The sequence below is a fragment of the Enterobacter cloacae complex sp. IR53041 genome, from assembly GCF_049238285.1.
Classification (GTDB): domain Bacteria; phylum Pseudomonadota; class Gammaproteobacteria; order Enterobacterales; family Enterobacteriaceae; genus Enterobacter; species Enterobacter roggenkampii.
In genome coordinates, this window is sequence record NZ_JBMKHB010000006.1 from 1 (window position 1) to 113,548 (window position 113,548).

106 protein-coding genes, 5 tRNA genes, 1 other RNA gene and 1 riboswitch (1 of these 113 cut by a window edge) are annotated in these 113,548 nt (G+C 57.4%); of the genes, 63 read left to right on the top strand and 49 right to left on the bottom strand.

Annotated elements, in window-relative coordinates; genetic code table 11:
* The 20 genes from ACOTXF_RS06065 to pnuC form a co-directional block, all read left to right on the top strand.
* The coding region (locus tag ACOTXF_RS06065) for an IS1 family transposase (RefSeq protein ID WP_001401901.1) at positions 1-78 on the top strand (78 nt) is incomplete at its 5' end.
* 607 nt (positions 79-685) lie between these two features.
* Positions 686-2,254 (top strand): cytochrome ubiquinol oxidase subunit I, encoded by a 1,569-nt coding sequence (cydA, locus tag ACOTXF_RS06070; RefSeq protein WP_008501098.1) that lies wholly within the window; start codon positions 686-688, stop codon positions 2,252-2,254.
* 15 nt (positions 2,255-2,269) lie between these two features.
* The gene (gene cydB / locus ACOTXF_RS06075) at positions 2,270-3,409 is read left to right on the top strand and encodes a cytochrome d ubiquinol oxidase subunit II (RefSeq protein WP_008501099.1); all 1,140 of its coding nucleotides are present in this window, start codon (positions 2,270-2,272) and stop codon (positions 3,407-3,409) included.
* A 14-nt stretch (positions 3,410-3,423) separates the two neighbouring features.
* A complete protein-coding gene (gene cydX / locus ACOTXF_RS06080; RefSeq protein ID WP_003858598.1) occupies positions 3,424-3,537 on the top strand; it encodes a cytochrome bd-I oxidase subunit CydX in 114 nt (37 codons plus the stop codon).
* Positions 3,537-3,827, top strand: a complete 291-nt coding sequence (ybgE, locus tag ACOTXF_RS06085; RefSeq protein WP_008501100.1) for a cyd operon protein YbgE — start codon at positions 3,537-3,539, stop codon at positions 3,825-3,827. The genes cydX and ybgE overlap by 1 nt, the downstream gene beginning before the upstream one ends.
* Positions 3,828-3,975: 148 nt before the next feature.
* The gene (gene ybgC / locus ACOTXF_RS06090; RefSeq protein ID WP_003858593.1) at positions 3,976-4,380 is read left to right on the top strand and encodes a tol-pal system-associated acyl-CoA thioesterase; all 405 of its coding nucleotides are present in this window, start codon (positions 3,976-3,978) and stop codon (positions 4,378-4,380) included.
* Positions 4,377-5,069 (top strand): Tol-Pal system protein TolQ, encoded by a 693-nt coding sequence (gene tolQ, locus ACOTXF_RS06095; RefSeq protein ID WP_008501101.1) that lies wholly within the window; start codon positions 4,377-4,379, stop codon positions 5,067-5,069. Before ybgC ends, tolQ begins: the two co-directional genes overlap by 4 nt.
* A 3-nt stretch (positions 5,070-5,072) precedes the next feature.
* On the top strand, positions 5,073-5,501 hold the full coding sequence (gene tolR / locus ACOTXF_RS06100; protein WP_003858589.1) for a colicin uptake protein TolR: 429 nt from the start codon (positions 5,073-5,075) through the stop codon (positions 5,499-5,501).
* 28 nt (positions 5,502-5,529) lie between these two features.
* The gene (gene tolA / locus ACOTXF_RS06105) at positions 5,530-6,798 is read left to right on the top strand and encodes a cell envelope integrity protein TolA (protein ID WP_047745280.1); all 1,269 of its coding nucleotides are present in this window, start codon (positions 5,530-5,532) and stop codon (positions 6,796-6,798) included.
* Between the two features lie 134 nt (positions 6,799-6,932).
* Positions 6,933-8,225, top strand: coding sequence for a Tol-Pal system beta propeller repeat protein TolB (gene tolB / locus ACOTXF_RS06110; RefSeq protein WP_008501103.1), 1,293 nt, complete (start codon positions 6,933-6,935; stop codon positions 8,223-8,225).
* Positions 8,226-8,260: 35 nt separating this feature from the next.
* On the top strand, positions 8,261-8,782 hold the full coding sequence (pal, locus tag ACOTXF_RS06115) for a peptidoglycan-associated lipoprotein Pal (RefSeq protein WP_003858578.1): 522 nt from the start codon (positions 8,261-8,263) through the stop codon (positions 8,780-8,782).
* Between the two features lie 9 nt (positions 8,783-8,791).
* Complete coding sequence (gene cpoB, locus ACOTXF_RS06120; RefSeq protein ID WP_047745282.1) at positions 8,792-9,586, top strand: cell division protein CpoB; 795 nt, start codon at positions 8,792-8,794, stop codon at positions 9,584-9,586.
* Positions 9,587-9,747: 161 nt separating this feature from the next.
* A tRNA-Lys gene (locus ACOTXF_RS06125) sits at positions 9,748-9,823 on the top strand.
* 27 nt (positions 9,824-9,850) lie between these two features.
* Positions 9,851-9,926, top strand: a tRNA-Val gene (locus tag ACOTXF_RS06130).
* A gap of 3 nt (positions 9,927-9,929) precedes the next feature.
* Positions 9,930-10,005, top strand: a tRNA-Lys gene (locus tag ACOTXF_RS06135).
* A gap of 46 nt (positions 10,006-10,051) precedes the next feature.
* Positions 10,052-10,127, top strand: a tRNA-Lys gene (locus ACOTXF_RS06140).
* A gap of 24 nt (positions 10,128-10,151) precedes the next feature.
* A tRNA-Lys gene (locus ACOTXF_RS06145) sits at positions 10,152-10,227 on the top strand.
* Positions 10,228-10,253: 26 nt separating this feature from the next.
* A non-coding RNA gene (locus tag ACOTXF_RS06150) (RtT sRNA) lies at positions 10,254-10,382 on the top strand.
* Positions 10,383-10,573: 191 nt separating this feature from the next.
* Positions 10,574-11,617, top strand: a complete 1,044-nt coding sequence (nadA, locus tag ACOTXF_RS06155; protein ID WP_045417495.1) for a quinolinate synthase NadA — start codon at positions 10,574-10,576, stop codon at positions 11,615-11,617.
* Between the two features lie 22 nt (positions 11,618-11,639).
* Positions 11,640-12,359: a nicotinamide riboside transporter PnuC gene (pnuC, locus tag ACOTXF_RS06160; RefSeq protein WP_023293003.1), complete on the top strand. Its 720-nt coding sequence runs from the start codon at positions 11,640-11,642 to the stop codon at positions 12,357-12,359.
* On the opposite strand, the gene zitB is transcribed toward pnuC, so the two are convergent.
* Positions 12,356-13,288 (bottom strand): CDF family zinc transporter ZitB, encoded by a 933-nt coding sequence (gene zitB / locus ACOTXF_RS06165; RefSeq protein ID WP_045417493.1) that lies wholly within the window; start codon positions 13,286-13,288, stop codon positions 12,356-12,358. The genes pnuC and zitB overlap by 4 nt on opposite strands.
* A gap of 106 nt (positions 13,289-13,394) precedes the next feature.
* The gene (locus ACOTXF_RS06170; protein WP_045417514.1) at positions 13,395-13,772 is read right to left on the bottom strand and encodes a YbgS-like family protein; all 378 of its coding nucleotides are present in this window, start codon (positions 13,770-13,772) and stop codon (positions 13,395-13,397) included.
* 304 nt (positions 13,773-14,076) lie between these two features.
* Between ACOTXF_RS06170 and aroG the strand changes: the two genes are divergently transcribed.
* The gene (gene aroG, locus ACOTXF_RS06175) at positions 14,077-15,129 is read left to right on the top strand and encodes a 3-deoxy-7-phosphoheptulonate synthase AroG (RefSeq protein WP_008501110.1); all 1,053 of its coding nucleotides are present in this window, start codon (positions 14,077-14,079) and stop codon (positions 15,127-15,129) included.
* Positions 15,130-15,190: 61 nt separating this feature from the next.
* Here the strand turns inward: aroG and gpmA are convergent, their stop codons facing one another.
* The 7 genes from gpmA to modE form a co-directional block, all read right to left on the bottom strand.
* The gene (gene gpmA / locus ACOTXF_RS06180) at positions 15,191-15,943 is read right to left on the bottom strand and encodes a 2,3-diphosphoglycerate-dependent phosphoglycerate mutase (protein ID WP_008501111.1); all 753 of its coding nucleotides are present in this window, start codon (positions 15,941-15,943) and stop codon (positions 15,191-15,193) included.
* A gap of 206 nt (positions 15,944-16,149) precedes the next feature.
* Positions 16,150-17,190: a galactose-1-epimerase gene (galM, locus tag ACOTXF_RS06185; protein ID WP_021241010.1), complete on the bottom strand. Its 1,041-nt coding sequence runs from the start codon at positions 17,188-17,190 to the stop codon at positions 16,150-16,152.
* Positions 17,184-18,332: a galactokinase gene (gene galK / locus ACOTXF_RS06190; protein WP_045417490.1), complete on the bottom strand. Its 1,149-nt coding sequence runs from the start codon at positions 18,330-18,332 to the stop codon at positions 17,184-17,186. The genes galM and galK overlap by 7 nt, the downstream gene beginning before the upstream one ends.
* 3 nt (positions 18,333-18,335) lie before the next feature.
* Positions 18,336-19,382, bottom strand: a complete 1,047-nt coding sequence (gene galT / locus ACOTXF_RS06195) for a galactose-1-phosphate uridylyltransferase (protein ID WP_008501114.1) — start codon at positions 19,380-19,382, stop codon at positions 18,336-18,338.
* Positions 19,383-19,391: 9 nt separating this feature from the next.
* The gene (gene galE, locus ACOTXF_RS06200; RefSeq protein ID WP_008501115.1) at positions 19,392-20,408 is read right to left on the bottom strand and encodes a UDP-glucose 4-epimerase GalE; all 1,017 of its coding nucleotides are present in this window, start codon (positions 20,406-20,408) and stop codon (positions 19,392-19,394) included.
* A 201-nt stretch (positions 20,409-20,609) separates the two neighbouring features.
* Positions 20,610-22,082, bottom strand: a complete 1,473-nt coding sequence (gene modF, locus ACOTXF_RS06205; protein ID WP_047745286.1) for a molybdate ABC transporter ATP-binding protein ModF — start codon at positions 22,080-22,082, stop codon at positions 20,610-20,612.
* Positions 22,083-22,149: 67 nt separating this feature from the next.
* Entirely contained in the window at positions 22,150-22,938 is a 789-nt protein-coding gene (modE, locus tag ACOTXF_RS06210; protein ID WP_047745289.1) for a molybdenum-dependent transcriptional regulator, read from the bottom strand.
* A 127-nt stretch (positions 22,939-23,065) separates the two neighbouring features.
* Here modE and ACOTXF_RS06215 point away from each other — a divergent pair, with 127 nt between their 5' ends.
* The 4 genes from ACOTXF_RS06215 to modC all read left to right on the top strand — a co-directional run bounded on the left by ACOTXF_RS06215 (position 23,066) and on the right by modC (position 25,917).
* Positions 23,066-23,215: an AcrZ family multidrug efflux pump-associated protein gene (locus ACOTXF_RS06215; RefSeq protein WP_008501118.1), complete on the top strand. Its 150-nt coding sequence runs from the start codon at positions 23,066-23,068 to the stop codon at positions 23,213-23,215.
* A 178-nt stretch (positions 23,216-23,393) separates the two neighbouring features.
* Complete coding sequence (gene modA / locus ACOTXF_RS06220) at positions 23,394-24,167, top strand: molybdate ABC transporter substrate-binding protein (RefSeq protein ID WP_045405886.1); 774 nt, start codon at positions 23,394-23,396, stop codon at positions 24,165-24,167.
* Entirely contained in the window at positions 24,167-24,856 is a 690-nt protein-coding gene (gene modB / locus ACOTXF_RS06225; RefSeq protein ID WP_232926436.1) for a molybdate ABC transporter permease subunit, read from the top strand. Before modA ends, modB begins: the two co-directional genes overlap by 1 nt.
* 2 nt (positions 24,857-24,858) lie before the next feature.
* The gene (gene modC / locus ACOTXF_RS06230; RefSeq protein ID WP_008501121.1) at positions 24,859-25,917 is read left to right on the top strand and encodes a molybdenum ABC transporter ATP-binding protein ModC; all 1,059 of its coding nucleotides are present in this window, start codon (positions 24,859-24,861) and stop codon (positions 25,915-25,917) included.
* Here the strand turns inward: modC and ACOTXF_RS06235 are convergent, their stop codons facing one another.
* Positions 25,918-26,736, bottom strand: a complete 819-nt coding sequence (locus ACOTXF_RS06235; RefSeq protein WP_232926437.1) for a pyridoxal phosphatase — start codon at positions 26,734-26,736, stop codon at positions 25,918-25,920.
* Positions 26,737-26,876: 140 nt separating this feature from the next.
* Here ACOTXF_RS06235 and pgl point away from each other — a divergent pair, with 140 nt between their 5' ends.
* Positions 26,877-27,872: a 6-phosphogluconolactonase gene (pgl, locus tag ACOTXF_RS06240; RefSeq protein ID WP_023292974.1), complete on the top strand. Its 996-nt coding sequence runs from the start codon at positions 26,877-26,879 to the stop codon at positions 27,870-27,872.
* 122 nt (positions 27,873-27,994) lie between these two features.
* Here pgl and ACOTXF_RS06245 read toward each other — a convergent pair whose 3' ends face one another.
* A complete protein-coding gene (locus ACOTXF_RS06245; RefSeq protein WP_047745292.1) occupies positions 27,995-29,278 on the bottom strand; it encodes a putative acyl-CoA thioester hydrolase in 1,284 nt (427 codons plus the stop codon).
* A gap of 224 nt (positions 29,279-29,502) precedes the next feature.
* Between ACOTXF_RS06245 and hutI the strand changes: the two genes are divergently transcribed.
* The 5 genes from hutI to hutH all read left to right on the top strand — a co-directional run bounded on the left by hutI (position 29,503) and on the right by hutH (position 35,747).
* Complete coding sequence (hutI, locus tag ACOTXF_RS06250) at positions 29,503-30,726, top strand: imidazolonepropionase (protein WP_232926438.1); 1,224 nt, start codon at positions 29,503-29,505, stop codon at positions 30,724-30,726.
* The gene (hutG, locus tag ACOTXF_RS06255; protein WP_232926439.1) at positions 30,723-31,661 is read left to right on the top strand and encodes a formimidoylglutamase; all 939 of its coding nucleotides are present in this window, start codon (positions 30,723-30,725) and stop codon (positions 31,659-31,661) included. Before hutI ends, hutG begins: the two co-directional genes overlap by 4 nt.
* A gap of 19 nt (positions 31,662-31,680) precedes the next feature.
* Positions 31,681-32,415 carry a histidine utilization repressor gene (locus ACOTXF_RS06260; protein WP_008501127.1) on the top strand — a complete coding sequence of 245 codons (735 nt, stop codon included), beginning with the start codon at positions 31,681-31,683 and terminating at the stop codon, positions 32,413-32,415.
* Positions 32,416-32,541: 126 nt separating this feature from the next.
* Entirely contained in the window at positions 32,542-34,230 is a 1,689-nt protein-coding gene (hutU, locus tag ACOTXF_RS06265) for a urocanate hydratase (protein WP_232926440.1), read from the top strand.
* Positions 34,227-35,747 carry a histidine ammonia-lyase gene (gene hutH, locus ACOTXF_RS06270; RefSeq protein ID WP_023326936.1) on the top strand — a complete coding sequence of 507 codons (1,521 nt, stop codon included), beginning with the start codon at positions 34,227-34,229 and terminating at the stop codon, positions 35,745-35,747. Before hutU ends, hutH begins: the two co-directional genes overlap by 4 nt.
* 85 nt (positions 35,748-35,832) lie before the next feature.
* Here hutH and ACOTXF_RS06275 read toward each other — a convergent pair whose 3' ends face one another.
* Complete coding sequence (locus ACOTXF_RS06275; RefSeq protein WP_008501131.1) at positions 35,833-36,309, bottom strand: kinase inhibitor; 477 nt, start codon at positions 36,307-36,309, stop codon at positions 35,833-35,835.
* 48 nt (positions 36,310-36,357) lie between these two features.
* On the bottom strand, positions 36,358-37,647 hold the full coding sequence (gene bioA / locus ACOTXF_RS06280) for an adenosylmethionine--8-amino-7-oxononanoate transaminase (protein ID WP_376712299.1): 1,290 nt from the start codon (positions 37,645-37,647) through the stop codon (positions 36,358-36,360).
* 86 nt (positions 37,648-37,733) lie between these two features.
* On the opposite strand from bioA, the gene bioB reads away from it, so the two are divergent.
* The 4 genes from bioB to bioD are packed head-to-tail and all read left to right on the top strand — an operon-like array spanning position 37,734 to position 41,361.
* The gene (gene bioB, locus ACOTXF_RS06285; RefSeq protein ID WP_008501133.1) at positions 37,734-38,774 is read left to right on the top strand and encodes a biotin synthase BioB; all 1,041 of its coding nucleotides are present in this window, start codon (positions 37,734-37,736) and stop codon (positions 38,772-38,774) included.
* The gene (bioF, locus tag ACOTXF_RS06290; RefSeq protein WP_048962734.1) at positions 38,771-39,928 is read left to right on the top strand and encodes an 8-amino-7-oxononanoate synthase; all 1,158 of its coding nucleotides are present in this window, start codon (positions 38,771-38,773) and stop codon (positions 39,926-39,928) included. Before bioB ends, bioF begins: the two co-directional genes overlap by 4 nt.
* A complete protein-coding gene (bioC, locus tag ACOTXF_RS06295; RefSeq protein WP_048962732.1) occupies positions 39,912-40,667 on the top strand; it encodes a malonyl-ACP O-methyltransferase BioC in 756 nt (251 codons plus the stop codon). The genes bioF and bioC overlap by 17 nt, the downstream gene beginning before the upstream one ends.
* Entirely contained in the window at positions 40,660-41,361 is a 702-nt protein-coding gene (gene bioD / locus ACOTXF_RS06300) for a dethiobiotin synthase (protein WP_048962741.1), read from the top strand. Before bioC ends, bioD begins: the two co-directional genes overlap by 8 nt.
* Here bioD and ACOTXF_RS06305 read toward each other — a convergent pair.
* Positions 41,324-42,046 carry an ABC transporter ATP-binding protein gene (locus ACOTXF_RS06305; protein ID WP_008501137.1) on the bottom strand — a complete coding sequence of 241 codons (723 nt, stop codon included), beginning with the start codon at positions 42,044-42,046 and terminating at the stop codon, positions 41,324-41,326. The genes bioD and ACOTXF_RS06305 overlap by 38 nt on opposite strands.
* 751 nt (positions 42,047-42,797) lie before the next feature.
* Between ACOTXF_RS06305 and uvrB the strand changes: the two genes are divergently transcribed.
* Positions 42,798-44,813 (top strand): excinuclease ABC subunit UvrB, encoded by a 2,016-nt coding sequence (gene uvrB / locus ACOTXF_RS06310; RefSeq protein WP_008501138.1) that lies wholly within the window; start codon positions 42,798-42,800, stop codon positions 44,811-44,813.
* An 88-nt stretch (positions 44,814-44,901) separates the two neighbouring features.
* On the opposite strand, the gene yvcK is transcribed toward uvrB, so the two are convergent.
* Positions 44,902-45,810 (bottom strand): uridine diphosphate-N-acetylglucosamine-binding protein YvcK, encoded by a 909-nt coding sequence (yvcK, locus tag ACOTXF_RS06315; protein WP_232926441.1) that lies wholly within the window; start codon positions 45,808-45,810, stop codon positions 44,902-44,904.
* Between the two features lie 225 nt (positions 45,811-46,035).
* Positions 46,036-46,170: riboswitch (molybdenum cofactor riboswitch) on the top strand.
* Between yvcK and moaA the strand changes: the two genes are divergently transcribed.
* The 6 genes from moaA (at position 46,158) to ACOTXF_RS06345 (ending at position 49,637) form a co-directional block, all read left to right on the top strand.
* The gene (gene moaA / locus ACOTXF_RS06320; protein WP_008501140.1) at positions 46,158-47,147 is read left to right on the top strand and encodes a GTP 3',8-cyclase MoaA; all 990 of its coding nucleotides are present in this window, start codon (positions 46,158-46,160) and stop codon (positions 47,145-47,147) included. Its footprint overlaps the riboswitch before it by 13 nt.
* Positions 47,148-47,171: 24 nt before the next feature.
* Entirely contained in the window at positions 47,172-47,684 is a 513-nt protein-coding gene (moaB, locus tag ACOTXF_RS06325; protein ID WP_021240991.1) for a molybdenum cofactor biosynthesis protein B, read from the top strand.
* Between the two features lie 3 nt (positions 47,685-47,687).
* Complete coding sequence (gene moaC / locus ACOTXF_RS06330) at positions 47,688-48,173, top strand: cyclic pyranopterin monophosphate synthase MoaC (protein WP_232926442.1); 486 nt, start codon at positions 47,688-47,690, stop codon at positions 48,171-48,173.
* Positions 48,166-48,411, top strand: a complete 246-nt coding sequence (gene moaD / locus ACOTXF_RS06335) for a molybdopterin synthase sulfur carrier subunit (protein WP_008501143.1) — start codon at positions 48,166-48,168, stop codon at positions 48,409-48,411. Before moaC ends, moaD begins: the two co-directional genes overlap by 8 nt.
* Before the next feature lies 1 nt (position 48,412).
* Positions 48,413-48,865, top strand: coding sequence for a molybdopterin synthase catalytic subunit MoaE (gene moaE / locus ACOTXF_RS06340; RefSeq protein ID WP_021240989.1), 453 nt, complete (start codon positions 48,413-48,415; stop codon positions 48,863-48,865).
* Between the two features lie 64 nt (positions 48,866-48,929).
* Positions 48,930-49,637, top strand: coding sequence for a Bax inhibitor-1/YccA family protein (locus tag ACOTXF_RS06345; RefSeq protein WP_047745304.1), 708 nt, complete (start codon positions 48,930-48,932; stop codon positions 49,635-49,637).
* Between the two features lie 89 nt (positions 49,638-49,726).
* Here ACOTXF_RS06345 and ACOTXF_RS06350 read toward each other — a convergent pair whose 3' ends face one another.
* The 3 genes from ACOTXF_RS06350 to ACOTXF_RS06360 are packed head-to-tail and all read right to left on the bottom strand — an operon-like array spanning position 49,727 to position 52,685.
* Positions 49,727-50,689 carry a lysylphosphatidylglycerol synthase domain-containing protein gene (locus ACOTXF_RS06350; protein WP_008501146.1) on the bottom strand — a complete coding sequence of 321 codons (963 nt, stop codon included), beginning with the start codon at positions 50,687-50,689 and terminating at the stop codon, positions 49,727-49,729.
* Complete coding sequence (gene clsB / locus ACOTXF_RS06355; RefSeq protein WP_047745306.1) at positions 50,689-51,927, bottom strand: cardiolipin synthase ClsB; 1,239 nt, start codon at positions 51,925-51,927, stop codon at positions 50,689-50,691. The genes ACOTXF_RS06350 and clsB overlap by 1 nt, the downstream gene beginning before the upstream one ends.
* Complete coding sequence (locus tag ACOTXF_RS06360; protein ID WP_008501148.1) at positions 51,924-52,685, bottom strand: endonuclease/exonuclease/phosphatase family protein; 762 nt, start codon at positions 52,683-52,685, stop codon at positions 51,924-51,926. Before ACOTXF_RS06360 ends, clsB begins: the two co-directional genes overlap by 4 nt.
* A 133-nt stretch (positions 52,686-52,818) precedes the next feature.
* Between ACOTXF_RS06360 and ACOTXF_RS06365 the strand changes: the two genes are divergently transcribed.
* Positions 52,819-53,229, top strand: coding sequence for a YbhQ family protein (locus ACOTXF_RS06365; RefSeq protein ID WP_008501149.1), 411 nt, complete (start codon positions 52,819-52,821; stop codon positions 53,227-53,229).
* Here ACOTXF_RS06365 and ACOTXF_RS06370 read toward each other — a convergent pair.
* Genes ACOTXF_RS06370 through cecR form a run of 5 tightly spaced genes read right to left on the bottom strand, consistent with a single transcriptional unit; the run spans position 53,191 to position 58,831 of the window.
* Positions 53,191-54,297, bottom strand: coding sequence for an ABC transporter permease (locus ACOTXF_RS06370; RefSeq protein ID WP_008501150.1), 1,107 nt, complete (start codon positions 54,295-54,297; stop codon positions 53,191-53,193). The two genes, ACOTXF_RS06365 and ACOTXF_RS06370, sit on opposite strands and share 39 nt — an antisense overlap.
* 9 nt (positions 54,298-54,306) lie before the next feature.
* Positions 54,307-55,440 (bottom strand): ABC transporter permease, encoded by a 1,134-nt coding sequence (locus ACOTXF_RS06375; protein ID WP_021240987.1) that lies wholly within the window; start codon positions 55,438-55,440, stop codon positions 54,307-54,309.
* On the bottom strand, positions 55,430-57,169 hold the full coding sequence (locus ACOTXF_RS06380; protein ID WP_048962149.1) for an ATP-binding cassette domain-containing protein: 1,740 nt from the start codon (positions 57,167-57,169) through the stop codon (positions 55,430-55,432). Before ACOTXF_RS06380 ends, ACOTXF_RS06375 begins: the two co-directional genes overlap by 11 nt.
* On the bottom strand, positions 57,162-58,157 hold the full coding sequence (gene hlyD / locus ACOTXF_RS06385; RefSeq protein WP_048962148.1) for a secretion protein HlyD: 996 nt from the start codon (positions 58,155-58,157) through the stop codon (positions 57,162-57,164). The genes ACOTXF_RS06380 and hlyD overlap by 8 nt, the downstream gene beginning before the upstream one ends.
* Positions 58,154-58,831: a transcriptional regulator CecR gene (gene cecR / locus ACOTXF_RS06390; protein ID WP_023343624.1), complete on the bottom strand. Its 678-nt coding sequence runs from the start codon at positions 58,829-58,831 to the stop codon at positions 58,154-58,156. Before cecR ends, hlyD begins: the two co-directional genes overlap by 4 nt.
* Before the next feature lie 205 nt (positions 58,832-59,036).
* On the opposite strand from cecR, the gene rhlE reads away from it, so the two are divergent.
* Together rhlE and dinG are read left to right on the top strand one after the other, a co-directional pair.
* Positions 59,037-60,416, top strand: coding sequence for an ATP-dependent RNA helicase RhlE (gene rhlE / locus ACOTXF_RS06395; RefSeq protein ID WP_023292954.1), 1,380 nt, complete (start codon positions 59,037-59,039; stop codon positions 60,414-60,416).
* A 97-nt stretch (positions 60,417-60,513) separates the two neighbouring features.
* On the top strand, positions 60,514-62,691 hold the full coding sequence (gene dinG, locus ACOTXF_RS06400; protein WP_023292953.1) for an ATP-dependent DNA helicase DinG: 2,178 nt from the start codon (positions 60,514-60,516) through the stop codon (positions 62,689-62,691).
* Here dinG and ACOTXF_RS06405 read toward each other — a convergent pair.
* The 5 genes from ACOTXF_RS06405 to ACOTXF_RS06425 form a co-directional block, all read right to left on the bottom strand.
* A complete protein-coding gene (locus ACOTXF_RS06405; RefSeq protein ID WP_048962143.1) occupies positions 62,678-63,181 on the bottom strand; it encodes a fimbrial protein in 504 nt (167 codons plus the stop codon). The two genes, dinG and ACOTXF_RS06405, sit on opposite strands and share 14 nt — an antisense overlap.
* 5 nt (positions 63,182-63,186) lie before the next feature.
* On the bottom strand, positions 63,187-64,176 hold the full coding sequence (locus tag ACOTXF_RS06410) for a fimbrial protein (protein WP_234115170.1): 990 nt from the start codon (positions 64,174-64,176) through the stop codon (positions 63,187-63,189).
* A 22-nt stretch (positions 64,177-64,198) separates the two neighbouring features.
* Positions 64,199-66,742 (bottom strand): fimbria/pilus outer membrane usher protein, encoded by a 2,544-nt coding sequence (locus ACOTXF_RS06415; protein WP_196343494.1) that lies wholly within the window; start codon positions 66,740-66,742, stop codon positions 64,199-64,201.
* 26 nt (positions 66,743-66,768) lie between these two features.
* Positions 66,769-67,443, bottom strand: coding sequence for a fimbrial biogenesis chaperone (locus ACOTXF_RS06420; RefSeq protein ID WP_008501161.1), 675 nt, complete (start codon positions 67,441-67,443; stop codon positions 66,769-66,771).
* A 69-nt stretch (positions 67,444-67,512) separates the two neighbouring features.
* A complete protein-coding gene (locus ACOTXF_RS06425; RefSeq protein WP_021240980.1) occupies positions 67,513-68,049 on the bottom strand; it encodes a fimbrial protein in 537 nt (178 codons plus the stop codon).
* 256 nt (positions 68,050-68,305) lie between these two features.
* On the opposite strand from ACOTXF_RS06425, the gene ybiB reads away from it, so the two are divergent.
* Entirely contained in the window at positions 68,306-69,268 is a 963-nt protein-coding gene (gene ybiB / locus ACOTXF_RS06430) for a DNA-binding protein YbiB (protein WP_048962139.1), read from the top strand.
* Between the two features lie 119 nt (positions 69,269-69,387).
* Here the strand turns inward: ybiB and ybiJ are convergent, their stop codons facing one another.
* From ybiJ to mcbA, 3 genes are all read right to left on the bottom strand, one after another.
* Positions 69,388-69,648, bottom strand: a complete 261-nt coding sequence (gene ybiJ / locus ACOTXF_RS06435; RefSeq protein ID WP_023310874.1) for a DUF1471 family protein YbiJ — start codon at positions 69,646-69,648, stop codon at positions 69,388-69,390.
* Positions 69,649-69,933: 285 nt separating this feature from the next.
* Positions 69,934-70,200, bottom strand: a complete 267-nt coding sequence (locus tag ACOTXF_RS06440; protein ID WP_048962138.1) for a DksA/TraR family C4-type zinc finger protein — start codon at positions 70,198-70,200, stop codon at positions 69,934-69,936.
* A gap of 119 nt (positions 70,201-70,319) precedes the next feature.
* On the bottom strand, positions 70,320-70,586 hold the full coding sequence (gene mcbA, locus ACOTXF_RS06445) for a DUF1471 family periplasmic protein McbA (RefSeq protein WP_045909506.1): 267 nt from the start codon (positions 70,584-70,586) through the stop codon (positions 70,320-70,322).
* A 243-nt stretch (positions 70,587-70,829) separates the two neighbouring features.
* Here mcbA and rlmF point away from each other — a divergent pair, with 243 nt between their 5' ends.
* A complete protein-coding gene (gene rlmF / locus ACOTXF_RS06450) occupies positions 70,830-71,741 on the top strand; it encodes a 23S rRNA (adenine(1618)-N(6))-methyltransferase RlmF (protein WP_045909507.1) in 912 nt (303 codons plus the stop codon).
* Positions 71,742-71,789: 48 nt separating this feature from the next.
* Here rlmF and ybiO read toward each other — a convergent pair whose 3' ends face one another.
* The 6 genes from ybiO to rhtA all read right to left on the bottom strand — a co-directional run bounded on the left by ybiO (position 71,790) and on the right by rhtA (position 78,397).
* Positions 71,790-74,003 (bottom strand): mechanosensitive channel protein, encoded by a 2,214-nt coding sequence (gene ybiO / locus ACOTXF_RS06455; RefSeq protein WP_048962135.1) that lies wholly within the window; start codon positions 74,001-74,003, stop codon positions 71,790-71,792.
* Between the two features lie 125 nt (positions 74,004-74,128).
* Complete coding sequence (gene glnQ, locus ACOTXF_RS06460; protein ID WP_023292945.1) at positions 74,129-74,851, bottom strand: glutamine ABC transporter ATP-binding protein GlnQ; 723 nt, start codon at positions 74,849-74,851, stop codon at positions 74,129-74,131.
* Positions 74,848-75,507 (bottom strand): glutamine ABC transporter permease GlnP, encoded by a 660-nt coding sequence (gene glnP, locus ACOTXF_RS06465; protein ID WP_003858462.1) that lies wholly within the window; start codon positions 75,505-75,507, stop codon positions 74,848-74,850. The genes glnQ and glnP overlap by 4 nt, the downstream gene beginning before the upstream one ends.
* A 93-nt stretch (positions 75,508-75,600) precedes the next feature.
* Complete coding sequence (gene glnH / locus ACOTXF_RS06470; protein ID WP_048962133.1) at positions 75,601-76,344, bottom strand: glutamine ABC transporter substrate-binding protein GlnH; 744 nt, start codon at positions 76,342-76,344, stop codon at positions 75,601-75,603.
* Positions 76,345-76,706: 362 nt separating this feature from the next.
* On the bottom strand, positions 76,707-77,210 hold the full coding sequence (gene dps / locus ACOTXF_RS06475) for a DNA starvation/stationary phase protection protein Dps (RefSeq protein WP_008501171.1): 504 nt from the start codon (positions 77,208-77,210) through the stop codon (positions 76,707-76,709).
* A 299-nt stretch (positions 77,211-77,509) separates the two neighbouring features.
* Positions 77,510-78,397: a threonine/homoserine exporter RhtA gene (gene rhtA / locus ACOTXF_RS06480; RefSeq protein ID WP_008501172.1), complete on the bottom strand. Its 888-nt coding sequence runs from the start codon at positions 78,395-78,397 to the stop codon at positions 77,510-77,512.
* A gap of 354 nt (positions 78,398-78,751) precedes the next feature.
* On the opposite strand from rhtA, the gene ompX reads away from it, so the two are divergent.
* Entirely contained in the window at positions 78,752-79,270 is a 519-nt protein-coding gene (ompX, locus tag ACOTXF_RS06485; protein WP_008501173.1) for an outer membrane protein OmpX, read from the top strand.
* Between the two features lie 515 nt (positions 79,271-79,785).
* Here the strand turns inward: ompX and ACOTXF_RS06490 are convergent.
* Both ACOTXF_RS06490 and mntS read right to left on the bottom strand, forming a co-directional pair.
* Positions 79,786-81,369 carry a phosphoethanolamine transferase gene (locus ACOTXF_RS06490; protein WP_048961948.1) on the bottom strand — a complete coding sequence of 528 codons (1,584 nt, stop codon included), beginning with the start codon at positions 81,367-81,369 and terminating at the stop codon, positions 79,786-79,788.
* A 283-nt stretch (positions 81,370-81,652) separates the two neighbouring features.
* Positions 81,653-81,781, bottom strand: coding sequence for a manganase accumulation protein MntS (gene mntS / locus ACOTXF_RS06495; RefSeq protein ID WP_008501175.1), 129 nt, complete (start codon positions 81,779-81,781; stop codon positions 81,653-81,655).
* Positions 81,782-81,964: 183 nt separating this feature from the next.
* Between mntS and mntR the strand changes: the two genes are divergently transcribed.
* The 9 genes from mntR (at position 81,965) to ACOTXF_RS06540 (ending at position 92,607) form a co-directional block, all read left to right on the top strand.
* Complete coding sequence (mntR, locus tag ACOTXF_RS06500) at positions 81,965-82,438, top strand: manganese-binding transcriptional regulator MntR (protein WP_008501176.1); 474 nt, start codon at positions 81,965-81,967, stop codon at positions 82,436-82,438.
* Positions 82,435-83,544, top strand: a complete 1,110-nt coding sequence (locus ACOTXF_RS06505; RefSeq protein ID WP_021240969.1) for an anion transporter — start codon at positions 82,435-82,437, stop codon at positions 83,542-83,544. Before mntR ends, ACOTXF_RS06505 begins: the two co-directional genes overlap by 4 nt.
* Positions 83,545-83,645: 101 nt before the next feature.
* On the top strand, positions 83,646-84,740 hold the full coding sequence (locus tag ACOTXF_RS06510; protein ID WP_421635257.1) for an HlyD family secretion protein: 1,095 nt from the start codon (positions 83,646-83,648) through the stop codon (positions 84,738-84,740).
* Positions 84,737-86,308, top strand: a complete 1,572-nt coding sequence (locus tag ACOTXF_RS06515; protein WP_232926444.1) for a DHA2 family efflux MFS transporter permease subunit — start codon at positions 84,737-84,739, stop codon at positions 86,306-86,308. Before ACOTXF_RS06510 ends, ACOTXF_RS06515 begins: the two co-directional genes overlap by 4 nt.
* A complete protein-coding gene (locus ACOTXF_RS06520) occupies positions 86,308-87,831 on the top strand; it encodes an efflux transporter outer membrane subunit (RefSeq protein WP_232926445.1) in 1,524 nt (507 codons plus the stop codon). Before ACOTXF_RS06515 ends, ACOTXF_RS06520 begins: the two co-directional genes overlap by 1 nt.
* Before the next feature lie 104 nt (positions 87,832-87,935).
* The gene (locus ACOTXF_RS06525; RefSeq protein WP_047745342.1) at positions 87,936-88,976 is read left to right on the top strand and encodes an aldo/keto reductase; all 1,041 of its coding nucleotides are present in this window, start codon (positions 87,936-87,938) and stop codon (positions 88,974-88,976) included.
* Between the two features lie 148 nt (positions 88,977-89,124).
* Positions 89,125-90,501, top strand: a complete 1,377-nt coding sequence (locus ACOTXF_RS06530) for a glycoside hydrolase family 1 protein (RefSeq protein WP_047745344.1) — start codon at positions 89,125-89,127, stop codon at positions 90,499-90,501.
* A 51-nt stretch (positions 90,502-90,552) separates the two neighbouring features.
* Positions 90,553-91,875 carry a PTS sugar transporter subunit IIC gene (locus ACOTXF_RS06535; protein WP_232926446.1) on the top strand — a complete coding sequence of 441 codons (1,323 nt, stop codon included), beginning with the start codon at positions 90,553-90,555 and terminating at the stop codon, positions 91,873-91,875.
* 15 nt (positions 91,876-91,890) lie between these two features.
* Positions 91,891-92,607: a GntR family transcriptional regulator gene (locus ACOTXF_RS06540; protein WP_025912880.1), complete on the top strand. Its 717-nt coding sequence runs from the start codon at positions 91,891-91,893 to the stop codon at positions 92,605-92,607.
* Positions 92,608-92,615: 8 nt separating this feature from the next.
* Here the strand turns inward: ACOTXF_RS06540 and ACOTXF_RS06545 are convergent, their stop codons facing one another.
* Both ACOTXF_RS06545 and ldtB read right to left on the bottom strand, forming a co-directional pair.
* A complete protein-coding gene (locus ACOTXF_RS06545) occupies positions 92,616-93,425 on the bottom strand; it encodes a glycosyltransferase (protein ID WP_023615566.1) in 810 nt (269 codons plus the stop codon).
* 242 nt (positions 93,426-93,667) lie between these two features.
* On the bottom strand, positions 93,668-94,588 hold the full coding sequence (gene ldtB / locus ACOTXF_RS06550) for a L,D-transpeptidase (protein WP_008501186.1): 921 nt from the start codon (positions 94,586-94,588) through the stop codon (positions 93,668-93,670).
* Positions 94,589-94,810: 222 nt separating this feature from the next.
* Between ldtB and ACOTXF_RS06555 the strand changes: the two genes are divergently transcribed.
* A complete protein-coding gene (locus tag ACOTXF_RS06555) occupies positions 94,811-96,406 on the top strand; it encodes an ABC-F family ATPase (RefSeq protein WP_008501187.1) in 1,596 nt (531 codons plus the stop codon).
* A gap of 83 nt (positions 96,407-96,489) precedes the next feature.
* On the opposite strand, the gene ACOTXF_RS06560 is transcribed toward ACOTXF_RS06555, so the two are convergent.
* Together ACOTXF_RS06560 and ACOTXF_RS06565 are read right to left on the bottom strand one after the other, a co-directional pair.
* Positions 96,490-98,853 carry a TIM-barrel domain-containing protein gene (locus ACOTXF_RS06560; protein WP_047745349.1) on the bottom strand — a complete coding sequence of 788 codons (2,364 nt, stop codon included), beginning with the start codon at positions 98,851-98,853 and terminating at the stop codon, positions 96,490-96,492.
* A gap of 17 nt (positions 98,854-98,870) precedes the next feature.
* The gene (locus ACOTXF_RS06565; RefSeq protein WP_232926447.1) at positions 98,871-99,608 is read right to left on the bottom strand and encodes an MFS transporter; all 738 of its coding nucleotides are present in this window, start codon (positions 99,606-99,608) and stop codon (positions 98,871-98,873) included.
* Between the two features lie 288 nt (positions 99,609-99,896).
* Here ACOTXF_RS06565 and ACOTXF_RS06570 point away from each other — a divergent pair, with 288 nt between their 5' ends.
* Positions 99,897-100,970: a LacI family DNA-binding transcriptional regulator gene (locus ACOTXF_RS06570; protein WP_008501190.1), complete on the top strand. Its 1,074-nt coding sequence runs from the start codon at positions 99,897-99,899 to the stop codon at positions 100,968-100,970.
* On the opposite strand, the gene ACOTXF_RS06575 is transcribed toward ACOTXF_RS06570, so the two are convergent.
* From ACOTXF_RS06575 to ACOTXF_RS06590, 4 genes are all read right to left on the bottom strand, one after another.
* Complete coding sequence (locus ACOTXF_RS06575) at positions 100,967-102,223, bottom strand: DUF1479 domain-containing protein (RefSeq protein ID WP_045405951.1); 1,257 nt, start codon at positions 102,221-102,223, stop codon at positions 100,967-100,969. The two genes, ACOTXF_RS06570 and ACOTXF_RS06575, sit on opposite strands and share 4 nt — an antisense overlap.
* Before the next feature lie 151 nt (positions 102,224-102,374).
* Positions 102,375-103,190 carry a Cof-type HAD-IIB family hydrolase gene (locus ACOTXF_RS06580; protein ID WP_048961943.1) on the bottom strand — a complete coding sequence of 272 codons (816 nt, stop codon included), beginning with the start codon at positions 103,188-103,190 and terminating at the stop codon, positions 102,375-102,377.
* A gap of 166 nt (positions 103,191-103,356) precedes the next feature.
* The gene (locus tag ACOTXF_RS06585; RefSeq protein WP_048961942.1) at positions 103,357-105,789 is read right to left on the bottom strand and encodes a formate C-acetyltransferase/glycerol dehydratase family glycyl radical enzyme; all 2,433 of its coding nucleotides are present in this window, start codon (positions 105,787-105,789) and stop codon (positions 103,357-103,359) included.
* Positions 105,790-105,793: 4 nt separating this feature from the next.
* Positions 105,794-106,693 (bottom strand): glycyl-radical enzyme activating protein, encoded by a 900-nt coding sequence (locus ACOTXF_RS06590; protein ID WP_008501194.1) that lies wholly within the window; start codon positions 106,691-106,693, stop codon positions 105,794-105,796.
* A 128-nt stretch (positions 106,694-106,821) separates the two neighbouring features.
* On the opposite strand from ACOTXF_RS06590, the gene fsa reads away from it, so the two are divergent.
* Positions 106,822-107,484: a fructose-6-phosphate aldolase gene (gene fsa, locus ACOTXF_RS06595; RefSeq protein ID WP_008501195.1), complete on the top strand. Its 663-nt coding sequence runs from the start codon at positions 106,822-106,824 to the stop codon at positions 107,482-107,484.
* Positions 107,485-107,570: 86 nt separating this feature from the next.
* Here the strand turns inward: fsa and moeB are convergent, their stop codons facing one another.
* On the bottom strand, positions 107,571-108,323 hold the full coding sequence (gene moeB, locus ACOTXF_RS06600; protein ID WP_048961941.1) for a molybdopterin-synthase adenylyltransferase MoeB: 753 nt from the start codon (positions 108,321-108,323) through the stop codon (positions 107,571-107,573).
* A 1-nt stretch (position 108,324) separates the two neighbouring features.
* Entirely contained in the window at positions 108,325-109,557 is a 1,233-nt protein-coding gene (gene moeA, locus ACOTXF_RS06605) for a molybdopterin molybdotransferase MoeA (RefSeq protein WP_048961940.1), read from the bottom strand.
* Between the two features lie 186 nt (positions 109,558-109,743).
* On the opposite strand from moeA, the gene iaaA reads away from it, so the two are divergent.
* The 3 genes in view from iaaA to gsiB are tightly spaced (at most 23 nt apart) and all read left to right on the top strand, a layout consistent with a single transcriptional unit that may run on beyond the window.
* Positions 109,744-110,682 carry a beta-aspartyl-peptidase gene (iaaA, locus tag ACOTXF_RS06610; RefSeq protein ID WP_032622895.1) on the top strand — a complete coding sequence of 313 codons (939 nt, stop codon included), beginning with the start codon at positions 109,744-109,746 and terminating at the stop codon, positions 110,680-110,682.
* An 11-nt stretch (positions 110,683-110,693) separates the two neighbouring features.
* Positions 110,694-112,565 carry a glutathione ABC transporter ATP-binding protein GsiA gene (gsiA, locus tag ACOTXF_RS06615; protein WP_048961939.1) on the top strand — a complete coding sequence of 624 codons (1,872 nt, stop codon included), beginning with the start codon at positions 110,694-110,696 and terminating at the stop codon, positions 112,563-112,565.
* A 23-nt stretch (positions 112,566-112,588) separates the two neighbouring features.
* On the top strand, positions 112,589-113,548 hold the 5' portion of the coding sequence (gene gsiB / locus ACOTXF_RS06620) for a glutathione ABC transporter substrate-binding protein GsiB (protein ID WP_023292928.1). 579 nt of this gene lie beyond the right edge of the window; 960 of the gene's 1,539 nt are visible here — the first part of the coding sequence; its start codon is at positions 112,589-112,591; the stop codon falls past the right edge of the window.

Here is a 113,548-nt window from a genome sequence, read left to right on the forward strand (position 1 = left end):
TCACTGTCGTTCTCAAAATCGGTGGAGCTGCATGACAAAGTCATCGGGCATTATCTGAACATAAAACACTATCAGTAAGTTGGAGTCATTACCAGTAAAATAAATGTAATTGCGAAGGGTTGCATAAATGCCGTGGAAAAATAACCCGGCCCGACTATGCTTTATTGTTTGCCGCGCATCGAAATGAGGCTTTTGTTTCGCGTTAATTAAAATCACTTCTGTTTATATTTTTTTTCGTCCTCGATAACCAATCACATCTTTACATGCACATATCATTAACATGGTTTTTACCATTCTCACCATGATTAAACATAGTTAACATCAAGGTTTGTTTTTGATTTAAATCAAAGTTTAATCCTTGGAAAAAGGTGCTGAAAAGCGCTAAATTGTTCCCGATCAAAATGGCCGAAAAGTGGTAATTTTGCTATAAATTGATCACCGTCGAAAAACGTAAATGTGATTCAATAAAAACCTGTTTATTGTAAGGGTTTTGCAGCGTATTATATTTGCGGTATCAATTTGAGTTTTTTATTAACGTATTTGTAACCTCACGTCATCGTTTTTATCCTCCTTCAGGGTAATAACGACGACAAGGATGCGAATAATTTGTATTGGGGCATGCGTGTGGATCTCTTTCTGACGGGGTTCACTCTCGGAGTCTTCATGCGATGAGCAAGGAGTCATGATGTTAGATATAGTCGAACTGTCGCGCTTACAGTTTGCCTTGACCGCGATGTACCACTTCCTGTTTGTGCCACTGACGCTCGGTATGGCGTTCCTGCTGGCCATCATGGAAACGGTATACGTTCTCTCCGGCAAACAGATTTATAAAGATATGACCAAGTTCTGGGGCAAGTTGTTTGGTATCAACTTCGCACTGGGCGTGGCAACCGGTCTGACCATGGAGTTCCAGTTCGGGACTAACTGGTCTTACTATTCCCACTATGTAGGGGATATCTTCGGTGCGCCGCTGGCCATTGAAGGTCTGATGGCATTCTTCCTTGAATCCACCTTTGTAGGTCTGTTCTTCTTCGGTTGGGACCGTCTGGGTAAAGTCCAGCATATGGCGGTGACCTGGCTGGTGGCATTAGGTTCGAACCTGTCCGCGCTGTGGATCCTGGTCGCGAACGGCTGGATGCAGAACCCTATCGCGTCTGATTTCAACTTCGAAACCATGCGTATGGAGATGGTCAGCTTTGCCGAGCTGGTCCTGAACCCGGTTGCTCAGGTTAAATTCGTTCACACCGTCGCTTCTGGCTATGTGTGCGGCGCGATGTTTGTACTGGGTATCAGTTCTTACTACATGCTCCGCGGTCGTGACTTCGCGTTTGCTAAACGCTCCTTTGCTATCGCTGCAAGCTTCGGTATGGCTGCGATTCTCTCTGTTATTGTTCTGGGTGATGAATCCGGTTACGAAATGGGCGACGTGCAGAAAACCAAACTGGCCGCTATCGAAGCCGAATGGGAAACCCAGCCGGCACCTGCTGCCTTTACGCTGTTCGGTATTCCCGATCAGGACGCGCAGGAAAACCGCTTCGCTATTCAAATCCCTTACGCGCTGGGTATCATCGCCACCCGTTCTGTTGATAAGCAGGTGACGGGTCTGAAAGAGCTGATGGTGCAGCACGAAGAGCGTATCCGTAACGGTATGAAAGCCTACTCGCTGCTGGAACAGCTGCGTGCCGGTTCTACCGACCAGGCCGTTCGCGATCAGTTTAACGATGTGAAGAAAGATCTGGGTTACGGTCTGCTGCTGAAGCGTTATACCCCGAACGTTTCTGATGCGACGGAAGCGCAGATCCAGATGGCAACCAAAGACTCAATTCCACGCGTTGCGCCACTGTACTTCGCATTCCGTATCATGGTGGGCTGCGGCATCATTATGCTGCTGATCATTGCGGCGTCCTTCTGGTCCGTGATTCGCAACCGCATCGGCGAGAAAAAATGGCTGCTGCGCACCGCGCTGTACGGTATTCCACTGCCGTGGATCGCGATTGAGTCCGGCTGGTTTGTGGCGGAATATGGCCGTCAGCCATGGGCGATCGGTGAGGTGCTGCCAACGGCGGTAGCGAACTCGTCCCTGACCGCAGGCGACCTGATCTTCTCCATGCTGCTGATTTGTGGTCTGTACACCCTGTTCCTGGTGGCTGAACTGTTCCTGATGTTCAAGTTCGCGCGCCTTGGCCCAAGCAGCCTGAAAACCGGTCGCTATCACTACGAGCAGTCCACTGCGACTACTCAGCCGGCACGCTAAGACAGGAGTCATCAAATGATCGATTATGAAGTATTGCGTTTTATCTGGTGGCTGCTGGTTGGCGTTCTGCTGATCGGTTTCGCCGTCACGGATGGTTTCGACATGGGGGTGGGGATGCTCACCCGTTTCCTCGGTCGTAATGACACCGAGCGTCGAATCATGATCAACTCCATCGCCCCGCACTGGGACGGTAACCAGGTGTGGCTGATCACCGCAGGCGGCGCGCTGTTCGCTGCCTGGCCGATGGTCTACGCGGCTGCGTTCTCCGGTTTCTATGTGGCGATGATTCTGGTGCTGGCCTCTTTATTCTTCCGTCCGGTCGGTTTCGACTACCGTTCGAAGATTGAAGATACCCGCTGGCGCAACATGTGGGACTGGGGCATCTTCATCGGTAGCTTCGTTCCACCGCTGGTGATCGGCGTGGCGTTCGGTAACCTGCTGCAGGGCGTACCGTTCCACCTGGACGAATACATGCGTCTTTACTACACCGGTAACTTCTTCCAGCTGCTGAATCCGTTTGGTCTGCTGGCCGGTGTCGTCAGCGTGGCAATGATCATCACTCAGGGCGCAACCTACCTGCAGATGCGTACCGTAGGCGAGCTGCATCTGCGCTCCCGCGCGACGGCTCAGGTTGCTGCGCTGGTTACGCTGGTCTGCTTCGCGCTGGCCGGTGTGTGGGTGGTGTACGGCATTGATGGCTACGTGGTGACGTCTGCCATTAACCACACCGCACCGTCTAACCCGCTGACCAAAGAAGTGGCGCGTCAGGCGGGAGCATGGCTGGTGAACTTCAACACTACCCCTGTGCTGTGGGCGATCCCGGCGCTGGGCGTGCTGCTGCCGCTGCTGACCATGTTGACGTCTCGTCTGGAAAAAGGCGCGCTGGCGTTCGTGTTCTCTTCACTGACTCTGGCATGCATCATCCTGACGGCGGGTATTGCGATGTTCCCATTCGTCATGCCATCCAGCACCATGCTGAATGCTAGCCTGACCATGTGGGATGCTACGTCCAGCCACATGACGCTGAACCTGATGACGTATGTTGCTTGCGTGTTCGTTCCGATTGTTCTGGCCTACACCATTTGGTGTTACTGGAAAATGTTCGGCCGCATCACGAAAGAACATATCGAAAGCAACACCCACTCTATGTATTAAGTAAGGAGCTGAATATGTGGTATTTCGCATGGATTTTAGGGACGCTTCTTGCCTGTGCATTTGGTGTCATCACTGCCCTGGCGCTTGAGCACGTAGAAGCGACCAAAGCGGGTGAAGAAAAACACTGATGAATATTATCGCGAAACTTTACGCGGTAATGGACAAGCGCCCGTTACGGGCGCTTTCTTTAGTGATGGCATTACTGCTGGCAGGCTGTATCTTCTGGGACCCTTCGCGCTTTGCAGCGAAAACCAGCGAGCTTGAAATCTGGCACGGCTTCCTCATTATGTGGGCGGTGTGCGCAGGTGTGATCCACGGCGTGGGCTTTCGTCCGAAAGCCGTTCACTGGCAGGGAATTTTTTGCCCGCTAATCGCCGATCTGGTGCTACTCGCCGGTTTGATTTTCTTCTTCTTCTGAATAAGAAATGTCCGTTAACGTTATGGGCTTACCCGAGCCCATAAAAATTTACTCTCCGTTTACTTTCCCCCATTCCAAACCATCTTTCCCGCGCGTATAGTAGCGAAGTTTAAAAGCTCTAACTTTTGTTGCATTACTGGGATGTAAAGTGAATACAACGCTGTTTCGATGGCCGGTTCGTGTCTATTACGAAGATACCGATGCCGGTGGTGTGGTTTACCACGCCAGCTACGTTGCTTTTTATGAACGGGCACGCACAGAGATGCTGCGCCATCATCACTTTAGTCAACAGGTGCTGTTGGCTGAGCGAGTTGCCTTCGTGGTACGCAAGATGACGCTTGAGTATTTTGCGCCTGCCAGACTCGACGATATGCTCGAAGTCCAAACTGAAATTACATCAATGCGCGGGACCTCACTGGTTTTCACGCAGCGGATAGTCAACGCAGAGAATACCGTACTGAACTCAGCTGAAGTGCTGATTGTTTGTGTTGATCCAACCATAATGAAGCCTCGTGCGCTTCCTAAGTCTATTGTCGCGGAGTTTAAGCAGTGACTGACATGAATATCCTTGATTTGTTCCTGAAGGCAAGCCTTCTGGTTAAACTTATCATGTTGATTTTGATTGGTTTTTCAATCGCATCCTGGGCCATCATCATCCAGAGAACGCGTATCCTCAATGCCGCTGGCCGTGAAGCTGAAGCGTTTGAAGATAAGTTCTGGTCGGGCATTGAGCTTTCTCGTCTGTACCAAGAGAGCCAGGGGCGTCGTGAAAACCTGACCGGCTCCGAGCAAATTTTCTATAGCGGTTTCAAAGAGTTCGCCCGTCTGCATCGTGCAAACAATCATGCGCCGGAAGCGGTGGTGGAAGGTGCCTCGCGTGCGATGCGCATTTCGATGAACCGCGAGCTGGAAAACCTTGAAACGCATATTCCGTTCCTCGGTACTGTCGGTTCCATCAGCCCGTATATCGGCCTGTTTGGTACCGTGTGGGGGATCATGCACGCCTTTATCGCGCTGGGCGCGGTGAAGCAGGCCACGTTGCAGATGGTTGCACCGGGTATCGCTGAAGCACTGATTGCGACCGCTATCGGTCTGTTTGCGGCAATTCCTGCGGTTATGGCTTACAACCGTCTGAACCAGCGCGTGAACAAACTGGAACTGAACTACGACAACTTTATGGAAGAGTTCACTGCGATTCTGCACCGTCAGGCGTTTACCAGCACCGAGAGCAACAAGGGGTAAACCATGGCCAGATCGCGTGGACGAGGTCGTCGCGAGCTCAAGTCCGAAATCAATATCGTTCCACTGCTGGACGTCCTGCTGGTACTGCTGCTGATCTTCATGGCAACAGCGCCAATCATTACCCAGAGCGTGGAAGTGGATCTGCCGGATGCGACAGAATCACAGGCGGTGAGCACCAATGACGATCCTCCGGTTATCATTGAGGTTTCCGGCGTAGGGCAATACAGCGTCGTGGTAGAAAAAGATCGTATGGATCAGCTGCCACCTGAGCAGGTTATTGCCGAAGCGCAGCGTCGCCTGGAGTCAAATCCGAAAACGGTCTTCTTAATCGGTGGCGCGAAAGACGTACCCTACGATGAAATTATTAAAGCGCTGAACTTGCTACATAGTGCGGGTGTTAAGTCAGTTGGCTTAATGACCCAACCTATTTGATCATCCGCGTAGTTTTTGGGAACCGATAGTGTCAAAGGCAACCGAACAGAACGACAAGCTTAAGCGAGCGATAATCGTCTCCGCAGTGCTGCACGTTATTCTCTTTGCAGCGCTGATCTGGAGTTCGTTCGACGAGCATATTGATGCATCAGCTGGCGGCGGTGGAGGATCTTCCATTGACGCCGTCATGGTGGATCCCGGTGCGGTAGTACAGAACTATAATCGCCAACAGCAGCAGAAGGCGAGTGCAAAACGGGCTGAAGAGCAGCGTGAAAAACAGGCGCAACAGCAAGCGGAAGAACTGCGTGAAAAGCAGGCTGCCGAGCAGGAACGTCTGAAGCAGCTTGAAAAAGAACGTTTGCAGGCGCAGGAAGCTGCGAAAGCGCAGGCAGAGCAGCAGAAACAAGCCGAAGAGGCCGCGAAAAAAGCACAGGAACAGCAAAAGCAGGCGGAAGAGGCGGCAGCAAAAGCCGCAGCAGACGCGAAAGCACAGGCTGATACCCAGGCGAAATTAGCGGCAGAAGCGGCGAAGAAAGCGGCTGCTGATGCCCAGAAGAAAGCGGAAGCCGAAGCCGCGAAGAAAGCGGCCGCTGATGCTCAGAAGAAAGCGGAAGCCGAAGCCGCGAAGAAAGCCGCAGCTGATGCGCAGAAGAAAGCAGAAGCGGAAGCCGCGAAGAAGGCCGCTCAGGAAGCAGAGAAGAAAGCTGCTGCCGAGGCCGCGAAGAAAGCGGCTGCTGCAGAGAAAGCAGCAGCAGAAAAAGCCGCGGCAGAAAAAGCGGCAGCCGCCGAAAAAGCCGCTGCTGACAAAAAAGCTGCAGCTGAGAAGGCCGCTGCCGATAAGAAAGCAGCAGCTGAAAAAGCGGCTGCTAAAAAGGCTGCCGCCGCTGAAAAAGCCGCTGCTGCCGCAGGGGTTGACGATCTGCTCGGCGATTTGAGCTCCGGTAAGAATGCGCCGAAAACGGGCGGTGGGGCGAAAGGAAACAACGCAGCGCCGACCGGAAGTGGTAACACTAAGAGTAACGGTGCGACAGGGGCTGAAATCAACGGTTATGCCGCGCAGATTAAATCCGCTATTGAAAGCCGATTCTATGATGCGTCTTCCTATACCGGTAAAACGTGTACGTTGCGTATAAAACTGGCTCCGGACGGCATGCTGCTGGATATTAAGTCTGAAGGTGGCGACCCGGCTCTATGTACTGCGGCCCTGGCTGCAGCGCGTCAGGCGAAGATGCCTAAACCGCCTTCGCAGGCAGTCTACGAAGTCTTCAAAAATGCGCCGCTGGACTTCAAACCTTAAGTTACATTTTCCCCGTGCAAACGGGGAAAAATAGACCAGGTTTAGTCACAGGGTTCGGGTAGTTTTGTCTATTTGAGTTTGTTAACATTCTGCTAAATTATCGTGGGTAAGGTTACCCGGATAAGGGAGATATGATGAAGCAGGCATTACGTGTAGCATTTAGTTTTTTAATGCTGTGGGCAGCAGTACTGCACGCAGAAGTACGTATCGAGATCACCCAGGGGGTGGACTCGGCACGCCCAATCGGTGTTGTTCCGTTCCAGTGGGCCGGTCCTGGCGCTGCACCTGAAGATGCCGGTGGCATCGTGGCGGCTGACCTGCGTAACAGCGGTAAATTCAACCCGTTAGATCGTTCTCGCCTGCCTCAGCAGCCGGGTAGCGCGCAGGAAGTTCAGCCTGCAGCATGGTCTGCACTGGGTATTGATGCCGTGGTTGTGGGTCAGGTTACCCCTAATCCGGACGGTTCTTACAACGTGGCCTGGCAGCTGGTGGATACCGGCGGTGCACCAGGTACCGTTCTGGCCCAGAACTCTTACAAGGTCACTAAGCAGTACCTGCGCTACGCGGCACACGCTGCCAGCGATGCGGTATTTGAAAAACTGACCGGCATTAAAGGCGCGTTCCGTACCCGTATAGCGTACGTGGTGCAGACCAACGGTGGTCAATTCCCGTACGAACTGCGCGTATCTGACTACGATGGCTACAACCAGTTCCTGGTGAAACGCTCCTCGCAGCCACTGATGTCTCCAGCCTGGTCTCCGGACGGTTCTAAGCTGGCGTATGTCACCTTCGAAAGCGGCCGTTCTGCGCTGGTTATCCAGACGCTGGCAAACGGTGCGGTTCGTCAGGTGGCGTCTTTCCCACGTCACAACGGTGCACCTTCATTCTCTCCGGACGGCTCTAAACTGGCCTTTGCGCTGTCAAAAACCGGTAGCCTGAACCTGTACGTGATGGACATTGGCTCTGGCCAGATCCGTCAGGTGACCGACGGTCGCAGCAACAACACCGAACCTTCATGGTTCCCGGACAGTCAAAACCTGGCTTTTACCTCTGACCAGGCCGGCCGTCCACAAATCTATAAAGTGAACATCAACGGCGGCGCTCCGCAGCGTATTACCTGGGAAGGTTCTCAGAACCAGAACTCAGACGTGAGCAGCGACGGTAAATTTATGGTAATGGTCAGCTCCAACGGCGGGCAGCAGCACATTGCCAAACAAGATCTGGTAGCGGGTGGCGTGCAAGTTCTGTCGTCAACGTTCCTGGATGAAACGCCAAGTCTGGCACCTAACGGCACTATGGTAATCTACAGCTCTTCTCAGGGGATGGGATCTGTGCTGAATCTGGTTTCTACAGATGGGCGTTTCAAAGCGCGTATTCCGGCAACTGATGGACAGGTAAAATCACCTGCCTGGTCGCCGTATCTGTAAATAATAATTAATTGATTACTAAAGGAATCATAGAAATGCAACTGAACAAAGTGCTGAAGGGGCTGATGATCGCTCTGCCTGTAATGGCAATCGCAGCGTGTTCTTCAAACAAGAACGCCAGCAATGACCAGAGCGGCGAAGGCATGATGGGTGCCGGCACCGGTATGGACGCGAACGGCAATGGCAACATGTCTTCTGAAGAGCAGGCGCGTCTTCAGATGCAGCAGCTGCAGCAGAACAACATCGTTTACTTCGATCTGGATAAATACGACATCCGTTCTGACTTCGCTGCGATGCTGGATGCGCACGCTAACTTCCTGCGTAGCAACCCATCTTACAAAGTCACCGTAGAAGGTCACGCGGACGAACGTGGTACCCCAGAGTACAACATCTCCCTGGGTGAACGTCGTGCTAACGCTGTTAAAATGTACCTGCAGGGTAAAGGCGTTTCTGCTGACCAGATCTCCATCGTTTCTTACGGTAAAGAAAAACCTGCAGTACTGGGTCACGACGAAGCGGCTTACTCCAAAAACCGTCGTGCCGTACTGGTTTACTAAGAGAATTGCATGAGCAGTAACTTCAGACATCATCTGTTGAGTCTGTCGTTACTGGTTGGAATAGCGGCCCCCTGGGCCGCTTTTGCTCAGGCACCAATCAGTAGTGTCGGCTCAGGCTCGGTAGAAGACCGGGTCACTCAACTCGAGCGTATTTCTAACGCTCACAGCCAGCTTTTAACCCAACTCCAGCAACAACTTTCCGATAACCAGAATGATATTGACTCTCTCCGCGGTCAGATTCAGGAAAGCCAGTATCAGCTTAATCAGGTTGTGGAACGTCAGAAGCAAATCTTGTTGCAGATAGATAGCCTGAGCAGCGGTGGTACAGCAGCGCAGCCAGCCGCAGGCGATCAGAGCGGTGCGGCGACGTCTACGCCAGCGCCATCTGCTGATACGTCTGCCTCAACAGGCGCGCCTGTACAGAGCGGTGACGCAAATACGGACTACAATGCGGCCATTGCCCTGGTGCAGGATCAATCTCGTCAGGATGACGCGATTGCTGCGTTTCAGAGCTTTGTTAAGAAATACCCTGATTCCACTTATCAGCCAAATGCCAATTACTGGCTCGGTCAGTTGAATTACAACAAGGGTAAAAAGGACGATGCGGCGTTTTATTTTGCCTCAGTGGTGAAAAATTACCCAAAATCGCCGAAAGCGCCAGATGCGATGTATAAGGTTGGCGTGATCATGCAGGACAAAGGCGACACGGCGAAAGCCAAAGCGGTTTATCAGCAGGTGGTCGCAAAATTCCCGGGTACCGAAGGTGCTAAGCAGGCGCAAAAACGTCTGAATTCGATGGGATGATTATCGCATGACCAGAAATCGCGTTATTTCTGGTCGTGCAGCATGATTACTAAGCAGTTAAGTGATCTTCATCGAAATTTTTGTTGCGCAGAATTCTTAAATCAGTAATATATGCCGCCGTTGCCACGGGATATCAAACAACGTGAAAGCAGCATAAAAGTGGGTCGTTAGCTCAGTTGGTAGAGCAGTTGACTTTTAATCAATTGGTCGCAGGTTCGAATCCTGCACGACCCACCACTTAACGCAGTTCCGGCAGTACAGAGTGGGTGATTAGCTCAGTTGGTAGAGCATCTCCTTTACACGGAGGGGGTCGGCGGTTCGAGCCCGTCATCACCCACCACTCGGGTCGTTAGCTCAGTTGGTAGAGCAGTTGACTTTTAATCAATTGGTCGCAGGTTCGAATCCTGCACGACCCACCACTTTAAAGTGGTACCGAGTAAAAATCTTCGAAGTCAGCACCCGAATGGGTCGTTAGCTCAGTTGGTAGAGCAGTTGACTTTTAATCAATTGGTCGCAGGTTCGAATCCTGCACGACCCACCACTTCGAAGAAAAAAATCCCGCAAGGGGTCGTTAGCTCAGTTGGTAGAGCAGTTGACTTTTAATCAATTGGTCGCAGGTTCGAATCCTGCACGACCCACCAATGTAAAAAAGCGCCCTAAAGGCGCTTTTTTGCTATCTGCGATCTGGATGATTCGAACCTGCAGCAGGTTCGAGCCGAACGCAGTGAGGCACCGGAGCCGTTTACGGCGACGGCCCGAAGGGCGAGCGAAGCGAGTCATCCTGCACGACCCACCAGTGTAGAAAGGCGCCCTAAAGGCGCCTTTTTGCTATCTGCGGTACAACAAATGCTCCGCCCATCTATTCCCGGTGACTTTTCACGCCAGATTCGCTATCTTGTTTAGTATACAAAACACAATTGCCACGCGTTTTGCTATGTCAGGCAAATGAAAGGCAATATTGTTAAGCCCGTAAAACGAGAAGCCATAATGAGTGTGATGTTTGATCCTGAAGCCGCAATCTATCCGTTTCCGCCTAAGCCTGTCCCACTGAGCCAGGACGAAAAGCAGTATTACCGCGAGAAGATTAAACGTCTTCTTAAAGAGCGCGACGCGGTGATGGTGGCCCATTACTACACCGACCCGGAAATTCAGCAGCTGGCGGAAGAGACCGGCGGCTGCATTTCTGACTCACTGGAGATGGCGCGCTTCGGTGCACGACATCCCGCTTCCACGCTGCTGGTGGCCGGCGTGCGTTTTATGGGCGAAACGGCAAAGATCCTGAGCCCGGAAAAAACCATTCTGATGCCCACGCTTAACGCGGAGTGTTCCCTGGATCTCGGCTGTCCGATTGACGAATTCACGGCCTTCTGTGATGCCCACCCTGACCGGACCGTGGTGGTTTACGCGAACACGTCGGCAGCAGTGAAAGCGCGGGCAGACTGGGTGGTCACGTCAAGCATCGCCGTTGAGCTGATTGAACATCTGGACAGCCTGGGTGAGAAGATTATCTGGGCGCCTGATCGTCATCTCGGCAACTATGTTCAGAAGCAGACGGGGGCTGACGTACTCTGCTGGCAGGGCGCCTGTATCGTTCATGACGAGTTCAAGACGCAGGCGCTGGCGCGCATGAAGGCGCTTTATCCTGACGCCGCCATTCTTGTGCACCCTGAATCTCCGCAGTCGATTGTCGACATGGCGGATGCGGTGGGTTCAACCAGCCAGCTTATTAACGCGGCCAGAACGTTGTCTCACAAGCAGCTTATCGTGGCGACCGATCGCGGTATCTTCTACAAGATGCAGCAGGCCGTGCCGGAGAAAGAGCTTCTCGAAGCGCCTACGGCAGGCGAGGGGGCAACGTGCCGCAGCTGTGCACATTGCCCGTGGATGGCGATGAACGGCCTGAAAGCGATTGCCGAAGGGTTAGAAACCGGTGGTGCGGCGCATGAAATCCACGTGGATGCTGGCCTGCGTGAAGGCGCGTTAATTCCGCTTAACCGCATGCTGGATTTTGCGGCTACACTACGTACTTAATTCACTACGCCCCGGGGAAAAGATGGATTTTTTTAGCACACAGAACATTCTGGTTCATATACCGATTGGTGCAGGTGGCTATGACCTGTCATGGATTGAGGCCGTTGGTACGCTGGCGGGACTATTGTGTATCTGGCTGGCAAGCCTTGAGAAGATCAGTAATTATGCATTCGGGCTGATTAACGTCACGCTGTTTGCGATTATCTTCTTCCAGATCCAGCTGTACGCCAGCCTGCTTTTGCAGCTGTTCTTCTTCGCCGCCAATATTTACGGCTGGTATGCGTGGTCGCGTCAGAACAGCCAGCAGGAGGCAGAGCTGCAGATTCGCTGGCTGCCCTTGCCGAAAGCCATCGCCTGGTTTGTCGCCTGCGTGGTCGCCATTGGTTTAATGACCGTCTTCATCAATCCGGTGTTTGCGTTCCTGACCCGCATTGCCGTTTCGGTCATGTCCGGCATCGGCCTGAACGTGACGATGCCAGAACTCCAGCCGGATGCTTTCCCGTTCTGGGATTCCTGCATGATGGTGCTGTCGATTGCAGCGATGATTCTGATGACCCGTAAATACGTTGAGAACTGGCTGCTGTGGGTCATCATCAACGTTATCAGCGTGGCGATCTTCGCCCTGCAGGGCGTCTATGCCATGTCGCTGGAATATCTGTTGCTGACCTTCATCGCGCTGAACGGTAGCCGGATGTGGATTAACAGCGCGCGTGAGCGAGGCTCTCGCGCGCTTTCCAGCTAGTGGTCATGATGATGTGAATGACCGGACTGCGCCTCGTTAAGGTGGCAGTCCGGTCCGCTACAGGGCTGATACTCCATCTGAACGGTGGCATGGCTAATGTCGTAGTGATGTTCCAGGAAGTGCTGGATGCGATCGAGCAGCGCATCGTGGTCGTGAGGCGGGATCACCTGGACATGGAGCGTCATGACCGGTTTCTCCCCCACCAGCCAGACGTGCACGTGGTGGACATTGCGGACTTCCGGAACAGTACGGCGCAGGTTGCGCTTCAGCTCGTCGATGTCCATGGATGCCGGAGCCCCTTCAAGCAGTTCATTCACGCTCTCCTTCAGCAGCCGCCAGGCGCTGCGCAAGACCAGACACGACACCAGCACGGACAAAATCGGATCGACAGGCGTCCAGCCGGTATAGAGGATCACCAGCGCGGCGACAATCGCCCCGACTGAACCGAGCAAATCCCCCAGCACATGCAGAGCCGCCGCGCGCACGTTGAGGTTCTTTTCCTCGCTGCCGCGGTGCAAAATCCAGAAGGCCAGGATATTCGCCACCAGCCCTGCCACGGCAATCACCATCATTGTCGCCCCGGCAATCGGCTGAGGATGTCTGAACCGCTGAATGGCCTCCCAGACGATAAGAATGGTAATGACCACCAGGGCAATCGCGTTAACAAAGGCGGCAAGGGTCGTCAGCCTCAGCCAGCCGAAGGTATGGCGCGTATTGGGGGGACGACGGGCAAACTGGACGGCCAGAAGGGCGAAAAGTAGCGCCGCTGCATCGGTAAGCATATGCCCGGCGTCAGCCAGTAGCGCCAGAGAGCCGGAGACCAGACCGCCGATGACCTCAATAATCATGAAGGTTGCGGTGACGCCGAAGGCCAGCAGCAATCGTTTAGCGTTGTCGTCGCCGGCGGCGTGGGAATGTGTCTGTGCCATGTTATCTTTCCTGATTCGTTATCGTTTTTAGTGTAGCGTTTTTAATAGGTTACTCAAAAAGAAAGGAGAGCCTTAGCTCTCCTTTTATCATTAATTTCACAGCAGGTTACTGAGTCGTACCATCTGTTTTGGTATTGGCATCATCCCCCACTTTGTCATTCGGGTCGGGACATTTGCCATCTTTACACATGGAGTTCTTATGAACTTCATCTTTGCTCATGCTGTCATGATTCATGGTGCCGGAGTCGGTACCGTTGGGGTGCAGCATGGTGCCGCCGGTGTTGGTGTTTCCATTATTGATCTGACTATTATCGACATTGTTCGGGGCGACGTTCTGTTTGGCATCAGGGGCGACCTGGCCTGCTGACGCAGCCGCGTTTGCATCACCGTTACCCGATGAGCCCGTTTCGGCCGCAAGAACGCTACCGCTGGCCAGGGTGAGGGTGGTGGTCAGGAAGAGGGTTGCCAGTTTTGTCATTTTCATCATGGTGCTCCTGTTCTTGTCGTTACGCTGGATAACTTTTTCCAACAGTGCATCTTTTTCAGAGGCGAAAGATTCCGCCATACGGACTTACGTCAGTCGGGAATCGCGTTTAAGCGTGTAAAAATGGTTGTTACAGTTAAAAAGCTTAGGTTAGATCTCGTTTTTCGCTATTTTGTGGCGATTTTTAGGCGAATTCCAGGAATTATCTGCGTGAAGTGTAAAACCGTGTTTACACTTCCTGAGCGACAAGATAGATTGAAAGGATTGCTTTCATTACTAAAGATATGGCAGAGCTGGAACGAAGATGAATTATCAGAATGACGATTTACGTATTAAAGAGATCAATGAGTTATTACCTCCTGTAGCACTCCTTGAGAAATTCCCCGCCACTGAAAATGCCGCAAACACGGTTTCTCATGCTCGTAAAGCGATCCATAAGATCCTGAAAGGTAATGACGATCGTCTTCTGGTGGTGATTGGCCCATGCTCTATCCACGATCCTGCTGCCGCGAAAGAATACGCAGCCCGTCTGCTCACCCTGCGTGAAGAGCTGAAGGATGAGCTGGAAATCGTGATGCGCGTCTATTTTGAAAAACCGCGCACCACCGTTGGCTGGAAAGGGCTGATTAACGATCCGCACATGGATAACAGCTTCCAGATCAACGACGGCCTGCGCATTGCGCGCAAGCTGCTGCTGGAGATTAACGACAGCGGCCTGCCTGCGGCCGGTGAGTTCCTGGATATGATTACGCCCCAGTATCTGGCAGACCTGATGAGCTGGGGGGCAATTGGTGCCCGCACTACTGAATCTCAGGTTCACCGCGAGCTGGCGTCCGGTCTCTCTTGTCCGGTAGGCTTCAAAAACGGCACTGACGGCACCATTAAGGTGGCTATCGACGCCATCAACGCAGCGGGCGCACCGCACTGCTTCCTGTCCGTGACCAAATGGGGCCACTCCGCCATCGTTAACACCAGCGGTAACGGTGACTGCCATATCATTCTGCGCGGCGGCAAAGAGCCGAACTACAGCGCAAAGCATGTGGCCGAAGTCAAAGTCGGGCTGGAAAAAGCCGGGCTGCCACCGCAGGTGATGATCGATTTCAGCCACGCCAACTCCAGCAAGCAGTTTAAAAAGCAGATGGAAGTGGGCGCAGACGTCTGTCAGCAGATTGCCGGCGGTGAGAAGGCGGTAATTGGGGTGATGATCGAAAGCCATCTGGTTGAAGGTAACCAGAACCTGGAAGGCAGCGAGCCGCTGGTGTACGGCAAGAGCGTGACCGATGCCTGCATCGGCTGGGATGACACCGACGCCATCCTGCGCCAGCTGGCGAATGCGGTGAAAGCGCGTCGCGGTTAATTCTGACGGCTCAAATAAAAAAGCGCGGACGGTTCCGCGCTTTTTTTATGGTCAGCGAAAATTACTTCGCTTTACCCTGGTTCGCAACGGCCGCCGCTTTCGCTGCGATTTCGTCCGCGTTACCCAGGTAGTAGTGTTTGATTGGCTTGAAGTTTTCGTCGAACTCATACACCAGCGGTACGCCAGTTGGGATGTTCAGTTCGAGAATTTCGTCTTCACCCATGTTGTCCAGGTATTTCACCAGCGCACGCAGGGAGTTACCGTGAGCGGCGATAATCACGCGCTCGCCGCTTTTCAGACGTGGCAGAATGGTTTCGTTCCAGTAAGGCACAACGCGGTCGATGGTCAGCGCCAGGCTCTCGGTGGTTGGCAGCTCAGCGTCGGTCAGTTTCGCGTAACGCGGGTCGTGGCCCGGGTAGCGCTCGTCATCTTTGGTCAGCTCTGGTGGGGTGACCGCGAAGCCGCGACGCCACTGTTTAACCTGCTCGTCACCGTATTTCTCAGCGGTTTCCGCTTTGTTCAGGCCCTGCAGCGCACCGTAGTGACGCTCGTTCAGTTTCCACGATTTCTCAACCGGCAGCCAGGCCTGGTCCAGTTCGTCCAGCACGTTCCACAGGGTATGGATGGCACGTTTCAGCACAGAGGTGTAAGCAAAATCAAAGCTGAAGCCTTCTTCCTTCAGCAGTTTACCTGCTGCTTTTGCTTCGCTTACGCCTTTCTCGGACAGATCAACGTCGTACCAACCGGTAAAGCGGTTTTCGTTGTTCCACTGGCTTTCGCCGTGACGCACCAGAACCAGCTTAGTAATAGCCATCTCTTACTCCTCAAGCATTTTTAGAATGATAACAATTCTCATTATATTGCCGTGGCCGTGCCAGCAGCAACGCTTAACCCTAACCATAGCGAAAATAGTCTCTGAGTGTAAGATGCTTGTGAATCCAGGGTTATGATTTTGTCTGCGATCGGCGCTATTTTCAGCAAGGCGCACAGAAAAAAGCCCTCCAGAGGGAGGGCTGAATATTAATGTGGAATAAAATGATATTCCGTCACGCTAACGTACTCTTCACCCGGGCGCAGCACGCAGTCCGGCTGCGGCCATTCCGGATGATTCGGGCTGTCCGGCAGGAACTCGCTCTCCAGCGCCAGGCCTTGCCAGTCGCTGTACTCTTCGTGTTCGCGCGCCGTCGTGCCGCCGAGATAGTTACCTGAGTAGAACTGCAGGGCAGGAGCGGTGGTATAAACCGTCATCTGCAGCTTCTCATCGGTGGACCAGACCTGTGCGGCAGGTTGTTTCACATCGCCTTTAGCCTGCAGCAGGAACGCGTGGTCGTAGCCTTTCACCTTGCGCTGGTCGTCATCGCTCAGGAAATCCTGGGCGATGGATTTCGCGCTGCGGAAGTCAAAGCTGGTGCCGCTCACGTCTTTGAGGCCCTGGTACGGAATGCCCATCTCATCAACCGGCAGATACGCATCCGCCAGGATCTGAAGCTTGTGGTTCCGCACGTCGCACTGGTTACCGTCCAGATTAAAGTACGCGTGATTGGTCAGGTTAACCGGACACGGCTTGTCGACCGTCGCACGGTATTCAATGGCGATACGGTTGTCGTCCGTCAATGTAAAGCGCGCGGAGGCGATAAGGTTACCCGGGAAGCCCTGATCGCCGTCCTGCGAATCCAGCGAGAACAGCACTTCGCCGTCGTTTTGACGAACAATCTTCCAGCGGCGTTTATCAAACCCGTCCGGGCCGCCGTGCAGCTGGTTCTCACCCTGGCTTGGCAGCAGGGTGTACTGCACGCCGTCGAGTTCAAAACGGCTCTTCGCGATGCGGTTCGCATAGCGCCCTACGGATGCGCCCAGATAGGCAGACTGATTAACATACTGCTCGGGTGAGGCGCAGCCGAGCAGGGTTTCGCGCACGCTGCCGTCCGGCATCGGTACGCGTGCTGAAAGAAGGGTTGCACCCCAGTCCATTAGCGTAACCACCATCCCCGCGCGATTGCGCAGGGTTAACAGGCGATACGGCAGACCATCCGGTGCGAGGGTAGGTGTTTCGTTTAGCACTGTCCGGCTCCTTGTGATGCTTTGCAAACATAGAAGGTTTCTTTGATACCTGTTTTTGCTTCGTACTGCTTCGCCACGGCGTCCTGTACGGCAGGGACCAGCTCCTCAGGCACCAGCGCAACGATGCAGCCGCCAAAACCACCGCCCGTCATGCGCACGCCGCCTTTGTCGCCAATGACCGCTTTGACGATCTCCACCAGGGTGTCGATCTGCGGCACGGTGATTTCAAAATCATCGCGCATGGAGGCGTGAGATTCCGCCATCAGTTCACCCATGCGTTTCAGATCACCTTTCGCCAGCGCGGACGCGGCTTCAACGGTACGGGCATTTTCCGTCAGCACGTGACGAACGCGTTTGGCGACAATCGGGTCCAGCTCGTGCGCCACTTTGTTAAATTCATTGAGCGTCACGTCGCGCAGGGCGGGCTGCTGGAAGAAGCGGGCGCCGGTTTCGCACTGCTCGCGGCGGGTGTTGTACTCGCTGCCCACCAGCGTGCGCTTAAAGTTGCTGTTGACGATCACGACAGCCGCGCCTTTTGGCAGGGGAACGGCTTTGGTGCCCAGCGAGCGGCAGTCGATCAGCAGCGCGTGCTCTTTTTTGCCCAGCGCGGAGATCAGCTGGTCCATGATGCCGCAGTTGCAGCCCACAAACTGGTTTTCCGCTTCCTGGCCGTTCAGGGCGAGTTGTGCGCCATCCAGCGGTAAATGATAGAGCTGCTGGAACACGGTGCCCACGGCGACCTCCAGAGACGCAGAGGAGCTTAAGCCTGCCCCCTGCGGCACGTTGCCGCTGATGACCAAATCGGCGCCGCCGAAGTTTTTATTACGCTTCTGCAGATGCTTCACCACGCCGCGCACGTAGTTAGACCACTGCTGGCTGTCGTGCGTCACAATCGGGGCATCGAGGGAAAACGCGTCCGTCTCATTACCGTAATCCGCCGCAATCACGCGAACCTGGCGGTCGTCGCGCTTCGCGCAGCTGATGACCGTCTGGTAATCGATGGCGCACGGCAGCACAAAACCGTCGTTGTAGTCGGTGTGTTCACCAATCAGGTTGACGCGGCCAGGTGCCTGAATTACGTGGGTGGCAGGGTAGCCAAATTTCTCAGCAAACAGGGATTGTGTTTTATCTTTCAGACTCATTTTTTAGACTCCTGATTCGCGATAGTGGACGTCGCTAACGGCGCGCAGACGTTCAGCCGCCTGTTCCGCCGTCAGATCACGCTGGGTTTCTGCCAGCATTTCGTAGCCCACCATAAATTTACGCACCGTCGCAGAGCGCAGCAGCGGCGGATAGAAATGGGCGTGCAGCTGCCAGTGCTGATTCTCTTCCCCGTTAAACGGTGCGCCGTGCCAGCCCATGGAGTACGGGAAGGAGCACTGGAACAGGTTGTCGTAACGGCTGGTCAGCTTTTTCAGCGCCAGGGCAAGGTCGTCGCGCTGCGCGTCGCTGAGCTCGGTGATGCGCTGCACGTGCGCTTTCGGCAGCAGCAGCGTCTCAAACGGCCAGGCGGCCCAGTAAGGCACGACGGCCAGCCAGTGTTCGGTCTCCACCACGGTACGGCTGCCGTCGGCCAGCTCACGCTGCGCGTAATCCACCAGCATCGGCGAGCCGTTTTCCGCGTAATACGCTTTTTGCAGGCGGTCTTCACGCTCGGCTTCGTTAGGCAGGAAGCTGTTCGCCCAGACCTGGCCGTGCGGGTGCGGGTTAGAGCAGCCCATGGCTGCACCTTTATTTTCAAACACCTGCACCCACGGGTAAGTCTGACCCAGCTCGGCAGTTTGCGCCTGCCAGGTGCTGACCACCTCTTTCAGTGCCTCAACGCTCAGCTCCGGCAGCGTTTTGCTGTGATCGGGAGAGAAGCAGATCACGCGGCTGGTACCGCGCGCGCTTTCACAGCGCATCAGCGGATCGTGGCTTTCCGGCGCGTCCGGCGTGTCGGTCATCAGGGCGGCAAAATCGTTGGTAAACACGAAGGTGCCTTTGTAGTCCGGGTTTTTATCCCCGGTGACGCGCGTATTGCCCGGACAGAGGAAGCAGTCCGGGTCGTGCTGCGGCAGGGTCTGTTTTGCAGGCGTCTCCTGCGCCCCCTGCCAGGGGCGCTTGGCGCGATGCGGAGAAACTAAAATCCATTGCCCGCTTAACGGGTTAAAGCGACGATGCGGATGATCGACGGGATTAAATTGCGTCATGACGGATCCTTAGTCCGGATAGCCTTGCGGGTGGCGTGACTGCCAGTGCCAGGTATCCTGTGCCATTTCATCAAGCGTGCGCGTAACACGCCAGTTAAGCTCTTTGTCGGCTTTGGTGGCGTCGGCCCAGTAAGCAGGCAGATCGCCCTCACGACGCGGTGCGAAGTGGTAGTTCACCGGCTTGCCGCAGGCTTTGCTGAAGGCATTAACCACGTCCAGCACGCTGCTGCCGACGCCAGCGCCGAGGTTGTAAATATGCACGCCCGGTTTATCCGCCAGCTGCTGCATGGCCGCAACGTGGCCGTCGGCCAGATCCATCACGTGGATATAGTCGCGCACGCCGGTGCCGTCTTCGGTCGGGTAGTCATTGCCAAAAATCGCCAGCGACTCGCGGCGGCCTACGGCCACCTGGGCGATATACGGCATCAGGTTGTTCGGAATGCCCTGCGGATCTTCCCCCATATCGCCAGACGGATGCGCACCGACCGGGTTGAAGTAGCGCAGCAGCGCGATGCTCCACTCCGGCTGGGCTTTTTGCAGGTCGGTCAGGATCTGCTCCACCATCAGCTTGCTTTTGCCGTACGGGCTCTGCGGCGTCCCGGTCGGGAAGCTTTCAACGTAAGGGATTTTAGGCTGATCGCCGTAGACGGTGGCGGAAGAGCTAAAGATGAAGTTTTTGACGTTGGCCGCACGCATGGCGGAGATGAGACGCAGGGTGCCGTTGACGTTGTTATCGTAATACTCAAGCGGCTTAGCAACGGATTCACCGACCGCTTTCAGACCCGCGAAGTGGATCACCGCTTCAATGGCGTGGTCGTGAAGGATCTCGGTCATCAGCGCTTCGTTACGGATGTCGCCTTCCACGAACGTCGGGTGTTTACCGCCAAGACGTTCAATCACAGGCAGCACGCTGCGCTTACTGTTGCACAGGTTGTCGAGAATGATGACGTCATGGCCGTTTTGCAGCAGCTGCACGCAGGTATGACTACCTATGTAACCGCTACCACCTGTTACCAGAACTCGCATATTTCGCTCCATTGGGCTTATGGTATGTAATAACCATAGCATAACAGAGACGCGAAAAGTGTGACATGGGATAAAATAGTGGAATCGTTTACACTGTTTTTAAAATCCGATTTTCAGCTACCGTGAGGCATTGTAGATCAACGGGATAGCAATGTATTAGTGCAGGTTATCTGAAAAACGGAGGGCGGTGCCCTCCGGGGATTAATCGATTTTGCTTTGCCGATAGTAATAGTGCTCACCGTCCGGAACAAACTCCAGGCGATGGGTGATGCAGGAGGGGGCGTCTTCGGCATGATGTGAAACGAACAGCAGCTGCGTTTCACCTTCGCTAATCAGCACGTCCACAAAGCGGCGGATAAGCTGGCGGTTCAACGGGTCGAGTCCCTGCAGCGGTTCGTCGAGGATCAGCAGCGTAGGGTGTTTCACCAGCGCGCGAACGATCAGCGCCAGACGCTGCTGCCCCCACGAAAGACTATGAAACGGCGCGTCAGCAACCCGGTTGTCCATGCCCAGAATGTCCAGCCACTGCTGGGCCAGCTTGTGCTGTTTGTCCGACACCGCCTGATAAATGCCGATGGAGTCAAAATACCCGGAGAGGATCACGTTGCGTACCGTGGTACTGACCCGGTAATCCAGATGCAGGCTGCTGCTGACGTAGCCGATATGTTTTTTGATATCCCAGATGGTTTCGCCGCTGCCGCGACGCCGACCGAACAGCGTGAGGTCGTTGCTGTAGCCCTGCGGATGATCGCCGGTGATCAGGCTCAGCAGCGTGGACTTCCCCGCGCCGTTGGGGCCGACAATCTGCCAGTGCTCGCCTGGATTGACCGTCCAGCTGAGGTGATTAAGGATCGGGCGATCGTCATAAGCGACCACCCCATCGCGCAGCACGATGCGCGGCTGGTGGGGATCAAGCGCGTGGCGCGCCGACGGGGCGTCGGGTTCCGGAAGGGTAATACCGTCGAGCTGTTCGCTGTGCGCGAGCTGGGCAATCAGCGCCTGCTTAAGCAGCGCGGTTTTTTCGCCGGTCTCTGTGAGGTTACAGTCGGCCAGGACGCCCGCGTGCTGGATAAAGTCCGGAATTTCATCAAAACGGTTAAGCACCAGCACGAGGGTATATCCCTGCTGATTAAGCGACGCCAGCAGAGACGCCAGCTGCGCCCGGGACTGCACGTCAAGACCGTCGAACGGTTCGTCCAGAATAAGCAGTTCAGGTTCGCTCATCAGCGCCTGACAAAGCAGCGTTTTTCGCGTCTCGCCGGTCGAAAGGTATTTAAAGCGCCGGTTCAGCAGAGGGGTGATACCGAACTGTTCTGCCAGGCGCTGGCAGCGGGCGGGATCCTTCACTTCATCCTGAATAATTTCCGCCGTCGTACGGCCGGTATCGTCTTCGCCAGGGCTGAGCAAATCGGTGTTGTTGCGCTGCCACTCGTCGCTGACCAGCTTTTGCAGTTGTTCAAACGACAGGCGCGTCAGGCGCGTAAAGTCGCTCTGGTATTCGCCCTTGAGGAGGTTGAGCTCTCCGGCCAGCGCGCGGGCCAGCGCGGATTTACCGCTGCCGTTTGTGCCGACAAACGCCCAGCTTTCACCCGCGCGTAGCGTCAAATCAGCAATCGTCAGCGTTCGGGTATCGCTAAGACGAAACGTGCCTTGCGAAATATGCAATGATGACATGATTTATCCCTGTTTTTGCAGCACCAGATATCAGGGATACGCACTGTCGGTAAGATTGTCAATGTGCTCAGCACAAAGTGGCGATAATCACCCGGTCCGCGTTGAAATACGCGGTGACGGCAGCACCTTCTTCTACGTTGTCCGACTCGCTGAGCGGTATGGTCGCGCAAAGCGGCTGCCCATCTGCCAGGGTCATCAGCACTTCGCACTGCGTCTGGCCGCGTTCGATATGGCTGATGGTGCCCTGCAGCTGGTTATCTGCTGTCTTTGCCGCGTCGGGATCGCGTGTGATACTGACCCACGGCGCCTTCAGGAGCACCAGCACCTCTTTCCCTTCATCCAGTTCAAGACGTTCCGCGCTTTGCGCCGTTATGGCGGCCTTCAGACGGGTGGTGCCATCGGCAAGCAGGATCTCAATATGCTGCTGTATCTGCAGATTGTCGCGCGCCGTCACCGTACCAAACCACTGGTTGCGGGCGCTGGTTTGTAGCGAGAAGCGGGAAATGGCGGCCAGCAGACTGTCCAGCGGAACGTGATCGTCATCGCTTAACGCATCGAACGCCTTTTGCTGAATCTGGGCCAGCAGATCGTAAAGCTGAATAAGACGCTGGCCATAACGCGTCACGATTGCACCGCCGCCGCCTTTGCCGCCCGTGGCTCTGTCCACCAGCGGCTGTTCACTCAGGGTGTTCATGTCGTTGATGGCGTCCCAGGCACTTTTGTAGCTGATGCCCGCGTTTTTCGCCCCCTGGCTAATCGAGCCCGTTTGTTCTATTTGTTTAAGCAGGGCGATACGTCGCGGATCGGCGAAAAGCTTTTGCTGAAGTCGGAGTGTGAGAAGAATTTCGGCCTGCATAACAGTGTCCTGGCAAAAAGGGTATTGTGACCCAAATGGTGCAGGGCGCAAAGGGTACCGCACAAAAGGGGATGTTTTTCTCACTTGAAAGGGTAGAATAAGCTGTTCACAATATCTGGAGAAAACCATGTTAGAGTTGTTGAAAAGTCTGGTATTCGCCGTGATCATGGTACCAGTAGTGATGGCCATCATCCTCGGTGCCATCTACGGCCTGGGTGAAGTGTTCAACGTCTTTTCGAACATTGGTCACAGAGACCAGGCTAAAAAGCAGCATTGATTCCCCCCAAAACGCCCGGCTTGCCCGGGCGTTTTGCTCTCAAGATTTTCCCATTTTCGCCGATACTCTTTAACGCACTACGCCGGTTTACCTCTTCAGCGGTACGATTAAACGCTGGGATCTCCCTGACGTTACCGTTATATTAATGTGTATATAACGCTACTCACAGGAGTTACAGATGGCACGTTCATGGGTACGCCTTTTTGCAGGGGCAACGTTGACGCTTTCCCTTACCGGACACGCGCTGGCGGACGACGGTAAAATCACGGTCTTTGCGGCGGCGTCGCTGACTAACGCGCTGCAGGATATCGCGGCGGCGTATAAAAAAGAGAAAAACGTCGAGGTGGTCTCCTCGTTTGCCTCTTCCTCGACGCTCGCTCGCCAGATAGAAGCGGGCGCGCCGGCGGATCTGTTCATCTCGGCTGACCAGAAGTGGATGGATTACGCGGCGGAGAAAAAAGCGATTGATGCGGCAACCCGCGAAACGCTGCTGGGGAATAGCCTGGTTGTCGTGGCGCCAAAAGCCAGCGCCCAGGCTGACTTCACCATCAACAAAGAGACCCACTGGATAAGCCTGCTGAACGGCGGGCGCCTGGCGGTGGGCGATCCGGAGCACGTTCCGGCCGGGATCTACGCCAAAGAAGCGCTGCAAAAATTGGGCGCATGGGAGACATTGTCACCGAAGCTGGCCCCGGCGGAAGATGTCCGCGGCGCGCTGGCGCTGGTGGAACGCAACGAAGCCCCGCTGGGCATTGTGTATGGCTCTGATGCCGTTGCCAGTAAGGGTGTGAAAGTGGTGGCAACGTTCCCGGAAGACTCCCACAAGAAAGTGGAATATCCTGTTGCGATTGTTGATGGACATAAAAATGCGACCGTGACGGCCTTCCGCGATTATCTGAAGGGGCCGGAAGCGTCCGCAATCTTTAAACGTTACGGATTTACGACTCACTGATGATATTGACCGATCCTGAATGGCAGGCTGTTCTGCTGAGCCTTAAAGTCTCTTCCCTGGCGGTTGCGCTGAGTTTGCCCTTTGGGATCTTATTTGCCTGGCTACTGGTTCGCTGTCGGTTTCCCGGCAAAGCGCTGCTCGACAGCGTGCTTCATCTTCCGCTCGTGTTGCCGCCCGTGGTGGTCGGTTATCTGCTGTTAATTTCCATGGGGCGACGCGGTTTTATTGGCGAAAAACTTTACGACTGGTTTGGGCTGACCTTTGCGTTTAGCTGGCGCGGTGCGGTGCTGGCGGCGGCGGTAATGTCATTCCCGCTGATGGTGAGGGCGATCCGCCTCGCGCTGGAAGGCGTGGACATGAAGCTCGAACAGGCGGCCCGTACGCTGGGTGCCGGGCGCTGGCGCGTTTTTTTCACCATCACGCTTCCCCTGACGTTACCCGGCATTATTGTCGGGACGGTACTGGCCTTCGCCCGCTCGCTGGGCGAGTTTGGCGCGACCATCACCTTCGTCTCGAACATCCCCGGCGAGACGCGAACGATTCCGTCGGCCATGTATACCCTGATTCAAACGCCGGGCGGAGAGGCCGCGGCGGCGCGGCTGTGTATCCTCTCAATCGTACTAGCCCTGGTATCGCTGCTGGTGTCGGAATGGCTGGCGCGGCTGAGCCGTGAGCGGATGGGGAAATAAGCATGCTGGAACTGAATTTCACCCAGACGCTGGGAAACCATACCCTGACGCTTAACGAGACGCTGCCTGCAAGCGGTATCACTGCCATCTTCGGCGTCTCGGGGGCGGGAAAAACGTCGCTGATAAATGCTATCAGCGGCCTGACGCGCCCGCAGTCAGGACGGATTGTATTGAATAACCGCGTCTTAAACGACGTGGAAAACAAGGTGTATCTCACGCCGGATAAACGCCGCATTGGCTATGTTTTCCAGGACGCGCGCTTATTCCCGCACTACAGCGTGCGCGGCAACCTGCGTTACGGCATGGCGAAAAGCATGGCCGGACAGTTTGATAAGCTGGTGACGCTTTTAGGCATTGAGCCACTGCTCGACAGACTGCCCTCGTCGCTTTCCGGCGGAGAAAAACAGCGCGTGGCCATTGGCCGCGCGTTGCTGACCGCGCCCGAACTGCTGCTGCTCGACGAACCGCTGGCCTCGCTGGATATTCCGCGCAAACGTGAGCTCCTGCCCTACCTGCAGCGCCTGACGCGAGAAATTAATATTCCGATGCTCTACGTCAGCCATTCGCTGGATGAGATCCTCCATCTGGCCGACAAAGTGCTGGTGCTGGAAGAGGGCAGCGTCAAGGCCTTCGGCAACCTGGAAGAGGTCTGGGGCAGCAGCGTAATGCACCCGTGGTTACCCCGGGAACAGCAGAGCAGCATCCTGAAGGTGAGCGTGCTGGAACACCATCCGCACTACGCGATGACGGCGCTGGCGCTCGGCGATCAGCACCTGTGGGTCAATAAGATCGACAAGCCGTTGCAGTCCGCGCTGCGTATTCGTATTCAGGCATCAGACGTCTCGCTGGTGCTGCAGCCGCCGCTGCAAACCAGTATTCGAAATATCCTGCGCGCCAAAGTCGCGGAGTGTTTTGATGATAACGGCCAGGTGGAAGTGAAGCTCGAGGTGGGAAGCCGGACGCTCTGGGCGCGCATCAGCCCGTGGGCCAGGGATGAGTTAGGGATCAAACCCGGCCTGTGGCTTTACGCGCAAATTAAGAGCGTCTCGATCACCGCCTGATTACAGCAGGTGGGTATAAATATACTGCGCGATGCTGTCGGTGGTGTTGTCGCCAATCACCACGTTAGCGCGCGCTTTTACCGCGTCGTCGGCATTGCCCATCGCCACGCCCGTACCGACGGCTTCCAGCATGCTGATGTCGTTGTAGTTGTCGCCGAAGGCGATCGCGTCCTGCATTGACCAGCCCTGTGATTCCACATACTGCGTCAGACGCTTGCCTTTGCTGTTGCCTTTGCGGGCAATATCCACCTGATCGTGCCAGGACCATTCGCACTCCAGCCCCAGCGTTTCCTCGACGTGCTTCGCGAAGGTATTCAGTTTGGTCGTGTCTTCATCCGTCAGGGCGAATTTCCAGATAGCCTCAACGTCCTGGGCTGCCTGACGCAGGGAGGATACCAGGGTAAAGACCGGACGCTGCGCTTCAGGCAGGGACAACGCCCAGTTGCTGGTGCGCACCACGTGGCCGGTAGGGCGCTCGTAGACCATTGCGTTATCCACATACATCAGGCCGTGAATGGCGTGCTCATCCAGCAGATCAATCAGTTGCAGCGCCTGAGGAACCGGCAGCGGGTCGGAGGCTAAAACCTTTTTTGCCTGATAATCATACAAATAAGTGCCATTACAACAAATTGCAGGTGTATCTAACGCCAGTGCCTGATAAAAAGGGTGAATGGCTACGTGATGTCGACCCGTTACGATAAGGAGTTGATATCCCGCTTCCTGCGCGCGTTTAAGCGCTTCAAGGGAGGAGGGGAGAAGGGTTTTTTGCGGCGTCAGTAAGGTACCGTCTAAATCCAGAGCAATCACACGCGAGGTCATCTGTTTTCCCGGGTTAATATTGAATTTACGTTTTGATGGGATGGTACACCGAGAGGCGAATGCTTCAAAATTCCTGTCGACAATTCAGCATTCACCGTCAAAAGTTAATTACTTTCATGCGCAGTGAGGAGTGAATATTCATGAAACAAACCGTTTATACCGCCAGTCCTGAAAGCCAGCAGATCCACGTCTGGCGCTTAAATACCGAAGGGACACTCACGCTGGTTCAGGTTGTTGATGTGCCAGGCCAGGTACAGCCGATGGTCATCAGCCCGGATAAACGTTTCTTGTACGTGGGTGTGCGCCCGGAGTTTCGCGTGCTGGCCTATCGCATCTCTCCGGACGACGGCGCGCTGACTTACACTGCCGAAGCGCCGCTGCCGGGCAGTCCAACCCATATCTCAACCGATCGTAAAGGCAACTTTGTCTTCAGCGGCTCGTATAATGCGGGCTGCGTCAGCGTAACGCGTCTGGAAGATGGCATTCCGGTCGAAACCGTGGATGTGGTGGAAGGGCTGGAAGGCTGCCACTCGGCGAATATCTCTCCGGATAACCGCACGCTGTGGGTGCCTGCCCTGAAGCAGGATCGTATATGCCTGTTCACCCTGAGCGACGATGGTCATCTGGTGGCGCAGAATCCGGCTGAAGTCACGACGGTAGAAGGTGCAGGCCCGCGTCATATGGTCTTCCATCCGAACCAGCAGTACGCCTACGTAGTCAACGAACTGAACAGCTCCGTGGACGTATGGGAGCTGAAAGATCCAAACGGCCAGATTGAGTGCGTGCAGACGCTGGATATGATGCCGTCTGATTTCTCCGACACCCGCTGGGCGGCGGATATTCACATTACGCCAAATGGCCGTCATCTGTACGCCTGTGACCGCACCTCCAGCCTGATCACCGTGTTTAGCGTTTCTGAAGACGGCAGCGTGCTGGCGATTGAAGGCTTCCAGCCGACGGAAACCCAGCCGCGCGGCTTTAATATCGATCACAGCGGCAAATACCTGATTGCGGCGGGGCAGAAATCCCACCACATCGCGCTGTATGAAATTAAAGGCGAGCAGGGGCTGCTGGAAGAGAAAGGGCGCTACGCCGTAGGCCAGGGGCCGATGTGGGTGGTGGTTAACGCTCACTAAGCGGCTTAAACAAAAAACCTCGCGAATGCGAGGTTTTTTTATGCCCGGTGGCAGTGCGTTTACCGGGCCTACATAACCTGTAGGCCGGGTAAGGCAAAGCCACCACCCGGCAAAAGGACAGCTTACTGCTTCGGCTCAGCAACCACCTTGCTACCCAGACCGCGGTTGTTGTACTCCCACATGCGGTTGAAGTTAGCGTCGTTCAGGTTGCGCTGCACGTTCCCTTTATCGTCAACCGCACCGGTATTGCCGGAGAACGGACGTTTAGAGATCGCCGCATCCGCCCACGGCTTCGCCATGTTGAAGCCTTCGTTGATCACGCTGTCGCGGATCACAACCTGACCGTTGGTGGCTGAGTCCACGTCCAGGGAGCGTCCCAGCTGCGCCACGCCGTCACCGGCAGCGTTAAAGCGGCTGTTCACGGCCAGGAAGCCGAAGAAGAGGTTCGACGGGGTTGCCGGAGCAAACACGTAACCTTCCTGCTGGGTACGTGAGTTCACTACGCGGAAATCGGTGTTATCAAATACCACCGCGCCGCGGCCGGACACCAGATCCACGTCACCTTCAACGTAGCTGTTGGTTACCAGCGTACGGGTCAGACGGTTATTCTGCAGGGTGTTCTGCACGCCGCTGTTGGTCACGAAGAAGGTGTTCTGACGACCCAGAATGTTGACGTTGTTAATCTGCACCTTATCGCCATCGCTGCGCAGCGCGACGGCCTGGTGGTTACCGGCGTCAACGCTGTCGCCCAGGGTATTCTGAATGGTCAGGTTCTGCAGCTGCAGACCGTTATTCTGGGACCAGAACACCGCAGAGCACATCACGCCAACGGTGGCGGAACGCTTGCTCTGGCAGTTATCAAACATATACCACGCCGGTTTGCCCGGCATATATTTACCGGCCGGGTTCACCAGGTGACGCCAGGTGTTACTGTCGATTTCAGAATCAATCGCCAGGCCAATTTTTACGTCGATTGCTTTTTCGCCCAGACCGTAAAGCGTAATGCTGCCCGGTGCCGCCGGAACATACACGGTGCCTTCATATTCGCCTGGCAGGATCGCGATGTACTGGCGAGACGCGCTGTGTTTCGTGATGGCAGCATCAACCGCAGCCTGAATAGAGGTATGCGTTACGCCCTGCGCACCTGCCGGGCCAACCACGAAGTCAGGCTGTTTCGGCAGGTTAATAGCAGACGGGGTCCACGGCGCAGCGTTAGGATCCATCGACGAGAAGTAGTGCGCACGGTCGAAGTTCTTCGCTTCATCAGCGGACAAAATCGGGCGGGAGGCGGTACCGGGCGCGACCTGCTCAGAAGGGCGCTGATCCGGTGGGGTTGAACTGCATGCGGATAAGGTCACGCCAAAGGCGAGCGCTAACGCCAGACGGGAAATCCTGGAAATGTTCAAGGTGAAGCTCCTGGGTATGCAAGTCTTTACGGGATAGACGAAATAGCCTGCTTTTTTATACTAAGTTGAGCGAAACGGGAAGATAAAAAGGGTAAAAGTTGCATTTTTAGCCCTGGAGCGGCGGGTAAGTGATCACAAATAAATAACATTTTCCGCAAAGTCGGTTGACAGCAGACAACAGATGAAAATAAATGTCTATACAACCCATGACAAGTGGAAAGCCCATGCAGCAGATTCATCCTGACGATGTGATATGGCGAAATGCGCGACTGGCTACGATGGCGCCGGACGTCCGTGCGCCCTATGGACTGAAAGATCAACACGCCCTGGTTATACGGGGTCAAACTATCCTGGCCGTGATCCCTGAATCTGACATTCCGGCCGGACACACTCACTGTGTCGATCTTCAGGGTCGTCTGGTCACCCCGGGCCTGATTGACTGCCATACCCACCTGGTGTTTGGCGGCGATCGCGCGGCGGAGTGGGAGAAGCGTCTGAACGGTGTCTCTTATCAAACCATCAGCGCCCAGGGAGGCGGCATTAACGCGACCGTGACGGCGACGCGCAGCAGTTCACCCGAAACCCTGCTTAAGCTGGCACAGCAGCGGCTTCAGCGTCTGATGAATGAAGGCGTCACCACGGTTGAAATCAAATCGGGATACGGCCTCAACGCCGAGGCCGAAGAGAAAATGCTGCAGGTCGCACGCCAGCTGAGCCTCAATAATCCGATCGATATCAGCCCAACGCTGCTGGCGGCCCATGCGGTTCCGTCGGAATACCGACAGGATCCGGATGCCTACCTCACGCTGGTCTGCGATCAGATATTGCCCACGCTGTGGCAAAAAGAGTTGTTTGAAGCGGTGGACGTGTTCTGTGAAAACGTCGGCTTTACCCCGTCGCAAACCGAGCGCCTCTTCAAGGCGGCGACCGCGCTCGGTATTCCGGTGAAAGGGCACGTCGAGCAGCTGTCGAATCAGGGCGGTGCGGCATTGGTCAGCCGGTATAAAGGACGCTCAGCCGATCATATCGAATATCTCGACGACGCAGGCGTTCAGGCGATGGCGCAAAGCGGCACGGTGGCGGTTCTGCTGCCCGGCGCGTTCTATTTTCTGCAGGAGCGCCAGCGTCCGCCGGTGGAACAGCTCAGAAAACAGGGCGTGCCAATGGCGGTCGCCACCGACTATAACCCCGGCACCAGCCCGTTTGCCAGCCTGCACCTGGCGATGAACATGGCCTGCGTCCAGTTTGGCCTGACGCCCGAGGAAGCCTGGGCTGGCGTCACGCGCCATGCCGCGCAGGCGCTGGGCCGCGGAGAAACCCACGGACAGCTGCGGGCCGGGTTTGTCGCTGATTTTATCGTCTGGGATGCTCACCATCCGGTAGAGATGGTCTACGAGCCGGGACGCAATCCGCTGTATCAACGTATTTTCCGTGGGGAGGCAGTATGAGGTTATGGCGGCCCGTCGCCGAAACGGTCTGGCAGGGGCGCGACGACAGCGCCGAGGCCAGCAACGCAACGCGCATTTTCCAGACGATACGGCAGCAGGGGGCGTTCACGCCGCTGGCATCCGGCATTGCGATGATAGGCTTTGAATGTGATGCAGGGGTAAAACGTAATCAGGGCAGGCCCGGTGCCGTGCAGGCGCCTGATGTGCTGCGTAAGGCGCTGGCAAATATGGCAAGCCATCCGGGACACGAGCGGCTGGCGGATATGGGGTCGGTTTACGTTGAAGGTGACGACCTGGAAGCGGCACAGCAGGCGTTAAGCGGTGCCGTGACAGCCTGCCAGCGCTCCGGGATGCGCACGCTGGTCTTTGGCGGCGGACACGAAACCGCGTGGGCGCACGGTCGCGGCGTGCTGGACGCCTTCCCGAACGAGCGGGTTGTCATTATCAACCTGGATGCCCATCTCGATCTGCGCAAGGCCGACCGGGCGACGTCCGGCACGCCGTTTCGCCAGCTGGCGCACTACTGCGCTGAGCGCGGGCGGGCATTTCAGTACGCCTGCTTCGGCGTGAGCCGGGCGGCGAACACGCAGGCGCTGTGGGATGAGGCTGAACGCCTGAACGTCACGCTGGTGGAGGATCTCCATTTCAGGCGCGATGCGCTATCCGCGCTGGAAAAGGTGCTGGTCCAGGCCGATCGCGTCTACCTGACAATCGATCTGGACGTCCTGCCAGCCAGCGAAATGCCTGCCGTTTCCGCTCCGGCTGCGTTAGGCATACCGGCTCTGGATCTCCTCCCCGTCATCGAACAAATCTGCCGTAGCGGTAAGCTACAGGCCGCCGATCTGGTAGAGTTTAACCCGCAGTTCGATCGGGACGGGCAGGGCGCAAAGCTTGCCGCCCGTCTGGCCTGGCAAATTGCTCACTGGTGGGCATAACACTATTCAAGGAGTCACGATGTTTTCACGCTCACCCCTGCCGCCGTCGAGCCCTCCCGCGCCTTTCTACGAAAAGGTGAAGCAGGCGATCAGCGAAAAAATCGCCACCGGCGTCTGGCGGCCGCACGACCGCATTCCCTCGGAGGCCGATCTGGTGGCGCAGTTTGGCTTTAGCCGGATGACCATCAACCGGGCGCTGCGCGAGCTGACCGACGAAGGGCTTCTGGTGCGCCTGCAGGGCGTCGGGACGTTTGTGGCGGAACCAAAAGGGCAGTCCGCCCTGTTTGAAATCCGCAGCATTGCGGACGAGATTGCCGCGCGTAATCATCAGCACCGCTGTGAGGTGCTGGTGCTCGAAGAGACTCAAGCCAGCGCCGAGCAGGCGGTAGAGCTGAACGTCAAAGAAGGCAGCCGCATCTTCCACTCCGTGATGGTGCATTTCGAAAACGACATTCCGGTGCAGATTGAGGATCGCTGCGTGAACGCTGAACGGATACCGGACTATCTGAACCAGGATTACACCCAGACCACGCCGCATGCCTATCTCTCGCTCGTCGCACCGCTGACGGAAGGGGAGCACATTGTGGAAGCCGTGCGCGCCACGCCGCAGGAGTGCGAACGGCTGCGCATTAAAGAGCACGACCCGTGCCTGCTGATCCGCCGTCGAACCTGGTCCTCATCGCACATCGTGTCACATGCCCGGCTGCTTTTCCCGGGGAACCGTTACCGGCTGCAGGGCCACTTTATGTCATAAGTTTTATAAGCGTGATCGCTAACGCAATATAACAAAATTGTATCTTTTTTGTTAAATCTGACCTTGTGTGTGCTTGTCTATACAAGTATATCTAAATGCATCATCTGTCCCGTATAGGAGCACACAATGTCGTCAGGTAAATACCGCCAGCAGGACGTCCGCGCCGCGCGCGGCACCACCCTTACCGCCAAAAGCTGGCTCACCGAAGCCCCGCTGCGCATGTTGATGAACAACCTTGATCCTGAGGTGGCGGAAAACCCCCACGAGCTGGTGGTCTACGGCGGCATAGGCCGCGCCGCGCGCAACTGGGAATGCTATGACGCCATTGTTAAGGCACTGACCGAACTCGAAAACGACGAAACCCTGCTGGTGCAGTCCGGCAAGCCGGTTGGCGTGTTTAAAACCCACAAAAACGCCCCGCGCGTGCTGATCGCCAACTCTAACCTCGTGCCGCACTGGGCCACCTGGGAACACTTCAACGAACTCGACGCGAAAGGGCTGGCGATGTATGGCCAGATGACCGCCGGGAGCTGGATCTACATCGGCAGCCAGGGGATCGTGCAGGGCACCTACGAAACCTTCGTGGAGGCCGGTCGCCAGCACTACAACGGCTCGCTGAAAGGCCGCTGGGTATTGACCGCCGGTCTTGGCGGGATGGGCGGCGCGCAGCCGCTGGCCGCCACGCTGGCCGGCGCGTGCTCGCTGAACATTGAGTGCCAGCAGAGCCGCATTGATTTCCGTCTGCGTACCCGTTACGTCGACGAACAGGCCGAGAATCTCGATGACGCGCTGGCGCGCATCAAAAAATACACATCCGAAGGCAAAGCGGTGTCGATTGCCCTGTGCGGCAATGCGGCGGACATTCTTCCTGAACTCGTCGCCCGCGGCGTGCGCCCGGATCTGGTCACCGACCAGACCAGCGCCCACGATCCGCTGCACGGCTACCTGCCAAAAGGCTGGTCGTGGGAAGACTATCAGCAAAAAGCGGCGACCGACCCGGAAGGCACGGTGCTTGCCGCGAAACGCTCCATGGCGGAACACGTCTCCGCGATGCTGGCCTTCAGCCAGATGGGCATTCCGACCTTTGACTACGGCAACAACATCCGCCAGATGGCGAAAGAGATGGGCGTGAGTAACGCCTTCGACTTCCCGGGCTTCGTCCCGGCCTATATCCGCCCGCTGTTCTGCCGCGGCATCGGTCCGTTCCGCTGGGTTGCCCTGTCCGGCGACCCGGAGGACATCTACAAGACCGATGCCAAAGTGAAGGAGATCGTCGCCGATGACGAACACCTGCACTACTGGCTGGACATGGCCCGCGAGCGCATTAACTTCCAGGGCCTGCCGGCGCGTATCTGCTGGGTAGGGTTGGAGTGGCGTCAAAAACTGGGCCTCGCCTTCAACGAAATGGTGCGCAACGGTGAAGTTTCCGCGCCGATCGTCATCGGCCGAGACCACCTGGACTCCGGCTCCGTCGCCAGCCCGAACCGCGAAACCGAAGCCATGCGCGACGGCTCGGACGCGGTCTCCGACTGGCCATTGCTGAACGCCCTGCTCAACACCGCCAGCGGCGCGACCTGGGTGTCGCTGCACCACGGCGGCGGCGTGGGAATGGGCTTCTCCCAGCATTCCGGGATGGTCATCGTCTGCGACGGTACCGATGAAGCCGCCGCGCGTATCGCTCGCGTGCTCCACAACGACCCGGCCACCGGCGTGATGCGTCACGCGGATGCGGGTTACGAGATTGCCATTGACTGTGCCAAAGAGCAGGGACTTAACCTGCCGATGATCCCTGCCACACAAGGAAAGCATGAATGAACGCATTAACCCTCACTCCCGGCTCACTGACGCTCAAGCAGCTGCGTAACGTCTGGCGTCAGCCGGTCACCCTGTCGCTTGATGAAAGCGCCCACGCCGCCATTAACGACAGCGTGGCCTGCGTTGAAGCCATCGTTGCCGAAGGGCGCACGGCTTACGGGATTAATACCGGCTTTGGGCTGCTGGCGCAGACCCGCATCGCGACGCACGATCTGGAAAACCTGCAGCGTTCGCTGGTGCTGTCGCACGCGGCGGGCGTCGGTCAGCCGCTGGACGATGAGATTGTCCGTCTGATGATGGTGCTCAAAATCAACAGCCTGGCGCGCGGTTTCTCGGGCATTCGCCTGAGCGTGATTCAGGCGCTGATGGCGCTGGTGAATGCGGAGGTCTATCCGTGGATCCCGGCGAAGGGCTCCGTCGGTGCCTCCGGCGATCTCGCGCCGCTGGCGCACATGTCGCTGCTGCTGCTGGGCGAAGGCAAAGCGCGCTGGCAGGGCGAGTGGCTGCCTGCGAAAGAGGCGCTGAAAAAAGCCGGCTTAACGCCGATCACGCTGGCGGCGAAAGAGGGGCTGGCGTTGCTGAACGGCACTCAGGCATCGACCGCCTTCGCGCTGCGCGGCCTGTTTGAAGCGGAAGATCTGTTTGCCTCGGCGGTGGTGTGCGGTGCGCTGACCACCGAAGCGGTGCTGGGCTCGCGTCGCCCGTTCGATGCCCGCATCCACGAGGTGCGCGGTCAGCGGGGACAGATTGATGCCGCCGCGATGTACCGTCACGTGCTTACCGACACCAGCGAGATCGCGGAGTCACACCACAACTGTGAGAAGGTGCAGGATCCGTATTCCCTGCGCTGCCAGCCGCAGGTGATGGGCGCGTGCCTGACGCAGCTGCGCCAGGCGGCGGAGGTGCTGCTGGTGGAGGCCAACGCGGTGTCCGATAACCCGCTGGTGTTCGCCCAGGAAAACGAGGTGGTCTCCGGCGGTAACTTCCACGCCGAGCCTGTGGCAATGGCGGCGGATAATATCGCGCTGGCGATTGCCGAAGTCGGCGCGTTGTCCGAGCGCCGCATCGCGCTGATGATGGATAAACACATGTCCCAGCTGCCACCGTTCCTGGTGCGTAACGGCGGGGTCAACTCGGGCTTTATGATCGCTCAGGTGACGGCCGCAGCGCTGGCAAGCGAGAACAAGGCGCTGTCGCACCCGCACAGCGTGGACAGCCTGCCAACCTCGGCCAATCAGGAAGATCACGTTTCGATGGCACCGGCTGCCGGGCGTCGTCTGTGGGAGATGGCCTCCAACACCCGCGGCGTGCTGGCGGTGGAATGGCTGGCGGCAAGTCAGGGTATCGATCTGCGTGAAGGGCTTAAATCCAGCCCGCTGCTGGAGCAGGCGCGCCAGGTGCTGCGCGAGCACGTCACGCATTACGATGATGACCGCTTCTTTGCCCCGGATATTGATAAGGCGATGCAGCTTCTGGAAGAGGGGCGGCTGGTGGGGCTGTTACCTTCGGTGCTGTGATTTTTTTGCCCGGTGGCGCTGCGCTTACCGGGCCTACGAGTGCGAAATCCAGGCCGGGTAAGGCGTAGCCGCCACCCGGCTTTTTTTACGAATACATCGCCGTTATCGACGCGCTCCCCAGGGAATGGAAATGCACGTTAAACCCGACCATCGCGCCGCTCGCCCCTTCATCAACCTCAATCTTCTCCACGTCCAGCGCGTGCACCGTGAAGATATAGCGGTGGGTTTCCCCTTTTGGTGGCGCCGCGCCGCCGTAGCCCGCTTTACCGAAGTCAGTACGCGTCTGAATGGCACCTTCAGGCAGGGCAACCAGGTCTGAACCGGAACCCTGCGGCAGCACGCGCGTGTCGGCAGGCAGGTTCGCCACGATCCAGTGCCACCATCCGGAACCGGTTGGCGCATCCGGGTCATAGCAGGTCACGACAAAGCTTTTGGTGCCTGCCGGAACCTCGTCCCACGCCAGGTGCGGGGAGATGTTATCGCCCTGATACCCCATGCCGTTGAAAACGTGCCGTTCCGGCAGCTTTTCACCGTCGCGCAGATCTTTACTGATGATTTTCATACGGTTTACCCTCGTTGATCGCTCGTTCAGCAAGTGTAATGCATAGGGTTAAATCGTGAAATGCGCGGGAATGTTAACGGCTGTTACAACCGCGTCGGTTAGTTTTCGAAGCTGCTCTGGCGTGATGCTGTACGGCGGCATCAGATAGATAAGCTTGCCGAAAGGCCGGACCCACACGCCCTGGTCCACGAAGAAGCGCTGCAGCGCCGCCATATTCACCGGATGGGTGGTTTCAATCACCCCGATGGCGCCCAGCACGCGCACGTCCGCCACGAAATTCGCGCCCGAGGCGGCGCTCAGTTCCGCTTTCAGCTGCGCTTCTATCGCCGCAACCTGCGTCTGCCACTCGCCGCTCTCCAGAATCGCAAGGCTTTCACTCGCCACGGCGCAGGCCAGCGGGTTACCCATAAACGTCGGGCCGTGCATAAAGCAGCCGGCTTCACCGTCGCTGATGGTGTCGGCCACCTGGCGGGTCGTGAGCGTGGCGGAGAGCGTCATGGTGCCGCCGGTCAGCGCTTTACCGAGGCACAGAATATCCGGCGCAATACCCGCATGTTCGCAGGCAAACAGCTTGCCGGTGCGGCCAAAGCCGGTGGCAATCTCATCGGCAATCAGCAGAATGCCCTCGCGGTCGCACATCCTGCGAATACGCCTCAGCCATTCCGGGTGGTACATCCGCATTCCGCCTGCGCCCTGCACGATCGGTTCAAGAATGACGGCTGCAATCTCATGACGATGTGCCGCCATCAGTCGGGCGAAGCCGACCATGTCCATCTCGTCCCACTCGCCGTCGAAGCGGCTCTGCGGCGCCGGGGCGAACAGGTTTTCCGGCAGATACCCCTTCCACAGGCTGTGCATGGAGTTGTCCGGATCGCACACCGACATCGCTCCGAAGGTATCCCCGTGATAGCCGTTGCGGAAGGTGAGGAAACGCTGGCGCGCTTCGCCTTTGGCGTGCCAGTACTGCAGCGCCATTTTCATCGCCACTTCCACCGCCACGGAGCCGGAATCCGCCAGGAACACGCACTCCAGCGAGTCAGGCGTCATCGCCACCAGACGGCGGCATAAATCCACCGCGGGCTGATGGGTGATCCCGCCAAACATCACGTGTGACATCTGGTCAATTTGTGTCTTCATCGCCGCGTTCAGGCGCGGGTGGTTGTACCCGTGAATGGCCGCCCACCAGGAGGACATCCCGTCAACGAGCTGTTCGCCGCTGGCGAGATGCAGCTCACAGCCGTGGGCGGAGGCCACCGGATAGACGGGAAGGGGGCGGGTGGTGGAGGTGTAAGGGTGCCAGATATGCTGCTTGTCGAAGGCGAGATCGTCCTGGGTCATAATCGACTTGTAAACCATTTTGAAAAGTTTTAGGTTTACGAGTATAAACCGAACCGAAAATTAACAAAACCCTTTGGAGAAGCCCGATGGCTCACCACGCACGCTGGACGATGTCGCAAGTTACTGAATTATTCAACAAACCTTTCCTTGAGCTGATGTTCGAAGCCCAACAGGTGCATCGTCAGCACTTCGATCCCCGCCATGTTCAGGTCAGCACGCTGCTGTCGATCAAGACCGGCGCCTGCCCCGAAGACTGCAAATATTGCCCGCAGAGCGCGCGCTACAAAACCGGTCTGGAGTCAGAGCGCCTGATGGAGGTCGAGCAGGTCCTCGACTCCGCGCGCAAGGCCAAAAATGCCGGTTCAACCCGCTTCTGCATGGGCGCGGCGTGGAAGAACCCGCACGATCGCGACATGCCGTATCTGGAGCAGATGGTGAAGGGCGTGAAGGAGATGGGCCTCGAAGCCTGTATGACGCTCGGCACGCTCAACGAGGAGCAGGCGCAGCGCCTCTCGGCGGCGGGGCTGGATTACTACAACCACAACCTCGACACCTCGCCGGAATTTTACGGCAACATCATCACCACGCGTACCTACCAGGAGCGTCTGGATACGCTGGATAAAGTGCGTGACGCGGGGATCAAGGTCTGCTCCGGCGGCATCGTGGGCTTAGGCGAGACGGTGAAAGACCGCGCGGGTCTGCTGCTGCAGCTGGCGAACCTGCCGACCCCGCCGGAAAGCGTGCCGATCAACATGCTGGTGAAGGTTAAGGGCACGCCGCTGGCGGATAACGAGGACGTGGATGCGTTTGATTTTATCCGCACCATCGCGGTGGCGCGCATCATGATGCCGACCTCGTACGTTCGCCTCTCTGCGGGCCGCGAGCAGATGAACGAGCAGACCCAGGCGATGTGCTTTATGGCCGGGGCCAACTCGATCTTCTACGGCTGCAAGCTGCTGACCACGCCGAACCCGGAAGAGGACAAAGACGTCCAGCTGTTCCGCAAGCTGGGGCTTAACCCGCACCAGACCGAGGTGCTGACGGGCGATAACGAGCAACAGCAGCAGCTGGAGCAGCAGATTTTCAACGCCGACACCGACCAGTTCTACAACGCGGCAGCCGTATGACCTGGCAGGCACGTATCAACTCTGCGCTCGACGAGCGTCGGGCGGCAGAGGCATTTCGCGTTCGCAGGGTGGTGGAAAACGGCGCGGGTCGTTTTCTTACCCGTGAAGGCCAGCAGTTCTGCAATTTCTCCAGCAACGACTATCTCGGGCTGAGCCAGCATCCGGCCATTATCCGCGCCTGGCAGCAGGGCGCGGAGCGGTTTGGCGTGGGCAGCGGCGGATCGGGACACGTCAGCGGATACACCACGGCGCATCAGGCGCTGGAAGAGGCACTTGCCGACTGGCTGGGCTACCCGCGCGCGCTGCTGTTTATCTCCGGCTTTGCCGCCAACCAGGCGGTCATCACGGCACTGATGGGCAAGGACGATCGCATTGTCGCCGATCGCTTAAGCCACGCCTCCCTGCTGGAGGCGGCAAATTTAAGCCCGGCGCAGCTGCGGCGTTTTGCCCATAACGATGCGGGGCAGCTTGCTGCGCTGCTGGATAAACCCTGCGACGGACAACAGCTGGCGGTCACGGAAGGGGTGTTCAGCATGGACGGCGACAGCGCGCCGCTTGCCGCGCTGCACGAGGCCGCAAAGCGGCAGCATGCCTGGCTGCTGGTGGACGATGCCCACGGCACTGTCGTGATGGGCGACGAAGGGCGCGGGAGCGCATACCAGCAAAACGTGAAGCCGGAGCTGCTGATTGTCACCTTCGGCAAAGGCTTTGGCGTCAGCGGCGCCGCCGTGCTGTGCAGCGAACCCGTCGCCGACTATCTGCTGCAGTTTGCCCGCCACCTGATTTACAGCACCAGCATGCCTCCGGCGCAGGCCGTAGCGCTGTCAGCGTCGCTGGCGGTGATACGCAGCGCAGAAGGAGATGAGCGTCGCCAGCGGCTGGCAGAGCATATTGCGCGCTTCCGTCAGGGACTCGCGGCGCTGCCTTTCCACAGTCCCGATTCGCAGAGCGCTATCCAGCCGGTGATTGTCGGTGAAAATGCCCGCGCGCTGGCACTGGCACAGGCGCTGCGCCAGCGGGGCATGTGGGTCACGGCCATCCGCCCGCCCACCGTCCCACCGGGCACGGCGCGGCTGCGCTTAACCCTGACGGCGGCGCATGAAGCACAGGATATTGAGACGTTGCTGGAGGCGCTCCATGATGCCGGTGAATAAGCAGGCCATCGCGGCGGCATTCGGCCGCGCCGCGCAGAGCTATTCGCAGCATGATGAGCTGCAGCGTCTGAGCGCGCAGGGGCTTCTGGCCGCGCTTGGCGAGACCTCGTTTGCGCAAGTGCTGGACGCCGGCTGTGGTCCCGGCAGCAACAGCCGCTACTGGCGCGGGGCGGGAAGCCAGGTGACGGCTATCGATCTCTCCGCCCGGATGCTGGAAGAGGCACGCCAGCGGCAGGCGGCAGATCGTTATCTGCTGGCCGATATCGAGGCGATCCCGCTGGCGGACGCGCAGTTTGATCTGGTCTGGAGCCATCTGGCGGTTCAGTGGTGCAGCAGCCTGCCGCAGGCCCTGCGCGAGCTTTATCGCGTGGCGCGGCCGGGCGGGAAGGTGGCCTTTACCACCCTGCTGGAAAGTTCGCTGCCGGAGCTGAATCAGGCCTGGAAAGCGGTGGATGAAAAGCCGCACGCTAACCGGTTTTTATCGCATGAGCAGGTGACGCAGGCGCTGGCAGGCTGGCGCTATCGCAGCACGGTGCAGACCATCACGCTCAATTTTAGCGATGCGTTCAGCGCCATGCGTTCGCTGAAGGGCATCGGCGCCACGCACCTGCATACCGGACGCGAGAAAAAACCGCTTACCCGGGGTCAGCTGCAGCGCCTTGAGCTGGCCTGGCCGCAGCAGCGGGGGCATTTCCCGCTCTCCTATCAACTTTTTCATGGGGTTATCGAACGTGACTGAACGTTATTTTGTCACCGGCACGGACACAGAAGTGGGCAAAACGGTTGCCAGCACGGCATTGCTGCAGGCGGCACGGCTGCTCGGGAAAAACACCGCCGGGTATAAGCCCGTGGCGTCCGGCAGCGAGATGACGGCGGAAGGGTTACGCAACACCGACGCGCTGGCGCTCCAGCGTAACAGCACGCGTGAACTCGCCTATTCTGCAGTGAATCCGTACACCTTTGCCGAGCCGACCTCACCGCACATTGTCAGCGCCGATGAAGGCCGTCCGATTGATTTCACCGTGCTGTCCGCCGGACTGCGGACGCTGGAAAGCCAGGCCGACTGGGTGCTGGTGGAAGGGGCTGGCGGCTGGTTTACGCCGCTTTCAGACACGCAGACGTTTGCTGACTGGGTGCAGGCCGAGCAGCTTCCGGTCATTCTTGTCGTCGGCGTCAAGCTGGGCTGCATCAATCACGCCATGTTGACCGCGCAGGCCGTACAGCAGGCCGGGCTGCGTCTTGCGGGCTGGATAGCCAACGACGTGGTTGCGCCGGGTAAACGCCATCAGGCGTATCTGGCGACGCTCAGGCGCGTCCTTCCCGCGCCGTGCCTCGGGGAAATTCCCTGGCTGGCTGACGGCGCGGAAAATGCCGAAGTCGGACGTTATCTCGATCTCAGCGTTTTGCTTCCCGCGACATCCAGTGAGCGATAAGCTCGTCATCCAGTTCGTTAACGTGGCCCTGCGCCACGTTACGCCCGCGATAGAGCAGACAGAAACGGTCCGCCACCCGGCGGATAAACGACAGCTGCTGCTCCGCTAACAGCACCGTCATCCCTAACTCCCGGTTTAAGCGCCCCAGCAGCTGCACCAGCTTCTGGGCAACGCTGTGCCCCGCGCCGTGCAGCGGTTCATCCAGGATCAGCAGGTGAGGGCGGTTCACCAGCGCATTAGCCAGCGCCAGCTGATACTGGTCGTCCGGAGAGAGCGTGTTGGCGCGGGTTCGTCGCAAGGCATAGAGCGCCGGGAACAGGTCGTAAACGTCATTTTTCGCCTCAGGGTTCGGTTTTCCCGTCGCCCGCATGGCGATATGCAGGTTCTCCTCAATCGTGAGCTGGGAGAAGATCCGCCTGTCCTGCGAGACATAGCCTATCCCCGGCCCGGAACGCTGTTCTGGCGGCGGGTTGAGCAAATCGCGCGGCGGCGCGCCCGCCTCATACCAGATGATGCTGCCGCTTTCGACGGGCACTTTCCCGGCGATGCAATTCATGAGGGTGGTTTTCCCCATCCCCGGCAGGCCAACGACGCCTGTACACATCCCTTGCGGAAAATCTAAATCCACATTCCATAGCGTATGTTGACTTCCGTAAAACTGATTCACTGCACGCAGGCTCAACATCTTTCTCTCCTTAAAAATGTGTGTAGGTGTGGCTCGTTGTTAAACTGCAAAACCCCTGCCATAAAACGGAAAGTGATTAAAAAAGCGTCTTTTTTAGGAATAAGTCACAGAAGCGCGGGGGATAAAAAGGGGGATTGCACATCGACGGTGCCGACGGTGTTGAGTTGTGGTGCAGAGCCCGAAATGATGGAAATGTGAGCAAGATCTCGTCAGTTGGTTATGAATGACGCGACTGTTAATCAGCAAAAAAGAGCTATAAAAATTTTTTGCTGCCGCCTCGTGGGAAAATCCGGGAATTTGCAGAGCGCCAGTCTGTATGGGCTGGAAGCAGTTATCCACTATTCCTGTGGATAACCATGTGCATTAGAGTTAGAAAACACGCGATAAGCGAGAGAAGACGCGGCTTACGCCCAAATTGACGCGAAACGCGGCTTTAGAAAATATCGTTTATTTTTTAATTGGTTAGATAAAATCAATTCCCGTCATGAAAGTGTCACCCGTTGCCATAAAACTATCATTACCTGGCTTGACAAATGTTAAAAAAGAAAAAGTTCTGGGGATAACCTGACCTGACTGGTGTTTTATGTTGCCACTGTCCAAATTTTGGCCGCTATCGCGCTAATCATTCAGGCGCTATGCTAAATATCCTGACATGCTACTGGTTTTTCATCCAGTGTTTTTTACTGGCATTCCTGGCAACAAGGAGTAAAATTATTCACCTGCCGCTTATAACGTCATCAGGTTGTCGCCCATGAGTAAACCGTTCAAATTGAATTCTGCTTTCCGTCCGTCTGGCGATCAGCCTGAAGCGATCCGTCGTCTGGAAGAGGGGCTGGAAGATGGGCTGGCGCACCAGACGCTGCTCGGGGTTACCGGCTCGGGTAAAACCTTTACCATTGCCAACGTGATTGCGGATCTCCAGCGCCCTACGATGGTGCTGGCGCCCAACAAAACCCTGGCGGCGCAGCTTTACGGCGAGATGAAAGAGTTCTTCCCGGAAAACGCCGTTGAGTATTTCGTCTCCTACTACGATTACTACCAGCCAGAAGCCTATGTGCCGAGCTCTGACACCTTCATCGAGAAAGATGCGTCGGTGAACGAACACATTGAGCAGATGCGACTGTCGGCCACTAAGGCGCTACTGGAGCGTCGCGATGTGGTTGTGGTGGCCTCTGTTTCGGCGATTTACGGCCTGGGCGATCCGGATCTCTATCTCAAGATGATGCTGCACCTGACGCAGGGGATGATCATCGACCAGCGCGCGATTTTGCGTCGTCTGGCGGAGCTGCAGTACACCCGCAACGACCAGGCCTTCCAGCGTGGTACGTTCCGCGTGCGCGGCGAAGTGATCGACATCTTCCCGGCGGAATCGGATGATATGGCGCTGCGCGTTGAGCTGTTTGACGAGGAGGTCGAACGCCTGTCGCTCTTCGACCCGCTGACAGGACACGTTGAGTCAGTGATCCAGCGCTTCACCATCTACCCGAAAACGCACTACGTGACGCCGCGCGAGCGTATCGTGCAGGCGATGGAAGAGATCAAAGTGGAGCTGGCCGAGCGCCGTAAGGTGCTGCTGGCGAACAATAAGCTGCTGGAAGAGCAGCGCCTGAGTCAGCGTACCCAGTTCGACCTGGAGATGATGAACGAGCTGGGCTACTGCTCCGGCATCGAAAACTACTCCCGCTTCCTCTCCGGGCGCGGGCCGGGCGAGCCGCCGCCGACGCTGTTTGATTACCTGCCAGCAGACGGTTTGCTGGTGATCGACGAATCCCACGTCACGATCCCGCAGATCGGCGGAATGTACCGCGGCGACCGGGCGCGTAAAGAGACGCTGGTGGAGTACGGATTCCGCCTGCCGTCAGCGCTGGATAACCGTCCGATGAAGTTCGAAGAGTTTGAGGCGCTGGCGCCGCAAACCATCTACGTCTCGGCCACGCCGGGCAACTACGAGCTGGAAAAATCGGGCGATGAGGTGGTTGACCAGGTAGTGCGTCCGACCGGGCTGCTGGACCCGATTATCGAGGTGCGTCCGGTGGCGACGCAGGTAGACGACCTGCTCTCTGAGATCCGCGCCCGTTCCGCCATTAACGAGCGCGTGCTGGTGACCACGCTCACCAAGCGTATGGCGGAAGACCTGACCGAGTATCTCGAAGAGCACGGCGAGAAGGTGCGTTATCTGCACTCGGATATCGATACCGTGGAGCGCATGGAGATTATCCGCGACCTGCGCCTGGGCGAGTTTGACGTGCTGGTAGGGATTAACCTTCTGCGGGAAGGTCTGGATATGCCGGAGGTTTCGCTGGTGGCGATTCTGGACGCGGATAAAGAGGGCTTCCTGCGTTCCGAGCGTTCGCTGATTCAGACCATTGGCCGCGCCGCGCGTAACGTCAACGGTAAAGCGATTCTGTACGGTGACAAAATTACCCCGTCGATGGCGAAAGCGATCGGTGAGACGGAGCGCCGCCGCGAGAAACAGCAGCGCTACAACGAAGAACACGGCATTACCCCGCAGGGGCTGAACAAGAAGGTGGTGGATATTCTGGCGCTGGGCCAGAACATTGCCAAAACCAAAGCGAAAGGCCGCGGCAAGGCGCGTTCAGTGGTGGAAGAAGATACCGTCGTGCTGACGCCAAAAGCGCTGCAGCAGAAGATCCACGAGCTGGAAGGGCAGATGATGCAGCACGCGCAGAACCTGGAGTTCGAAGAGGCGGCGCAGATCCGCGACCAGCTTCATCAGCTGCGGGATCTGTTTATCGCGGCATCGTGAGTTTTTGCCCGGTGGCGCTGCGCTTACCGGGCCTACAGGTTTAGCGTCTTTTGTCGCCCCGGTAAGCGCAGCGCCACCAGGGTTTTTGTTAACCCAACGCCTGAATCTCTTTCTCCAGCGCCTCGCGCAGCATGTGGCGGTCGTGACGATATTTAATATCGCTGGCTTCCAGCGGCTCCTGTACCACCACGCGATCGCCAATCCCTGTCACATCCACTTTTGGCCCAACCACGACACCGTCGATAATTTTCTTACCGACGTACTGCTCCATCAGGTCGAGCTTGTCCGCCAGCGACAGGCTCGCCGCGGCCGGACTCAGCTCACGCCCTAAATTGCCGATGTAGACCATCGGCGCCGGGGTGCGGCGCAGCGCCTGCGCCAGCTCTTTCACCAGCAGGATCGGCATCAGGCTGGTGTAAAAGCTGCCCGGGCCGATCAGAATTAAATCCGCATCGCCAATTGCTTCTACGGCTTCACGCGTCGCCGGCACGCTCGGGTAAGTCATCAGCTCTTTGGGCGGCAGCAGAAGCTGGTCAATGTTCACCTCGCCGTATACTTCATGCCCTTCGGCGTCGATGGCCATCAAATCGACCGGTTGTTCAGACATGGGGATCAGGAATGCGTCCACTTTGAGCAGGTTACGGATCAGATTGATGGCTTCGAGAGGCCTTACGCTCAGGTGATCCAGCGCCTTTAACATCAGATTTCCGAGGTTATGCCCGGAAAGTTCGCCATTGCCGCCAAAACGGTACTCAAACATCGCCGACGCGACGCTCGGCTCGGTAATTAACTGGTTCAGGCAGTTGCGCATATCGCCCCAGGCAATACCGCCTTCGGCACGTCTGATCCGCCCGGTTGAGCCGCCGTTATCGGTGGTGGTCACTATCCCTGTCAGCCTTGAGCCGAGTGACGACAAAGAGGACATAACGCGGCCCAGGCCGTGGCCTCCGCCAAGAGCGACCACTCGGTCAAGATCCGCAAAAGTGCGATTGCGCATACGTATTCCTTATCACGTTCGATCGCGTAACAGTAACCTAACTACCCCTAAAAGACGATGCCTCACCCGAAGCAAAATGACGTATATCAATGTGAAAGTGCAGTTTTTAGGTATTCTGTAGCGAAAATGCAGGATTGATTCGCTATATACGTAATTATATAGCGAAAAGCGATAATGGCGCTGTCAGACTTTCCGCGCTACTATCGCCTTAACCACGTTTTCAACACTGAAAACATACACTCTAGCCCTTGTGCCTGTGTCGAAAGATATGGCGCTCTGGCCGTGGCGAATTTGCCACCAGGGTACAGAAAGAAATGACTGTGCCTCCCGTATCTGGAAAGGTGTACATGGCTTCACAACTTACTGATGCTTTCGCGCGTAAGTTTTACTACTTACGTCTGTCGATTACCGATGTGTGCAACTTCCGTTGCACCTACTGCCTGCCCGACGGCTACAAACCGGGCAGCGTCACCAATAACGGCTTTCTCTCCGTGGATGAAGTGCGCCGCGTCACGCGCGCCTTCTCTGAGCTCGGCACTGAAAAAGTGCGTCTGACCGGCGGTGAACCCTCTCTGCGCCGTGATTTCCCGGACATCATTGCCGCCGTGCGTGAAAACGACCGCATTCGCCAGATTGCCGTGACCACCAACGGTTACCGCATGGCGCGCGACGTGGCCACCTGGCGCGATGCGGGCTTAACCGCCATTAACGTCAGCGTGGACAGTCTCGACGCCCGCCAGTTTCACGCCATTACCGGCCAGGATAAATTCCGCCAGGTGATGGACGGCATCGACGCGGCGTTCAGCGCCGGGTTCGAGAAGGTCAAAGTCAATACGGTGCTGATGCGCGACGTCAACCACCATCAGCTGGACACCTTCCTCGCCTGGATCAAATCCCGCCCCATTCAGCTGCGCTTTATTGAGCTGATGGAAACCGGCGAGGGCAGCGAGCTGTTCCGTCGTCATCACATCTCCGGCATGGTCCTGCGCGACGCGCTGCTGAAACGCGGCTGGATCCACCAGATCCGCCAGCGCAGCGACGGTCCGGCGCAGGTCTTCTGCCATCCTGATTACGAAGGCGAAATTGGGCTTATCATGCCTTACGAGAAAGACTTCTGCGCCAGCTGCAACCGCCTGCGCGTCTCTTCCGTCGGCAAGCTGCACCTGTGCCTGTTCGGGGACGGCGGCGTGGATCTTCGCGATCTGCTGGCAGACGATGCCCAGCAGGAGGCGCTTGAAGCACGCATTTCTGAAGCGCTGACGCATAAAAAACAGACCCACTTCCTGCATCAGGGCAATACCGGCATTACTCAGAACCTGTCTTACATCGGCGGGTAATCAGGCTTAAGAAGGAATCAGAAGATGAGTCAGGTAAGCGCAGAATTTATCCCGACACGCATTGCTATCCTTACCGTTTCCGATCGCCGTGGCGAAGAGGATGATACCTCCGGCCACTGGCTGCGCGAGGCGGCCCATGACGCGGGACATCACATCGTCGATAAAGCGATCGTGAAGGAGAACCGCTACGCCATTCGCGCGCAGGTCTCTCAGTGGATCGCCAGCGATGAGGTGCAGGTGGTGCTGATCACCGGCGGCACCGGCTTTACCGCAGGCGATCAGGCGCCTGAAGCGCTGCTCCCGCTGTTCGACCGCGAGGTGGAAGGCTTCGGCGAGGTGTTCCGCATGCTCTCCTTTGAAGAGATTGGCACCTCCACGCTCCAGTCGCGCGCCGTTGCCGGGGTGGCGAACAACACCCTGATTTTCGCCATGCCGGGCTCGACCAAAGCCTGCCGCACCGCGTGGGAAAACATCATCGCCCCGCAGCTGGATGCCCGTACCCGTCCGTGTAATTTCCATCCCCATTTAAAGAAATAAGCTATGTCACAACTGACCCACATTAACGCCGCTGGCGAAGCGCATATGGTGGACGTCTCCCCCAAAGCGGAAACGGTGCGCGAGGCGCGCGCCGAAGCGTACGTCACCATGCTGCCGGAAACGCTGGCGATGATCATCGACGGCAGCCACCATAAGGGAGACGTCTTTGCCACCGCGCGCATCGCCGGTATTCAGGCCGCCAAGCGCACCTGGGACTTAATTCCGCTGTGCCATCCGCTGATGCTGAGCAAGGTGGAGGTAAACCTGCAGGCGCAGCCGGAGCACAATCGCGTGCGGATTGAATCGCTGTGCCGCTTAACCGGCAAAACCGGCGTGGAGATGGAGGCGCTGACGGCAGCGTCCGTGGCCGCGCTGACCATCTACGACATGTGCAAAGCGGTGCAGAAAGACATGGTGATTGGCCCGGTTCGCCTGCTGGCAAAAAGCGGCGGCAAATCCGGCGATTTTAAGGTGGACAGCCATGATTAAGGTGCTCTTTTTTGCGCAGGTGCGCGAGCTGGTGAATACCGACAGCCTGACGCTGGATGCGTCTTTTGAAAACGTCGCTGCCCTGCGCGCGCATCTGGCGGCACAGAGCGACCGCTGGGCGCTGGCGCTCGACGAAGGCAAGCTGCTGGCCGCCGTTAACCAGACGCTGGTGGAGCTTACCCATCCGCTGAAGGCCGGGGATGAAGTGGCCTTCTTCCCGCCGGTCACTGGGGGCTAATATGAGTGAAACCCGCATTCTGGTTGGCCCTGAGCGCTTTAACGTAGGGACAGAATACAGCTGGCTGGCGGAACGCGACGAAGACGGTGCGGTCGTGACCTTTACCGGCAAAGTGCGCAATCACAACCTCGGTGACAGCGTGAAGGCGCTGACGCTGGAGCACTATCCCGGCATGACGGAGAAATCGCTGGCGGAGATAGTGGACGAGGCGCGAGGCCGCTGGCCGCTCGGACGCGTCACGGTGATTCACCGCATCGGCGAGATGTGGCCCGGCGAGGAGATTGTCTTTGTCGGTGTGACCAGCGCGCACCGCGGCAGCGCGTTTGCGGCAGGGGAGTTCATTATGGATTACCTCAAAACCAAAGCGCCGTTCTGGAAGCGCGAAGCCACGCCGGAAGGCGACCGCTGGGTGGAATCTCGCGACAGCGATAAACAGGCCGCCAGCCGTTGGTAGTCGGTTTACGTGGATGTGTTACTCTTAACGAGTGTGTCTACTTAATCTTAATCAGGAGTGAATCATGGACCGATTTCCGCGTTCCGATTCAATAGTGCAGCAGACCCGTAGCGGCCTGCAGACGTATATGGCTCAGGTGTACGGCTGGATGACGGTTGGCCTGCTGCTTACCGCGTTTATCGCGTGGTATGCGGCGAATACGCCGGAGCTGATGATGTTTATCTTCTCCAGCAAAATCACCTTCTTTGGGCTGATTATCGCGCAGCTGGCGCTGGTGTTTGTGCTTTCGGGTCTGGTGCACAAGCTGAGTGCCGTCATGGCAACGACCCTGTTTATGCTCTATTCGGCGCTAACGGGGCTGACGCTTTCCAGTATTTTCATCGTTTACACCTACTCATCCATCGCCAGCACCTTCGTGGTCACCGGCGGGATGTTTGGCGCGATGAGCCTGTACGGCTACACCACGAAGCGCGATCTGAGCGGTTTCGGCAGCATGCTGTTTATGGGGCTGATCGGGATTGTGCTGGCGTCGCTGGTGAACCTGTGGCTCAAGAGCGACGCGCTGATGTGGGCCGTGACCTATATCGGGGTGGTGCTCTTCGTCGGGTTGACGGCCTATGACACCCAGAAGCTGAAAAACATCGGCGAGCAGATCGACGTGCGCGACAGTTCCAACCTGCGCAAATACTCGATTCTGGGCGCGCTGACGCTCTATCTGGACTTCATCAACCTGTTCCTGATGCTGCTGCGGATTTTAGGCAACCGTCGCTAAGGTTGCTTTGCCGGGTGGCGGCTTCGCCTTACCCGTCCTGCGAATCGCGAACCGTAGGTCGGGTAAGGCGAAGCCGCCACCCGACTTATTCACTTCGCTAGCATCCTCTCATTCTTCGCCCGCAGCTTTTTCGCCCGACTTTCCAGCACCAGATAACAGACCGTCGCCAGCGCCAGCGGCAGAAAGTAATACAGCATGCGGTACGCCAGCAGGGCGGCGATAATCGTTCCCTGAGAAACATGCTCTCCGGCCAGCAGGGCAATAAACACCGCCTCCAGCACGCCGATCCCCGCCGGAATATGCACAATCACCCCGGCAATACTGCTCACCAGCAGCACGCCCAGCACGAAGAAGTAATTGACGTCCTCGCCGATCAGCAGCCAGATGATGGCTCCCATCGCCATCCAGTTGGCGCTGGAAACCGCCATCTGCAGCACCGCAAACTTCCACGAGGGCAGGACCAGCTTTTGCCCTTTGATGGTCATATGGCGGCGCTTTGCAAACGCGCAGGCCCAGAGATAAACGGCGATAATCAGCAGCAGTACGATGCCCAGAATCCGCAGCGTGGCCTCGTCGATATACCAGTGCGCGGGCAACTGCACCACGCCGATGGTGAAGATCACCCCGCCGAGCAGAATATAGCCCAGCCAGTTGGTGGTAATGCTCAGGGAAAAAATACGCGTGATGGTCCCGCCCGGCAGGCCGAGCCGCGAGTAGAGGCGATAGCGCATGCCAATCCCCCCGACCCAGGTGCTCAGCGTCAGGTTAAAGGCGTAGCAGATAAACGACACCAGCATCACCTGACGTTTGGCCAGCTTGTGGCCGCAGTAGGCCCGACCCAGCAGATCATAGCAGCCGTACATCAGGTAGCTCACGATAACCAGCCCCGTCGCGCCCAGCAGCACCATCCGGTTATAGTTGCGGATGACCTTCCACACCTCTTCCCAGTCCACTTTCTGCGCGTAGACCACCAGCAGCACCGCGACGGCAATAAAGAATACCCAGGTGAGGATCTTTTTTGCCAGACGCCAGCGTGGATGCGATTTTGACATCAGGGTTTGCCTCCGTCTTCCGCTTCAATGCGGTCCTGGGTTTCCATTTCGGGTTGTACCGGCGGGTCCACCTGCGCCAGCTTCGGCGTATGCGCCGGCAGCCAGCCGACCATCGCCGGGAAATGCCGCAGGAAGTGGAACACCACCACGCTGATGCCCAGGTTCCACCAGGTGCGTTTGGGAACCATAGACTCATCCACGCGCACGCAGTCGTTAACGATCAACGCCTGCAGGTTATCCCGCAGGGTCTGGTTAAACTGGCGGTCGTGAATGATCAGGTTGGCTTCAAGGTTAAGCGACAGGCTCAGCGGATCGAGGTTGCTGGAGCCTACGGTGACCCAGTGATCGTCCATCAGCGCGACTTTGCCGTGCAGCGGCCGACGGCGGTATTCGTAGATCTGGACGCCGCCCTTCACCAGGTAGTTGTACAGCAGCCGCGCCCCGACTTTGACGATCGGCATATCCGGCTCGCCCTGGACAATCAGCTTCACGCGCACGCCGCGTCTTGCAGCATTTCGCATGGCATGCAGCAGTCGATAGCCCGGGAAAAAGTAGGCGTTAGCGATTATCACTTCGCGCTTGGCGTTGGCCAGCATCTTGAGATAGTGACGTTCAATGTCGTCCCGGTGCTCGCCGTTGTCGCGCCAGACGAAAAGCGCCTGCGCTTCGCCGGGCTTCCGGTTCTCTTCCGGGCGATGGCGGCGTCGCCACCAGCGGCGTACGGCCTCTTTCCCCGGCAGGTTCTCCAGCTCAAACAGCAAGATGTCCTGCACCACCGGGCCTTCAATGCGAATGGCGTAATCCTGCTTCGCTTCCGGGCCGTAGTCGGACATATGTTCCGCCGAGTAGTTAATGCCGCCGACAAACGCTACCGTCTCATCCACCACCACAATTTTGCGGTGCATCCGGCGGAAAAGGTTGGTCCGCATGCCGAACAGGCGAGGGCCGGGATCGTAGTAGCGGAATACCACGCCTGCGGCGGTCAGTTCATTGACGAACGCATCGCTGAGGTCCGGCGAGCCGTAGCCATCCAGCAGTACTTCAATTTTGACGCCGCGCTGTGCGGCGCGCAGGAGCACGCTATGCAGCTGCTTGCCGACGTTGTCTTCGAACCAGATAAAGGTTTCGAGGATCACTTTCTGTTGGGCGTTATCAATTGCCTTAAACACGGCCGGGTAATACTCGTCCCCGTTGACCAGCAGCGTAATCCGGTTGCCTTCCTGCCAGGAACATTTCATAAGTGGATCTCCGCGCTGAGCGGGGCATGGTCGGAAAGATGCCGCCAGTTGAGGAGCGCCAGGGCGGTCGGGCTGCTGGCGTGGGCATTTTTCACGTAGATGCGGTCAAGCCGCAGCAGCGGGAAACGGACCGGGAACGTGCGCGCAGGCCTGCCGTTCGCCCGGGTGAAGATCTCCTCCAGCCCGGCATCCACCTTCAACGGATGGTTTGCCCGCTGGCGCCAGTCGTTGAAATCGCCTGCCACGACAACAGGTTCACCGTCAGGCAGCGCGTTGGCCCATTCGGCCAGCATTTTCAGCTGCGCCTGACGATGGGCTTCGCGCAGGCCCAGATGAACGCAGCCGACGTGGATGGGCAGCTCAAGGTCGGGCGGGGTAATGCGGCAGTAGAGCAGGCCGCGTTTTTCGCTCTCCCCGACGGAAACGTCGCGGTTTTCATAATGTTCAATGGGATAACGCGACAGCACCGCGTTGCCGTGATGACCTTCAGGATAGACCGCGTTGCGGCCGTAGGCGTAATCGCTCCACATGGTGTCGGCCAGAAATTCATAGTGCGGCGTGTCGGGCCAGTTCTCAAAGTGAAGCGGATGTACTTCGTGTGCGCCCATCACCTCCTGCAGGCAGACAATATCCGCGCTGACGGTGCGCACCGCGTCGCGCAGCTCCGGTAAAATGAAGCGGCGATTAAATGCTGTGAAGCCCTTATGAATGTTTATCGTCAGCACTTTAAGCGAGAAATGCTGCATTTTTTTCGTCATAAGCTCCTTCCTGAGTGACTATCCCGATGAAAATAAAGTGTAGTCGTCGTCACAAAAAGATGCGGCGTTACGGAATTTTCCGTAAAGTGCGGTAGTCTGATTAAGCAGAGAAAAATCCTTCAGGAGAGAAGCCATGAAGTGGCAACAACGTGTTCGTGTCGCAACTGGCCTGAGTTGCTGGCAGATAATGTTGCATTTACTGGTCGTGGCCGTACTGGTGATGGGCTGGATGAGCGGCACGCTGGTACGTGTTGGCCTGGGGCTATGCGTCCTTTACGGCGTCACCGTGCTGTCGATGCTGTTTTTACAGCGCCACCATGACGCGCGCTGGCGCGAGGTGGGTGACGTGCTCGAAGAGCTCACCACCACCTGGTACTTTGGTGCGGCCATGATTGTTCTGTGGCTGCTGTCACGCGTGCTGCAAAACAACCTGCTGCTGGCCCTGGCGGGTCTGGCAATCCTCGCAGGGCCTGCGGTGGTCTCGTTGCTGACCAAAGAGAAAAAGCTACGCGATGTTGCGTCTAAACATCGCATAGGCCACTGAGCCTGTCGTGGCCGCGATGACCAGTAGCGGCCACAAACTTCCCCAGACAATATCCAGACTCGCATCCTTCAGATAGATCTGCTTGGTGATATCCGTAAAGTGGCGTATCGGGTTTATCCACGTCAGATCCTGGAGCCACACCGGCATATTCTCAACCGGCGAGACGTACCCGGAGAGCAGGATCGCGGGCATCATAAAGACGAATACCCCGATAAACGCCTGCTGCTGCGTCGAGCAGAGTGCGGAAATCAGCAGCCCAAACCCCACCAGCGACAGCCCGTAAATCACCATCGTGAAGTAAAACAGCGCCAGCGATCCGGCGAACGGGATCTGGTAGGCCCAAATTCCCACCCCCAGCACGATGGTGGCCTGGAAGGTGGCGACAATTAGCGCCGGCACCGCTTTGCCGACGAAAATTTGCCAGGTGGCGAGCGGAGAGACCAGCAGCTGATCCAGCGTGCCCTGTTCGCGCTCGCGGGCGACGGAGAGAGAGGTCACAATCATCACCCCGATGGTGGTGATCATGGCGATCAGCGACGGCACCACAAACCACTTGTAGTCCAGATTCGGGTTATACCAGTTGCGCACCACCAGTTCGCTGTTGTTGGGCTTCGGTTTGCCGTCCATCAGCTCCTGCTGGTAATCCTTCACCACCTGCTGGAGGTAGTTGGCCGCAATCTGGGCGCTGTTGGAGTTACGCCCGTCGAGGATCAGCTGCATCGGCGCGGTCTGGAAGGTATCCAGATTGCGGGAGAAATCCGCCGGGAAGCGCACCAGCAGCAGCGCTTTTTGCGTGTCGATGGTGGGCTGAATGTCCTGCGGGCTTTTCAGCAGCAGGATGTGGGTAAAGGCTTTCGCACGCGCAAAGCGCTGCGTCAGCTCCACGGAATGTTTGCCGTTGTCTTCGTTGTAAATGGCAATGGTGGCGTTGGTCACCTCAAGGGTGGCGGCAAACGGGAACAGTAAAACCTGGATCAGCACCGGCAACACCAGAATGGCGCGGGTTTGCGGCTCGCGCAGCAGGGATTGCAGCTCTTTGCGTATTAACGTCCATAAACGGTGAAACATGCGCGCTCCTTAATCTAACCGCCGTTTGGTTTTCATCCACGTCAACCCGATAAACATCACCGCCGACGCCATTAAAAACAGCGTGTTGATAATCAGCACTACCGGAATATTCCCCGCCAGGAACAGGCTTTGCAGCGTGCTCACGAAGTAGCGCGCCGGGATAATGTAGGTCACGGCGCGGATGACGGCAGGCATGCTGTCTATCTGGAAGATAAACCCGGACAGCATAATCGACGGCAGGAAAGCGGCGTTCAGCGCCACCTGCGCGGCGTTAAACTGGTTGCGGGTGATGGTGGAGATGAGCAGCCCCATCCCCAGCGTGCTGAGTAAAAACAGGCTGGTGATAAAGAACAGCACCACCAGCGAGCCGCGGTACGGCACGCCGAGGATAAAGACGGATACCAGCATGCAGAGCAGCATCGCCAGCATGCCGAGGAAGTAGTAGGGAATAAGCTTGCACAGCAGCAGCTCGACGCGCGTCACTTCGGTTGAGAGCAGCGCCTCCATGGTGCCGCGCTCCCACTCGCGGGCGATAACCAGCGAGGTCAGAATCGCGCCGATCACCGTCATAATAATCGTCACCGCGCCCGGAATAATAAAGTGCTGGCTGATGGCGGCGGGGTTAAACCAGTAGCGCGTCTGCACGTCGATGAGCGGCTTAAATTCTTCACCCCGGTCTTCGGCGCGCTGCATTTGCCAGAGCTGCCAGATCCCCTCCGCGTAGCCCTGCACGAAGTTCGCGGTGTTCGGCTCGCTGCCGTCGGTGATGACCTGGATCGGCGCATCGGTATTTGCCCGCGCCATATTGGCGGCAAAATCCACCGGAATGACGATCAGACCGCGAATCTTCCCGGCCTGCATCTTCTGGATCAGCTCCTGGCGGTTGTCGCTGATGGTGGCATCAATGTAGGGCGAACCGGTCATGGCGTGGGTAAAGTCCAGCGCCTCTTCGCTCTGCTGTTCGAGTAAAATCCCGACCCGCAGCTTGCTGGAGTCCAGGTTAATGCCGTAACCAAAGATAAACAGCAGCAGCAGGGGGATCACCACCGCAATCAGCCAGCTGCTGGGATCGCGCACGATCTGCCGCGTCTCTTTAACGCACAGCGCGCGCACCCGGCGCCAGGAAAGGGCGTTACTGCGCATGGGCATTCTCCTTATCCCAGTCGTGGATGAGGGTGATAAACGCCTGCTCCATGGTCGGGTCCGGCACCGCGTCGTCGGCGGCCTGGTTTTTCAGGTCGTCCGGCGTGCCGTGGGCAATCAGCTTGCCGCGATACACCAGCCCGATACGGTCGCAGTACTCCGCCTCGTCCATGAAGTGGGTGGTCACCATCACGGTCACCCCTTTTTCCACCATGCTGTTGATATGCAGCCAGAACTCGCGGCGGGTGAGGGGATCAACGCCGGAGGTCGGCTCGTCCAGAAACAGAATATCCGGCTCGTGCATCAGCGAGCAGGCCAGCGCCAGCCGCTGCTTAAAGCCGAGCGGCAGTTCGTCGGTGGCGTGGGAAGCAATCGTCGTTAACCCGAAGGCGTCGCTCATGCGGCGAATTTTCTCGTTCTGCGCCCGCCCGCGCAGGCCGTACACGCCGGAGAAAAAGCGCAGATTCTGCTCGACCGTCAGGTTGCCATACAGGGAGAATTTCTGCGCCATATAGCCCAGGTGCTGGCGCGCCTTGCCGGAGCTGACTTTGAGATCCATATCCAGCACCAGCGCTTTGCCGGACGTCGGCACCAGCAGGCCACACATCATCTTAAAGGTGGTGGATTTTCCCGCGCCGTTCGGTCCGAGGAGACCAAAAATCTCGCCGCGCTTCACGGTAAAATTCACGTTGTCGGTGGCGGCGAAATCCCCGAACTTTTTGGTGAGGGATTTGGCTTCGATCACCGTTTCGCCCGGTGTGCCTTCCACCGCGTGCAGGATCGCCCCAAGCGGCGACTCGGAGGTCCCCGCGCCGCCCAGCAGGTCGATGAACGCATCTTCAAAACGCGGCGCCGTCTCTTCCATCTCAATCGTCGGCATTCCAGGCGCCCGGCGAATATCGTCGACGGTGGCCTCTTTTTTGAGGATGACCCGCACCGAGCGGCCCTGAATCATCCCGTCGCTGACCTGCGGCAGCCTGAGCACCCGCTGCAGCAGCGAGCGGTTGGACGCCTGCGGGCTGTGCAGCAGGAAGCTGCGCCCGGCCATGCTCTGCGTCAGCGTCGTCGGCTCGCCCTGATAGAGCAGTTCGCCTTCGTTCATCAGCAGCACGTCCCGGCACTGCTCCGCTTCGTCGAGGTAGGAGGTGCTCCAGAGGATCAGCATCCCGTCGCCCGCCAGCTCGTGCACCATCTGCCACAGCTCGCGGCGGGAAATCGGGTCTACGCCGACGCCGGGCTCGTCCAGCAGCAGCACCTTCGGCTCGCCCACCAGCGTGCAGGCCAGCCCCAGCTTCTGCTTCATCCCGCCGGAGAGCTTGCCCGCCAGCCGGTCGGTGAACGGGCCGAGCGAGGTAAATTCCAGCAGGCGGGCGAAGGTTTTCTCCCGGGTTTCGCCGGTGACGCTGCGCAGGTCGGCGTACAGGTTCAGGTTTTCCATCACCGTCAGGTCTTCATACAGGCCAAACTTCTGCGGCATATAGCCGAGCATGGCGTGGAGCGGGCCGTCGTCCTTTATCGGATCCAGGCCCAGCACGCGGGCCGATCCTTCATCCGGCTTCAGCAACCCTGCCAGCATCCGCATCAGCGTGGTCTTTCCCGCACCGTCCGGGCCGACCAGGCCGGTCACATAGCCCTTCTGGATGGTGCAGTTCAGCGGCGCGACCGCAGGCTTATCCATCCCCTTAAAGCGTTTAACCAGACTGTTGAGCTGAATAACCGCGTCATTCATGTCGTTCCCCGCTGTTCACTTTTACGGTGACGGGCATGCCCTGGCGCAGGGCGTCGTCCGCATCGGTCACGATGATGCGCAGGCGATACACCAGGTCGGTACGCAGGTCCGGCGTTTCTACCGTTTTCGGCGTGAATTCGGCGGTAGGGGAGACAAAGCCCACCTTGCCGTGATACGGCTTGTCCGGGCGACCGTCGGTATAGAGCAGCAGCTCGCGGCCCGGCTGCATCTGGCCGAGATTAGGCTCATCAATGTAGGCACGTACCCAGACCGGGCGGGTCAGGGAGAGGGTTAACACGGTGCTGCCCGCGCTGAGCATGCTGCCCGGCTCGACGGCGCGGGTCATCAGCGTGCCGTCAGACGGTGCGATGAGCGTGGTGTCGTGCAGATCCAGCTCTGCCTGCGCCAGCTGGGCCTGCGCCTCTTCAAGGCTGGCTTTCGCCTGGGCGATATCCTGCGGGCGGTTACCGGTGTGGTACTGGCTTAATTTATCCTGCGCGGACTTCAGGGTTGCCTGCGCCTGGTCGCGGGAGGAGCGCGCATTTTCCAGGTCATTTGCGGAAATGGTGCGGCTTTTCCACAGCCCCTGCTGGCGGGCGTAGAAGTTCTGCGCGTAGTCATAGGCCGCCTGTGCCTGTTTGACGGCGGCAGCGGCCTGGGCGATCTCTTCGTCGCGATAGCCGGCCAGCATCAGGTCATACTGTGCCTGCGCAACGGAGACGCCCGCTTTGGCCTGCAGCAGCGCGTTCTCATAGGGCGCTTTGTCCAGCATCCCCAGCGTCTGCCCGGTTTTAATGGCATCGCCTTCGTCAACGCTCAGCGAGGCGAGACGTCCGCCGACGCGGAAGCTCATGTTCACCGTGCGAATATCCACGTTACCGTACAGCGTCAGGCCTTTATCCTGATGGCTCTGATACCACAGCCATCCACCGACGCCCGCGGCAAGCAAAACAATGACCACCAGAATGATGGCGACAGGTTTTTTCATGACTTCAGGCTCCTTTGCGTTAAGCCTTGCAGGATCAGATCGAGATGACAGGCGATCACCTCACCGATCTGCGCGGCTTTATCCTCATCAAATTGTGTCCAGCCGGTGCGTAACAGGATGGTTTCCCGGCCCAGACGGAAGGCCAGGATTTCACCCAGCAGGGCGTGGGTATGCAAAATTGTCGCGGTATCGCCGGCATCCCGCCCGGTATAGGCGGCGATCAGCCGGGTCAGGTGGGTATGCATCGGGGCAATGACCCGATCGTGTACCCGCTGGTAGGCGGCAGTGGGGGAGAGCTGCTCGCGGGAGATAAACTTGCTCAGGTTGAGCGTATCGTCGTGCGTCAGCACGCGGATCATGTTGTGGCAGGCACTCAGGATCAGCTGGCGGATGGCCTCGCGATCGGGCGACGGCTGGCCGAGCAGCGCGGTGGCCTCCTCAACGTGCGGGTGAAACTGCGTGCCGATAAAATCGGCGATCCACTCGGCGCAGGCGAGATATAAATCCTCTTTTGAGCCAAAATAGTAGGTAATCGCCGCAATGTTTTGCCCGGCCAGCGCGGCGATATCGCGCGTGGTCGCGTGCAGCCCGTACTCACCAAACTGCGCCAGCGCGGCGGCAATAAGCTGGTTTTTGGCCTGTTCACCTTTGGTTGTTGTGGGTGTTGTATTCATGGCGGCATTAAAAATTAATCAATCGATTGATTAAGATTATGCCTGATTCGCATCCCCGTCGAGGGAACGCGGAGGGATATTTTATGCGCCACGTCACAAAAGCTGCTACACTCCGCCCCTTCGCGACATTGTGGTTTTTGTCCTCTCAATTGTTATATCTCCCTGAAAACTACACCTGTGATGGTCGGGGCGGTTCGGAGTTTTTATGTCTTTTGATTCCCTTGGCCTGAACCCGGAAATTCTGCGCGCGATCGCAGAGCAGGGCTACGTTGAGCCAACCCCAATCCAGCAACAGGCTATTCCTGCCGTTCTTCAGGGCCGTGACCTGATGGCCAGCGCCCAGACCGGCACCGGTAAAACCGCGGGCTTTACGCTGCCGCTGTTAGAACTGCTGGTAAAAAATCAGCCGCACGCAAAAGGCCGTCGTCCGGTTCGTGCGCTGATCCTCACCCCAACCCGCGAGCTGGCCGCGCAGATTGGTGAGAACGTGCGTGACTACAGCCGCTATCTCAACATTCGCTCGCTGGTGGTGTTCGGCGGGGTCAGCATCAACCCGCAGATGATGAAGCTGCGCGGCGGCGTGGACGTGCTGGTGGCAACGCCGGGCCGTCTGCTGGATCTGGAACACCAGAACGCGGTGAAGCTGGATAACATCGAAATTCTGGTACTGGACGAAGCCGACCGCATGCTCGACATGGGCTTTATTCACGACATTCGTCGCGTGCTGGCCAAGCTGCCGCCGCGTCGTCAGAATCTGCTCTTCTCCGCGACCTTCTCCGACGAGATCAAGGCGCTGGCGGAAAAGCTGCTGCATAACCCGCTGGAAGTGGAAGTGGCGCGCCGCAACACCGCCTCTGAGCAGGTGACGCAGCACGTTCACTTTGTGGATAAAAAGCGCAAGCGGGAACTGCTCTCCCAGATGATCGGTCAGGGTAACTGGCAGCAGGTGCTGGTCTTTACCCGCACCAAGCACGGCGCGAACCACCTGGCGGAACAGCTGAACAAAGACGGCATCCGCAGCGCGGCGATCCACGGCAACAAGAGCCAGGGCGCGCGTACCCGTGCGCTGGCGGACTTCAAGTCTGGCGACATCCGCGTGCTGGTGGCGACCGACATCGCCGCCCGTGGCCTCGACATTGAAGAGCTGCCGCACGTGGTGAACTACGAGCTGCCAAACGTGCCGGAAGACTACGTGCACCGTATCGGCCGTACCGGTCGTGCGGCGGCCACCGGTGAAGCGCTCTCTCTGGTGTGCGTGGACGAGCACAAGCTGCTGCGCGACATCGAACGCCTGCTGAAGAAAGAGATCCCGCGCATCGAAACCCCGGGCTATGAAGTGGATCCGTCGATCAAAGCCGAGCCGATTCAGAACGGTCGTCAGGGCGGTCGCGGTCAGGGCGGCGGTGGTCGCGGCCAGCAGCCGCGCCGTGCTGAAGGTGGCGCGCCGAAGACAGCGGGCAAACCGCCGCGTCGTAGCAACGACAGCAAACCGGCCGGTGACAATCCGTGGCGCAGCGGCGAAGGCAAGCCGGCAGGGGAAGGGCAGCGCCGACGCCGCCCGCGCAAGCCTGCTAACCCGCAGTAATCTGGAAGCCCGGTCGTAAAGCCGGGCTTTTCTTTTTGCGGCAGCGAAGAGAAAGTGCCACAATAGTGGCTGTTTATACAGTATTTCAGGTTTTCTAATGGCTTTAACCGCGGCGCTGAAAGCGCAAATAGGCGCCTGGTATAAGGCGCTACAGCAGCAGATCCCCGATTTTATCCCCCGAGCGCCGCAGCGGCAGATGATTGCCGACGTGGCAAAAACGCTCGCCGGGGACGACGGGCGACATCTGGCGATTGAAGCCCCGACCGGCGTCGGGAAAACCCTGTCGTATCTCATTCCCGGCATCGCCATCGCGCGGGAGGAGGACAAAACGCTGGTGGTCAGCACCGCCAACGTGGCCTTGCAGGACCAGATCTTCAGCAAAGATTTGCCCCTGCTGCGCAAAATCATCCCCGACCTGCGGTTTACGGCCGCCTTTGGCCGCGGGCGCTACGTCTGCCCGCGTAACCTGGCAGGGCTTGCCAGCAGCGAGGCGTCGCAACAGGATCTGCTGGCGTTCCTCGACGACGATCTCACGCCCAACAACAAAGCCGAGCAGGAGCTCTGCGCAACGCTGAAAGGCGATCTTGATGGCTATAAATGGGACGGCCTGCGCGATCACACCGATAAAGCCATCAGCGACGATCTGTGGCGCAGGCTCAGCACCGACAAGGCCAGCTGTCTGAACCGCAACTGTCACTACTACCGCGAATGCCCGTTCTTCGTCGCGCGGCGCGAAATTCAGGAAGCCGAAGTGGTGGTGGCTAACCACGCGCTGGTGATGGCGGCGCTGGAGAGCGAAGCGGTGCTGCCGGAGCCGAAAAACCTGCTGCTGGTGCTCGACGAAGGCCACCATCTGCCCGACGTGGCGCGCGACGCGCTGGAGATGAGCGCAGAAATTACCGCGCCCTGGTTCCGCCTGCAGCTGGATCTCTTCTGCAAGCTTGTCGCCACCTGCATGGAGCAGTTTCGCCCGAAAACCACGCCGCCGCTGGCGGTGCCGGAGCGTCTGAGCGACCACTGCGAAGAGGTTTACAGCCTTATCTCGTCTCTGAACAACATCCTGAATCTTTATCTTCCCGCAGCCCAGGAGGCGGAACACCGCTTTGCGATGGGCGAACTGCCGGACGAGGTGATGGAGATTTGCCAGCAGCTGGCGAAGCATCTGGAAAAGCTGCGCGGGCTGGCGGAGATGTTCTTAAACGATCTCAGCGAGAAAACCGGCACCCATGACGTTGTTCGCCTGCACCGCATTCTGCTGCAGATGAACCGTGCGCTCGGCATGTTCGAAGCCCAGAGCAAGCTCTGGCGGCTGGCCTCGATGGCGCAGGCGTCGGGCGCGCCGGTCACCAAATGGGCCACGCGTGAAGTGCGCGACGGCCAGGTCCACCTGTTTTTCCACTGCGTGGGCATCCGCGTGGCCGATCAGCTGGAAAAGCTCATCTGGCGCAGCGTGCCGCACGTGGTCGTGACCTCCGCCACGCTGCGCTCCCTGAACAGCTTCTCGCGGCTGCAGGAGATGAGCGGCCTGAAAGAGAAAGCGGGCGATCGTTTTGTCGCGCTGGATTCGCCGTTTAACCACTGCGAGCAGGGGAAGCTGGTGATCCCGCGCATGAAGTATGAGCCGCTTATCGACAACGAAGAGCAGCACATTGCTGAAATGGCGGCCTACTTCCGCGAACAGGTTGAGAGCAGAAAGTACCCCGGTATGCTGGTGCTGTTTGCCAGCGGACGGGCGATGCAGCGTTTTCTGGAACATGTGACCGACCTGCGCCTGCTTCTGCTGGTCCAGGGCGACCAGCCCCGTTACCGGCTGGTGGAAACCCATCGCAAGCGCATCGATAACGGCGAGCGCAGCGTGCTGGTGGGATTGCAGTCCTTCGCGGAAGGTCTGGATTTGAAGGGCGATTACCTGACGCAGGTGCATATTCATAAAATTGCCTTCCCGCCCATCGACAGCCCGGTCGTTATCACCGAGGGCGAGTGGCTGAAGAGCCTCAACCGCTATCCGTTTGAGGTGCAGAGTTTACCTGCCGCGTCGTTTAACCTTATTCAGCAGGTCGGGCGTCTGATCCGTAGCCACGGCTGCTGGGGGGAGGTGGTGATTTATGACAAGCGTCTGCTCACTAAAAATTACGGCCAACGGTTGTTAAACGCGCTGCCGATCTTTCCGATTGAACAGCCAGAGGTCCCCGAGGTAAAAAAACGCCCGGCAACACTGACCGCCGGGCGCAGGAAAAGCATCCGTGCTAAGGGGCGCGGTCCTACTGGTAAGTGAAGGTCACCTGCACCACGCTGCTGAACGTCCCCGCGCTCACCGGCATGGAGGTGGCATAGTAGCGTGCGGCGAGTGGGAAGGTGGCCGTGTGATCGTTTTGATTAATCACCGCGTTAAAGCTCGCCTGCGGAGCGATGAGAATATTGTCCTGCCGGTCTGCCAGCTCCAGCGCCAGCCCCTTTGCGCTGCCGATATTGGCGAATTTAGTGGGGTGCGTGCTGTCCGCCTGTCCATAGAAGTAGGCGGTGGCAAGCGCGAGGCTTGGCGGGCAGTGGGATACTGACAGGGAAAAGTCTTTCCACTCGCCGGTATCGCCCACGTCTTTAAAATCACCGGATGCCGCCTGACCTAAATCCACCGTCAGGTTCCGGCTGGCGCTGTCGATGATGCAGGTATTGGCGTAAATGTTGCCCGTCATCTGGATCTGAATATCCTCGGCGTGTGCCTGGGCGATCAGCCCCAGCGCCATAAACGCAATTATCTTCTTCATGTCAGTTACTTATAAGCAAGCGTGATGGTGGCAACGGTGTTGGCCGGACCGGGAGTGACCACGTCGCTGACCTGCTCGTAGCGCACCTCAAACGGTATGGTCAGCGTTTCGTTGGCAATGGCTTCGCTTCGGGTGTTAACGTAGGTATCAAAGGTGGCGATATTGTCGTCGAACAGCATTCGGACACCGACGCCCGTCGCGACGCCAGTCTGCTGCGTGAGTTTCAGCACCCCTTCGAAGGCCGTTTCATAGCCGTTTGAGCTGGTAATTTTCACTTCAGGCTGTACGGTGCTGTTGCAGTTCACCGTGACGTCAAAGTTTCGTGCCGGAGAAGAGAGCATCCCCACGCTGATAAAATCGCTGACCGGGAAATCCCCCAGATTGACCGTCAGGTTTTTCGGCAGGACGGAGCAGGTGACCTCTTTCAGAATAACGTTGCCAGCATAGGAGATGGTGTTGGGATCGCCCAGCCCTTCGTGGTGATAAACCCCGATCCCAAAACGGGTCTGACTTTGATTCAGCGTGCCTGACGCTACGGTATCGCTGGTTTTGACAAACTCCAGCGTAACGTCGAAATTAAAGGTCTGTTTGCCATCGCTGGAAACATAACCCAACGGCGTTCCTGTGGAAATGCAGTTAACGCCTCCGGCTCCGCTGATGCGTTGCCCCTGATCGTTCATCAGGGCCACACCGATCCCAGGAACTCCCGAATCGTAGACACCTTTCAGGCCTGGAATCTCAGCCCCAGTGCCGTAGTAACAAGAGACAATTTCCAGCCCCTTATCTTCCGCATTGTCACAATTACCGGCGATATGGGCGATTTGCTCTGTACCCGGGATCGTTTCGCCAACGGCCAGCGTCGTGGGAACGGAGATAGAGGCCACGTTGATCATTTTCGGCAGGTCTGGCGTAGTACAGGTCGCCTTCGCATGCGGCATAAATAACGCGGCGGTTCCCAGAACCAGTAAGAAAAAGCACTGTTTAATCATTTGCATAATCGTTAGCCTGAACGGTGGATCAGTGACACTGCGCGGCAGCGTTAATGATGCTGGTTTTCTCTTTCTCATCCGTTAGCGCATAGTCAGCGACGCAGTGCTCGTTCGTCCCCTGTCCCCAGGAAACGTTGAGATGCCCTTGCTGCGGCAGACCAGAGAGGTAGGTCTGGCCGTCATTCCCGACAATAAATTCGCTGTCCTTATCCTCGGTGGTGACCGTTGCGCCGAAGGGCAGCGGTTTACCCTTTTGCGTAAGCGTCATCAGGACGCGGTTACCCACGCGGGTGTTAAAGCTGGCGCGCACCACGGCCCCGCGGGTTGGCGTCACGATCTGCGCCGCGTGGGTGACGTCGGCGTTGTCCGGTAGCGTTTCGGTATCCAGCGCGATGGTGTTGTGGCGATACGCGGTAACAAACGGCACGACGGTGTAGCCGCGGAAGTCGGTCTCGACGCCCGTCTGGTTCGTGATATGGGTTCCGTGCGTGCCCGGCGCTTTCACCAGCGCGATGGTGTCACCGAGCGGCTGGCTCAGGGTTATTCCGTTCGCATGGGCAACCACGCCGCCCTGCAAACCGACGTTCACGGTCTGCTGATATTTATCCTGACTGACGCCTGCGCTCACTTCGCCATAGGTCGCTTTATAATCGGCGTTGATGCTGGTGGAGTTACCGCTGCCGGTGCTGCTCAGCCCTTCCTGGATGTTCCAGTTCAGGTTGTCCTCTTTCAGCGCCGTGCCGTTCAGGCCGATGTTCTGCGTCGTGCCGTCTTTGGTGTTGTTCAGGTTGTAGGTGGCCCAGGTGTTATGCATCCAGCGGTCCAGCGGCACCGAGACGCTCAGCGAGAACTGGTTGTCGTTTGTCACCTCGTTACCGTCTTCATCGCTGTCCTGGGTGTTTTTGTTCATGCTGTAGCTGAGGCTGTAGCTCACCCCGTGCCAGCTATTGTTGTAGCTGACGCTCATCGAGGTCATGTTCTGGCTCTGACTCCAGTACGTCTCTTTCACCATGCTCAGGGTGACGGATCCCCAGCCTTCCGGCAGCGTCTGGTCGATGGTGGCTTCGGTTCGGGCGCGGCGCTGCTGCGGTGCAGACCAGTCGTCGGAGCGGGTATATGACTCCATGGTGTCTTCAAGGGTGTAAAACCCTTTGCTGTTATAGCGATAGCCGGCCAGCGAGAAGTTGGTGCCTGACCGGGCGATGTCTTTGCTATAGCGCACGCGCCACGACTGGCCTTTGCTGGCCTGCTGTTTTTTCAACAGGGCCTTTGCGCGGGTCACGTCAATGGAAAAGGCGCCTAAATCGCCCATGTTTTTCCCGACGCCAGCCGCCTGAGACTGGTAATGGCTGCTCTGCTGCACGCCACCGTAGGCGGTGAAACCGTAGGGTAAACCGTAGATGGCGCTGCCCTGGGCAAACGGGGTCTTCTCGACGTCGTTGTCATAAGAACGGTAGCGTCCGGCAGTCACGCTGTAGCGCAGATTTTTTTCACGCTGCAATACCGGCACGGAGGCAAACGGCACGACGAAATGGCTTTCGCTGCCGTCGGTCTCTTTCACGGTGACCTGAAGATCGCCGCTGCTGCCGGTGGGGTAGAGATCGTTAATTTCGAACGCGCCGGGGGCGACCGTGTTCTGATAAATGATGTAACCGTTCTGGCGTACCACCACCTGCGCGTTACTGTGGGCGGTTCCGCGAATAATGGGGGCGTAGCCTTTTTCACTGTCCGGCAGCATGTCGTTATCGGATTTCAGCTCCACGCCGGTGTAGGGTACGCTGTCAAAAACGTCGGAAGGCGAGGAACTCTGGCCGACGGTGAGGTCGCTTTTCATCGCCACCATATCGCGTTGCGCGTAGGTATATACGGAGGTGAATTTTTGGTCCTCCTCGTTACCCGTGGTGCTGCGATTCCAGGTGGAATAGTTGCGAATGCGCCATGCGCCAATGTTCAAACCCGGACGCAGGTTAACGTACTGGCTGCTGTTATCCTGTTCACCCGGCTGGCGCGCATGGCTTTGGCTGGCATTTGCACTGTAGTTAAGCAGGCCCGCGTTAATTCCTTCGTCAAACTCTTTTGGGTCAATGTAGCCGCGAGGCACCTGACCGAGCGCCGACTGGGGAATGCTCAGCAGCAGTTGCTGGTTGCGAACGCGGAAGGTCGCGGATGCCGCAGGGATGGCGTGTAAATCGGCGCACTGGCCTTTGGCTTTCAGCTGCGGATATTTTTGGGTCTTGATCCCGAGGCTTTTTAAATCGTCCACGTTAAAGCAAGGTTGCAGCGTGCTGTTGCCGTGATCGTCTTTCTGCAGCGTAAAGGTGACATCGCGGGTATCAATTTTATTATTATTGATAAACACCGTAACCTGATATTTACCCGGCGCCTGACCTGGGCCTTTTTCATAGACGGATAAATCGGTTTTTCCCTGCTGGGGATTATCAATATCCAGCAGGGCAGGGTTAAAATAATCATCAGCCATAACCTGATGCGCAAAGATCGCCATCGCCAGGCCAAAAAGAATGACCAGCAATGACGAAAATCGGCAGGTGAACGGCTTTTTATGGCTGTACATGATTATTTTATTACCGGGGAAAAGTATTAATGAACGGATTTCGACCAGGTATGGCTGATGCTGCCGTAATCAGTAATAATGGAATACGTCACGTTCGAGCCTCTGACATTACCCGGTATGGCAAAATGCGTTTCTGTTTTTGGAACGGCCCAGGTCGCTTTCGTCACTTTCTGACCATTCAGGGTGACCGCCTGGAAATTCATATAAAACGGCGTGGGGTTATTCACCACCAGCTCGTTACCTTCGCGACGCCATTCAAGCTTATCGGCCACGTCTTCTGGTCTGCCTTTTACCGCAGACGGGCGATACAGCAATTTAATACGGGTATTAATCGCAATTTGCAGCGTATTCACGCCTTCCACCTGCTTTGAGGAAGGGATCGCTTTAATATTCAACCAGTACAGGGATTCCCTGTCTTCAGGCAAATTTCCGCCCGTACGTACCACGCGCAGAACGTTATCTTCTTTCGCATCCAGACGGAAAAGCGGCGGGGTGATGAGGAATGGGGCTTTGGCCAGGTTTTTACCGCCGGAATCAACCCAGGACTGCACCAGATAATCCGTCGCATCTGGATTTGAAAGACCAAGAGATGATTCCTTTTTATCTCCCTGGTAGACCAGACGGGTGCCATTAATAATGACGCCCGCATGTGCAGTGGCGGCTACCAGTAAAAGCGTGCTCAGTAAATAACCGTGGCGCATACAGATTTCTCAATAAATAGATGAGATATTAATGCCCGCAAAAGCATTAATATCTCAGGATTGATAAGATCAGTTATAAATAACGGTGAAGGTCGATACAGAGTTAGCAGGGCCTGCGGTGATCGCAGCGCCGGTTTGGATATAACGGGCACCAAATTCCAGATCGTTAACCGCCGTACCGGAGGTTAATTGATACTGCTGCGATGGCGTATACAGGCTGACAGGCTGCTCTGAGGCATCAACCAGTTGAATTGCCACACCGGTCGCCGCATCGCTATCTGGCGTTAAGGCCAGCGTAGCGTTGTTATTCGCATCTGGCGTACCGCCGAAATTAATGGCTGCGGAGGTGACCGTGTCAGGACAATTCGTTAACTGAATATCAAACTTCGTTAATGTGCTGGTAGAGCCAGCACCGGTAAATACCGTTTTAGACACTTTTCCCAGCTGAACATTTAATGGATTACTTAATCCATTCACGACCTGACAAGCAGAATCGATAATTTCACCGGTGAAATTGATCTGACCTTCACCGTTTGTTGCCGCAAACGTGGATGCAGAACATCCCACCGCTGCGGCGATGATTAAACCTAAAGCAACCTTGTTCATAACAAATCCTGATATGTTTCTGGTGAGAGCGTTGCCTGGACGTTTTCACCGTTGACCCTTAATGACTTTCCGCTGGTTATTTAAACAAATAATGGTGCATTAAGAATCTTCTGCGGGAATCACAAATAATTGAAATAATGCTTGAGTTTCATTTTTATCCTTAAAAACAGAACGTTGATGATTGAGAAAAAAACTAACGTCCGAACGTTTAACAGGGCTATATTGTTACCAGAAGGATATTTTCAGGAGAGATGTCGTGGATTATCGCAAGATTATCAAAGAGGTAGGCAGGGGCAAAAACCACGCCCGCGATCTGGACCATGAAACTGCTCGCGCCCTGTATACTCGAATGCTCGATGGCGAGGTACCTGACCTGGAGATGGGCGGCATCCTGATTGCGCTGCGTATCAAAGGCGAAGGCGAAGCGGAGATGCGCGGTTTTTACGAGGCGATGCAGGCACAAACGCTGCGCCTGACGCCGCCGGTGGCAAAACCGATGCCGATTGTCATTCCGAGCTATAACGGCGCGCGCAAGCAGGCAAACCTCACTCCGCTGCTGGCGATCTTATTGCATAAGCTGGGGTTCCCGGTGGTGGTTCACGGGGTCAGCGAAGATCCCACCCGCGTGTTGACGGAGACCATTTTCGGCATGTTGGGGATTGAGCCAACGCGTCATGCAGGACAGGCGCAGGCGAAGCTGGATGGCCATCAGCCGGTTTACATCCCCGTCGGAGCCCTGTGCCCGCCGCTGGAAAAGCAGCTGGATATGCGCTGGCGGATGGGCGTGCGCAACAGCGCCCACACCCTGGCGAAGCTGGCGACGCCGTTTGCAGAAGATGCCGCATTGCGCCTTTCCAGCGTATCGCACCCGGAATACGTGGGGCGTGTCGGGAAATTTTTTGAGGAGATTGGCGGCAGGGCGCTGCTGATGCACGGTACAGAAGGTGAGGTGTATGCCAATCCACTGCGCTGCCCTCAGCTGATGCTGATCGATTCTGCCGGTACGCGCGCTGTTCTGGCGCGCGGGGAAGAGAATACGGACGTCATTCTCCCTGAAGCGAAAGACCCGCACACCACCGCGCACTGGATTGAACAGTGCCTCGCCGGAAACGTGCCTGTGCCGCAGTCTATTAAGCTGCAGATGGCCTGCTGTCTGCTGGCGACGGGTGAGGTGGACTCGATAGAGGACGGTCTGGCGCGCGTGGCGCAGTCTTTTTAACTAAAAAAAAAGCCCGTCCAGTGGCGGACGGGCAAGCAAGGGTAACAAACAACAGGGTCAATGAGGGTTGGAGCAGCTCACCAGAGGGTTTGGCGAGGGGACAGCATTCGTTCAGGCGATTATTTGTAGATAACCGCGGTACCGCTCAGCTTGTTATTGCCGTTAGCGGAGGTAATGGTGTATCCGCTTGCACCGGCAGCAGCCGCTTTCTCAGCCAGTTTGGCTTCCAGACCGTCCAGCGTGGTCGCGCCATCAGCACTTACCACACCGACTTTATTCATGTTCTGTGCCTGAGTTGAAGATACTGGCTCTACGGCGAAAGCGCCGAAGGACAGAGCGGACAGGGCAACAGCAGCTACAGCATATTTGATGGTTTTCATAATTAATCTCTCGCAGGTGTTTCTGTTAAGGGGACGATGTTCCGTCGATGTGATAAGTATCACGGTTTTTTGCGAGGGATAAAATCGAAGAGAATTGACGTGGTTGCTCAAAAAAATTGAATGACAAATAACTTATTGAATATTAATAAATTCAAACTGGCGATTTACACTTCTTGTTGATGCGCTTTACAGAAGAAAGATGAAGGGCACATTTTGCTACGCGGTTCGCTAAAAATCGTGAGCGTAAAGGTAAGGGCCTGTGCGGTTAACTTAGGTAAAGGAAAGTCAACGTAACTGGCTGTCTTTCGAACCTCTGCGATTATATCCCGAGTGCGATGAGTTTTTCGAATCTTTATGCTGCTGGCAGGTGATGCAAAACCTTACGCCGGGGATGGCTTTTCGGCGCGCCTCGGGAATAGGGTCTCCACACTCTTCGCATTCAGTTAAGCTTTCGCCGCGCGGAATTTCACCGCGAGCACGCGCTACCGCATCTTCAATTGTACTGTTGATCTGGTCGTTAACGGCATCATCATTTGCCCAGCCGGAAGCCATTATGTCCTCCTGATATTGGTTCAGCCCTGCTTTTAATATGGGGTTAAAAAACGAACAGTCAAGGCGAGGGGAAGAGAACTGCATCCGGTGGACAGATGCAGTCTGGGGAAAAAAGCTGATTATTTATAAATGGTCGCTGTGCCGTACATATGGTTATCGCCGCCAGCGGAATTCACCACGAAGCCTTTTGCACCTTCCTGACGGGCTTTTTCGGCAAGTTTAGACTGGAGATCGTCAAGGTTGCTGGCACGGCTTACCGAGACGGTGCCCGCAGGCCGAAGCTGGCTGGTGTCGGTACTCGGGGTCAGCGACTGAACGGCCATCGCAGAGAATGACGCAGTCGCCAGGGCGGCAGCGATAACAGCAAGGGTCAGATACTTTTTCATAATCACATCCTCATGAGGAAACAACAGGTGATTCCCCTTAAGTTTAGAAGCCGGAGGAGTGTGACTTAGCGCAAATATTTGATGATGATCTGCTTATTTTTTGAACAACATCAGTTGACATTTCGCTGACAGATCATAGACATAAAGGTGTTTGATTTATGTCGAATTTTTAATCGATGCAGAGAAAGATTTACCGTTGGGCCAGCAAAGGGTATCTTACGCCGCTGTTTAAAGGAGAACGCCATGACTTCCCAAAAGCCGGGATTGCACCCACGAAATCGCCACCGCAGCCGCTACGACATGAATGCGTTATGCCTGAGCTGCCCGCCGCTGCAGGACTACATTGTCCAGACCCCCGCGGGTGAACCTTCGGTCAACTTTGCTGACCCCCAGGCGGTTAAAATGTTGAACAAAGCGCTGCTTGCACACTATTACGGTGTGGCGAACTGGGATATTCCCGAAGGCTTTCTCTGTCCACCTGTGCCGGGCCGCGCGGATTACGTGCATCACCTTGCCGACCTTCTTGCCGAAGGTAATGAGGGCGTTGTTCCAGAGCAGGCCACCATTCTGGATATTGGCACCGGGGCGAATCTGATTTACCCGCTGATCGGCGCGCATGAATACCACTGGCGCTTTACCGGAAGCGAAATCGGTGCCGAGGCCTTTGCCAGCGCCCAGGCGATTATTAGCGCGAACCCTGGGTTAAGCCGCGCCATTCGCCTGCGTCGTCAGAAAGAGGCGGCGTCGATCTTCAACGGTATCATTCACAAAAATGAAAGCTATGACGCCACGATGTGCAACCCGCCGTTCCATGATTCGGCGGCCGCGGCCCGTGCGGGCAGCGAGCGCAAGCGCCGTAACCTGGGTCAGGCGGAAGATGCCGCGCTGAACTTCGGCGGTCAGCAGCAGGAATTATGGTGTGAAGGCGGCGAAGTGGCGTTTATCCTGCGCATGATTGCGGAAAGCAAACAGTTTGGTCGTCAGGTGAAGTGGTTCACGACGCTGGTTTCCCGCGGAGATAACCTGCCGCCACTCTACCGCGCGCTCACCGAAGCGGGTGCCGTAAAAGTGGTGAAAAAGGAGATGGCGCAGGGCCAGAAGCAAAGCCGCTTTATTGCCTGGACGTTTATGGACAATAACAAACGCCGCAAATAGCGCTGCGTCGCAGGCCGGGTCAGGCGAAGCCGCCACCCGGCAACCCGGCTACAGCGTCGGCTCCTGCGGAGGGAGCGGCGCTGCGGGCGGCGGCAGGACCTGATACGTCTGTACCGGCATCCGCACGTTCGCCAGATCGAAGTGCTTTTTCACCATGCTGTCGAGCGCAAAGCGCACCGTCCACTGCTTCAGCGGCTGGGTGGTGAACGACACGCGCAGGGTAAAGGCCGTGTTCGTCAGCCCGACAATGCCGGCAAATGACGGCTCGCCAATCACCAGCCCGCGAATATCTTCCATCTGCATCAGCTCTTCTACCGCATCGCGCAGCGCCTGCTTCGCTTTATCGGCATCCTCATGACGGTCCACATCGTAGTTCGCCACCACGGAACCAATGCCGCGCACAAAGTTGGCAAAGGTGGTGATCGAAGACCAGGGGATGATGTGGTACGCCCCGGTATCCTGACGCACGCCCACCGAGCGAATCGACATCCTCTCAACAGTGCCGGTTAACGGCCCGATGGTCACCAGATCGCCCGTGTTCATCCCGTTCTCAAACTGGATAAAGATGCCGGTAATAATATCCTTCACCAGCGTTTGCGACCCGAAGGAGATCGCCAGCCCCAGGGCACCGGCACCGGCCAGCAACGGGGCGATATTCACCCCGATTTCCGACAGCACAATCATGATGGTGATGGTACTGATAATGACCGCCAGCGCGTTGCGGAACAGGGTTAACAGCGTTCTTGCCCGCGCGCTGGGCAGGGGACGGCCGTGGATATCCGACACCAGACGGTTCTCGATAAGGCTCGCCAGCAGCGTCCAGCCGACGGCAGAGAAGAACAAAATCAACGCGATGCGAATCAGGATGTCGACCGTTTTCTCACCCGCACCGTTGTGCAGCCAGTTCCAGAAATCAAACAGGCTCCACGCATTCAGGAGCAGCATAATCGCCACGCAGACGGTGAGGATGCGCGCCACCTTCAGCGATACCGACATCCAGCCGTTTACCCGTTTTTGCAGTTCCGGGTAATTACGCTGTACCTGCGGCGACAGGGTGATGGTTTTCGAGATCCAGCGCGACAGCAGCCCCGACACAAACGCCGCAATGCCGATAATCGCCAGGCTTTTGAATGTTGCCCCCATCATAAATTTCAGGCTATTGCCCGGGTCGAACAGCGAGAAGAAGCACAATACGATGAAGTAGGCGCTTGCCAGCCAGTGCCACACCAGGGCGAATGCGCGAATAAACAGGCTGAAGAACGAGAGGGAACGATCGGCCAGATGCAACAGGCTCTCAGTGATGGTCTTTTTATTGTGGAAGATCAGATACAGCGACCAGACGGTAATGCAGAGCATGATAATGACGTTTGCCAGCGCGCCAAACTGGACGTTCACCTGGTTGGAGATGATCGGCACGGCAACCAGCAGACCGTAGCCAATCAGCCCGCTGAGCACGCTCAGGCGCAGCGCCCAGTACTTCGCCGTTTCATCCCGGATGGCGAAAGGACGCAGCGCCGGCACGTGGGGACAAAAGAGTAGCCGCAGCAGCGCCTTGAAGAACTCAATCAGGGCAAAGGCATTCAGGAAAAGCGACTGCTGGAAGGCGATAGTTTTGTTGCCCGCGTTCAGCCTGTCGGCCAGCATCTGGCCTAAGAACAGCGTCAGGGCCAGCAGCAGTAAATCAATGATAAACGCTGAGGCTATCATCAACGGCAGGTGCAGCCAGCTGCTTTTCTGCTGATTCTTTCTGCGTCCCCATTGCCCCATTTTGCGGTACAGCGGCCACGCGCACAGGCGCACCAGCCAGTAAAAAAGGAATACTGCACCGGCCAGCATCAGGAACTGCGTGGCGGCGGCGGTAAACGTTTGTGGGTTAAACGGCTTATGCGGTGAGCCAATCAGGTTGCGGTAGAGCTGAGCAAAGCGCGAGGAGAGCGCTTCCCCATAGTGTCGGCTCACGTCGGTGACATTTTCCAGCACCGTTTTTTGTTCCTCCACCTGGGGAGGGGTGATGACAGGCACTGGCTCCTGCGGCGGCGTGGCGGCCACTTTCCGCAGCTGGCTGATGAGTTCCTGCCGGGAGGTGTCGTTCTCAAGGACGTCGGCGAGGGCGCTGTAGGCGGCTTTTTTCTGTTCGACATCGGGTTCAGGAGGGGGTGTACTTTGCTGACTGGCGGTTGTTCCGGTGGTCACGCCGGGGATCGCGACGGCGAACGATGGCGCACTAAACAGGCTAATCAACAGCAACAGGATCCACGGCACGGCGTCCTCCGGTGAAAATGTCGAACAAAATGATAAGTATAGAAGTCGGGACGCGGAGGGGGATTTTTGGGAACAATCTGGCGTAAAAAAGCCGGGCAAGCCCGGCTTTAGCGTCAAGCGAGGGATCAGGAGACGTGCTGCAGGAACTCCTGCAGACGCGGGCTCGGCGGGTTCGCAATCAATTCCTGCGGGTTACCGTCTTCCGCGATACGGCCTTTATCAATAAAGATCAGGCGGGACGCCACTTTCTCCGCGAAGCCGATTTCGTGGGTCACGATAACCATCGTCATCCCTTCTTCCGCCAGATCCTGCATGACCTTCAGCACCTCGTGACGCAGCTCCGGGTCGAGTGCGGAGGTAGGCTCATCAAACAGCATCAGTTTCGGTTTGACCGCCAGCGCGCGGGCAATTGCCACGCGCTGCTGTTGACCACCGGACAGCTCGGAAGGGTAGTGGTGCGCGCGTTCAGCCAGGCCGACTTTCGCCAGCAGATCTTTGGCCAGCGCTTCTGCCGCCGCTTTGTTGGCACCGCGCACGCGCAGGGGGCCAAACATCACGTTCTCCAGCGCCGTCAGGTGCGGGAACAGGTAGAACTGCTGGAACACCATGCCGGCTTCCTGGCGAATCAGACGGTCATCCACTTTCGGGTCATTCACCTTCAGGCCATCGACAATCAGGTCGCCGCTGGTGATCTCTTCCAGCTTGTTGATGCAGCGCAGCAGGGTCGACTTACCGGAGCCGGACGGCCCGATAATCACCACCACTTCACCCTGTTGGATGTTCAGATCGATATTGTGCAGCACCTGGGTTGGACCAAAGTGCTTGGAAACGTTTTTAAATTCAATCACAGGATTTTCATCCTTCTTTCAAGACGACGCAGAACGAAGCTCAGAACCAGAGTAATGATCAGGTAGACCACGGCCACCGCACTCCAGATTTCCAGCGCGCGGAAGTTGCCAGCAATGATCTCCTGCCCCTGACGGGTCAGTTCGGCCACGCCGATAACAATGAACAGCGACGTATCTTTAATGCTGATGATCCACTGGTTACCCAGCGGTGGCAGCATGCGACGCAGCGCCAGCGGCAGAATAACGTGGCGGATCGTTTCGCGACGCGAAAGGCCTAATGCCAGACCGGCTTCACTGAAACCTTTATGAATCGACAGCACCGCACCGCGGGTGATTTCCGCAATGTAGGCGCCTGAGTTGATCATAATGGTGACGACGGCTGCGCTGAACGGGTCGATGCGCAGGTCAGTGAATGCCATAGGCAGGGCGAAGTAAATGAACATGACCTGCACGACAATGGGGGTGCCGCGGATCACTTCGATGAAAACCAGTGCGATGTGGTTTGCAATCCAGCCACCGTAGGTACGGGCGAAACCGGCGACAAGACCGATAATCAACCCGCCAACCAGACCCAGGACCGAAATCCACAGGGTCATTTTAGCGCCTTCAAGCAAGAGTGGAATGGCAGGCCAGATGGCGCTCCAGTCAAACTGCATGATGTATTCCTGTATACCGTGGTGAAAAACGAAAAACGTAGGCCCGGTAAGCGGCAGCGCCACCGGGCGTTACAAACCTGAATTCAGGTGAAATTATTTAGGCTCGGTACCGAACCATTTTTTGTAGATTTCGTTATAGGTGCCGTTCTCTTTCAGCGTTTTCAGCGCGCCGTTAACTTTCGTGCGCAGGTCGTCGCTGCCTTTCGGGAACGCGATACCGTACTGCTGGGCTTCCAGAGACTCGCCAACGGCCTTGAACTTGCCGTTACCGGCTGTCTTGATGAAGTACAGGATGTTAGGCGTGTCGTGCAGAACAGCGTCAGCACGGTTGGTGCCGAGTTCCATGTACGCGTTGTCGATGTTCGGGAACTGACGCAGGTCTTTGGTTTTGATATTGGCTTTCGCGTAATCAACCGAACCGGTGCCGCTCTTCACTGCCACCACTTTGCCGTCGAGATCTTTCACGCTTTTTACGTCGTTATTATCGGCTTTGACCATCACCAGCAGGCCGCTTTTGTAGTAGCCATCAGAGAAGTCGATCGCTTTTTTACGTTCGTCGGTAATGGTGATACCCGCCAGCGCCAGATCAACGTTCTTGGTTTGCAGTGCCGGGATGATGCCGCTGAAGTCCATCGGCTTCAGGGTGTAATCCAGTTTGAGTTCTTTTGCGACGGCGGCCCACAGATCCACATCGAAACCAACGTATTTATCACCCTGTTTGAATTCAAACGGAACGAACGCCGTGTCGGTCGCCACAACCAGTTTGTCGGCAGCCTGAGAGGACACCGCAAAAGTCAGGGTAAGTGCAGCCAGTGAAACTTTTAATACAGACTTCATAGCATTTCCTTTTATATCCACGGGGCGATCCCCTGCGAGAACAGCTGGCACAATGAAAAAATCGTGCCAACTTTACAAGCTATTGTTTTGCAAAGGGGATGATGTCATGCATTGCACAATAAATGGGGCAATGAGGTCTTATTGCACCAAAGTGGGGCACTGTTTTGGTGCGCTTCGTTTGGCTCAACTGACGGGGAGATATTTAGCGTAAATTCTGACGAAAAAACAATCTTCCGTTAACGGTTGTGTGAGGTGATTATTACAATTTCTTCACTTTTGCACGTTCTCAGGCAAAAAACGTGCACCATAGATGTGCAAAACCCTCACCGAAGGGCGAGGGTTTGATAGAAAATTCGTATGAATTATTCGATGTTAGATTCGATGAACCACAGGAACTGATCCAGATCGCGGGACGCGGCGGTGAAGATGTCTGCGGTATCTTCGTCTTTCGCTTCGCTAATCGCTTTGCGCACATCGTTCGCCACAATCGCATAGCGGTCCGCCAGCTCTTTCAGGTGATCCTGAACGGTGTGGATATCCAGCGGATAGCTTTTCAGCGGGGTTTTGCTGTTGATCACCTGTGTGGTACCCAGCGCCACGCCGCCTAACTGAACGGCACGTTCAGCCATCGTATCGAGGTGGGTAACCAGTGCTGTGCGGAAGCCATCCAGCATTTCATGAACGGCAATAAAGTTTGCACCGCGCATATTCCAGTGGGCCTGTTTGGTGATCAGCGAAAGATCGATGAACTGGATCACCTGGCGATTCAGCAACTCAATGGTCGCTTTTTTGTCGCTGTCCGATACATCGTTACGGGTATAAAGCAGATTAGACGCTTTCGTTTTCACCAGTTTAGCGGTACTCATAATCTCATATCCTCTTGATGTTTATGTCCCAGGTAATTACGGAACTAAGTATAGCACCGGATTTTTTCTCTGCGGTTTGGCTGTGCCTATCGGTTTAATAGCGAGAAGGAGGTTGAGAATTTAATTTATTGAAAGTATTGAATAATTTATAAATTGATACAGATCAATCTTAATTGCTGAATGGGGAAGTTAACGCAGAGGAATATTTTGCTGGCAGGAGTGAGTGTGTAAGAAATTATAACGCCTGTGTTTCTGGCCTTTATTCTGCATGGCGTGGAAGCCATGCAGAATATATGGCCTTAGTTGATATCCACTTTCTCAACTTTTGGCTCCGGGCGCATGGTAAGCGTCGAGCCCATTGATGCCGCGATAATCGAGCAGAGCGCCAGCGTCTGGGTCAATGTCAGGGTTTCGCCGAGAAACACCATCCCGGAAATCGCGGCAAGCGCAGGCTCCATACTCATCAGGGTGCCAAATATGCGTGTCGGCAGACGCGTCAGCGCAATCATCTCCAGAGAATAGGGGAGTGCGGTAGAGAGAATCGCGACCGCCAGACCGATGGGCATGACGGACCATTGCCAGATAGACTCTGTCGCCTGCGCCATACCGATGGGCACAAACACGATGGCCGCAATCAGGGAGCCCAACGCGACGGTCGCCGGACCGTGCTCTTCCCCTGCGCGCTGGCCGGTGAGGATATAGACAGCCCAGCAGGCACCTGCGCCCAGCGCCAGCGCTGCGCCCGTCAGATCAATCTCAGAAACGCTCTGGCCCAACGGCAGCAGGAACCATAAGCCCAGTACGGCTAACACGACCCAGATAAAATCGACCGGACGTCGGGAGGAGAACAGCGCCACCGCCAGCGGGCCGGTAAACTCCAGCGCGACGGCAATACCCAGCGGTATCGTCTGGATGGAGAGGTAGAACAGGTAGTTCATTGCCCCCAGGGAGAGTCCATAAAACAGCAGCGGTAAACGCTGCTCCTTTTTGAAGCGCAGACGCCACGGTTTAAAAATGACCACCAGTATTGCCGTGCCCAGCACAATACGCAGGGCGGTCACCCCGGGCGCGCCAACCAGCGGAAAAAGCGATTTTGCCAGCGAGGCGCCGCTTTGAATGGACAACATGGCAATGAGTATGACGGCTACCGGCAACCAGACCGACGACGTGCGGGATAACCCAGGCATCCTTTCTCCTGTCAGCTTATGTCAAATGAGGTAAAGGTTGCAGTGTAAAGGAAATATGCGGCTACGGTTGAGGTACTGTTGAAAAAAAAACAGGTGAAATCCGTAAAATGGTTAAGCGCTGGTGGATTTATCGCCTGTCAGATTAGGAATAATCTGGATGAATGTAACTGCGCAGACGCGCACTATGCGCATTTAGTAGTGAAAATTGCATGTGATTTGAAAGAGATAGCTGATGCTGGAAACGTTCTGTTACAGGAAAGGTTTCATTAGACATCACGAATCACAAAGAGTTTCGCAAATTTTTTTGATATATTTAAAACTTACGGACTTACTTGGATCACATTTGAGGTGGTTATGAAAAAAATTGCATGTCTTTCAGCACTGGCCGCTGTACTGGCTGTTTCCGCAGGTACCGCTGTAGCTGCTACTTCTACTGTTACTGGTGGTTACGCTCAGAGCGACTATCAGGGCGTGATGAACAAAGCTAACGGTTTCAACCTGAAGTATCGTTACGAGCAGGATAACAACCCACTGGGCGTGATCGGTTCTTTCACCTACACCGAGAAAGATCGTTCTGAAAACGGCGCATACAACAAAGGCCAGTACTACGGTATCACCGCGGGCCCAGCTTACCGTCTGAACGACTGGGCAAGCATCTACGGTGTTGTAGGTGTTGGCTACGGTAAATTCCAGCAGACCGAAAACGAAGGTCTGAACCGCACTGCAAGCAACAGCGACTACGGCTTCTCCTATGGCGCAGGCCTGCAGTTCAACCCAATCCAGGACGTTGCTCTGGACTTCTCCTATGAGCAGAGCCGTATCCGCAACGTTGACGTTGGCACCTGGATCGCGGGCGTAGGTTACCGCTTCTAATCACTTCGGTGATTAAATAAAAAATCCGCCCACTGTGGCGGATTTTTTTTTATTTTGTTCCCTCCCGCTGTGGGGAAAGGTCCCTGGTAACTTTAAACCAGAAGCGATTCAGGTTTTGAAGTGAAATGATTAACCTTCAGCGATGCTATGGTCCGGCTGTAAATCGCCGAAGCGTTTCCGTAAGGCCGGGGCGAGGCGCAGGGATGCGCCGAGAGGGCGTGGCCTGCAGGGATGCAGGCTCATGCCCGACCCGATAGCCTGAAGGAATAAGCTGAGGGTACCGCGAAGCGGCGATTTACCGCCGGGAGCCCGGGTCGCCAGGGTGGTGGCGACTGAGCCACCCTGGCACGTTCACCGGTGATGTCGTTACAGAGTAACAAGGAACATAAAGTGAACGGAATGACCACCAGAGCCGTATGTTCCCCCTCACCCCATCCCTCTCCCTCAAAGGAGAGGGAGTCGTCCGTGCAGGCCTCAGCCCTGTAGGAGAGGACCAGGGTGAGGGCATCAGACTGCTACTTACTCTTAATATCAAAAATATCCGTACCCAGATGGTTGTAGTCAACTTTCTGTAACTTGAAGTTGGTAACGTACACTGGGGGAGCTTTCTTGTTAGAGACAAACGGATAAACATTTTTTATCTGCCCGGCGGTAATCCCCGTCCACTGCGAGAAAAACTGCAGGAAATCATTTGCTGAACGGCGTGCTTTAATGACGCGATGCGTTTTATCGTCACTCGACAGCACCATAAACGGCACCTGGAAGTTCTGCTGGAACTTGTCATCGTGCGCCAGATACTGCACCTCTTTACCGCGCTCTTTAAACGCCAGCCCGTGATCCGAGAAATAGACCATGGAGAAGCTGTCGCCCGTATTGCGCAGCTGATCGTACAGCTTGCTCAGCAGGTCGTCGGTTTGCGTCATGGTGTAGAGATAGCAGGAAGTCTCTTTGGACTGCACAAACTCCGCGTACTTTCCGCCTGTCCGATCGCAGGCCTGTGGGTGCGACCCCATGAGGTGCAGAACGATCAGCTGCGGCTGGGTGCGCGGGGTGGCGAAGACCTGCGCCGTCATTTTCAGCAGCGCTTCGTCTTTAGTGTTTTTGTCAGCTTCAAAGTCGCCATTTTTCAGGAACTGCACTTCGTCAGCCCGTTTGGCGATGCTGGCAATCGCCGTATCGTATTCGCCAATTTGCCCCTGATTAGAGAACCACCACGTCTGAAAACCCGCGCGGTTTGCCAGGGTGACGAAATTATCCTGATACTGCGGTTTGCCATCCACCACCCGGTTAAGGGTCAGACCGAGTGATTTCTGCGTCGAGCCGCTGGCCGCGACATAATCGGTAAACAGGGTGCCTTTGACCGAACTCGCAAACGGGGTGTTATCCCAGTGGCCGCCAAACGCGCCCATTGCATCGCGACGCGCGCTTTCACCAATCACCACTACATAGGTGTGATATTTCGGCTTCACGGCCAGCACGTTCCAGGTGTCTTTCATATTGGAAAGCTCAGCCATGCGGGCCTGTTCGTCGAGAACCTCTTTATTGTTAACAACGACGTCTTTCACGAAGCGGAAAACCGGATAGCCGATGTTAATAAGTCTTAGCTTACCGTCCCAGGGAATGTTCTGGATGGGGGCGACAAACGCCACGGCAATGCTGAACACCAGACAGAGTATGTCGATCTTACCCCAGGATTTTTTCTCGCCCGGCTGACGACGGATGGCGATAACGCCCAATGCGAAGATAAAGAGCCCGACCACGTAGCTGTACCACGGGAAGATCGTCAGGATCTCCGTCGACTCTTCCATATTGGTCGAGTGCAGCGCCAGCAGGGTATTAAAGTTTGGCGAGCCGTACGCCTGACCAAACGGGAAATAGAGTGCCGCAACCAGCGAACAGATGCCGATTAACGCTTTTTGCGCGCGCGGGGCGGCGCGCCATAGCACATGCAGAATGCAGGTGAAGGCCACCGCGTAGAGCAGACTAAAGGGATAACCCAGCGCAAAGTTAATCAGTAATGACTGCAAAAAGTAAAAACCCGTCCACGGGCTTAAGGCCCGGCTGCGGGTCACAACGGTATCTATCAGGGTTACATTCATAGGTCACTATCATGGATGAAAACGCCATGTGCTCACCCTGGCGTCAAGGGTCATAACCTGCCTGACAGTGCGTGGAGAGGGAATGAGGGTCCGCTTCAGCGAGCCGCAAATTGTGCAGGGCTGCAAGAAGATAGTGCGAGCGCTAAATAATATCAACAGTTGCTAAGCAGATGTTTTGCGAAGGGGATTGCAAATCCGTAAAAAAGATCGGGAATAGGGCGGCTGGAAGCCAGTTTAGAGCGAGATTGTGACGGGAAAATGAAGCGGCGTACCGCAACGCCGCTTAGTGGGAAGGTTTATCATCCTGATGCGGTTTGCCGTTAAACATATCGCACAGCATGTTCAGCAGCATTAAGCGCACTTTAAAGGGGGAGTGGGTAAACACGGTCATGCACCTCTTGAATTCGTTCATAAGACCTCCTGATTTTTGATCCCTTCGATCCGTGAAGGGTGACTGCATTACATACAGATATAGCACAGGCTATATTGTATAGCTATGGCTATTTCGTTAATTTTTTGTGCTTGTGGAGGGATGGTTTACAATGTGCGCTCTCGATACCGGGCGCTGGAAGCGTCACCCCACTGAGGAAGTACAATGAACCGTCGCGCAGGTAAGCCAACCATTAAAAAAACGACGCAACTGGTGAATGTTGAAGAGCATGTCGAAGGTTTTCGCCAGGTCCGTGAAGCGCACCGGCGTGAACTGATTGATGATTATGTTGAACTCATTTCCGATCTGATTCGTGAGGTCGGGGAAGCGCGTCAGGTCGATATGGCCGCCAGGCTGGGGGTATCGCAGCCAACTGTCGCAAAAATGTTAAAACGTCTCGCCTCCGTGGGCCTAATTGAAATGATCCCCTGGCGCGGGGTCTTTCTGACGCCGGAAGGGGAGAAACTCGCGCAGGAGAGCCGCGAGCGCCACCAGCTTGTCGAGAATTTTTTACTGGTGCTGGGCGTCAGCCCGGAGATTGCCCGCCGGGATGCGGAAGGCATGGAACACCACGTCAGCGAAGAGACGCTGGTGAAGTTTCGCGAATTTACCCTTAAATATGGTCCCTCCGCTGAATGAAAATCCCTGGACTGCAGGCCCTGGCACGCGATCGTTTCTTCCATCTCTTATTACTCATTGGCGCAGGGTTAAGCCTCTTTGTGCCGTTTGCGCCGCAGGCCTGGCCCGCTGCCATTGACTGGCGCACCATCATTACCCTGAGCGGCCTGATGATGCTCACCAAAGGGGTTGAGCTGAGCGGCTATTTTGACGTTCTGGGCCGTAAAATGGTGCGCCGCTTTGCCACCGAGCGCAGGTTGTCCCTGTTTATGGTGTTCTCCGCCGCGGTGCTGTCGACGTTTCTGACCAACGACGTGGCGCTGTTTATCATCGTGCCCCTCACCCTCACGCTGCGTAAGCTTTGCGAGATCCCGGTAAGCCGGCTGATCATCTTCGAAGCGCTCGCCGTTAATGCCGGTTCTCTGTTAACGCCCATCGGTAACCCGCAAAATATCCTCCTCTGGGGCCGTTCCGGGCTGTCGTTCGCCGCTTTTACCTGGCAGATGGCGCCGCTGGCGCTGGTGATGATGCTGTCGCTGCTGGCGGTCTGCTGGTTTGCGTTTCCGGATAAAAAACTGCAGTACCACAGCGGCACCACGGGCCCGCAGTGGCAGCCGCGTCTGGTCTGGAGCTGCCTCGGGTTATACATCGTCTTTCTGTTCGCGCTGGAGCTGAAGTATGAGGTGGCGGGCGTGTTGCTTGTCGCCGCGGGCTTTGTCGTCCTCGCGCGACGCGTGCTGGTCAGCGTGGACTGGACGCTGCTGCTGGTCTTTATGGTGATGTTTATTGATGTGCATCTGCTTATTCAGCTTCCGGTGCTGCAAAACGTGCTCCACAGCGTCAGCACGCTGTCTCAGCCGGGACTGTGGCTGACGGCGATTGGCCTGTCGCAGTTTATCAGCAACGTGCCTTCCACCATTCTGCTGCTCAACTATGTTCCGCCGGACACGCTGCTGGCCTGGGCGGTGAATATCGGCGGGTTTGGGCTGCTGCCCGGCTCGCTGGCCAACCTGATTGCCCTGCGCATGGCCAACGATCGCCGCATCTGGTGGCGCTTCCATCTCTGGTCAATCCCGATGCTGGTTTGGGCCGCGGCGATCGGTTTCGGAATATTCCTTCTCATATAGTGCGCAATTTGTCAGTTTTTCCTGGCAAACGTATAGCAACGTCCTAGCTTTAGTGAACGGCATAGTGTGATGCCGCTCACTGACAGGACCGTTGCTGAACTATGGCTGAAGATCAAACTCCACCTGCTGACGAGCAGGACAAAAACAATAATGAGCGTAAGCGCCCGGGCAAAAAACCGTTAATTATCCTCGGCATTGTCGTGGTGGTGATGGTCGTCGTGGCGCTGGTCTGGTGGTTTTTAACCCGTAACGAAGAGACGACCGACGACGCCTTTACCGACGGCGACGTGGTGACGATTGCCCCGAAAACGGCAGGCTACGTCACCGAGCTGCGGGTGCGCGATAACCAGCGCGTGAAAAAAGGCGATCTGCTGGTGGTCATCGATCCGCGTGATACCACCGCGCAGCGCGATCAGGCCCAGGCCCAGCTTGGGCTGGCTATCGCGCAGCTGCACCAGGCCCAGGCGCAGCTCGCACTCTCCAAAGTGGAGTATCCCGCCCAGCGTGACGAAGCCAAAGCGCAGGTGCTGAAAGCGCAGGCCGATCTGGCGAACGCGCAGGCGGAGTATCGCCGCCAGCGCGGCGTCGATCCGCGGGCGACCACCCAGCAAAGTATTGATTCTGCGAATGCGCAACTGCGCAGCGCCCAGGCGGGTCTGGCCAGCGCTCAGGCGCAGCTGGAAGTGGCAGAGCAGGTACAGCTGCAAATTCGCCAGCAGGAAACCAACGTTGAAGCGCGCGAGCGTCAGGTCGAACAGGCCAAAGCGCAGCTGGAAACGGCCAATCTGAACCTCTCTTACACCGAAGTTCGCGCCCCGTTCGACGGGTTTGTCACCAAACGCAACGTGCAGCCCGGCACGCTGGTGCAGGCGGGTACGGCGCTGTTCTCGCTGGTTTCGCCGAACGTGTGGGTGGTGGCGAACTTCAAAGAGTCCCAGCTTGAGCGCATGAAGCCCGGCGATAAAGTCACCGTGTCGGTCGACGCGTGGCCGGATATGGCGCTTGAGGGCCACGTTGACAGTATCCAGCAGGGCAGCGGCTCGCGCTTCTCCGCCTTCCCGGCTGAAAATGCCACCGGTAACTTTGTCAAAATTGTGCAGCGCGTGCCGGTGAAAATCGTGATTGATAAGGGGCTCGATCCGAACAAACCGCTGCCGCTGGGGCTGTCGGTCGCGCCGAAGGTGACGGTGGAATGACGGATCACAGCCACGACAGCTGGAAGCCCGCCAGCAATCCGTGGGCGGTGGCGATTGTCGTCACCCTGGCGGTGTTTATGGAAATTCTGGACACCACCATCGTGAACGTGGCGCTGCCCCACGTGGCGGGTTCACTCTCGTCCAGCTATGACGAATCCACCTGGGTGTTAACCAGCTACCTGGTCGCGAACGGCATCGTGCTGCCCATCTCGGCGTTTCTGAGCCGGGTATTTGGCCGCAAGCAGTTCTTCCTGATCTGCATCGTCATGTTTACCGTCTGCTCGTTCCTCTGCGGCATCGCCACCGAGCTGTGGCAGATCATCCTGTTCCGCGTGATGCAGGGCTTTTTTGGCGGCGGGCTGCAGCCCACGCAGCAGTCGGTACTGCTCGACTACTTTAAGCCGGAGGACAGGGGCAAAGCGTTCGGCCTTTCCTCCATCGCGATTATCGTTGCACCGGTCCTCGGCCCGACGCTGGGGGGCTGGATCACCGACAACTACTCCTGGCGCTGGGTGTTCTTTATCAATATCCCGGTGGGGATTGTTACGGTGCTGGCGATCTACCAGCTGCTGGAAGATCCGCCGTGGGAGAGCAAATCTAAAGAGAAGCTGACCATCGACTGGACGGGGATCGGCCTGATCGCCTTAGGGCTTGGCTGCCTGCAGGTGATGCTTGACCGGGGAGAAGATGAGGACTGGTTCTACTCGAACTTTATCCGTACCTTCGCGGTGTTAACGCTAATCGGCATTATCGGTGCCATTTACTGGCTGGTGTATGCCAAAAAGCCGGTGGTGGATCTGCACTGCATGAAGGACCGCAACTTTGCGATTTCCAGCCTGCTGATGGCGGGGATGGCGATGATTTTGTACGGCAGCTCGGTGGTGATCCCCCAGCTGGCGCAGCAGGATTTAGGCTATACCGCCACCTGGTCCGGGCTGGTGCTGTCGCCCGGGGCGGTGCTGATTGTATTAACGATCCCGCTGGTGCTGAAGCTGATGCCGGTGGTGCAGACGCGCTGGATTATCGCCTTTGGCTTTACCTGCCTGGCGGTGTCGTTCTTCTGGTCGCGCACGCTGACCCCGGATATCGACTTTGAAACCCTGGTGCTGTTCCGCAGCGCCCAGTCGCTGGGGCTGGGGTTCCTGTTTGTGCCCCTGACCACCATTGCCTTTATTTCGATTCCAAGACGGCTGAATGCCGACGCGGCGGCGCTGTTCACTATGTTCCGTAACGTCGCGGGCTCGGTCGGGATCTCGCTGTCGACGGCGGCCATCACCGAACGGTCTCAGGCGCATAGCGCGCACCTTGCGTACCACGACTCGCCGTTTAACGAACAGTTTCAGCAGGCAATACGCGAAAGCGCCCAGGCGATCCAGAACTTCACGACCCAGGTGGGCGATCCCACCGGGATTGCCACCGGACGCCTGTACCAGACCATGATCGAGCAGTCGCGCTTTTTGGCCTACATCGACGTCTTCACCCTTCTGAGCGCCGTGGCCTTGCTATTGATTCCGTTTTGTTTGTTGCTCTCGCCGGTTAAGAGCGAGGGGAGTGCAGGAGCACATTGATGATACACAGACGTTTACACCCCCTGATGATAATGATGCTGCTGGCAGGCTGCGCCGTCGGGCCGGACTATCAGCCGCCCGCGCCGCCTGCCGTGACGCACTGGAACGATAAGGGCGACAGCGGGGTAAAATCGCAGACGACCTCCGCCGCGACCAACCCGCGCTGGTGGAAGACCTTCGGCTCGCCGCAGCTCGACAGCCTGATTGAGCGCGCCATCGCCGGGAACCTGACGCTGCAGCAGACGGTGCTGCGCATCGCCGGCGCGCGCGAGCAGATTAACCAGGCGGGCGGGGCGTTTTACCCGTCGGTGAACGGCAATCTGCAGGCGACGCGCCAGCAGCTCGGGCTGGAAGGGGAGCTGAAATCCCACGGCGTGTATGACCAGCTGGATAGTATCGATCCTAATTTGAAAGGCGCGCTGGGGCCGCTGACCCAGCCGATTAACCTTTACCAGGGCAGCTTCGACGCCCAGTGGGAAATTGACCTGTGGGGCAAGGTGCGCCGGCAGGTGGAGGCGGCAGAAGCGCAGCAGAAGGCGGCGATAGAGCAGCGTAACGACGCCCTGGTGTCGCTGGAGGCGGAAGTGGCGCGCGCGTGGCTCCAGCTGCGCGGGGCGCAGAGCATTATCGCCACGCTGAACACCCAGATTAAAAGCGCGCAGCAGACGCTGGATCTGACCGAAAGCCGCCAGCGGGGCGGGCTGTCGCCGCAGATGGATGTAGAAAATGCGCGGGCACAGCTGGGTAACCTGGAGGCGCAGCTGCCGCAGTACCAGGCGCAGGCGCGGCAGGCGATGAATGGCCTGGCGATCCTCCTTGGCAAGCCGCCGGGTGCGCTCGATGCGGAGTTACAAAGCGTGCAGCCGATGCCCGCATTGCCGGATATCGTGCAAACCGGCATTCCGTCTACGCTCGCGCGACGCCGTCCGGACGTGCGCGAAGCGGAGGCGAATCTTCATGCCGCCACGGCGCAGATTGGCGTCTCGGTGGCCCAGCTGTTCCCGAGTTTTACCCTCTCCGGGCAGTTTGGCCTGCGCAACAGCGAAACCAACTGGCTGACCGACTGGAGCAGCCACTTCTACAGCTTTGGCCCGCAGGTCTCCATTCCGATTTTCCAGGGCGGTCGACTGGTTTCCAGCGTGAAGGTGGCGCGCGCGCAGCAGGGGGCGGCGGTGCTGGACTATCGTCAAACGGTGCTGACTGCGCTTGGCGATGTCGAAAATGCGCTGGTGAGCTATCGCACCGACCAGCAGCGTGAAGCGGGCCTGGCGAAAACCATTGATGCCCTGCAAAACGCCTTTGACCTGGCGAGCGACAGCTATCGTCAGGGGATCGCCAGCTTTATCGACGTGCTGGACGCCCAGCGGCAGCTGGCGCAGGCCGAGCAGCAGCGTGCGCAGGCGCAGGTGCAAAGCGCGCTCGATCTGGTGGCGCTCTACAAGGCGCTCGGTGGCGGCTGGGAGCCGTATCAGCAGGTGCAGCTGCCGGACTACAGCGTCTTTGGCGACGCCCCGCGCGGATAAATATTCAGAGGATTGGGCAAGAAACGGACAGGAACGCCACATTCGCGATGGCAGAGGGGCGGGTATAACTAACAGACACCCAATCGACATGCGAGGAAAGCGTTATGCGTTATCAAAAACTGGGCAATACCGGACTGTTCGTTTCTGAACTCTGCCTCGGCACCATGACGTTCGGCGGTGAAGGCGGCATGTGGGGCAAGATTGGCCAGCTCCAGCAAAATGAAGCCGAGCAGCTGGTGGGCCGCGCGCTGGACGCGGGCATCAACTTTATCGACACCGCCGACGTCTACTCGGAAGGCCGTTCGGAGGCGATCCTCGGGCAGGCGCTGAAAAACCTGAACGTTCCGCGCGAGAACGTGGTCGTCGCCACCAAAGTGTTCGGCGAAACCGGAACGGCAGGAGTGAACTCGCGCGGCAGCTCGCGCTATCACATCATCAGCAGCGTGAAGGAGAGCCTGCGCCGCCTGCAGCTGGATCATATCGATCTCTATCAGCTGCACGGCTTCGACCCGGCCACGCCGATTGAAGAGACGCTGTATGCGCTGGATAACCTGGTGCAGCACGGCCACGTGCGCTATATCGGCGTCTCGAACTGGGCGGCGTGGCAGATTGCCAAAGCGCTGGGCATTTCCGAGCGCCTCGGGCTGGCGCGCTTCGCATCCCTTCAGGCGTATTACACCATCGCCGGACGCGATCTTGAGCGCGAGCTGGTCCCCATGATGCAGAGCGAAGGCGTCGGGCTGATGGTCTGGAGCCCGCTGGCGGGCGGCCTGCTGAGCGGAAAATATGGCCGCGACGGGCAGAGCGAAGCCGGTAGCCGCCGTCTGGAGTTTGACTTCCCGCCGGTGAACAAAGAGCGCGCCTTTGACTGCGTGGACGTGATGCGCGTGATTGCCGAAAGCAAGGGCGTCTCCGTCGCGCAAATCGCGCTGGCGTGGCTGCTGCACCAGAAGGCGGTGACCAGCGTCATCATTGGCGCGAAGCGCGTTGAGCAGCTGGACGACAACATTGCCGCCACCGGGATCCGCTTAAGCGAAGACGAGCTCAAACAGCTGGATGCGGTGAGCGCGCTGCCGCGCGAGTATCCGGGCTGGATGCTGGAGCGGCAGGGTGAATATCGCCGCAACCAGCTCGCGCAGCAGTAACCTTTCTTGCCCCGGTCGCGCATCGCTTACCGGGGCTTTTTTTCCCGCATTGCTCACAAAAAACGATCCTCCTATTTGATCGTTTTTACATCTTCGCCTATATGACTAGTCATGAATTTTTAAATGACTAGTCATATAGGGAGAGAACATGAACAATCAGCTGCCAGCCAACTTTTTATGGGGCAACTCGGTATCGAGCATGCAGACGGAAGGGGCCTGGAACGAGGGCGGGAAGGGGATGTCGGTGTATGACATTCGTGAAGCCGGGGAGAACGTCTCCGACTGGAAAGTGGCGACCGACTCCTACCACCGCTACCGGGAAGATTTCGACCTGATGCAGGATCTGGGCATGAACTGCTACCGCTTCCAGCTCTCGTGGAGCCGCGTATGCCCGCAGGGCGACGGCCCGTTCAACGACGAAGGCATCGCATTTTACGACCGCTTTATTGACGATCTGATCGCCCGCGGCATCGAGCCGATGATCTGCCTGTACCATTTCGACATGCCGCTCGCGCTGGCGCAGGAGTACAACGGCTTTATCGACCGCCGCGTGATGGACGCCTTTATCCGCTACGGCAAAAAGATGATCGACTGCTTTGGCGACCGCGTGAAGTACTGGCTGACCTTCAACGAGCAGAATATTTTCCATATGCCGGAAGCTTTCCGCATTTCCGGCTATATGAAAGGCGATCAAACCCTGCGCGAGCTGTACGAGCTGCAGCACCATACCATGGTGGCGCACATGGCGCTGACCGAGTATCTGCACCAGACGAAACCGGGCCAGCTGATGGGCGGCATGCTGGCGCACCAGTTGGTTTACCCGGCCACCTGCAAACCGCGCGATATCTTCTGCGCCCAGCAGTATGACGAGTTCCTCAACCAGAACCTGCTGCGCGTCTTTGCCGGGCAGGGCTACAGCCCGGCGGTGATGGCGGTGGTGGAGCAGGAAGGCTTTGGTGATATCTACCGCGCCGAAGATTTAGCGCTACTGGCGCGCACCAGAAACGACTATATGGCCTTCAGCTACTACGCCAGCAAAACGCTGGACAGCGATGCGATCCCGGAAGGCACGCCGGTCAACTATTACCTGCTGCACGGCGAGAAAAATAACCCCTACCTGAAAGCCACCGAGTGGAACTGGCAGATCGACCCGCTCGGTTTTCGCACCATCATTACCCGCTACGCCAACGACTGGCGCATGCCGGTCTTCCCGATTGAAAACGGCATTGGCGTGATTGAGTCGTGGGATGGCGTCAACCCCATCGAGGATACCTACCGCATCGACTACCACCGGGCGCACATCGAGGCGATGAAAGCGGCGATATTCGAGGATGGGGCAGAGGTCATGGGCTACCTCGGCTGGGGGTTAATCGACATTCTCAGCTCCCAGGGCGACATGCGTAAGCGCTACGGCGTGGTCTACGTCAACCGGGAAAACCACGACCTGAAAGACCTCAGGCGCGTGCCGAAGAAGAGCTACGCGTGGTTAAAACAGGTTATCCATACCAACGGACGCGAGATGTAAGCCGTACGCTGCCGGGCCGTTTTTGTGACTGATTGATGGGAACACGCCGCTATGTCTGAAACAAAAATCACACCGCATATGCAGTCCTTTGTCGATAAGTTTGTCGAGTTCTCGGCGCGCCTGGCAAACCAGGTGCACCTGCGCTCCCTGCGCGACGCCTTCGCCACGGTGATGCCGATTTTCATCCTCGCCGGCCTGGCGGTGCTGGTGAACAACGTGGTGTTCCCGTGGATTTTTCACGGCGATACGCTGGCACACTTCAAAGTGTGGGGCGAGGCGATTATCAACGGCACGCTTAACATCGCCGCGCTGCTGCTGGCCCCGATGATCGCCTGGTCACTGGCGCGCAACAAAGATTTCGACAACCCGGTTTCGGCAGTGGTTATCGCCGTCAGCAGTTTTATCATCATGATGCCGATGCGCTTACAGGTTACGCCCGTTGGCAGCGACGCCGCGGTGAACGTCACGCAGGTGCTGACCTTCGCCAATATCGGCTCCACCGGGATTTTCGCCGGGGTGCTGATTGGGCTGCTCTCAACGGAAGTGTTTATCGCGATTTCGCGCCTGAAGGCGCTGCACATATCGCTCGGGGAAAATGTGCCCCCAGCGGTCAGCAAATCCTTTACCGCGCTGATCCCGACGATCCTCACGCTCTCCCTGTTCGCGGTGCTGGCGGACGTGCTGGCAAACGTGCTGCACACGGATCTGATCCATCTCATTACGACCTTTATCCAGCAGCCGCTGCGGCTGATCAACACCAGCCTGCCGGGGACGATTTTCATCTACAGCTTCGGCAACTTCCTGTTCACGCTCGGTATCCATCAGTCGGTGGTCAACAGCGTGGTGCTGGAGCCGTTTCTGCTGATCAACACCAACGAGAACATGCTGGCCTTCGCCAACGGCCAGCCCATTCCGCACATCATCAACAACATCTTCGTGCCGACGTTTGGCATGGTGGGTGGAACCGGCAGCACGATCTCGCTGCTGATCGCCATCTTTATCTTCTCCCGACAGCAGTCGGCGAAACAGGTGGCGCGTCTGTCGCTGGCGCCGGGCTTATTCAACATCAACGAGCCGGTGATCTTCGGCCTGCCGATTGTGTTTAACCTGCCGCTGATGATCCCGTTTGTGCTGTTGCCCGCGATAGGCATTTACTTCGTCTGGCTTTGTACCACGCTGGGATTCATGTCGCGCTGCGTGGTGATGATCCCGTGGACCACGCCGCCGATTCTCAGCGCCTGGCTGGCGACGGCAGGGGACTGGCGGGCGGTGGTGGTGCAGTTGGCAATCATTATATTTGGTGTATTCTTCTACCTGCCTTTCCTCAAGATTGCCGAGCGAGTGGCGTTGAAAAACAGCGGGATAGAAAACTAACTGTAAGGAAGGACGATGGCGGCGAAGTACATCACCATAGCGCGGGAAATCAAGAAACGCATTATCAGCCAGCAGTACGCCGCCAATGAACCGCTCCCGGACCAGTTTGCGCTGGCGGCGGAGTTCAGCACCAGCCGGATGACCATCCAGCAGGCGATGCGCCAGCTGATCGTCGAAGGGCTGGTCTACACCCGTCAGGGGCAAGGGACGTTCATCCGCAAAAACTTCCTCCAGCTCTCGCAGTGGGATCTCTCCGGCAGCGACTATTTCGGTGCCACCAAAACCTGGGCGCATCTGGGTACGGTCACGAGCCAGGTGGTGCATTTCGAACTGCGCTTCCCGAACGAAAAAGAGCAGGCGTCGCTGATGATTAACGCCGATGCGCCGATCTACGACTTCATTCGCCTGCGTTTACTGAACGGCGAACCCATGTCGCTGGATTCCACGGTGATGCCGATGAATCTGGTGCCGGGCCTGACGAAAAACCACCTTGAAGGGTCAGTGTTTCAGTACGTTCAGGAAACCCTGGGGCTGAAAATTATGGGATCATACCGGGTCGTGCGGGCGCTAAAGCCCAGCGCGCTGGACAGAGAGCATCTGGTCTGTGAGGAAACCGATCCGGTGCTGGAGGTGGAGCAGGTCATTTATCTGGAAGATGGCACGCCGCTGGAGTATGCCCACTGCCACTATCGGTACGACCACGGCGGGATTGTTATCGTGAATAACGGATAGTCCGTCCTTCAGGCACACGACTCGAAATAGCTGTCTGTATCTTTTATGTAAAGATCGTTCTGACACAGATGCTGAATATGACCCGGCTTAAATGTAAAACGGATTTTTTGGATCCAGGATCGTTTTATTTTGCTGGTATTGTCGCGTGATAATCCATAATCATGAATTATCTCATGAACAAAACGAATGCTCTTTGCAGAAACATAGACCGGTGTTTTGGTGAGCTGAATCAGTTTGCTGATCCAAATATCATCTGCGCGAGGACAAACCCGAATAAAATCCTCGTTAAAATGGAAATACTCCGGAATCATATTTTTCTTGAGGACAACGCCACCAAGACCGGTGATGATATAGTTTTGCTTAACAACTTTTGGCACAGTGATAAGCGGGAAATTACGATAGGTATCAAGAAGTTCTTTCTTCTTCTTTACCGTTTCGCGCACGCGCGCAGCAACCACATATTCCTGATTGTGGTGGTAAAAATCATCTAGTAGGGTTTCTGCCCACATTTCGTTATAAATGGCGTCATCGTCGGCATAAATCAGAATATCCTCTTCCGTTGCCGCTTGTAACGCAGGAAACAATTTACGATAAGGCCCGGTGTTTTTAACCCATTTAAAAACCAGGTTTGTACCTGTCTGGCGAATTTTCTGCGCCCATTCAGGCTCTTCAGTGATGCCTTCATCACTGAGATAAGGTGTACTGGAGACCCATACAACAATTTGATCGACTTTTTTACTCTGGTTCGCTAGTGACCACACTGTCTGCGAACAGAGATAAAGGCGCGATTTTGTTGTTGTTAAGTTAATACTGATCATTGTACTAAGTGTGCTCCAGGAAATAAAAAGACCCTATAAATACAGATTAAACTGATGTTATAAGTAGGCGCATCATAACACTTAGAGGATCAGATGTAACCACGCCGGGTTGGCAGAAAATGGCAAGAATGGGACTTACGGCAATAATTGCTGTTCAGAAACGATGAGTGCAGTGGGTATCGCGGAGTAATAAGACCCCGAGATTTCGAGGTCTTATAATGTACTTTAAAGATTCAGATTGATCAGTTCAGACGCACCGGCATACCGGAACGGTTCTGAATCGCCTGGTCGACGATGGTGGTTTCCACGTCAGGCTGAGAGGTCACGGACTGCACCGCGCTGTTCAGCGTAATCGGCACGATCTCGTTGTTGTTGATCTGGTCTTCGCTGGTGGACAGCGGGTTGTGCACTTCGATGTAGCGGCTGCCGTCTGGCTCAGACGTTGCTTTCACCGGTTCGTTGATGAACTGCACGCGCGTACCGACCGGCACGTTTTCGAACAGGAACTTGATATCGTCGTTACGCAGACGCACGCAGCCGTGGCTTACGCGCAGACCGATACCGAAGTTGGCGTTGGTGCCGTGAATCGCGTACAGACGACCAATGTACAGGGCATACAGACCCATCGGGTTATCCGGGCCGGCTGGCACCACGGCTGGCAGCGGTTCGCCCGCAGCGATGTATTCCGCGTGCATTTTGGCGGTTGGGGTCCAGGTTGGGCCCGCTTTCTTACGTTCAACTTTGGTGGTCCAGTTCAGCGGGGTGTCTTTACCCAGCTGGCCGATACCGATTGGCAGCACGATAACGGTATTGGTGCCTTTCGGGTAGTAATACAGACGCATTTCGGCGCTGTTGATCACGATACCTTCATGAACGGTATCCGGCAGGATCAGCTGCTGAGGAATATTCAGCACGGTACCTGCTTTTGGCAGATACGGGTCAACGCCCGGGTTCGCTTCCAGCATGTTTGACAGGCCCAGCTGGTACTGCGCGGCGAAATACTCCAGCGGCTGAGAGTTACCCTCAGGCACCGTCACCACCTGGTTTTGACCCACCAGACGGCTTCCGTCGGTCGGCAGGGGATACGTCACCGCAGACGCGGTCTTACAAAAACCTACTACGGCTAACGCCGCCGCAAAAAGCGTTGTTAATTTCATGTTCATGTTGTGCGAGGTATCTAAGCCATTCAGGCGATGAGTTGATAAGTCTGAATCTGTGATGGGAGCGCATTATATGTGCATTCCCGCTAACAGGGAATTCAGATGTGTACGAAATCACATTTTTTTCGATTTTGTTAAAGTTTAGTGGATTGCCGCAACACGGGATCTCAATTCGGAATTGTGGCATAATGCCGTGTTTATCACACTTTTCGCAGGAATCTCCCCGTGTTAGTTACCAGCAACGTCACTATGCAGTTTGGCAGTAAGCCGCTGTTCGAAAACATTTCCGTCAAATTTGGCGGCGGCAACCGTTACGGCCTGATTGGTGCCAACGGTAGCGGAAAATCCACCTTCATGAAGATCCTCGGCGGCGATCTGGAGCCGACCCTCGGCAACGTCTCGCTCGACCCTAACGAGCGTATCGGTAAGCTGCGTCAGGATCAGTTCGCCTTCGAAGAGTTCACCGTGCTGGACACCGTGATCATGGGGCACGCGGAGCTGTGGGAAGTGAAGCAGGAGCGCGATCGCATCTACGCGCTGGCCGAAATGAGCGAAGAAGATGGCTATAAGGTGGCCGATCTGGAAACGCAGTACGGCGAGATGGACGGTTACTCTGCGGAAGCGCGTGCGGGCGAGCTGCTGCTGGGCGTCGGCATTCCGGTTGAACAGCATTACGGCCCGATGAGCGAAGTTGCGCCAGGCTGGAAGCTGCGCGTGCTGCTGGCTCAGGCGCTGTTCTCTAACCCGGACATCCTGCTGCTCGACGAACCAACGAACAACCTGGACATCGACACCATCCGCTGGCTGGAGCAGACGCTCAACGACCGCGACAGCACCATGATCATCATCTCGCACGACCGTCACTTCCTGAACATGGTCTGTACGCACATGGCGGATCTGGACTACGGCGAGCTGCGCGTCTATCCGGGCAACTATGACGAGTACATGACCGCCGCCACCCAGGCGCGCGAGCGTCTGCTGGCGGACAACGCCAAGAAGAAAGCGCAGATTGCGGACCTGCAGTCCTTCGTTAGCCGCTTCAGCGCCAACGCCTCTAAGTCGCGTCAGGCGACCTCGCGTGCGCGTCAGATCGACAAAATCAAGCTGGAAGAGGTTAAAGCCTCCAGCCGTCAGAACCCGTTCATCCGCTTCGAGCAGGACAAGAAGCTGTTCCGTAACGCGCTGGAAGTGGAAGCCCTTACCAAAGGCTTCGATGAAGGCCCGCTGTTTAAAAACTTCAACCTGCTGCTGGAAGTGGGCGAGAAGATTGCCATTCTGGGCGCCAACGGCGTGGGTAAATCCACCATGCTGAAAACCCTGGTCGGCGAACTGCAGCCGGACAACGGCACCGTGAAATGGTCCGAGAACGCGCAGATTGGCTACTACGCGCAGGATCATGAGTACGAATTCGAAAATGACCTCACCGTCTTCGACTGGATGAGCCAGTGGAAGCAGGAAGGCGACGACGAGCAGGCGGTGCGCAGCATCCTGGGCCGTCTGCTGTTCAGCCAGGACGACATCAAAAAGCCGGCTAAAGTGCTCTCCGGTGGCGAGAAAGGCCGCATGCTGTTCGGCAAGCTGATGATGGAAAAACCGAACATTCTGGTGATGGACGAACCGACTAACCACCTGGACATGGAATCGATCGAATCCCTGAACATGGCGCTGGAGATGTATCAGGGCACCCTGATCTTCGTCTCTCACGACCGCGAGTTCGTCAGCTCGCTGGCAACCCGCGTGATCGAGATTACGCCAGAGCGCGTGGTGGACTTCACCGGTAACTACGAAGATTACCTGCGCAGCAAAGGTATCGACGGCTAAAAAAAAGCCCGGAGGCGCTTCGCTTACCGGGCCTACGGGTGACTTTGTAGGCCGGGTAAGGCGAAGCCGCCACCCGGCAATGTTCAGAGCACCCACTCACTCCTTTCAATCCCGTTCACCCGCAGCGTACGTTTTTCCCCCGCCGGTAATGATACCTTCAGTGCCTTCCATGCCGGACAATAGTCGCCGCGCACGTTCACCTTCAGGTTGATACTTGCGCCATCGCACACCATCTCCCATTCCACCCACAGCGCATTGCCGTTCAGGTAGCCCCAGCTTTCACCGTCGTCTTCAAACAGCAGCCCCGAGGTCGTGCCAACGCCTTTCACCGGGAACAGCTTCAGTTCGCGGGTCGTATCTTTTTCGGCACTCACATGCGTGATGCGCTCGCTGAGCGGCAGAGCGGCCCCGGCGCGCACCAGCAGCGGCAGTTTTTCCAGCGGCGCATCGAGGACGATGGATTGCCTGCCCGCATACCACGCGTGGGTGTAAAAATCGTACCAGCCCGTTTCGTTATCCGGCAGCCAGACGCGGCGCTCGCGCTGCCCGGCTTCGACGACGCTGGCGACCAGCAGGTCGCGGCCCAGCAGGAAGTCGTCGCACTCTTTGAAGGTTTGCGCATCGTGCTCGTGGTCGAGGAAGGTCGGGCGCAGCATCGGCTCGTCGTCGGCGTGCGCCTGCCAGAGCAGGGTGTAGAGATACGGCAGCAGGCGGTAGCGCAGCTCAATCGCGCCGCGAATGGCAGGCGTGACGCCCGGATACATCCACGGCTCGTTCACCGTGTGGTCATCGTTCCACGAGTGAATGGTAAAGCGCGGGTGCATCACGCCGTTCTGCACCCAGCGCACGAACAGCTCGGCGTCCGGCTTGTCGCCGGAGAAACCGCCGACGTCGTGCCCGACGTTGAACAGCCCGGACAGGCTCATGCCCAGCCCCATGCGGATGTTATAGCGCAGGGTGTCCCAGTTGGTGCGGTTGTCGCCGCTCCAGGTCTGGACGTAGCGCTGCATCCCGGCGCAGCCGGAGCGGGAGATGAGATACGGACGCTTTTCCGGCGCAAAGCGCTGCTGCGCTTCCAGCGAGGCGCGCATCATCAGCAGCGGCATCACCGGGCGAATATGCTTGATGGCGATCTCCTTGCCGAAGCCAAAGCAGCGGGCTTCCCCGTCCCACACTTCATATTCGTTATTGTCGTTCCAGGTGGAGTCGATGCCCATCTCCAGCAGCTGCGTGGTGACGCCGTTCTGCCACCACTGCACCGTCTGCGGGTTGGTAAAGTCGAGGTGTGAGCCTTCGTCATCCCAGAAGCTGGAACGTTCGGGTGCATCGGTTTCTGAATCGCGAATGAACAGCCCGCGTTCAGCCACTTCGCTGTAGCGCGGATGGTCCTGCAACAGGCACGGCTTGATGTTCGCCGCAAGCTTCAGTCCCGCGTCGTGGAAGGCCTGGCTCATCACCTTCGGCTGCGGCACCTTGTCATAGTTCCAGTTGAAGACGTAGCGCTTGCCGTTGATGGAGGTATAGCCAGACGAAAGCTGGAACGAGTCGCACGGAATGGCGTGCTCTTCGCACAGGCGAATAAAGTTCATCAGCTGATTCTGCGCGTCCGGCGCGTCGGTGTAGTGCATGGTTGAGCCGCTGTAGCCCAGGCTCCATTTCGGTCCGAACAGCGTTTTTCCGGTCAGGCGAACAAAGGCTTTAGTGACGTCCAGCACGCGTCTGCCGGTAAAGAGGTAATAATCGATATCGCCCGCTTCCGCCTGCCAGCGGCGATAGGCGGTGTGGTAGTTGTCGATCTCGTTACCCAGATCCAGCCAGCAGCTGCTCAGGTTGTCGTAGAACAGGCCGTAGCTCACGTCGTCGCGGCGGGTGAGGGTGAACGGAATGTGCTTGTACAGCGGGTCGGTGCTGGCGGCGTTGTAGCCCATCGCGTCCAGGTTACGCATCTCGTAGCGTTTACCGTTGCGCTGCAGATCGCCCGCTTTCTCGCCCAGGCCGTAGAAACGCTCGTCCTTGCGGCGGCTCAGGTAGTGCGCCACGCCGTCGCCGTGGGCGTTCAGCAGGTAGGCGCTGGTGGGGCGGTCGTTGACCAGCGGCTGCCACTCGCCCGCGTCATTGCGGTAGTGCCACTCCAGCCACAGCGGCTGGTGCACGGTGACGCGCAGCTGTTCGGTTGCCACGGTTAACGTGTCGTCCTGCTGCGTCAGCGTCCAGGCCGGGCAGGTGAAGCCGCTGACATCGTCACGACGGCGACCTTCCCACGGCACGTCTTGTTCCGGGGCGATGCTCCAGGTGCGGTCCAGCGCCAGCTCGCCTTTGCGTTTGATCAGCACGCGGAACAGGTTCTCTTCCAGCACATACAGGCACAGACGGTGCTGGTTATCGACCAGCAGTTCAAGATGGTTTGCCGACTGCGTATCAACGGTCCAGTTTTTCAGGGTTTTCATATGCAATACATCCACTATCAGGCGCGCTTGGCGCGACGTTCAGCAATAAATGCTACCAGGAAGAGAGCGCCAATCAGGTCAAAGAAGCCCATGGCGATAAAGAGCGGGTTAAAGCCGATTTTGTCGGCGGTCACACCGATTAGCAGCGAGAACAGGAAGCTGGCGATCCACGCCGCCGAGCCGCGCATGCCGTTGACGGTCGCCATCTGGCCTTTGTCGAACGACTCCACGACCAGGGCGCTCAGCATGCAGGAGATGATCTGGTGCCCGAAGCCGCCGATGGAGAAGCCCACGCCCGCCCAGCCGGCGGCAACGGGACGCTCTGATTTCGGGAACCATTCGCCGATGGTTTTGGCGTTCGCCGGGGTGGCGGCGGCCTCTGAAGCCCCCATAAAGAAGCGCAGTATGGCCAGGTGCAGCCAGCTTCCGGCGCCCGCGTGGAAAATACACATCAGCGCCCAGATACCGGCGCAGACCATAAAGCCAATCTTCAGGCCAATGACGTCAATCAGCCAGCCGCACAGGGGCTGGAAAATGGTATAGGCGATCTGAAACGCGCCGACGATCCAGGAGTATTGCTCGGTGGTGATCCCGAGGCTCTCTTTTAGCTCCGGAGCGAGAATACCTAAGGAATTTCGGGTGATGTAGTTAACGGTGACGCCCAGCAAAAACAGCACCAGCACGTACCAGCGCAGGTTCTTAATGACGCGACGGGTTTTGCTTGTCGCAATGGTGTTATTGATGTCCTGACTCATTTTACTCTCCACAAGACGGACGGTAAGGGGACGGAGGTTCAGGTGTCACACAGATTGTTATGCCTTTGATTTCTATCCGCTTATAATGCTTAAGTTGCTATACAACTAGTATGGAAGCTGTGTGACAAGTTCACCTTAAGGAAGAAAATGAGTGGGCAAAAGTGGATTTTGTGCAAAATTTCTCATAACCGACGAAAACACTCTGGCATGATGGCATTCATGCCAGTTATTGCCTGACAAACACGCTATGAAAATTTTTTCATTTCGCAAATGGAGCCAGATCACAAAATGGACAAAAGGCTAAAAATCACCGAAATCGCGGCCCGCACGCAGCTCTCCATCAGCACCGTTTCGCGGGTGCTGGCGGGGAAAGCGAATACCAGCGAAAAAGCGCGTGCAAAGGTGCTGGCGTGCGCGCGCGAGCTGGGGGTAATGGACGGCATGGCGGCAGGGCGTCTGCTGCTTAACAGCCTGGTGGTTTTTGCCCCGCAGCGGGCGTTTGACGAGCGGTCCGACATCTTTTACTACCGCGTGATCCAGAGCGTGAGCAAAGCACTTGCCTCCCACGAGGTCCGGTTGCGCTACTGCGCGCTGGAGGAGAACGACAGCGACGCCCAGCTGTTTCTGGCGCGGATGAACGAGCCGGATACCCAGGCGGCCATTCTTCTCGGTATTGACGATCCGCATATCCACGATCTGGCGGTGGACGTGGGCAAACCCTGCATGCTGATTAACTGCCGCGACCGGCACATGCGTCTGCCTGCCGTTGCGCCGGATCACCGCGCCATCGGCGAGCGGGCGGCGGAGTACCTGTTCGAGATGGGACACCGGGAGGTGATGAACGTGCTGTGCCTACGTCGCTACACGATGGAGCTGCGCCTGTCGGGGATCCGCGACGCGTGGCAGTCCCACAACCTGGCGTTCAACGACAAGCGCGATCTGCTGGTGGTGCCGAGCTTCAGCGCCAGAGAGACGGAGCAGCTGGTGAGCGATTGGCTAAATCAGCAGCAGGGAAAAGACCTGCCGACGGCGTTCCTTGTTGGTGGCGACTTTATGGCGGCGGGCACCATCAGCGCCTTACAAAACCACGGCCTGCGCGTGCCGCAGGACGTCTCGGTGATGAGCATCGACGGCTTTAACCTGGCGGCGATTCAGGATGTTCCATTAACGGCCGTGCATGTTCCCCGCGATGAGCTGGGAACGGAAGCGGTACACATGCTCCAGCAGCGGCTCATGCGCCTGGACGCGCCGGTAGGCACATTGCTGCTGAACGGCACGCTGGCCGTGCGGGAATCGGTACGGCGGATACGTCAGGGGAAACGACGCACCGCCGTGGAGCGGGAAGGGCTGTACGACAGCTAGACCATGCCCAGCGCGCGTTTGCCGTGGATGTTGAGATCGTTCACGGTAAAGCGGTCCTGCCAGGTTTTTTCATAATCCTCGCGCGGGAAGTCTCCCGGCGACGCGCCGGTTTCCAGCGCTTCCTTGACCTTCTTCGCGTAGGCGAGGTTTTTCTCGCACATCGGTGCGGCGGGGATGTACATCACGTTGCCCCAGCCCTGCTGATCTTCCACCGGCGCGACGGAGTGGATCACATCGCAGTGCCACCACACCGAATCACCCGCCTCCAGCGCAGGAATGCTGGTCAGCGCCTCGATAAGCAGCGGGTGCCACTTCTCGGAAACCGGCAGCACGCGCCCCGGCGCCACGCCGCACAGCTCGTCTTCCGGCACGTCGTCCAGCAGCGGACGCAGCAGAATATACGCCATTGCTTCCGGGATCGGCACCACGTGCAGCAGCCCCTGGCCGGGGATCATGTCTGACAGCGCCGTCCAGCCCTGGAAGGTGCGGAACACGGAGCATTTGGTGGTGTTATCGACGGTATACTCTTCCACTTCGGTACGGTGCGCGGCGTTCCACGGGTCGTATTTCTCGACGTTGCCGTCAAACACGCGGGCGAAAACCTGCTGGTATGCCGGCAGCAGCCAGCGCTCCAGCGCGCCGGAGTCGGTATGCGCGCCGAGTCCTTTCGAGGTGGTTCCCGGCGGACGGCGGCGGATACGGTCCGGGTAAATCACGCTCACGTCCGGGTCGAACCACTGCTTGCCGTTGCTCTCGAACGTCCATAAGCGGTTCAGGAACGACTGCACCTGCGCCATCTCTTCACTCTGACGCGCCTGCATTTGCGCCTGCGACCAGTAGATCGGGTAAATCTCCGGACGGGAAGCGCTCAGGGTGCCGAAGAAGTTATCGCCTGGCCCTTTGTACACCTCGTCAAACTTGTTCAGATCGAGGTAGTCGAGCATCGACTGATCCCACGCCAGCGCCTGCTCGCGCGGGAAGTGACCTTTAATCACCGCGCAGCCGCGGCGCTTAACGGCCTCGCGCTGTGCGTCGGTAATCGTGCCGTTTTTCACATCGTTAAACGGAATCACCGGCCAGACGGATTCACCTTTATTTTTAAGCGCGTTAATTTCCGCCACGCGGGTGGCAATGCTGTCGCTGAGCTTGTTGAACACCGCCTGCACGTCGCCGATCTGCGCGCGTAACTCACGTTTCAACTGACGGATTGCCGCTTTGTGATCCGCCGGCAAGGTTTCACTGGTAAAGGTCATAACTGCCTCGCATCTTTCATTCGAAAGTAAAAGTGTCTACAAGTGATACTTTAAGTTAAAAATAAGTTAATGCAAGTTTAAAAACTTGACCTGCGCCACAGGACGGGAAAATGAGTGAGGGTGCCGGAGCAGGGCTCCGGCGAGAAGAGGATCAGGCGTCGAACGGGGAATGGTTGTCGAGCACGGCCTGAATGACGTTCAGCGCGCCGTGATGGTTGTTGTCATCGGTGCTGTAGCGGCTGATTTCTTTGATGCTCTCTGCCGCGTTGCCCATCGCAAAGGAATATTTCACCAGCTCCAGCATCTCGGCATCGTTTCCGCTGTCGCCAATCGCCACGCACTCTTGCGGAGAAATTTTCCAGCGCTTCAGCAGACGGCTGATGCCGTTCGCTTTGTGCAGGCCGGGGATAATCAAATCGACAAAGCCAAAGCCGCTGGTGACCGGCTTCATGATGCCGTCCAGGGAGACGTGGAGTTTATCCACCAGATTAGGAATGTCGCTGTCCGGCAGGTTCAGGGAGAACTTAAACAGCACGTCGTCAATGTCGCGGTAATCGCTGATGCGCTTTAAGCGGTGGTAGTGCTTTGACATTAGCGCCACGAACGCGTCCGGCGCTTTATCGCTGACGTAGGCGCTCTCCAGCCCGCAGGCCACGAAGTTCAGCCCTTTGTCTTTCAGCAGTTCGCCAATCACGATCTGCGATTCATGGCGCGTCAGCTCGCCGTGAAAAATCTGCTCGCCGCGATCGAACACCAGCGCGCCGTTTTCCGCCACGAAAGAGATCCGATCTTTAAGCTCCGGAAAGAAGGAGATGAGCTGGTAATACTGGTTGCCGCTGGCGACAACAAATTCAATGTCGCGGGCTTTAAGCTGTTCAAACTGTGCCTGGAAGCGGTCACGATCGTACTGCTTGGCATCATCAAGGAAAGTTCCGTCCATATCGGTGACGATAACTTTAACGGTCATACTGTGCTCCTGGGTCACTGCGTTTTGAAACATTCTAATAACAAGGTGACGAGGAGCACAAATTTAATTTCGAATGAAAGTCAGAAAGCCGGGTGGCGGCTTCGCCTTACCCGGCCTACGGGGAGACTCTGTAGGCCCGGTAAGCGCAGCGCCACCGGGCGTTTTCTTACAGCGTATGCTCAGTACGGGCGATAATATCGTCCTGCGCATCCGGCGACAGGGCGGTGAAGAACGCCGAGTAACCCGCGACGCGTACAACCAGGTCACGGTACTGGTCCGGGTGTTTCTTCGCCTCCAGCAGCGTTTCGCGCGAGACGATGTTGTACTGGATATGCCAGCCCTTATGCACCTCGAAGAAGGTGCGCAGCAGCACCATCAGCTTCTGGCGATCGCTGTCGTTTTCCAGCGTTGACGGGTTCAGCTTCTGGTTCAGCAGCACGCCGCCGAGAATCGCTTCCGTCGGCAGTTTGCCCACCGAGCCAATTACCGCCGTTGGGCCGAGGTGGTCCGTACCCGAAGCCGGGCTGGCCCCTTCCGCCAGAGGGGTATGCGCCTTACGTCCGTCCGGCGTCGCCATCGTCGCCGCGCCAAACGGCACGTTCGCGGAGATGGAAGAGGTGCCCGCGTAATAGTTACCGCCAATCGGGCCGCGGCCGTAGCGCGGGTTATGGTACTGCTTCAGCTCCTCAATATAGGTCTGATAGGCGCGGGTCAGCAGCATATCCACGCTGTCGTCGTCGTTGCCGTACTTCGGCGCGCCGTTGATCAGGCGCTGGCGCAGCTGCTCGTGGGTCAGTCCGTCGAAATCATCGGCCAGCGCCGCCGCCAGCTGCTGCTGGCCAATGACGCCCTGTTCGAACACCAGCTTCTTCACCGCCGCCAGGCTGTTGCCGAGGTTAGCGATGCCCACCTGCAGGCCGGAGACCCAGTCATACTTCGCGCCGCCCTGCTTGATGCTTTTCGCGCGCTCGATGCAGTCGTCCACCAGCGCCGAGCAGAGAATATCGTGGACGTTCTCCTCCAGCATGGTGTCTACCACGTACTCAATCTCGATGGATTTGCGGGTGTAGTAGCGGATCTGGGTATCCCACGCCGCCATCACCTCCTCGAAGTTATCGAAGTTACCGGCAGAGAGGGCTTTCTCCTGCGGCAGGAACACCTTGCCGCTGGTGGCGTCGCGGCCGCCTTCCAGCGCGGCCAGCATCACGCGGGCGAAGTTGATAAAGCTCATGCCGGTGCAGCGATAGCCCCACTTGCCGCCTACCGCGGTTTCGATGCAGCCAATCGCCGCGTAGTCGTAGGCGTCGTCGCGCTCAACGCCGAGCTTGATGAATTCCGGAATGACGATTTCGTCGTTGTTAAAGGCAGGCATCCCGAAGCCGCAGCGGATCACCTGCACGCAGGCGTCGAGGAAGTCGTTGCTCATGCCCGCGTGATAGCGCACGCTCAGGTTCGGCTGGGTAGAGCGCAGGCGACCGCAGGACTCCAAGATCGCGTAGGAGAGCGGGTTCACCGCGTCCATTGGCTCACCGTTAACCAGCTTCTGGCCGCTGATGGTGACGTTCTGGTACAGCGGGCTACCGGCGGAAGCCTTCGAGTGCGAGCCGGAGCGGATCTTGTTCACTTCCAGCAATTTCAGCCAGCAGCTGTGCAGCAGCTCGATGGCGTGCTCTCGGTCCAGGCTCTGGTTCAGCTCCACGTCGCGGCGGTAGTACGGATAGAGATACTGGTCCATACGCGCGAAGGAGACGGAGTGGCCGTTGGACTCAATCTGCAGGATCAGCTGAATGAAGTAGCACAGCTGCAGCGCCTGCCAGAAGGTTTTTGGCGGCTCGTGGGCGATTACGTCACAGTTTTCCGCCATTGCCAGCAGCTCGTCGCGGCGGCTTACGCGGGTTTCGGTGGAGGCCATCTCGCGCGCCAGGTCGGCAAAGCGTTTGATGTGCAGGCTCACCGCTTCCAGCACGATATCGATCGCCTTCAGGAACTGGTCGCCGTGCAGGTCTTCCAGCACCGTCAGGTTGATGCGCGAGCGGCGCTCGGCCACTTTGGCGCGCAGGCCGTCGAGACCTTTCTCCAGCACCAGAGGGAAGTTCACCGCCAGGTGCGCGTCGCCGGAGGTCATGTTGCCTTCGGCTTTGATGATGCCGGTTTCCAGCAGGCCTTTCTGCTCGTCGGTGAACATGCCGTAGCAGCGGTCCTGCACCGTCTGGCCGCGCCACCACGGGCAGATTTCATGCAGCACGCGCTTGTTCTCTTCGCTCACCGCAAAGCCCGCGCCCGGACGGTCCGCCAGGTCGTCAATCTCTTTCTCAATCCAGGAGACGGTGTATTCCGGGAAGATCGGCGCGGCGCGCACTTCGCTTGCCTGGTTCCCGATGATCAGCTCGTCGTGCTTGATCCAGATGGTACGCTTGGCCAGGTGATGCGCCAGCGCCAGGGCGCGGCGCACCGGGATCGGCTTGTCCATGTGCTGCTGGTACATTTCGGTGTAATGCTGGGCGCGCTCGGTACAGACCGGCGGCTTCACGATATGCACCAGGGCCGTTTTGTGCGCCTTAATGCGCTCGCTGAGGGTGTTGAGATTCAGGGTGGTCATAAGTTTATCCTCGTAAGGTCGCGGTTAACCCTTTCTGGCAGGCGTACTGCTGCGCGAAGTCCAGCAGGGCAGGGTTATCCAGCGGTTTGTCAGGGGCAGAGTAGGGTTGGCCGAGCAGGGTGTATTTGTTCATGCCCAGCGTGTGATACGGCAGAAAATGAATATCGTGGACGCCGAGTTCATCGGCAGCGAAGTTGGTAATGGCGGTGATGGAGGCTTCATCCGCGTTGAAGCCCTGGATCAGCGGCACGCGGATGGTGATCGTTTTCCCGGCGGCGGCCAGGCGTTTCAGGTTGTCCAGGATGCGCTTAGCCGAACCGTCCGTCCACTGCTTGAAAACGTCTCCGTCGACATGCTTCAGGTCGGCGAGGAACAGATCGACGTACGGTAATGACGGCTCGATATAGTGCCACGGCACGTGAAGGCAGGTTTCGACGGCGGTGTGGATACCCTGGTCGTGGCTGGCTTTAAACAGCGCGTGCGCCAGCTCCGGGTTCATAAACGGTTCGCCGCCGGAGAGGGTGATCCCGCCGCCGCTGCGGTCGTAGAAGGGTTTATCGCGCAGTACGGTCGCCATGATCTCCTCGACCTGCTGTTCTTCGCCGCAAACGGTCAGCGCCTGCGTCGGGCAGCAGTCGGTGAGGGCATCAAGCGTCTCTTCACTCAGCTTTTCGCGGTGGATGACCAGGCCATTCAGCGCGCGTTCGATGCAGCCCGGTGCCGCCTGCTGGCACAGGTCGCAGCCGTCCAGGCACAGACGCGCATCAAACAGCACGTCCCGGCTGCGGGAGCGGCTTTCCGGGTTCTGGCACCAGCGACAGCCCAGCGAGCAGCCTTTCAGGAACACCACGGTACGAATTCCGGGGCCGTCGTGGGTAGAGTAACGCTGAATATTGAAGATCATGTTTTTCGCCTCTCATATTGCATATGAAGATTAAATTACTTTCGAATGAAAGCTATCTTGATGCAGGTCAACTCTTGAGCAGGTTTTGTCGTGATAGGGTAAGTGCAGGCTAATTTAAGGGTGACATCATGGAACTTTATCTCGACACATCTGACGTTGCGGCAGTCAAAAAGCTGGCGCGTATCTTCCCGCTGGCGGGCGTGACCACCAACCCAAGCATCGTTGCGGCCGGTAAAACGCCGCTCGACGAACTGCTGCCCGCGCTGCACGACGCGCTGGGCGGCAAGGGCCGTCTGTTTGCGCAGGTAATGGCAACCACCGCCGAAGGGATGGTGGAAGACGCGCGCAAGCTGCGCGCCATCATTAACGATCTGGTGGTGAAAGTGCCGGTGACCGCAGAAGGGCTGGCGGCGATCAAGATGCTGAAAGCGGAAGGGATCCCGACCCTGGGCACGGCGGTCTACGGTGCCGCGCAGGGGATGCTCTCCGCGCTGGCGGGGGCAGAGTATGTGGCCCCTTACGTTAACCGCGTGGACGCGCAGGGCGGGGACGGGATTCAGACCGTAATTGAGCTGCAACAGCTGCTGACGCTGCACGCGCCGCAGTCAAAGGTGCTGGCCGCGAGCTTTAAAACCCCGCGTCAGGCGCTGGACTGCCTGCTGGCAGGCTGCGAGTCCATCACGCTGCCGCTGGACGTGGCGCAGCAGTTTATTACCTCTCCGGCGGTAGACGCAGCGATTGTGAAGTTTGAGCAGGACTGGCAGGGGGCGTTTGGACGGACGTCCATCTGACGCGGCTGCCGGGTGGCGCTGGCGCTTACCCGGCCTACGTTCGAGCCGTTGTAGGTCGGGTAAGGCTAAGCCGCCACCCGACTTTTTTACTGGCTACACACCTCACACCCCGGGTTACGCATCAGCTTCATCTCGCGGAACTGGCAGGTCATCGCGTCATACATCACGATTTTCCCCGCTGCCGGCGTGCCGTAATTCGTCAGCACCTTGATCGCTTCCATTGCCTGCAGTGAACCAATCACGCCGACGAGCGGCGCCATCACGCCCGCCTCAACGCAGGTCAGCGCATTCTCGCCAAACAGACGGCTCAGGCAGCGGTAGCAGGGTTCACCCTCGGCGTACGTGAAGACGCTGATTTGCCCCTCCATGCGGATCGCCGCGCCGGAGACCAGCGGGGTTTTGTGAGCAAAACAGCCCGCGTTGAGCTGATTACGGACGGTGACGTTATCGGTGCAGTCCAGGACCAGATCGTGCCGGGCAATCTGCGCGGAGAGCGCGTCGTCATCCAGCATTGCGTCAATCAGCGTGAACTGAACGTGGGGGTTGATACGCGCCAGCTCAGCCCTGGCGGATTCCACTTTCGGCTGGCCCACCGTCGCGTCGCTGTGCAGCGTCTGGCGCTGCAGGTTGGACACCGACACGGTATCGAAATCCAGCAGCGTCATGCTTCCTACGCCCGCCGCGGCAAGGTACTGCGCGGCGGCGCAGCCCAGCCCGCCCAGCCCGACGACCAGCACGCTGGCCGCCTTGAGCGCTTCCTGACCCTCGAAGTCAAACCCGCGCAGCACGATCTGGCGGTTGTAGCGCATCATCTCCTGGTCGCTCAGCTCCACCGTCATGTCAGCCTCCGAACAGGTGGTTAAAGCGCTCGACCTCAACCCATTCGCCGGCTTCCACGTTGCCGCGCTCGCGCTCCAGCACGATGAAGCAGTTGCCCAGACTGAAGGAACTGAAAATGTGCGAGCCCTGATGTCCGGTAGTGCGTACTTCGAACTCGCCGTCCGCGCTGCGGGTCAGAATGCCGCGCTGGAAATCGAGACGGCCCGGTGATTTTTTCAACCGCGTGGCGGCACGCACGCGCACGCGTTCCGGCAGCGGGCTGGCCTTGTTGCCGGAAAGCTTCGCCAGCAGCGGGATCGCCAGCTGGTAGAAGGTGAGTGCCGCCGAGACCGGGTTACCCGGCAGGCCGCAGAACCAGCTGTGTGAAAGCTTGCCAAACGCGAACGGCTTGCCCGGCTTGATCGCCAGCTTCCAGAAGGCGATTTCACCCAGCTCTTCAAGAAGGGTTTTGGTGTAATCCGCTTCGCCCACGGAGACGCCGCCGGAGCTGATGACCACGTCGGCGGATTTATCCGCCTCGATAAACGCCGCGCGCAGTTGTTCCGGATCGTCAGGAATGATGCCGAGGTTAATCACCTCGCAGCCCAGTTGCTCCAGCATCAGGTGTACCGCCAGGCGGTTGGTGTCGTAAATCTGGCCGTCCTGCAGCGGCTGGCCCGGAAGCTGCAGCTCGTCGCCGGTGGAGAAAACGGCGACGCGCACTTTACGGATCACGTCGATATCCGCGATGCCGAGCGAGGCCAGCACCGGCAGCTCCGCCACCGTCAGCTTTTGCCCGGCGGCAAAGACCGTCGCGCCGAGGGTAATGTCTTCGCCCGTGCGACGGATGTTCTGGCCCGCTTTGACGCTGGCGGTAAAACGCACGCCGTCGTCGGTCTGTTCGGTCTCTTCCTGCATCACCACGGCGTCGCAGCCTGGCGGAACCGGCGCGCCGGTCATGATGCGCACGCAGGTGCCCGCAGGCCATTCGCCGCTAAACGGCTGACCCGCAAAGGCTTTACCCGCCACCGGCAGGGCGTTACCCGTCTGGAGATCCGCCAGGCGTACCGCGTAACCGTCCATCGCGGAGTTATCAAACCCCGGCACGTTGAGCGGAGAGACGATATCGCGTGCGGCAATACGGCCAAAACAGCGCACGAGGGGCAGCGTCTCAACGTCATGCAGCGGGGAAACTCGGTCAAGCATCTGCGTGAGTGCCGTCTCAAGCGGCATCAGTCCGGCGGTAAAATCCATGGTGGGCTCCTGCGGAGTAACAACGAAAGCGTCCATTATGGCAGAAAAGTGCGGCTAACTGTATGACCGGAGGGTGTACGCTTTACATCACTGTTACGTCTTTCTATATTCAAAAATCATCTGAAGTTTCGTCGACGATAATGATATTTATAGAAAAAGCCGCAAACAGGCTAACGGGTGATGCGAATGGTTAAGGCGGTAATCGCAATTCATGGCGGGGCCGGGGCAATCACCCGTGCACAGCTCACTCCTGAGCAGGAAAAGCGCTACATCGACGCGCTGTACGCCATTGTCGAAACGGGCCAGAAAATGCTGGAAGCGGGCGAGAGCGCGCTGGACGTGGTCACCGAGGCGGTACGCCTGCTGGAGGAGTGCCCGTTATTTAATGCGGGGATCGGTTCGGTCTTTACCCGGGATGAAACCCACGAGCTGGATGCCTGCGTCATGGACGGTATCTCCCTGAAAGCGGGGGCCGTGGCAGGCGTCAGCCACCTGCGTAACCCGGTGCTGGCCGCGCGTCTGGTGATGGAAGAGAGCCCGCACGTGCTGCTGACGGGCGCGGGAGCGGAGAGGTTTGCCTTCGAACACGGAATGGCGCCGGTATCGCCCGATCTGTTTTCCACAGAGGCGCGCTATCAGCAGCTGCTGGACGCCCGTTCGGCGGGCATGACGCAGCTTGACCATACTGCGCCGCTGGATGAGCGCAGCAAAATGGGCACGGTCGGCGCGGTGGCGCTCGACAAAGCGGGCAACCTCGCGGCGGCAACCTCCACGGGCGGGATGACCAACAAGCTCCCCGGACGTGTGGGCGACAGCCCGCTGCCCGGCGCGGGCTGCTATGCCAATAACGCCACGGCGGCGGTGTCCTGTACCGGCACCGGGGAAGTCTTTATTCGCGCCCTCGCGGCCTACGACATTACCGCGCTGATGGATTACGGCGGCTTAAGCCTCAGCGAAGCCTGCGAGCGCGTAGTGATGGAGAAATTACCTGCCCTGGGCGGCGTCGGCGGGCTGATTGCGGTGGATCGTGAGGGCAACGTGGCCCTGCCGTTCAACAGCGAAGGTATGTACCGCGCCTGGGGCTATGCCGGTGATGAGCCGAGCACGGGGATCTATCGTGAATAAGGGGGCAGCGCGTGCCGCACAGTGAAGAGCTGGACAACCGCGAAGTGCTGGCTGTCCATCAGCTGAATATTGCGTTTCAGGAAGAGCGGCAGTTCATCCCCGCAGTACAGAATTTATCGTTCACGCTCAGGCGCGGCGAGACGCTGGCGATTGTTGGCGAATCCGGCTCCGGGAAATCGGTCACCGCGCTGGCGCTGATGCGCCTGCTGGAACAGACGGGCGGGCAAATCAGCAGCGAGAAAATGCTGCTGCGCCGCCGTAACCGTCAGGTCATTGATTTAAACGAGCTGAGCGGTTCGCAGATGCAGGGCGTGCGCGGGGCGGACATTGCGATGATCTTTCAGGAGCCGATGACCTCCCTGAACCCGGTTTTCCCGGTCGGGGAACAAATCGCCGAGTCCATCCGCCTGCATCAGGGGCTAAGCGGTGATGAAGCGCTCAACGAGGCCCGACGGATGCTGGAGCTGGTGCGCATTCCGGAGGCGCAGGCCATCCTGAGCCGCTATCCGCATCAGCTTTCCGGCGGCATGCGCCAGCGGGTGATGATTGCCATGGCGCTCTCGTGCCGTCCAGCCGTGCTAATTGCCGATGAACCAACGACGGCGCTGGACGTGACGATTCAGGCGCAGATCCTGCAGCTCATCAAGGTGTTGCAGCAGGAGATGGAGATGGGGGTGATTTTCATCACCCACGATATGGGCGTGGTCGCCGATATCGCCGATCGGGTGCTGGTGATGCACAAGGGCAGCGCGGTGGAAACCGGCCCGGTCGAGCAGATTTTTCACGCGCCCGCGCATCCTTACACCAAAGCGCTGCTGGCGGCGGTTCCGCGCCTAGGGGCGATGAACGGCAGCGATCTGCCGCGTCGTTTTCCGTTGATTTCCCTGGAGGCGTCTGAGCCGCAGGAGGAGGAACGCGAGCAGGACACCGTGGTGCCGGGCAAGCCCATTCTGGAAGTGCGCAATCTGGTCACGCGTTTTCCGCTGCGTAGCGGTGTACTGAACCGCGTAAAGCGCGAAGTGCACGCGGTGGAAAACGTCAGCTTCGACCTCTGGCCGGGCGAAACGCTGGCGCTGGTAGGGGAGTCCGGCTGCGGTAAATCCACGACCGGGCGCGCGTTGCTCCGTCTGGTGGACGCGCAGGAGGGAAGCATTACCTTTAACGGCGAGCGCATTGATACCCTTCCGGACAGCAGGCTGCAGGCGGTGCGGCGGGATATTCAGTTTATTTTTCAGGATCCGTATGCCTCTCTCGATCCGCGACATACGGTGGGGTATTCGATCATGGAGCCGCTGCGGGTGCATAACCTGCTCGACGGCGAGGCGGCGCAGCGTCGCGTGGCCTGGCTGCTGGAGCGCGTTGGCCTGAAGCCGGAACACGCCTGGCGTTATCCGCACGAGTTTTCCGGCGGGCAGCGGCAGCGTATCTGCATCGCCCGCGCGCTGGCGCTGAACCCAAAAGTGGTGATTGCGGATGAATCCGTCTCGGCGCTGGATGTCTCTATCCGGGCGCAAATCATCAATCTGCTGCTGGATTTACAGCGGGATATGGGGATCGCCTTCCTGTTTATCTCGCACGACATGGCGGTGGTTGAGCGCATCAGCCATCGCGTGGCGGTGATGTTTATGGGGCAAATTGTGGAAATCGGTCCGCGAAGAGCGGTATTCGAGAACCCGCAGCACCCGTACACCCGCAAGCTCATCGCGGCGGTCCCGGTCGCCGATCCGGCGCATCGTCACGGCCAGCGCGTGCTGCTGCAGGATGAAATGCCGAGCAATATTCGTAAACGCGGAGAGGCCGTGGAGCGCGTGGCGCTGCGTGAGGTCGGTCCGGGTCATTTCGTGGCTCCCCCGCGTCAGGACAATGCCTTTTCGCGGTTATAACTTTCAACAGGCAGGAGAACATAATGGTTACATTTGTAGCGCGTAGATGGTTGTTAGCCGCGAGCGTGACGGCAGCCCTGGCCGCTGCCCCCGCGTTCGCTGCCAAAGATGTGGTGGTCGCCGTCGGCTCTAACTTCACCACGTTGGATCCGTATGACGCTAACGACACGCTCTCCCAGGCGGTGGCGAAATCGTTCTACCAGGGCCTGTTTGGCCTGGATAAAGAGATGAAGCTTAAAAACGTGCTGGCGGAGGGGTACACCGTTTCGGATGACGGGCTGGTGTACACCATTAAGCTCAAAACCGGGGTGAAGTTCCAGGACGGCACCGACTTTAATGCGGACGCGGTGAAGGTAAACCTGGATCGCGCCAGCAATCCGGAGAACAGCCTCAAGCGTTATAACCTCTATAAAAACATCGCCAAAACCGAGGTGGTCGACCCGGCGACGGTAAAAATCACCCTGAAAGAGCCGTTCTCCGCGTTTATCAATATTCTGGCGCACCCGGCGACGGCGATGATCTCCCCTGCCGCGCTGAAGAAATACGGCAAGGAGATCGGCTTCCACCCGGTCGGTACCGGTCCGTACGAGCTGGTCACCTGGAATCAGACCGATTTTGTGAAGGTGAAGAAATACGCGGGCTACTGGCAGAAAGGGCTGCCGAAGCTGGACACCATCACCTGGCGTCCGGTAGTGGATAACAACACCCGTGCGGCGATGCTGCAAACCGGCGAGGCGCAGTTTGCGTTCCCGGTCCCGTACGAGCAGGCCGCCATTCTGGAGAAAAACAGCAAGCTGGAGCTGGTCGCCAGCCCGTCGATCATGCAGCGCTACATCAGCATGAACGTCACGCAAAAGCCGTTCGATAATCCGAAGGTGCGCGAAGCCATTAACTATGCCATTAACCGCCAGGCGCTGGTGAAGGTCGCTTTTGCGGGCTATGCCACCCCGGCCACCGGCGTGCTGCCGCCGGCTATCGCGTAT

Excerpts from the sequence above, each read along its gene's own strand:
- ACOTXF_RS06375 (WP_021240987.1), bottom strand. The coding sequence starts at position 55,440 with ATGCGCAGTAACGCCCTTTCCTGGCGCCGGGTGCGCGCGCTGTGCGTT.
- ACOTXF_RS06215 (WP_008501118.1), top strand. The coding sequence starts at position 23,066 with ATGTTAGAGTTGTTGAAAAGTCTGGTATTCGCCGTGATCATGGTACCA.
- ACOTXF_RS06415 (WP_196343494.1), bottom strand. The coding sequence starts at position 66,742 with ATGTACAGCCATAAAAAGCCGTTCACCTGCCGATTTTCGTCATTGCTG.
- ACOTXF_RS06410 (WP_234115170.1), bottom strand. The coding sequence starts at position 64,176 with ATGCAAATGATTAAACAGTGCTTTTTCTTACTGGTTCTGGGAACCGCC.
- modC (WP_008501121.1), top strand. The coding sequence starts at position 24,859 with ATGCTGGAACTGAATTTCACCCAGACGCTGGGAAACCATACCCTGACG.
- cpoB (WP_047745282.1), top strand. The coding sequence starts at position 8,792 with ATGAGCAGTAACTTCAGACATCATCTGTTGAGTCTGTCGTTACTGGTT.
- ybiJ (WP_023310874.1), bottom strand. The coding sequence starts at position 69,648 with ATGAAAACCATCAAATATGCTGTAGCTGCTGTTGCCCTGTCCGCTCTG.
- aroG (WP_008501110.1), top strand. The coding sequence starts at position 14,077 with ATGAATTATCAGAATGACGATTTACGTATTAAAGAGATCAATGAGTTA.
- ACOTXF_RS06350 (WP_008501146.1), bottom strand. The coding sequence starts at position 50,689 with ATGTCAAAATCGCATCCACGCTGGCGTCTGGCAAAAAAGATCCTCACC.
- moaB (WP_021240991.1), top strand. The coding sequence starts at position 47,172 with ATGAGTCAGGTAAGCGCAGAATTTATCCCGACACGCATTGCTATCCTT.
- rhlE (WP_023292954.1), top strand. The coding sequence starts at position 59,037 with ATGTCTTTTGATTCCCTTGGCCTGAACCCGGAAATTCTGCGCGCGATC.
- ACOTXF_RS06345 (WP_047745304.1), top strand. The coding sequence starts at position 48,930 with ATGGACCGATTTCCGCGTTCCGATTCAATAGTGCAGCAGACCCGTAGC.
- ACOTXF_RS06425 (WP_021240980.1), bottom strand. The coding sequence starts at position 68,049 with ATGAACAAGGTTGCTTTAGGTTTAATCATCGCCGCAGCGGTGGGATGT.
- ACOTXF_RS06505 (WP_021240969.1), top strand. The coding sequence starts at position 82,435 with ATGAAAATCCCTGGACTGCAGGCCCTGGCACGCGATCGTTTCTTCCAT.
- cydA (WP_008501098.1), top strand. The coding sequence starts at position 686 with ATGTTAGATATAGTCGAACTGTCGCGCTTACAGTTTGCCTTGACCGCG.
- rlmF (WP_045909507.1), top strand. The coding sequence starts at position 70,830 with ATGACTTCCCAAAAGCCGGGATTGCACCCACGAAATCGCCACCGCAGC.
- ACOTXF_RS06565 (WP_232926447.1), bottom strand. The coding sequence starts at position 99,608 with ATGAGTCAGGACATCAATAACACCATTGCGACAAGCAAAACCCGTCGC.
- ACOTXF_RS06235 (WP_232926437.1), bottom strand. The coding sequence starts at position 26,736 with ATGACCTCGCGTGTGATTGCTCTGGATTTAGACGGTACCTTACTGACG.
- ACOTXF_RS06570 (WP_008501190.1), top strand. The coding sequence starts at position 99,897 with ATGGACAAAAGGCTAAAAATCACCGAAATCGCGGCCCGCACGCAGCTC.
- ACOTXF_RS06170 (WP_045417514.1), bottom strand. The coding sequence starts at position 13,772 with ATGAAAATGACAAAACTGGCAACCCTCTTCCTGACCACCACCCTCACC.
- ACOTXF_RS06525 (WP_047745342.1), top strand. The coding sequence starts at position 87,936 with ATGCGTTATCAAAAACTGGGCAATACCGGACTGTTCGTTTCTGAACTC.
- ACOTXF_RS06535 (WP_232926446.1), top strand. The coding sequence starts at position 90,553 with ATGTCTGAAACAAAAATCACACCGCATATGCAGTCCTTTGTCGATAAG.
- galK (WP_045417490.1), bottom strand. The coding sequence starts at position 18,332 with ATGAGTCTGAAAGATAAAACACAATCCCTGTTTGCTGAGAAATTTGGC.
- dinG (WP_023292953.1), top strand. The coding sequence starts at position 60,514 with ATGGCTTTAACCGCGGCGCTGAAAGCGCAAATAGGCGCCTGGTATAAG.
- glnP (WP_003858462.1), bottom strand. The coding sequence starts at position 75,507 with ATGCAGTTTGACTGGAGCGCCATCTGGCCTGCCATTCCACTCTTGCTT.
- hutU (WP_232926440.1), top strand. The coding sequence starts at position 32,542 with ATGTCGTCAGGTAAATACCGCCAGCAGGACGTCCGCGCCGCGCGCGGC.
- ACOTXF_RS06305 (WP_008501137.1), bottom strand. The coding sequence starts at position 42,046 with ATGTTGAGCCTGCGTGCAGTGAATCAGTTTTACGGAAGTCAACATACG.
- tolR (WP_003858589.1), top strand. The coding sequence starts at position 5,073 with ATGGCCAGATCGCGTGGACGAGGTCGTCGCGAGCTCAAGTCCGAAATC.
- modF (WP_047745286.1), bottom strand. The coding sequence starts at position 22,082 with ATGTCATCATTGCATATTTCGCAAGGCACGTTTCGTCTTAGCGATACC.
- mntR (WP_008501176.1), top strand. The coding sequence starts at position 81,965 with ATGAACCGTCGCGCAGGTAAGCCAACCATTAAAAAAACGACGCAACTG.
- ACOTXF_RS06530 (WP_047745344.1), top strand. The coding sequence starts at position 89,125 with ATGAACAATCAGCTGCCAGCCAACTTTTTATGGGGCAACTCGGTATCG.
- galT (WP_008501114.1), bottom strand. The coding sequence starts at position 19,382 with ATGACGCAATTTAATCCCGTCGATCATCCGCATCGTCGCTTTAACCCG.
- hutH (WP_023326936.1), top strand. The coding sequence starts at position 34,227 with ATGAACGCATTAACCCTCACTCCCGGCTCACTGACGCTCAAGCAGCTG.
- ACOTXF_RS06580 (WP_048961943.1), bottom strand. The coding sequence starts at position 103,190 with ATGACCGTTAAAGTTATCGTCACCGATATGGACGGAACTTTCCTTGAT.
- gpmA (WP_008501111.1), bottom strand. The coding sequence starts at position 15,943 with ATGGCTATTACTAAGCTGGTTCTGGTGCGTCACGGCGAAAGCCAGTGG.
- ACOTXF_RS06510 (WP_421635257.1), top strand. The coding sequence starts at position 83,646 with ATGGCTGAAGATCAAACTCCACCTGCTGACGAGCAGGACAAAAACAAT.
- ACOTXF_RS06490 (WP_048961948.1), bottom strand. The coding sequence starts at position 81,369 with ATGAATGTAACCCTGATAGATACCGTTGTGACCCGCAGCCGGGCCTTA.
- ACOTXF_RS06590 (WP_008501194.1), bottom strand. The coding sequence starts at position 106,693 with ATGATCTTCAATATTCAGCGTTACTCTACCCACGACGGCCCCGGAATT.
- ACOTXF_RS06420 (WP_008501161.1), bottom strand. The coding sequence starts at position 67,443 with ATGCGCCACGGTTATTTACTGAGCACGCTTTTACTGGTAGCCGCCACT.
- modB (WP_232926436.1), top strand. The coding sequence starts at position 24,167 with ATGATATTGACCGATCCTGAATGGCAGGCTGTTCTGCTGAGCCTTAAA.
- ACOTXF_RS06585 (WP_048961942.1), bottom strand. The coding sequence starts at position 105,789 with ATGACCACCCTGAATCTCAACACCCTCAGCGAGCGCATTAAGGCGCAC.
- ldtB (WP_008501186.1), bottom strand. The coding sequence starts at position 94,588 with ATGAACATGAAATTAACAACGCTTTTTGCGGCGGCGTTAGCCGTAGTA.
- ACOTXF_RS06275 (WP_008501131.1), bottom strand. The coding sequence starts at position 36,309 with ATGAAAATCATCAGTAAAGATCTGCGCGACGGTGAAAAGCTGCCGGAA.
- mcbA (WP_045909506.1), bottom strand. The coding sequence starts at position 70,586 with ATGAAAAAGTATCTGACCCTTGCTGTTATCGCTGCCGCCCTGGCGACT.
- hutI (WP_232926438.1), top strand. The coding sequence starts at position 29,503 with ATGCAGCAGATTCATCCTGACGATGTGATATGGCGAAATGCGCGACTG.
- moaE (WP_021240989.1), top strand. The coding sequence starts at position 48,413 with ATGAGTGAAACCCGCATTCTGGTTGGCCCTGAGCGCTTTAACGTAGGG.
- moeB (WP_048961941.1), bottom strand. The coding sequence starts at position 108,323 with ATGACGGTGGAGCTGAGCGACCAGGAGATGATGCGCTACAACCGCCAG.
- bioC (WP_048962732.1), top strand. The coding sequence starts at position 39,912 with ATGATGCCGGTGAATAAGCAGGCCATCGCGGCGGCATTCGGCCGCGCC.
- ACOTXF_RS06380 (WP_048962149.1), bottom strand. The coding sequence starts at position 57,169 with ATGAATGACGCGGTTATTCAGCTCAACAGTCTGGTTAAACGCTTTAAG.
- zitB (WP_045417493.1), bottom strand. The coding sequence starts at position 13,288 with ATGGCACAGACACATTCCCACGCCGCCGGCGACGACAACGCTAAACGA.
- pgl (WP_023292974.1), top strand. The coding sequence starts at position 26,877 with ATGAAACAAACCGTTTATACCGCCAGTCCTGAAAGCCAGCAGATCCAC.
- mntS (WP_008501175.1), bottom strand. The coding sequence starts at position 81,781 with ATGAACGAATTCAAGAGGTGCATGACCGTGTTTACCCACTCCCCCTTT.
- hutG (WP_232926439.1), top strand. The coding sequence starts at position 30,723 with ATGAGGTTATGGCGGCCCGTCGCCGAAACGGTCTGGCAGGGGCGCGAC.
- tolB (WP_008501103.1), top strand. The coding sequence starts at position 6,933 with ATGAAGCAGGCATTACGTGTAGCATTTAGTTTTTTAATGCTGTGGGCA.
- moaA (WP_008501140.1), top strand. The coding sequence starts at position 46,158 with ATGGCTTCACAACTTACTGATGCTTTCGCGCGTAAGTTTTACTACTTA.
- ACOTXF_RS06575 (WP_045405951.1), bottom strand. The coding sequence starts at position 102,223 with ATGACCTTTACCAGTGAAACCTTGCCGGCGGATCACAAAGCGGCAATC.
- galE (WP_008501115.1), bottom strand. The coding sequence starts at position 20,408 with ATGCGAGTTCTGGTAACAGGTGGTAGCGGTTACATAGGTAGTCATACC.
- ACOTXF_RS06520 (WP_232926445.1), top strand. The coding sequence starts at position 86,308 with ATGATACACAGACGTTTACACCCCCTGATGATAATGATGCTGCTGGCA.
- moeA (WP_048961940.1), bottom strand. The coding sequence starts at position 109,557 with ATGGATTTTACCGCCGGACTGATGCCGCTTGAGACGGCACTCACGCAG.
- pnuC (WP_023293003.1), top strand. The coding sequence starts at position 11,640 with ATGGATTTTTTTAGCACACAGAACATTCTGGTTCATATACCGATTGGT.
- ACOTXF_RS06515 (WP_232926444.1), top strand. The coding sequence starts at position 84,737 with ATGACGGATCACAGCCACGACAGCTGGAAGCCCGCCAGCAATCCGTGG.
- modA (WP_045405886.1), top strand. The coding sequence starts at position 23,394 with ATGGCACGTTCATGGGTACGCCTTTTTGCAGGGGCAACGTTGACGCTT.
- cydX (WP_003858598.1), top strand. The coding sequence starts at position 3,424 with ATGTGGTATTTCGCATGGATTTTAGGGACGCTTCTTGCCTGTGCATTT.
- bioA (WP_376712299.1), bottom strand. The coding sequence starts at position 37,647 with ATGACCCAGGACGATCTCGCCTTCGACAAGCAGCATATCTGGCACCCT.
- iaaA (WP_032622895.1), top strand. The coding sequence starts at position 109,744 with ATGGTTAAGGCGGTAATCGCAATTCATGGCGGGGCCGGGGCAATCACC.
- moaC (WP_232926442.1), top strand. The coding sequence starts at position 47,688 with ATGTCACAACTGACCCACATTAACGCCGCTGGCGAAGCGCATATGGTG.
- moaD (WP_008501143.1), top strand. The coding sequence starts at position 48,166 with ATGATTAAGGTGCTCTTTTTTGCGCAGGTGCGCGAGCTGGTGAATACC.
- dps (WP_008501171.1), bottom strand. The coding sequence starts at position 77,210 with ATGAGTACCGCTAAACTGGTGAAAACGAAAGCGTCTAATCTGCTTTAT.
- bioF (WP_048962734.1), top strand. The coding sequence starts at position 38,771 with ATGACCTGGCAGGCACGTATCAACTCTGCGCTCGACGAGCGTCGGGCG.
- ACOTXF_RS06360 (WP_008501148.1), bottom strand. The coding sequence starts at position 52,685 with ATGACGAAAAAAATGCAGCATTTCTCGCTTAAAGTGCTGACGATAAAC.
- ACOTXF_RS06260 (WP_008501127.1), top strand. The coding sequence starts at position 31,681 with ATGTTTTCACGCTCACCCCTGCCGCCGTCGAGCCCTCCCGCGCCTTTC.
- ompX (WP_008501173.1), top strand. The coding sequence starts at position 78,752 with ATGAAAAAAATTGCATGTCTTTCAGCACTGGCCGCTGTACTGGCTGTT.
- cecR (WP_023343624.1), bottom strand. The coding sequence starts at position 58,831 with ATGAATACAACACCCACAACAACCAAAGGTGAACAGGCCAAAAACCAG.
- uvrB (WP_008501138.1), top strand. The coding sequence starts at position 42,798 with ATGAGTAAACCGTTCAAATTGAATTCTGCTTTCCGTCCGTCTGGCGAT.
- ACOTXF_RS06545 (WP_023615566.1), bottom strand. The coding sequence starts at position 93,425 with ATGATCAGTATTAACTTAACAACAACAAAATCGCGCCTTTATCTCTGT.
- ACOTXF_RS06560 (WP_047745349.1), bottom strand. The coding sequence starts at position 98,853 with ATGAAAACCCTGAAAAACTGGACCGTTGATACGCAGTCGGCAAACCAT.
- modE (WP_047745289.1), bottom strand. The coding sequence starts at position 22,938 with ATGCAGGCCGAAATTCTTCTCACACTCCGACTTCAGCAAAAGCTTTTC.
- rhtA (WP_008501172.1), bottom strand. The coding sequence starts at position 78,397 with ATGCCTGGGTTATCCCGCACGTCGTCGGTCTGGTTGCCGGTAGCCGTC.
- ACOTXF_RS06405 (WP_048962143.1), bottom strand. The coding sequence starts at position 63,181 with ATGAAGAAGATAATTGCGTTTATGGCGCTGGGGCTGATCGCCCAGGCA.
- pal (WP_003858578.1), top strand. The coding sequence starts at position 8,261 with ATGCAACTGAACAAAGTGCTGAAGGGGCTGATGATCGCTCTGCCTGTA.
- bioB (WP_008501133.1), top strand. The coding sequence starts at position 37,734 with ATGGCTCACCACGCACGCTGGACGATGTCGCAAGTTACTGAATTATTC.
- ybgE (WP_008501100.1), top strand. The coding sequence starts at position 3,537 with ATGAATATTATCGCGAAACTTTACGCGGTAATGGACAAGCGCCCGTTA.
- yvcK (WP_232926441.1), bottom strand. The coding sequence starts at position 45,810 with ATGCGCAATCGCACTTTTGCGGATCTTGACCGAGTGGTCGCTCTTGGC.
- ACOTXF_RS06440 (WP_048962138.1), bottom strand. The coding sequence starts at position 70,200 with ATGGCTTCCGGCTGGGCAAATGATGATGCCGTTAACGACCAGATCAAC.
- hlyD (WP_048962148.1), bottom strand. The coding sequence starts at position 58,157 with ATGAAAAAACCTGTCGCCATCATTCTGGTGGTCATTGTTTTGCTTGCC.
- clsB (WP_047745306.1), bottom strand. The coding sequence starts at position 51,927 with ATGAAATGTTCCTGGCAGGAAGGCAACCGGATTACGCTGCTGGTCAAC.
- ACOTXF_RS06540 (WP_025912880.1), top strand. The coding sequence starts at position 91,891 with ATGGCGGCGAAGTACATCACCATAGCGCGGGAAATCAAGAAACGCATT.
- ACOTXF_RS06365 (WP_008501149.1), top strand. The coding sequence starts at position 52,819 with ATGAAGTGGCAACAACGTGTTCGTGTCGCAACTGGCCTGAGTTGCTGG.
- glnH (WP_048962133.1), bottom strand. The coding sequence starts at position 76,344 with ATGAAGTCTGTATTAAAAGTTTCACTGGCTGCACTTACCCTGACTTTT.
- ACOTXF_RS06370 (WP_008501150.1), bottom strand. The coding sequence starts at position 54,297 with ATGTTTCACCGTTTATGGACGTTAATACGCAAAGAGCTGCAATCCCTG.
- cydB (WP_008501099.1), top strand. The coding sequence starts at position 2,270 with ATGATCGATTATGAAGTATTGCGTTTTATCTGGTGGCTGCTGGTTGGC.
- fsa (WP_008501195.1), top strand. The coding sequence starts at position 106,822 with ATGGAACTTTATCTCGACACATCTGACGTTGCGGCAGTCAAAAAGCTG.
- nadA (WP_045417495.1), top strand. The coding sequence starts at position 10,574 with ATGAGTGTGATGTTTGATCCTGAAGCCGCAATCTATCCGTTTCCGCCT.